This window comes from Rhodococcus sp. PvR099 (assembly GCF_017833315.1).
GTDB lineage: Bacteria > Actinomycetota > Actinomycetes > Mycobacteriales > Mycobacteriaceae > Rhodococcus_G > Rhodococcus_G oryzae.
In genome coordinates this window covers 3,175,310-3,289,268 of the sequence record NZ_JAFIBV010000001.1, presented here as the reverse complement: position 1 = coordinate 3,289,268, position 113,959 = coordinate 3,175,310, and the positions used below count along the sequence as shown (strand labels likewise).

The following is a 113,959-nucleotide window of genomic DNA, read 5'->3' as shown; positions in this document are numbered from 1 at the left end:
AGGTCGGCTGAACGGCGGCGATTCTCGCCGGTGGCGTCATTCGCGCTCGAACCGTTCCCGCACCGCCTCCATCTTCGACCGCAGCTCTTCCTGGTCGATGATGCCCAGGTCCAGCAGGGCGTGCGCGGTCACCACCGCCGAGCGTGCCCGGACCGGGAAATCGAGGTAGATGGTCTCGCCGAGCTCGTCCTCGGCCTCGCGTCGCTCCAGGTTGTCCAGTGCCCCCCGCCAGGACAGGCATTCGCAGGTGGCCTGCATGCTCGACTCCCACGGCGCCGGCTTCCCGTCCAGCTCGGGCAGGCTCGACTCGCGCCGCGATCCGGGCTCGAGCGTGTCGAACAGCACGCGGTATCCGTCGCTCATCACGCACCGACCTTCGACGGGGGCTCGGAGGCGGTCCAGTCGACCTGGGGTAGCGCGACCCCGATCATGGTGTCGCGCGTGACGATGGCGGCGAGCTGTTCCTCGGTCCACCCCTCGGTGCCCTCGGGTCGCATCGGCATCACCATGAACCGCGACTTCTGGTTCGAGTCGTGCACCCGCACCTCGACCTCGGGTGGCATGTGTAATCCGAACTCCGCGAGCACCTCTCGGGGCCAGCGGACCAGGCGCCTCCGATAGTTCGGGGTCCGGTACCAGTCCGGCGACATGCCGAGCACCGGCCGCGGGTAGCAGGAACACAGGGTGCAGACGATCACGTTGTGCACCGTCGGGGTGTTCTCCAGGACGTAGAAGTACGTGTAGTCGCTCGGGGTCCCGGACCCGGTCGGATCCCGCCAGTCGATGCCGACCTCCTTGCAGGTCTCGGTGCCGTCGGCGAGCAGACGTGCCTTGAACTCGGGGTCCGTCCAGGCCTTGGCCACCAGCCGCGATCCGCCAGCGGGACCGACGGACTCGGCCCACTCCGAGAAGCGCCGGTGGTCCTCCGCCGAGAACAGGCCCTTCTCGATCGCCAGTTCCCGGACGGCGGTCTCCAGGATCTCGAACTCGCTGATCTCTCCTGACTCCTGGATCGGTGCGTGGTGATCGTGCGTCTGGCTCACTTCGGCTCCTCCTCGGCGGGTTCCAGCCACCGCTCCGAGCACTCGGTCTCGAGGGTGTCGGCGTCAAATCCGGTGTACTTCGGCCACAGGTCGCGCTGCAGGAACCGCACGACGTAGAAGGGTTCCTTGCGGCCGTCCTCGCGTCCCCACGCCTCGTCCTCGGGGATCACCCACTCCGGGCGGTGCTCGACCACCACCCCGGTCCGGCCGCGGGTGTACGCCTGGGTTCTGGTGTGGAACATCGACGTCGCGTCCTTGACGGTGACGCGGTCTCCGATCTGGAACTTCGTCATGACGCCGCCTCGGTCCGTGCCCGCACCTCGTCCAGCTTGGCCGACAGTTCGTCTGGGGTGATCAGACCCTTGTTGATCAGGGTCTTCGCGGCGACGGTGGCCCAACGGGCGTAGTAGGGGAGTCCGAAGTAGAGCGTCGCGCCGAGGTCGTTCTCCGCCCGGCGCCGCTCCTCGGAGTTCCACACGCCGCGCCAGCCCAGGCATTCGCAGGTGACGTACGTGCTCATCTCCCAGGGCTCTTCGACCTTCTCCTCGTACTCGATCGGGAGGTCGGGTTGGCCGCCGACGTCGTGGAGGACGTGCCGCAACGCCGCGAACATCTCGTTGGAGAGCTCGTAGGGCGAGTCGAGCGGATTGCGGTAGACCGGTGCGATATCCGCGACCCGAGTCTGCAGTGCGTCGAAACTGTTCGGTGAACTCATCGAGGTCTCCGTCGTTCGTGAGCCTCTGGCCGATCGTGTTCGCTGCTTCGGCTAGTGACAGGGCAAGCCGAGCAGGTGACGGCCGTCGTGCATCAGTTCGTGCATGTACATGCCGGTGCGTGAGATCGCTCCCTGGTCGAATCCGACCAGGTAGAGGGTGAGCAGCGCGAGCAGGATCACGCCGACGACGAGGGTGATCGCGCGCAGCGACTCCGCTGTCCCGCTTGGTGAATGGACTAGGGCCATGGTTCCTCCTGGTGACGGGACGTCCCGTGATCCAGCTGAAGCTCGGCGTGTGCCCGCGGCGCGGGGGAGTGATCCCCATCACGTTCACCGCAATCTGAGGCTACACCGCGGCTCCGCGCCGATCCCGGCTTTTCCGCGGAGTCCCGAAGGGCCACGTGGGCGCGCCGATAGGGCGGCGGGCCCGGGTTTGGTGTGAACTTGGCGGGTGGCGATCACTACCTCAGGAGACCGGCCCTCGCGGGCCCCACTCGTCCTGCTCTCGCTCATCACCGTCGCCGCCGTGGCGAACCTGAACCTCGCGGTCGCGAACGTCGCGCTCCCGGACATCGGAAAGGCGTTCGACGCCAGCCAGACCCAGCTGAACCTGATCGCGGTCGGCTACTCGGTCGGTCTAGCGGCGTCGGTGCTGTACCTGGGCGCCCTCGGCGACCGGTACGGCCGCAAGACGATGCTGGTGCTGGGCATGGTGTTGTCGATACCGGCCAGCCTGGTGGCCGCCTTCGCGCCGAGCGTCGAGGTGCTGTTCCTGGCTCGGCTGTTCGGCGGAATCAGCGCGGGGCTGGCCTTCCCGACCACGCTGGCCCTGATCACGGCGCTGTGGTCCGGCCCCGCGAGGACCAAGGCGATCGCGCTGTGGTCGTCGATCGGCGGCGGCATCTCGGCGCTGGGGCCGCTCGCGTCGGGGGCGTTGCTGCAGTGGTTCGACTGGGGCTCGGTCTTCTTCATCACGCTGCCGCTGGCGTTGATCGCGCTCGTCCTGGCGATCACCTTCGTACCCAGCCACGTCAACGAGTCCACCGATCCCGTCGATCATCTCGGCGGCATGGTGTCCGTCGTCCTCGTCGCCGCGCTGGTCCTCGGCATCAACTTCGCGCCGGTCGACGGGATGGGCGCCACCGCGGTGGGGCTACTCATCATCGCGTTGGCGGCAGGCGTGGTCTTCGTGTTCCGGCAGCTGCGCGCACCCGCGCCCCTGTTCGACCTGCGGATCGCGAGCCGACGGATCTTCTGGGTGGCCGCGGTGGCGGGCATCGTGGTGTTCGGAACCCTGATGGGCACGATGTACATCGGCCAGCAGTTCATGCAGAACGTGCTGGGGTACTCCACGCTCGCCGCGGGATCGGCGGGGCTGCCCGCAGCCGCGGTGATGGTGCTGGTCGCGCCGCAGTCGGCAAAGCTGGTCGAATCCCACGGTGCCCGGTTCACCCTGCTGCTCGGGTACACGGCAATCCTGGCGGGGCTGGTGGTGGCGTTGCTGCTGTGGAAGGAGGACGCACAGTACTGGAAGATCGCGCTCGGCTACATCTTCCTCGGCATCGGGGTTGGGCTCGCGGGTACGCCTGCTTCCCGGTCGCTGACCGGCTCGGTTCCGGTGTCCAGGGCCGGGATGGCCTCAGGCACCGCGGATCTGCAGCGCGACCTCGGCGGCGCCATCGTCCAGTCCGTGCTCGGCGCGCTTCTGACAGCGGGCTACACGGCCTCGTTCACCGCGGCCCTCAACGCGACGCCAGAGGCGAGCCAGGTCAGCTCGGAGGTGGAGTCCACCCTGGAGAAGTCCTTCGCAGGCGCCGCGAACATCGCAGAGCGGTATCCGCAGTACGCCGAGCCGATCATGACCGCGGCACGGTCGGCCTTCCTCGACGGCGACACCAAGGCGTACGCGGCGGCGATCCTCATCGTGCTGGTCGGCGCCGTCCTGGTCTTCTTCGCGTTCCCGAAGCGCGAGGAGGAACGAACCCTCTTGGCGCGCTACCACGAGGTGGACACCGCCGCGGAGCAGCCGAGCGGCGTGTAGCGCCGGGATCGGGTGCCGGATTCGGGTGGTTCGGGGCGCGAACCCGGGGAACACTGGTCCTGACCGCACTCTCGCCTGACGGAAGGAACACTCATGCCGACACGCACCGCCCGCACGGCCTGGAACGGCACCCTGCAGGAAGGGTCCGGTCAGGTCGAACTCAGCAGTTCCGGTGCGGGCACCTTCGAGGTCTCGTTCCCCAAGCGTGCCGCCGACGATGCCGACGGGACCACGAGCCCGGAGGAGTTGATCGCCGCGGCGCACACGTCCTGCTACGCCATGCAGCTCTCCGCGTTGATCGCCGAGGCGGGCGGCACCCCGCAGAGCCTGGAGATCACCGCGGACGTGACGTTGGGACCCGACGACCCCGGATTCAAGCTGACCGGGATCGCGCTCACCGTCCGAGGCGAGGTCGACGGACTCGACGCCGACGGATTCGCCGCGGCGGCGCAGGCCGCCAAGCAGACCTGCCCGGTGAGCAAGGCCCTGACCGGGGTCCCCATCACCCTCGATGCGGCGCTGGTCACCTAGCGGGTAGTGGCAGGGCGCGGGTGCACGAGAGCACCACCCCTCGAGGTGCATCCGGCGCCCGCACACGGCCTCCCCCCCCCACGCGACCGATACGACCGATGCCCTTGGTCGGATGACTCACGACGCCTGACGCATGGTCAGGCCGCCGAGCGCGATGACGTACTCGCGTGCCTGCTCGTCGAAGCGGACGGAGTAGACGGTCGGGTAGTAGCCGGTGCTCTGATACGAGGCCGGCTGCTTCACGTCCTCGCGCAAGGAGGGCCGGGTCTTCAGCCATTCCAGCGTCATCATCGGTTCGATGAAGGTGAACTTCCCGTCCCAGGATCCGGTGAGGAGCACCTCGGTGAAGTCGAAGGACCCGGGGACCGCGTTGTCTGCGTCATCGGTCCAGTGCAGTCCCATGAAGGGCACCGCATTCGCCGCCGCAGGCCCCGGTGGGGGTGCATATCCCTGCGGAATGTATTTCGGATCAGGCAGATTCGCCGCCTGCCGTGCGAAATCCGGTGCAGTGGGATCGATGTCGTGCTGCACGGCCTCCGTGTAGAAATGCATGTCGAAGTGCGGTTTGCCGAAGAGTGCCGCCGGCTCGTGGCCGTGGGGGTTCCAGTCGAGCATGACGTGATCGAAACCCGTGTCGGGTGCGTCCGATGGCAACGCGAGCATCGACATCTGAGTGGTCGCATCGGGACCGTCGGGCAGCCCGTCGAGTGCGGCTTCCGAGATCCGAATGCCGACCTCAGTGGGGCGTCCGGCATCGTCACTGACGACGTAGGTCCTGGAAGTTCCGAGCCCCAGTGGGCTCTCCTCGCCCAACTGGGTGCCCGTGGCGGCACCGGCAGCGCCGGTCGACCCACCATGCGCGTGCGAATGCGACGGTGCGCTGCATCCGGCGAGCAATGCGGTCGCGCACGCCGCGACCGTCATGCGGGCAGCAGTCCGAATTGTGGTCATGGTGAAGCCTCTCGATGCGGTGGTCGGTCGTGCAGTCTCGCGGTTGCGGGTTCACGCCGGAGTGCGCACGACCTGACCGATGCGCAGGACCCCGCGCGGGTCGTGCTCGTTTGCCAGGGCGCTGAGCCAAGCAACGGTGTCCTCGTCGTAGGACCGCGCGATCCGTTCCGGGTCGGCGCTGGCCGCGAAGTTGGGCAGGGTCGCTCCGGTGGTCCACGCCGCCATCGCCTGTTCGACGACGAGAGCGTGTTCGACGACCGACTGTGCGAGTGGCGGAGTCAGCACGCCCGCACCCATCAGTGCGAACGAGGCATCTCGATGGCAGAAGGCGCTGCGGTGCCGTGGTTCGCGGGCCAACGCGCCACCGAGCAGTCGGAGCTCGATCACCGTCTGCGGCGATCCGGAACCCGGTCCTGCCACCGCGAGCAGGGCGTCGACGGCCTCGTGTGACAGCGGCCCGGTGAGGCCACTGAACTCGTGGACCGGCATCGGGTCGACAGGATCGGCGTGTATCGCGGAGAGCGCCGCATAGGGCATCACACCGATGGCATCGATCAGTGGCGTTGCCACCGCGCGCAGTCGCGCGATCAGGTCCTCGGCCTCGTGTTCTTGTGCGACACTCGCGAACCTCACGGCGAGCGTCAGCCGGCCGGCGAGGGGCGGTGGAACCTGCGGCAACGGGGGAAGTTGCAGGAACGCGATCGACGTCGAGCTGTGCTCGGGCAGGTCGCGGCACCAGTCGAGCCACGCATGGGCAACATCCACAGCATCCGAACCGTCGAAATAGAGTGCACCACCGTAGATCTGGGTGATCGGAAGCAGATCGATCTCCACCGCAGTGACAATCCCCAGAGTTGCCTTGCCGCCGCGCAGGCCCCAGAACAGTTCGGCATGCTCGTCGGGGGTGACACGCAGCTTCTCGCCGTCCCCGGTCACGACGTCGAACGCCCGCACCTGGTCGGAGGACAGTCCGTAGGTCCGTACCAGCGGCCCGATTCCGGCTCCGGTGAGAAAGCCTGCGACTCCGACGGTGGCGGAGGAACCCGTCAGCGGTGCCAGGCCGTGTGGTGCCGCCGCGTCGAGGACGTCCTGCCAGATCGTCCCGGCCCCGACTCGCGCGGTGCGGCCGAGGGGATCGACGAAGCACCCGTTCAGTTGCCCGGTGTGTACCAGGAGAACGTCATCGCGAAGTGCGACCGCGCCGTGCCCGGTGCGCTGCACGGCGACCCGGAGACCGTGCTGTGCCGCGAAGCGCATGGTCGCCGCGACATCGTCCGCGTCGGCCACCGCGACGACCGCGCGCGGTGCGACCGGGATCGCCAGGTTCCACGGCGTGGCCAACTCGTAGCCGGGTTCGCCGGGAAGGGAAACCGATCCGTTGAGATGTGCACGCAACGACGCGATGGTGGCATCGGCTGCAGAGGTCTGGAGCTCCATCGAAACTTCCTTTCGTTGTCCGCTTTCGGGACGTGAAGGAAGAATGTCCGGGCCCTCTTGGGTGGTTCTTGCGACGAGCACGACCGCGGATCCAAGATTCCACCAAGTCGGCGGCCCGAGGTCAGACGAGCAGCAACCGTGCCTGCGCCGTCAGCCCGCGCATGCCGCGGCGCTCGGATTTCTCCGCAATGGCGGACAACTCAGCGGCGCGCTCCGGCGAGTCGGGTGCGAGCTGCGCGCGGAGCAGTCTGCATCGCAGCAGCGTCGGCGCACCCGACGTCCGGCCCCCGATCTGCTCGGCCTGCTCCAACAGCGCCGATGCCTGGTCGGTCTGCCCGAGCATCGAGTGCAGACGCGCGACCGCCTCCGCAACCGTCCCGACGACCCCGACCTGCCCGACGGTCGCGATCCGATCCGTGAACGGTGCGAGGAGTCCGAGAAACAGGTCGGCATACTCGGACAGGGACAGGTCGGCGATCACGTGAGCGATCAACGTCTGGTGTCCCAGTGTGGTCCACACGTTCGGTCCCGGATCCGACGTCCAGCGCGCAATGCCGTCGGCCGCGGCCCGCCGGTCCCCCCTCGCCGCCGCGATCGCGATATCCCAGGCCCTCGGCTCGACAAAGCCCGGCGACATGTCGGCCAGCTCGCCCTGCGCCCACTTCAGGCTGTTCACGGCGAGGTCGTCGCTGCCCGCGGTGTACAACTCGGTTTGCAGGTGAATCTGCCGTGCCGTGTCGTATTGCTGCGCGGTCCGCTCGAAGTCGCCGCGCCATTCCGCGAGAGTTCCTTCCATCCACCTCAGTTGGACTCGAACCACGGGTAGGCGCAACAGGTCGCAACCGATGATTCCCTGACGCACGTGCGCGATGGCGGCCTCGGTATCAGCGAGGTTCATCTGCGTCATGCTCGCGACGGCGTGCGCGATCACATCGTCGACCCGCGACTGCTCGTGTGGCAGTTGTAAGAGTTCGGTCAACAATTCGACGGATTCTCGGCTGTGCCGCGCCACCCCCGAGAAGAGGAGTATCCGTCCCAGCAATGCGTCGGCCACCACGTCCGGATCCCCGTGGGTGCGAGCCAGCTCGAGTGCCCGGCGGCTCATCTCGTCGGGCACCTCCCCGTCCGGGTGATAGCAGCTGCCGACGGCGAGCGCCGCGAGGACCTGGGCATGTGCGGCTCGATCGGACGCGACGAACGGTTCCAGTGCTCCGAGGCGTTCGAGCAGGGGCCCCGGATCCCGGCCGTACGACACCCACGGCCACGCCCCTGCAGCACGCAGAAGGGTGGCGGCCAAACGGCCCGCACCCGAGGTGCGGCCCTCACGTACCGCATCGAGCAGACACTCCTCGACGACGTCGAGAACCGTCTGTCCACGGCCTGCGCGCGCCAGTGCCTCCACCCGGGCCACCAGTAGATCGTCACGATCGTCGGGCGAGCGCTCCGATGCCGGCAGCAGGTCGAAGGTTCGTACTGCAACCTCCCACCAGTGCGCCGCGGTCTCCGAGCTCCATCGTTCTGTGGCCTCCCGTGCCGCGACAATGCACGCGTCGAGCACTTTCCGTGGATCCACCAGTGGCAGTGCGGCGCACAGGTGTTGGGCGCGCCGACTGGATCGGTCGGCATCGGAGGATTCCGTCAGGATATCGGCGACACGCGCATGGATGCGCTGTCGACGTAACGGGGGTATGGCCTGCAGAACCTCGTGCCGCAGCAATCCGTGCGCGAAACCGTAGCCCGCGGACCCGGGCGCTGTCACGATGATTCGTTCGTCGGCGGCGTCGTCGAGATAGTCGGCCAGCGTGTCCATGTCGAGGCGGGACGCCGCGGCCAGGACGTCGACCTCGATCGCGTCACCGAGCACGGCGGCCACTCGGAGCACCTGCAACACAGCAGGTTCCACGGCCGCGAGCCGTCGACCCAGCACCGACCGAACGGCTGTCGGGATCCCGTCACCGAGTCGCTCGTCGCGCGGCAGCCGCGCGTACTCCGAGACGAACAGCGGGTTGCCTCCTGTCCGGTCGGTCAGGACGCGCACCTCGGCCGGGCTCAGCTGCTCACCGGCGACATGGCAGGCCAGCTCCTCGACCTCGCTCGGTTCCAGTGCAGGCACCTCGACGTGCCGGTTGCCTTCCCCGCGAAGGACGGCATCGAGGAGTTTGCCGACCGACCCGGCGTCGGAGTCGCGCAGCGTCAGCACGAACCACACCGCGCGGTGGCGGAGTGCCCCGACGAGATACGTCAGGCAACGCAGCGAGGTCGGATCGGCCCACTGGATGTCGTCGATGACGATGGTCAGCGCGGGCTTGCCTGCGGCCGCCGTTTCGATCGCCCCCAGCACCCGTTCGTACACGGCGAACCGCGCCTCGTCCGGATCGACGTCGGTCGGGGGGATCAACACCGAATCCGCCTCGCCGCCGAGTTCCCGCACCATTCGGCGTATCGGCCACCAGGCCGGCGCCCCGTCGTCCTCCGGGCACCGCGCCCAGACCGCCGACCCGCCCACCGCCGTTGCTCGTGCCGCGCACTCCTCGGCCACCCGAGTCTTCCCGATCCCGGCCGGGCCGGTGAGCGTCAACCACCGTGTCGATCCCCCGAGGACATCGTCGAGCATGCGCTCGATCACGTGTGTCTCGCTACCGCGCCCGACGAACACGCGTCTCGGCTCCGCTGCCGCGGCCGCGTCGCCCGATCCGGGTGCGTCATGGTGGGAGGACGGGGACACAGGCAGTGGAACCTGATCTGCCCCAGTCCATCCCGGTGTACGTGGCCACGCTGCCAGGCCCGGGTCATGACGGAGTATCGCGCCCTGGAGTGCGTGCAGTTCGGTCCCCGGCACGAGCCCCAGCTCCGTGTCGAGCCGGATGACGTGCGAGCGGAACTGCTCCAACGCCTCTGACGACCTGCCCGCCCGGTGCAGGGCGAGCATTCGGAGCCAGCACGTGCGGTCCCGGAACGGGAATTCGCTGCACAACTGGGTAGCCTCGACGAGGGCGGGTGGGACCCGCCCCAGCGCGAGCAGCGCCGTGATCCGGGTCTCCCGGCACTCGGTCCGTACCTCGTCGAAACCGGCGGCCTCCACCTGAACCCAGTGCTCGTCACTCAGATCCTCGAGCAGCTGTCCGCGGACCGAGGCGAGTGCTCGATCGGCCGTCTCGAGCGCCCCTTCCCACACCCCGTCCTCCGCGAGTCGCCGCGCGTTCTCGGCATCGTCGAGGAATGTCGCGAGGTCGATCTCGTCGGCAGAGACGTCGAGGACGTAGCCCGGTGGCTGCCGCACGATCGGCGACGTGGCCCCGGTCTCGACGCGAAGCACTCGCCGCAGGTTGGAGATGTAAGCCTGGATGCTCGCCATCGCGCTCGCAGGCGCGTCGTCACCCCAGAGGGCGTCGATCAGGCGGGCGGTGGACACCACCCGGCCGCGACTGAGCAGCAGCACCGCCAGCACCGCGCGCTGCTTGCGCGGTCCCAGGTCGAGAACTCGCCCGCCGGAGTCGGTTCGAGCCACCTCCAGCGGTCCGAGCAGCCGGTAGATCATGCCCGCACCCCCGCGACTGTCGACTCCGGACCGCTCGAGTGTAGGGACCGAGGTGCGTCGATGCGCGATAAAACGGTCATCGAAGCGCGGACACGACCTCACGCTCACCGTCGGAGTCGATACGCGCGGAACGACGCGCGGGCAACGTGACCGCGCAGACCAGCGCGCCCGCCGCCGCAATGAGCGCGGCGACGAACAGGGCCCGGTGCAGTCCCGAGACGAACTCCTCCGGCGATCCCCCGCCCAGCATCGACTGCGCGGGCAGGAACACGCCGAGGCCTGCCACACCCACCGCGATGCCGGTCTGGCGGAACGCGTCGTTGATTCCCGCGGCCAATCCCGCGTGGTCGGCCGTGCTCTCGCCGAGCACCAAACCGCTCATGACCGGATTGAACACCCCTGCGCCAACACACGCGATGACGAATCCGGGCAGGATCGCGTATTTCGAGCTGGACACGTCCACGACGGTCATCATCACCAGGCCTGCGGCCACCAACATCAGCGAGCAGGTCAATGTGATCGACACGGCGATACGTCCGTCGAGTTTCGCGGTGGCGCCCGCGACCACGAACATGGCGACCGTCGCGGGCAGGTACACCAACCCTGCCGCGACGGGCGACAGGTGCAGGATGCTCTGCAGGTAGATCGTGGTGTAGACGAACACAGCGAACAACGACGCCGAGATCGCGAAGGCGGCGATCTACGCGCCCGCAAACGCTCGGTTCGCGAGCAGGTGCGGGGGCAACATCGGCTCGGCGGCGCGCCGTTCGTATCCGGCGAATCCGACGAGCGCGGCGGCGCCGACCACCAGGGCGGTCACCGGCACCGGCTCGCTCCAACCGGCCTCGTTGCCGCGCAGTAGCCCGAGGACGACGGCCCCCAACCCGATGCAGACCAGAATCTGTCCGATGACGTCGGCGCCGCGCGGATTCGGGTCACGCGATTCCGGCACCCACCGGAGCGTGACTGCCAGGGTGAGCAGTCCGATCGGAACGTTGATCAAGAAGATGGCGCGCCAGTCCACCAACTCGGTCAGAAGCCCGCCCACCAGCGGCCCGACCGCGAACGCGCCCCCGATCGTGGCGCCGTACGCGGCCAGCGCAGTCGCGCGTGCAGGCCCCTTCTCGAACACGTCGGCGAGCAGCGCGAGCGAGCAGGCGAACAGCAGGGCGGCTCCGACCCCCTGTGCGGCGCGCGCGAGGTCGAGTACCCAGATGTTCGGCGCCAGCGCGCACAGCAGGGAGGTGAGGGTGAACAGCACGATTCCCACCAGGAACACATGGCGACGTCCGCGACGATCCGCCCAGGACCCCGCGCTGAGTACCACGGTCGCCAACGCCAGCGTGTAAGCGTCGACGACCCACTGCAGTCCGCTGACACCCGTGTCCAGGTCGGTCGCGATCGACGGCAGAGCGGTGTTGACGACCGCGATGTCGAGCATCAACATCGCCGTGGTCACACACACCACGGTCAGGGTTGCGCGCCTCGTGGCCGCGTTCTTCGGAATGGTCTCGACTGGCATGGGCTGTCCTCGGTCTGTCGTGGGAGAGGTGCGACGTGCTCGCACCGTCACCACCGTGCGCCCGCACGCTTGGCTTGCATCAGGCGAAATCCTTGGACGCGCGCCGGATGCGCCGAGCACCCAGTCGAGCCGTCTGACCGGAGGAACAGAAACGGGATGGTGGACGTTTCAACCATCTGTGAGCCTCGAAACGAACAACAAGCCCGAATCCGCCACCGAGCCCGCCGTGGTGATGGAGGTCTGGTCGGATATCGCCTGCCCGTGGTGCTACATCGGTAAGCGCCGCTTCGCGGCCGCACTGGAACAGTTCGAGCACCGTGACCGGGTGCGGGTGGTGTGGCGTTCCTACCAACTCGCCCCCGAGACGCCGGTCGGTGCCAGGGCAAGCGAGCTCGAGGCACTGGCCCGGCACAAGGGCCTGCCCGCCGATCAGATCAGGCAGATGTTCGCCCACGTCGCGTCCACCGCAGCGGCCGACGGCCTCACGATGGACTTCGACACCGTGATCGCCGCGAACACCTTCGACGCCCACCGGCTTGTCCACCTCGCGGGGGACCGGAGCGAGGACGTGATGGAGGCGCTGTTCCGCGCCCACTTCACCGACGGCCGCGTGGTGGACGACCGCGACGAACTCGTCGCGATCGCCGCCGAGATCGGGCTCGATGCGACCGCGATCCGCGCCGCGCTCGAGACCGACGCCGCGGCGGAGCAGGTGCGCGGGGACATCGAGGAGGCGCGCCTGCTCGGCGTTACCGGGGTGCCGTTCTTCGCCGCCAATCGGGCGATCGGTATCTCCGGCGCGCAGCCCGTCGAGGTGTTCGTCCAGCTGCTCGAGCAGGCCTACGCGCAGTCCGGGGCGATCGCCGTGCTCGGCGACGACGCAGGCAGCTGCGCCGACGACTCCTGCGCCGTCTAGGCACGTCTCCCAAATCCCCGTACGGCGCCCCTGGCGCCCGATCGCCGCCCAGCTGCGTTGTCGTCGTCGCCGATACAAACCCGGTATCGGCTCCTCCTCCGCCTTGCCGGACAACGATCGCTTCACCAGGTGCATCCGGAAGGATTTGAGAGACGCGCCCTAGCGCGCGAAGTACCTCCTGGCGCCCGCGCCCAGCAGCAGGCCGAGCCCGGTGACCACCGCGATCAGGTGGACGGTGCGCGCCAGACCGATGAGGGTCGACGCGACCGTGAGGTCCGCGACGTCGAATCCGTTCGCGGACAACAGCCAGGCCGCCGGCTCGATGACCAGCGACCCGATTCCCACCGTCCCGAGGCCGACGAGCAGGGTCAGCCGGGCGGGATTCGAACCGCGCCGCATCGCGACGGCGAGCGCGTACACCGCGCCGTAGATCGCCAGCCGGATCGCGCCCTGGACGGCAATCGCGGACGGACTCGCGCCGCCTTCTTCCAGCGCGCGAGCGGCCTGGAGGATCGCCTCGACGATGCCCGCGAGCAATGCGACGGAGAGCAGGGTGAAGGAGAGCTCGACCTGGTGCGGTGGGCGGGTGCGGATCTCGGTGGTGGTCATGGTTTCCGAGCGTGCCGCTCTGCAGCGGCAGCGGGCATCACCCTGTGGCATGAATCCGGGCTCACCCCACGGTATCGGTCGACCGTGTGGGACAACGGAAGAAGCGGTGGATCCCGGTGCAATCACCGGGATCCACCGCTTCGCTCGCGTGGTGACCGTCAGCGGGCGGTCAGCGCCTCCGACTGGGAGCTCGCCTTCGCTGCGCCCTCGGTGAGGAAGGCGAACCCGAGGCCGAGCGCCAGCCACAACGTGGCCTGGATCGTCAGCGAGGACACCCGGAAGTCCCACAGCAGGCTGGCGGGGAAGTCGGGGCCGACCTCGTTGATATCCGGGAGCACCAGGTAGCCGATTCCGGCCACAGCCAGGAAGGCGAGCAGCGGTGCCGCGATCCGGACGGTCAGGAACTGGTTGGCCGCCACCACCTTTGCCACGTAGGCGGCGATCGACACCGCGGCGAGGCCGAGCGCCACCGCGGCCAGCCACAGCCAGGTCCGGTTGTTGATGGTCTCCGGGTCCCCGACCGCGGGCGGGTTCGCCGGATACTTGAAGAACGGGACCGCCTCGACCGCAAGCCAGCCGAGACCGGCCAGGGTCAGCGCGAGGATCGGTCCGGACAGGCCGCTGACCCGCCGCGCGTAGTACGCGACCACAGCGAACAGGGCGCCGAGCGCGAGACCGGCGAGGCTGGTCGCGAGGAACAGGCCGAATCGCTGCCCGTCCCTGCTGACCAGCGGCTCCTCGGAATCGCCGTGCGAGTGCCCAGCGGGCTCTTCGGTCACGGCCTCGGTCGCTGCTGCGCCGTGCCCGTGCGGCTCGACGGGCGCAGCCGCGGCCTCCTCGATCGCGATGGCCGCGTCGATGTGTGGTTCGCCGATCACGAACGCGACAGCACCGGCGAGCAGTCCGGCGACGAGGCCGGCCAGCAGACCGCGGATGAGGAGGTTCTTGAAGGTTCCGGTCAGTGGCACGGCAGGCCCAGCAGGTGCCGACCGTCATGCATCAGTTCGTGCATGTACATGCCGGTGCGCGAGACCGCACCCTGGTCGAAGCCGACCAGGTAGAGGGTCAGCATCGCGAGCAGGACCACGCCCGCGATGATCATCGCGATGCCGACAGAATCGGTCGCCGTGCTGGGATTGTGTACGAGTGCCATGGTTCCTCCTGGGATTCCGCGTCCCTTAAAAAGCCCATGCGATGGCCCGGTATCTGGCTGTCGAGGGTGTGCCTCGATCACAGTGGCGCGACCGCTCCGGACTCTCACCGGATTCCCGTCAACCATCGCTATTACCAGCGCACTCTCGCATTCGCCAGCCGGTGGTGTCAATCGCACCGCGTCCGGTCGACCGGCGAGACGTTCGCGCGCACTTCATCGGGCGGTCCGCGACTGTTGGCGGGATCGCCATGCCGACAGGGATCGATGGGTCGGTGCGAATAGTGCAGCTGGCCAACTTCTACGGTCCCCGATCGGGCGGGCTGCGCACCGCGCTGCACAACTGGGGCGCCGGCTACTGCGGACGCGGGCACGAGGTGATCCTGGTGGTTCCTGGCAGGCGCGATGCCGAGGAGGTGATGCCGAGCGGGGTCCTCCGGATCACCCTTGCGGCGGTGCCGATCCCCGCCACCGGTGGTTATCGCGCCGTCAATCCGCACCGGGTGGCCGACGTGGTGCGGGGGCTGCGCCCGGCCGCCCTCGAGGTGTCGGATCGGCTGACGCTGCGCGGCTTCGGGCAGTGGGCGCGGCGGCGTGACGTGTGGAGCGTGGTGGTGTCCCACGAGCGACTCGACCGGCTGCTCGGGCAGGTGCTGCCGCCGCGCACGGCGCGGTCGTGGGCGGACGTCGCCAACGCGCGGATGGTGCGCAACTTCGATGCGGTGGTCTGCACCACCGCGTTCGCGTCCGAGGAGTTCGTCCGGATCGGCGCGGGAAACCTGTTCCGCGTTCCGCTGGGCGTCGACCTGGCGCTCTTCCATCCGGATCGGCGGGACGAGGGCGTGCGCGAGCACTACGCCCGGCCGTCGCAACGCCTGCTGCTGCACTGCGGACGGCTGTCGGTGGAGAAGCAGGTCGATCGCAGCATCGACGCGGTCCGGTCCCTGGTCGGGCAGGGACAGGACATCCGGCTGGTGATCGCCGGGGACGGGCCGAAGCGAGAAGCCTTGCGGCACAGGGCGCGGAAGCTGCCGGTGCACTTCACCGGGTTCATCGGCGACACCGGCCGGCTGGCGACGCTGTTCGCCTCCGCCGACGTCACCCTGGCGCCCGGACCGCACGAGACCTTCTGCCTGTCGGCCCTGGAGTCGCTGGCCGCGGGGACGCCGGTGGTCGCGGCGCGATCGTCCGCCCTGTCCGAGATCATCACCCCGGGGTGCGGGGCGGTTGCGCACGGGCGGGGCGTCGCGCTGGCGGACGCCGTCACCGGGGTGCTGGACATCCCGGCGGTCGCGCGCCGGGAATCCGCTCGGCTGCGGGCCGAACAGTTCAGCTGGTCGGCGTCAGTCGACGGGATGCTCTCGGTGCTCGCGGGGAACTGAGGGCGGGGTGGACAGCGCCAGCCGCAACGCGGCCGCGACCCGGCCCATCGCCTCGGGACCCGAGCGGCCGACGCCCACCATGTTCGCGAAGGAGTGGATCAGCCCGGGCTCGAGGACGTACTGCACCTCGACCCCCGCCGCACGGAGCTTCTCGGCGTAGGCCTCGCCCTCGTCGCGCAGCGGATCGAAACCGGCGGTCACGACGTAGGCGGGCGGCAGGCCGGTGAGATCGCCGTAGATCGGTGACAGCAGCGGATCGGTCCGGTCCGCGCCCGCGGGGACGTAGCTCTCGTCGGCCACGTCCATGAACCGCGTGGTCAGGAAGAATTTCGCGAAGGTCGCCCGGCTGGGCCGTTTGACGGCGAAATCCACTGCGGGATAGATCAGCAACTGGAACGCAGGCGGCACCCCGAGTTCCCCGTGCGCGGCGCGCTGGGCCAGTACGGCGGCGAGGTTTCCGCCCGCGCTGTCACCACCGACCGCGATCCGGTCCGGGTCGATGCCAAGGCCGGCCGCGTTGGCGGTCACGAACGAGTACGCCGCCTCGACGTCGTGCACCGCGGCGGGGAAGGGCGACTCGGGGGCCAGCCGATAGTCGACGGCGACGACCCGCACCCCGGCCCGCTCGGCGAGGAAACGGCACAGCGCATCGTGGCTGTCGAGGTCGCAGTAGACCCAGCCGCCACCGTGGATGAAGAACAGTGCAGGCGAGGTGGTGGTCAGGCCGCGGGGGGTGTAGATCCGCAGCCGGAGCGGGCCTGCCGGGCCGTCGATGTCGCGGTCGGTGACCGCGCCGATCGGCAGGTTGCCGCCGACGACCCTGGAACTGGACAGCAGCACGCGCCGACCTTCAGGGATCGGACGCTCCTCGAACGGCCCGCCCTCGACCTTCTGCAACGCGAGGATGAGCTGCATCTCGGGGTCGAGGACGTTGCCTTCGATCTCCACCGGCCGCCCCGCCACGCGGCGGAGGACGCCCGCGGGCATCCGCAGGAGGGTCTGCAGCGTGTGCCGCCTCGCGGCTTCGAGCGCCAGGGTCATACGTGCGAACGTACCCGCTCGACCAGGGGCGTTTGCCCGATTCGGGGCTCAGGCGTCCTTCGCCGCGGCGGCCACGTCGAGCACGACCTCGAACTCGAGCAGGGATGCACCGGTTGCCACCGGCTTGGCGCGCTCACCCGAGTGCGCGGCCCGGGCCGGGCCGTCGGACCACGCCTTGAAGGCCTCCTCGGATTCCCACTGCGTCACGACGAAGTAGCGCTCGTCGCCCTTGACGGGACGCAGCAACTGGAAGCCGAGGAAGCCGGGGGAGTTCTCGACCGCGTGCGCGCGGTTCGCGAAGCGCTTCTCCAGCTCGGGGCCTGCGCCCTCGGGAACCTCGATTGCATTGATCTTCACGACTGCCATGCGGGCGAGCGTACTCCGCTCGCGGTCAGGCGCCGGTGGTGTCGGGTTCCGCGAGATGCTCGGTCAGCACGGCCAATTGGATCTTGCCCGCGTCGGCGTGGACCGCGCGGCCGGCATCGGTGACGTCGACGAAAACCCCGCGACGATCCGATTCGCACAGCGACCGTGCGACCAGCCCCGCCTTCTCCAGCCGCGCGACGCTCCGGGAGAGGGCGCTCGGGCTCAGGTACATGTCCGCGGCGAGCTCCTGCATCCGTGGGTGCTTGCAGGTGACGCTCATCAGGCGGTCGAGGGTCTCGAAGTCGCTCATGCTCAGGCCGTGCGCGTTCTGCATCTGGCGATCGAGGTCGCACGCGATGCCGTTGTACCGGTCGAGCAGCGCTCGCCAGGTGCCGCGGAGCTCAGCTTCTGACGTCATGGCCGCATCCTAGTTCCCGTCCACCGATTGATGCAAGCGAATTAAATGTTAACGAAATTAGTGCTTGCGCATTGATTGCACATGCACATACAGTCCTCGACGTGACTACCACCGAAACCACTCCGAACCTCACCGCCTCGCCGGGTTCGACCGCTCCTGCCGCAGGGCAGGCATGGACGGCCCGCCTCTGGGGGATCCTCGCGGTGCTGTGCGTCGTGATGTTCCTCGATGGGCTCGACGTCTCGATGGTGGGCGTCGCGCTGCCCTCGATCGGCACCGAACTCGGCCTGGACACCACCTCACTGCAGTGGATCATCAACGGCTACGTGCTCGGCTTCGGCGGCCTGCTGCTGCTGGGTGGCCGCACCGCCGACCTGCTCGGCAGGCGCAACGTCTTCCTGGTGGCGTTGGCGGTCTTCGCCGTCGCCTCGCTGGTCGGCGGGCTCGTCGACAACGGCACCCTGCTCATCGTGACCCGCTTCGTGAAGGGCCTCGCCGCGGCCTTCACCGCGCCGACCGCGATGTCGATCCTGACCACCACCTTCAAGGAGGGGCCTGCCCGCAACCGGGCGCTGTCCATCTTCTCCGTGTTCGGTGCCAGCGGCTACTCGTCGGGGCTGATCCTCGGCGGACTGCTCACCAGCGCCGGCTGGCGGTGGACGTTCCTGATGCCGGTGCCGTTCGCCGTCGCAACCCTCGTCGCCGCCGTCGTCCTCATCCCGCGGGACCAGCCTGCCGACACCGGCGGGCACGATCTGGTGGGCGCGGTCACCCTGGTCGCGGGCATGATGCTCGCCGTCTACACCGTTGTCTCCGCGCCCGCACGGGGTTGGGCTGATCCGCTCACGCTCGGACTCTTCGCGCTCGCGGCGGTCCTGCTGGCCTCGTTCGTCTTGGTGGAGAGGCGAATTGCGCATCCGCTCGTCCGGCTGAGCATCCTCAGGGTGGGCGCGATCGTGCGGGCCAACCTGAGCATCATCGCGTTGTTCGGTTCCTACCTGAGCTTCCAGTTCATGGTGACGATCTTCCTGCAGTCCGGGCTCGGCTGGTCGCCGCTGAAGATGGCGATGGCGCTGCTCCCGGCCGGACTGATCGTCGCGTTCGGTTCGCCGTTCGTGGGACGTCTCGTCGACCGGTTCGGCACGCCGCGGATGATCATCGCCGCGCTCGGCTCGCTGAGCCTGGGCTACCTGTGGTTCCTGTTCGTGGGCAGCGACCAGCCGAACTACGCGGTCGCCATCCTGCCCAGCGTGATCCTGCTCGGTCTCGGATTCACGTTCGGCTTCACCTCGATCATGGCCCAGGCCACCTCGGGCGTCGACGACTCCGAGCAGGGCCTGGCCTCGGGTCTGGTCCAGACGTCGATGCAGGTCGGCGCGGCGCTGGTGCTCGCGCTGACCACCGCGCTGGTCACCGCCGGTTCGCACACCGGGGCGGGCACCGCGAGCTTCGAGCAGTTCCGCCCCGGCCTGATCCTGGTCACCGGCGTTGCGCTGCTCGGGCTGGCGATCACCGTCTGGCCGCTGATCCGCGGGCGCCGCTACTCGGCCGTGCCGGAGACGAGCCAGGCCTGACCGGGCACACCGACCGCGAGGCAGCACGGCACCGGGATAGCCTCGGTGCCGTGCTGCATGACGAGGGTGGGACCGGTCGGCCGATTCTGTTGCTCCACGGACTGATGGGCAGCGCCAGGACCTGGCGCAGGCACGTGCCGTGGCTGCGCGAGTACGGGCACGTCTACACCCTCGACGCGGCCGGGCACGGCAGGCCAGCCCCCGCCGAACTGACCACCGAGGCATTCGTCGAGGACCTCACGGACGCACTGACGCCGATCACCGAGCCGATGGTGGTGATCGGACATTCGATGGGCGGGCTGCACGCCTGGTGCTTCGCCGCCGCGCACCCCGACCGCGTCAGCGCGCTCGTCGTCGAGGACATGGCGCCCGACTTCCAGGGGCGCACCGCGCGCGACTGGGCCGAGATGATCGGGTCCTGGCCGCAGCCGTTCCGCGACCGCGAGCACATGATCGACTTCTTCGGACCCGTTGCGGCGCAGTACTTCATGGATTCCTTCGAGGAGCGGTCCGACGGTTTCCATCTGCACGGCGAGGTGCCGGTGTGGCGGGACATCTCCGAGGAGTGGGGGACCCGCGACTTCTGGGCGCAGTGGTCCGCGGTCCGGGCACCGGCCCTGCTGCTTGAGGGCGAGTTCACCATCACCCCGGCCGGGCAGATGCGCGCAATGGCCGACACGGCAAGGGAATCGGAGACGCGTTACGAATTGGTCGCGGGTGCCGGTCACCTGGTGCACGACGATCGGCCGGTCGAGTACCGCGCTGCGGTGGAGGCGTTCCTCGAGGAGTTGCCCGTTCGCGCGACCGGTCGGTGAACGAGGCCCCGGGCGTCTGTGGCCAGACGCCGCGGCGCACTGTCGCACCGCCTGGGTACGGTCTCGGCATGGCGACACCCAGTGATTTCGATGCCCTCCGCCCGGTTCTTCTCGTCTCCGGCGACAACAGTTCCAGCATCATCTACTCGCCCGGCGGCCCGGAGTATCACCAGCACCGGTCCGCGCTGGAGGCGCACGGCATCGAGGGCTCCGGGTACGAGTTCGCCGGTGCCCTTCGAGCGGTGCTCACCGACCGAGCCCCTGCCGCCCTCGGCGCGGTCGGCTTCGATCCGGAGGCAGGCATGGTGAGCGTCTACGGGAACGATCTCGATGCACTGCTCGTCGCGGCGCGGACCCTGCACACTCTGGTGCTGGACGCGGACGCCCTCGACGCCGCGCTGACCCGCGCCGTCGAACTCGGCGTCGACGACGACTAGTCCGGGCCCCGCGACTGCCGTCAGGCTTCCCCTGCGAGGGCGAACATCCCGTCCTCGGTCTGCTCGACCAGCCCGTCCACGAGAAGCGAGTCCAGCGCCCGGTCCCGCTGCGCGGGGTCCGTCAGCCACGCCTGGTCGAGCCGCGCCCGTTCGACCGGCGCATGCGTCTCCCGCAGCACGTCCAGCAAGCGGCCGCGGACCTGGCGATCGGTGCCCGCGAACTTCTGCACCTTGCGCGCGGGCCCGGTGTGGGCCGGGCGACCCGCGCCGACCCACGCGCAGTCGGTCAGCGGGCAGCGGTCGCAGTCGGCATTGCGCGCGGTGCACACGGTCGCGCCCAGCTCCATCAGCGCGGCCGAGAACACCGCGGCCCTCGCCCTGGTCCGCGGGAGTAGCGCGTCGACATCGGCGAGGTCGCGAGTGGTCGACGGATTGCCGGGCTCGGCGGCGCCGTGCACGGCCCTTGCCACCACGCGCCGGACGTTGGTGTCCACCACCGGGACCCGCTGCCCGTAGGCGAAACAAGCCACCGCGCGCGCGGTGTACGCGCCGATTCCCGGCAGGCCGAGCAGGATCTCCACGTCGTCGGGTACCTCGTCGCCGTGTTCGGCGGCCAGCACCCGTGCGCACTCGTGCAGCCGCAGGGCCCGGCGCGGGTAGCCGAGCTTGCCCCAGGCACGCAGCACCTCGCCCTGGCTCGACGCGGCCATCAACGAGGGCACCGGCCAGCGCGCCACCCACTGCTCCCAGATCGGCGCGACGCGGACCACCGGCGTCTGCTGCAACATGATCTCGCTCATCAGGATCTGCCACGCGGTGACGCCCTCGCGCCTCCACGGCAGGTCCCGGGCCTGACGCTCGTACCACGCGATCAGTGCGGAGGTGTTCACTTGAACTTCACACCTCCCATTTCACAGTTTTGCCAGGTGGCGAACGAAACGCAGAAAGTACCGGGTGCACAATGGCTGACATGCCCAACTCGAACCCCATCTCGGCCTGGAAGGCACTGAAGCAGGGTAACGACCGCTTCGTGAACGACACCTCGCTGCACCCCAGCCAGGGCATCGCCGACCGGGCGAAACTCGTCGACGGACAGCACCCAACGGCGGTGCTGTTCGGTTGCGGTGACTCGCGCGTCGCCGCGGAGATCATCTTCGACCAAGGCCTCGGCGACATGTTCGTGGTGCGCACGGCCGGCCACGTCATCGACAGCTCCGTGCTCGGTTCCATCGAGTACGCGGTCGAGATCCTCAACGTGCCGCTGATCGTGGTCCTCGGCCACGACAGCTGCGGCGCGGTCAAGGCGACCCTCGACGCGCTCGACAAGGGGGCGATCCCGAACGGCTTCATCCGCGACGTCGTCGAGCGGGTCGCGCCGTCGATCCTCATGGGCCGCAACGAGGGCCTCAAGGAGATCGACGAGCTCGAGGCCCGGCACGTCGTCGAGACCGGCAGCCTGCTCATGCAGCGATCCCGGATCATCGCGGACCGAGTGGAGCGGGGATCCTGCGCCATCGTCGGCGTCACATACAAGCTCTCCGACGGTCGCGTGAAGCTGCAGGCCTCCGTCGGCGACATCGGAGAGGTTGCCGACTGAGCGACACGCCGGGGCTGGTGGAGGTCCGCCCGGGCCCGGGGACCTAACGTGGGTTCTGTGTTGGAACCAAACGGGCCGCTGCCCCCCGAGATCTACTGGCGACGACGCGCGCTCGCAATCGGGGCGGGTGTGGTCGCGCTCATCCTCTTTGTCTGGATCGTGACGTCGCTCGGTGGCGGCGGCGACGACCCGGAGGCCGAGGCCGCCGCCGCCAGCAGCTCGCAGAGCAGTACCTCGTCCGGCCAGGCGGCGCCCAGTTCCGCGGGCGACGCGGGCGGGTCCGGTTCCGGATCCGGATCCGGTGAGGCTTCCGCGTCCGGTTCGGGATCCGGCGGTTCGGGCGGCGACACCGCGGTGTCCGGGTCCGTCTCGGGTGGGGCGGCGGCGTCCTCGTCGGCAACGGTCCCCGCGGGCCAGTGCCCCGACCAGTCGCTGGCCATCAAGGCCAGCTCGAACCAGCCGAACTATCCGGCGGGCCAGGAGCCGCAGTTCGGCATCGTGGTCACCAACATCGGCTCCGCGACCTGCGAGCGCGATCTCGGCGCGGGCATGCAGCAGGTGCTGGTCTACAGCCTGGACGGGCAGCAGCGGATCTGGTCGAACACCGACTGCTTCCCCAACACGGCGCCGGACATCCGCTCCCTCAAGCCCGGCGAGCAGGCCGCGTTCACGGTCAAGTGGTCGGGCGCCACGTCCGAACCCGGCTGCACCGCCCCGCGCAACCCGGTCGGTGCCGGCGCCTACACGGTCGTCGGCCAGCTCGGCGCGCTGCGCAGCACCCCGGAGCCGTTCAACATCAGCTGACGCCGCTCCGCGCGGTTCGCGGTCAGTCGAACGGGCCGGAGATCGAGGTCTCGGCGAGGCGGGACAGGCCCTCCCTGATGTGCCGGGCCCACAGCCCGCCGATGCCCTCCACTGACTGCAGGTCGGCCGCGGTCGCGGCGAGCAGGCCCTGCAGGGTGCCGAACGATCCGACCAGCCGGTGGATCTGGTGGAACTGCAGGCGCGGCACCCGGGTCAGCACCCGGTAGCCGCGTGGGCTCATCGGCGCCTCGAGCGCCTCGATCGTCGCCGGGTAACCGTAGGCGCGGGCCAGCGTGGTCAGGTCGAGCAGGTCCGCGTCGGTGAGCTTGTCGAGCGCCGCGAGGGTTCGCTCGACGGCCTCGGTCGGGGCCTGGCCCTGGCCTGCCAGGTAGTCGCGGGCAACCAGCTGACGGGCGATGTCGTTGTCGCCGACCAGTTCCTCCAGCTGCAGGGCGAGCTGCCTGCCGTCGGTGCCGAGCTCGAGCACGTCGCGCTCGATCTCCACCGACACGCGGCGCACCATCTCGAGCCGCTGCGCGACGGTGAGGGCGTCGCGCAGGGTCACGAAGTCCTCGATCTCCACGACGGAGAGCTGGTTGGTGACCTGGTTGAGCCTGGATTTGTACCGCTCGAGCGTCGCGACGGCCTGGTTCGCCCTCGACAGGATGGTCGGCGAGCCCTCGAGCACGTGCCGGATACCGCCGACGTACACGCTGACGATGCTCATCGACTGGCTCACCGAGACCACCGGGTAGCCGGTCTGGATCGCGGTCCGCTCCGCCGCGCGGTGCCGGGTGCCGGATTCCACGGTCGGGATCTTGTAATCGGGGACCAGCTGCACGTTGGCCCGCACGATGCGGGTGCCGTCGGTGGACAACACCACGGCCCCGTCCATCTTGGAGAGTTCCCGCAGCCGGGTCGGCGCGAATTCGACGTCCAGCTCGAAGCCGCCGTCGCAGAGTTCCTCGATCTCGGCGTCGTAGCCGAGCACGATCAGGGCGCCGGTACGGCCGCGCATGATCCGTTCCAGGCCGTCGCGGAGCTCGGTCCCCGGCGCCAGCCGAGCGATCGTCTCGCGGACGGTGGCAGACGGCGTGGCGTCGTCCATTGCCGTCCCCCCTCGCTCGCGGTGCGCGGCGCCTCATCGCCGGGCGGAGTCGGTCGATCCGCCGTCGCTTCGCGTCCAGGTTACCCAGCGGGGGAGAGGCGGCGGCCTCCCCGGGGCCGGACGCGCCGGTGCGGGACCGGCCAGGGCCGCATCGGGACCGCGATCGGCGAACCGATACTTTGTTAGCTGTGAGTAGTACCTGGACCTTGCCCGATGATCTCGTGTTGCCGATCCGCCCCGACTTCTTCCCCGCGCCGGGCGGTGCCCTCCCGCAGCACTGGTCCAAGTGCTTCGGTTGCGGCGATGACCAGCCCGCTGGGATGGCGATGACCTTCACCGCGGGCGAGGGCCTCGAGGTGTCCGGCCGGCTGACCGTGGCGAACCGATACCAGGGCGGACCAGGGGTGATCCACGGCGGCATCCTGTCCGTCGCCTTCGACGAGGTCCAGGGCATGGCCTGCATGGTGCTCGGCGGCCCCGTGGTCACCGGTCACCTGGAGATCGATTTCGCGAAGCCGATCCCGCTCGGATCGGTGCTCGAGTTCCGCGCCCGGATCGACGGCATGGTCCGGCGCAAGGTCTACACCACCGCCGAGGCCCGGATCGTCGAGGGACCGACCGCCGGTGACGACATCGTCGCCACCTCGCGCGGGCTGTTCCTGACCATCAAGCCCGAGCACTTCGCGCCGATGCAGGACTTCGTGGACGGCGACGCGACCTCGCCGTTCGGCACGTCCTCCTCGCTGTAGGCCCGCTCAGCCCCGGGGCAGCACCCGCAGGGCCTCGCCGAGATTGGTGACCTCGGTGGCCCGCATCCCCGGCGGCGGTGTCCCGGAGTCGCGGGGCACCACCGCGTGGGTGAAGCCGAGCCGCTTCGCCTCGGCGAGCCGCCGCTCGACGCCGGTGACGCGGCGCACCTCGCCCGCCAGCCCGACCTCACCGAGCACCACCACCCCCGGCGGCAGCGCCGCGTCCTTGAACGCGGACGCCACCGCGACGGCAAGGGCCAGGTCCGCGGACGGTTCGGTCAGCCGCATTCCGCCGACCGTCGCCGCGTACACCTCCTTGTCGGAGACCTTGACCCCGCAGCGCCGTTCGAGCACGGCCAGCACCATCGACACCCGCGCCGAGTCCATGCCGCTGACCGCGCGCCGGGGCGAGGGGTTGTGCGAGGTCGCGACGAGGGCCTGCACCTCGCCGAGCAGCGGGCGCTTGCCGTCCATGGTGACGGTGACGGCGGTGCCGGGGACGGTGTCGTCGCGGTGGTGCAGGAAGAGCCCGGACGGGTCGCTGACGCATTCGATGCCGTCCTCGCGCAGTTCGAAGCAGCCCACCTCGTCGGCCGCGCCGAAGCGGTTCTTGACGCCCCGCACCATGCGCAGGGTGGAGTGCTTGTCGCCCTCGAAGTGCAGCACCACGTCCACCAGGTGCTCCAGGGCGCGCGGCCCGGCCACCGCACCGTCCTTGGTGACGTGTCCGATCAGCAGTACCGGGATGCCGCTGGACTTCGCCAGCGAGGTGAGCGCGCTGGTGATGGCGCGGACCTGGGTGACGCCGCCGACCACGCCCTCGACATCGGCGGCGAGCATGGTCTGCACCGAGTCCACGATCAGGAGTGTCGGGCGGACCTGCTCGACGTGCCCGAACACGGTGGCCAGGTCCGACTCGGCGGCCAGGAACACCCGCTCGTGCACGGAGTTGGTCCGGTCGGCCCTGAGCCGGACCTGCCCGGCCGACTCCTCGCCGGTGACGTAGAGGGCGCGGTCCTGCGGGTCGCGCTGCGCCCACCGGTGCACGACCTCGAGGAGCAGGGTCGACTTGCCGACGCCGGGCTCGCCTGCGAGCAGCACCACCGAACCGGGGACCAGGCCGCCGCCGAGCACCCGATCGAGCTCGGACACACCCGTGGGTTTGGCCCTGGTGGAGGTGCCGTTGATCTGAGAGATCGGGGTCGCAGGGGAGGTCGGCACCATGGACACCCCGCGGGCGGCGGTGGCGCCCGGCCTGCTCGCGACGGCGGCGAGTACCGCCACCTCCTCGATCGAGCCCCATGACCCGCAGTCGGGGCAGCGGCCGACCCATTTGGCCATCGAGTGCTGACAGGACGAGCAGCGAAAGCTCGATTTGGGTTTGGCCACCACCGCAGCCTAGGGGTGGGGTCCGACACTCCGGCCGGAGTGTCGCGGCCGGAGTGTCGTTCGGGTCGAAATGTGCTGTGCCGCAACGACGAGAACGGCCCCGACGCTGAGCGTCGGGGCCGTTCTCGTCGAACCGTGGGGACTAGTGTCCGCCGCTGCCGAGGGGCTCGGCACCCGCGTTGCCGGACTTGTCCGACTCGTGGCGCTCGGTCCTCGGCCCCGCATCGACCGGCACCGAGACGACGATGTCGCCCGCGCGCTCGAAGCTGAAGGTGATCGGGACGGTCAGGCCGGGGTAGACGCCCTCGTTGATGTCGTTGAGCACCACCAGGACCAGCTGGGTGGGGTCCTCGGGGTTGTCGAGGATGGTCGCGGCGCGGGTGCCTGCGCCGAGGGAGGTCTGCGGCTTGATGATCCGGCCGCCGACCTCGCCCGCGATGGTGACCGAGTCGGCCGCATCGGTGGTGATCTTGGTCAGGCGGTCGGCCTTCTCCTCGTTGTTGTTCACCGCGGTGAACGCGAGAGCGGCCTTTCCGCCGGGCTCGAGGCTGTACTCCTCGCTGTCGGGGTACAGGATGTGCACGTTGCGCAGGGAGATATCACCCTGGTTGGCGTAGTTGCCGTTCACGGCCGCAACCTGGGTTGCGGTCTGGGTGATCTGGCCCGCGCTGCAGGCGGACAGCGAGATCGCCGCGGCTGCGGCCAGGGCAACGGCGGTCGCGACTCGTCGAGTCGGCGCATTCAGGGCTGTCACGGGTTGTCCTCCACGGCGTCGGGTCGTACTCCACTAGGCAGAGTAGTAGTCAGGTCTGCGGACCGGGTCCCGGGGTCGTCCTTCGGGGCTTCGCGGCGGGGTTCGCGACGCCGAAACCTGAGGCCAGATGGTCGGTTTGGGCCCCACTGGATGCACGTTCAGGTCCGGCTGTCAACCCCTCCGGTCACCCCTCTGTGCCCCTGACCAGGGCCGTTGGAAGCTGCGCCGCCAGACCCCGTGTTAAACTGTGAAGATCGAAAGGGGCACGGGACAGATGATTTTTAAGGTCGGAGACACCGTCGTATACCCCCACCACGGAGCGGCGCTGATCGAGGCAATCGAAACTCGCACCATCAAGGGTGAACAAAAGGAATATCTCGTTCTCAAGGTCGCTCAGGGCGACCTGACCGTCCGGGTCCCCGCGGACAACGCCGAGTACGTCGGTGTCCGTGATGTTGTCGGGCAGGAAGGCCTGGACAAGGTCTTCCAGGTGCTGCGCGCGCCGCACACCGAGGAGCCGACCAACTGGTCGCGCCGGTACAAGGCCAACCTCGAGAAGCTCGCCTCCGGCGATGTGAACAAGGTTGCCGAGGTCGTCCGCGACCTGTGGCGTCGTGAGCAGGACCGCGGTCTGTCCGCGGGCGAGAAGCGGATGCTCGCCAAGGCACGTCAGATCCTCGTCGGTGAGCTCGCGCTCGCCGAGGGCACCGACGACGCCAAGGCCGAGATCATCCTCGACGAGGTTCTCGCAGCAGCGTCCTGACACATGAACAACGTCACTGACCCGGCCGAAGTGCGCAGCGGAGGCCGGGTCATTGCTTTGGTGCCCGCTGCCGGGCGCGGGGAGCGCCTCGGGGAGGGCATCCCGAAGGCGTTCGTCACGGTGCGCGGTGTCTCTATGCTCCGGCTCGCCGTCGAAGGACTGATCGAGTCCGGTGTCGTCGACCGTGTCGTGGTGATCGTCCCCGCGGACCGGATCGATTCGGTGCGCGCGGAGCTGCCCGAGGGCGTCGACGTCGTCGCAGGCGGCGCCGAACGGACCGACTCGGTGCGTGCGGGGCTCGCGGCCGCCGAGGGCGCGGACCTGCTGCTCGTGCACGATGCTGCCCGGGCCCTGACCCCGCCGCCCCTGATCGCCCGCGTCGTGGCGGAGCTGCGTGCCGGCCGCGACGCGGTGGTGCCCGCGCTGCCGGTCTCCGACACCATCAAGACGGTTGACCTGCTCGGTGCGGTGACCGGCACCCCGGAACGCTCCGAGCTGCGAGCCGTGCAGACGCCGCAGGGATTCACCGCGGATCTGCTGCGGCGCGCCTACGCGGCCGCCGACTCACTTGCCACCGACGACGCGGGCCTGGTCGAACGGATCGGCGGGCGGGTCCGGACCATCGTCGGGGATCCGCTGGCTTTCAAGATCACCACCCCGCTGGACCTGGCGCTGGCCAGGGCGCTGGCGAACGACGAACCGATCGAGCAGTAGGGAGCCGGGCAACCGTGCGAGTGGGAATCGGCACCGACGTCCATCCGATCGAGGTCGGCAGGCCGTGCTGGATCGCCGGGCTGTTGTTCGTGGACGAGGACGGCTGCGCCGGGCACTCCGACGGCGACGTCGCCGCGCACGCGCTGTGCGACGCGCTGTTGTCGGCCGCGGGACTGGGCGACCTCGGCTCGGTGTTCGGCACCGGAAGGCCGGAATGGGACGGGGCCAGCGGTGCGGTGCTCCTGACCGAGGTGCGCAGGCTGATCGAGGCCGACGGCCTGCGGATCGGCAACGCCGCGGTCCAGGTGATCGGGAATCGTCCCAAGATCGGTCCGCGCCGGGTGGAGGCGCAGGACGTGCTCTCCGAGGTGCTCGGGGCTCCCGTCTCCGTCTCCGCGACGACCACCGACGGTCTCGGGCTCACCGGCCGGGGCGAGGGCATCGCGGCCGTCGCGACCGCGCTGGTACTTGACACCGGTTCGGGCCGGTAAGATCGCACGTCGTGACCCTGCGCCTATTCGACACCGAGACGCGGGCCCTGCGTGACTTCGTTCCGCTGGCCCCCGGACACGCGTCGATCTATCTCTGTGGTGCGACCGTCCAGGGCGAGCCGCACATCGGCCATGTGCGCAGCGGCGTCGCGTTCGACGTGCTCCGGCGCTGGCTGCTCGCGCACGACTACGACGTCGCGTTCATCCGGAACGTCACCGACATCGACGACAAGATCCTGAACAAGGCAGCCGATGCCGGGCGGCCGTGGTGGGAGTGGGCGGCGACCTACGAGCGCGCCTTCGACTGGGCCTACGACCGGCTCGGCGTGCTGCCGCCCTCGGCGGAGCCCCGCGCGACCGGCCACGTCACCCAGATGGTCGACATGATGCAGCGCCTGATCGACGCGGGCCACGCGTACGCCGCCGCGGGTGACGTGTACTTCGACGTGCGCAGCTACGCGCCGTACGGCGCGCTGTCCGGGCACAAGCTCGACGACGTGCACCAGGGCGAGAGCGCGGCCGCGGGCAAGCGCGACCCGCGGGACTTCACGCTGTGGAAGGCCGAGAAGCCGGGGGAGCCGTCCTGGCCGACGCCGTGGGGGCGCGGACGTCCGGGCTGGCACCTGGAGTGCTCGGCGATGGCGGAGGCCTACCTGGGTGCCGAGTTCGACATCCACTGCGGCGGCCTGGACCTGGTGTTCCCGCACCACGAGAACGAGATGGCGCAGAGCCGGGCGGCGGGCGACGGGTTCGCCCGGTACTGGCTGCACAACGGCTGGGTCACCATGGGCGGCGAGAAGATGTCGAAGTCGCTCGGCAACGTGCTGTCGGTGCCGAACGTGCTGAAGAAGGTTCGGCCGCAAGAGCTCCGGTACTACCTGGGCGGAGCGCACTACCGCTCCATGCTCGAGTACTCGGACCACGCGCTCGAGGTGGCCGCCGAGTCCTACCGCGGCCTGGAGGCCTTCATTCTCAAGACCCGCGAGCGGGCGGGTGAGATCCCGGTCGGCAAGTGGACCGAGGGGTTCGCGGCCGCGCTCGACGACGACCTTGCGGTGCCGAAGGCGCTGGCCGAGATCCACGGCAGCAAGACCGAGGGCAACAAGGCACTCGATGCCGGCGACCTGACCGCGGCGTTGGAGATCGCCGGTCAGGTGCGGGCCATGATGGGCATCCTCGGGGTGGACCCTCTCGACCCGCACTGGGCGGCCGATGCCGATGACAGCTCGGCGGCTCACGCGGCGCTCGATGTTCTGGTGCGCGCGAATCTCGATGCGCGCCAGAAGGCGAAGGCGGACAAGGACTGGGCCGCCGCCGATGAGATCCGGGACCGGCTCGCCGCGGCGGGCGTCGAGGTCACCGACACACCGAGCGGGCCCGAGTGGTCCCTCAAGACGAACCACAACGAAGCGGGACTGTAATGGCAGGCAATTCGAGCAGGCGCGGCGCGATCCGCAAGACCGGCACCAAGAAGGGCCAGGTCGCGGGCTCCGGAGGCAAGGGCAGGCGCAGCCTCGAGGGGCGCGGGGCCACCCCGCCCGCGGTCGAGCGCACCAAGCACCCCGCCGCCAAGCGGGCCAGGGCGGCGGCCCGCGCCGCCGACGCGAGTGGCCGCACCGGTGGCAGCGCGCCGCGCGGCCGCGGCGGTTCGCCGCGCAAGGGCGACGCCGGACCCGAGAACGTGTTGGGCCGCAACCCGGTCGTGGAGTGCCTGCGGGCGGGTGTGCCCGCGACCGCGCTGTACGTCGCGGTCGGCACCGAGAGTGACGAGCGGCTCACCGAGAGCGTGCAGTTGGCGGCCGAGGCGGGTATCTCGATCCTCGAGGTCCCGCGCACGGACCTGGACCGGATGAGCGCCAACGGGTTGCACCAGGGCGTCGCCCTTCAGGTGCCCCCGTACCGGTACGCGCACCCGGACGACCTCATCGCCGAGGCGCGCAAGCACCAGGAGCCCGCGCTGCTGGTGGCGCTCGACAACATCACCGACCCGCGCAACCTGGGCGCCGTGGTGCGTTCGGTGGCGGCGTTCGGCGGTCACGGCGTGGTCATCCCGCAGCGCCGCAGCGCCAGCGTCACCGCGGTCGCGTGGCGCACCAGCGCGGGCGCGGCGGCCCGGCTGCCGATCGCGCAGGCCACCAACCTGACCCGGACGCTGAAGGACTGGGCGGCCAAGGGCGTGCAGATCGTCGGCCTCGATGCCGGGGGCGACACCACCCTCGACGAGTACGACGGCACCGGGCCGGTTGTCGTGGTCGTCGGTTCTGAGGGCAAGGGCCTGTCCCGTTTGGTCCGCGAGTCCTGCGACTCCATCCTCAGCATCCCGATGGCGGGCCCGGTCGAGTCGCTCAACGCCTCGGTCGCCGCGGGCGTCGTGCTCGCCGACATCGCCCGGCAGCGGAGGCGATAGGCGGCTCCGCCACAGTGCCTGACCAGGAGGTTTCCGTGGTCGACCCGACCGTGTGGCGGGAATTCGGCACGCCCCTGTCCCCGCCGACCGGGCGGGGACCCCTGGACGGGATGACCGTCGCGGTCAAGGAACTGTTCGACGTCGCCGGGTACCCGGTCGGGGCGGGTAATGAGCAGTGGCTCGCCGAATCCCGACCGGCAACGTCGACGGCGCCCGTCGTCGCCGCCCTGCTCGAGGCGGGTGCGGCGATCGCCGGGATCGCGCGGTGCGACGAATTCGCCTACAGCCTGGCCGGTACGAACTCGCACTACGGGACTCCGCCGAATCGCCGTGCGCCGAATCGGATCCCGGGCGGCTCGAGTTCGGGGTCGGGCAGCGCCGTGGCGTCTGGCGAGGCGACGATCGGACTCGGCACCGACACCGCCGGATCGATTCGCGTTCCGGCGTCCTACCTCGGGTTGTTCGGGATCCGGAGCACCCACGGCGCGATCGCCCTCGACGGGGTGCTCCCGCTGGCACCCACATTCGATGCCGTCGGATGGATGACCCGTGACTCTGGCACGCTGCTGGCGGTGGGGGAGACGCTGCTGCCGCCCTGCCCGCCGCGACTATTCGAGCAGGTGATCGTGTCCGAGGACCTCACCGCGCTCGCCTCCCCTGCGGTGCGGGACGCGGTCGGCGCTGCGGTGGTGGGGTGGGAATCCGATCCCGGACTGCCCCGCGTCGAGCGTCTCCGCCTGGACACGGGCGGGCTCGCCGGCTGGGCCCACGCGTTCCGGACCGTGCAGGGCTTTCAGGCCTGGCGGGAGCACGGCGGGTGGATTTCACGGCACTGGGACAGCCTGGGCCCGGACGTGCGGGCACGATTCGAGGCGGCCGCGAATTACACCGAGGCCCAGTGGATTCGGGCCGCAGACGAGGTGCGGAGAATCGCGGTCGCGATCGATAGCCTCCTCGGCGATGACCTGTTGCTGGTGCCGTCCGCGTCCTCGGTGGCGCCGACCAGGACCGAGGCGTCGCTCGGCGGCACGGTCATCGAAGCGGCCCGGGCCGCGACGTTCCAGTTCACCTGTATCGCCGGGCTCACCGGGCGGTGTGCGGTGAACGTTCCGCTGCCGACCACCGACGGGATCCCGGTCGGGCTGGGCATCGTCGGGCCGCGAGGCCGCGATCTCGACCTGCTCCGGTTGGCGGACAGGGTGCGGGCCGCGGGGATCGCGGTCGGCTGGGCGAACGCAAGGTGGCCGGGCGTGGTGACCGCCCGCGACGACGTACTCGACTCTCGCCCAACGGCATCCGACCCCGGTAACATCACCGAATGCTGACAGCCGCGCTCTACGGACTGGGCACGGCCCTGCCGTTGCTCGTCGGCGCGATGGTGGGTTTGCGCTACGACCTGCCGCGCCAACTGCTCGCCGCGCTGATGGCGTTCGGCGCAGGAACGATGGTGGCGGCGGTGTCCACAGAACTGTTCCAGCCGGCGTTCGAGTCCGAGGGCGTGCTGGTCGCGGGGGTCGCGCTGATGCTCGGCGCTCTGGTCTACGTCGTCGCCGACCACCTCATCGAGAATCGGCTGGGCCCGGCGGCGCTCGGTTGGGCGTTGATGCTGGGCACCCTGCTCGACGGCGTGCCGGAGAACACGGCGCTCGGTGTCTCGCTGGGCGTCGAGAGCGGGTTCGTGCTGCTGGTCGCGATCGCGGTCGGCAACATGCCGGAGGCGGTGGCCGGGGCGGCGTCGATGCGCAAGCAGCACAACTTCGACCGCCGCCGGGCGATGCTGTTGTGGACGGTCACCGCTGTGCTGTTGGTGCTGGTCGTGATCGGCGCGTACGCCGCGTCGGACGCGATCTCCGATCGGCAGGTCGCGATCGTCCAGGCGTTCGCCGGCGGCGCCACCATCGCGGTGCTCGCCGACTCGCTGATGCCGGAGGCGTACCGGGAGGGCGGTTGGTGGGTGGGCCTGTCGACCGCGCTCGGCTTCCTCACCGCGTTCGCGCTCGGCGGCTGAGCCCCCGTCGAGAGTGCACCTGCCGGCGCGCCGGCCCGTGTTGCCGACCGGGATGTGCACACTCGACGGTCAGTGTGGTGGCGCCCCGTAGCCACCGCCGCCCGGTGTTTCGACGATCAGGGCGTCGCCCGCCTCGACGTCGACCGAGTCGCAGGCGGCCATCGCCACCACGGTGCCATCGGCGCGCTCGATCCTGTTGCTGCCCAGCGCGCCCGGTGAGCCCCCGGCCATGCCGTACGGCGGCACGCGGCGGTGGCCGGAGAGTGTGCTCACCAGCATCGGTTCCAGGAACCGGAGCCGGCGGACCGCGCCGTCGCCGCCGTGCCAGCGGCCGTCTCCACCGCTGCCGCGCCGAATCGCGAAATCCTCCAGGAGAACCGGGAGCCGCCACTCGAGTACCTCGGGGTCGGTCAGCCGGGAATTCGTCATGTGGGTCTGCACCACCGACGAACCGTCGAACCCGTCGCCCGCGCCGGACCCGGAGCCGAGGGTCTCGTAGTACTGGTGCCGGTCGTTGCCGAAGGTGATGTTGTTCATCGTCCCGGAACCCTCCGCCTGGACTCCGAGCGCGCCGTACAGTGCGCCGGTCACCGCCTGCGAGGTCTCCACGTTGCCGGCGACCACGGCGGCCGGATGGCTCGGCGCGAGCATGGACCCCTCGGGGATGATGATGTGCAGTGGCCGGAGGCAGCCGTCGTTGAGCGGGATCGCGTCGGCGACGAGCGTCCGGAACACATAGAGCACGGCGGCCGTTGCGACCGACGACGGCGCGTTGAAGTTCGACTCGAGTTGTGGCGAGCTCCCGGTGAAATCGATGGTCGCCGAGCGGCTCTGCCGATCCACGCTCACCCGCACCGCGATCACCGCGCCGGCATCCGTCTCGTACCGATAGGAGCCCTCGGCGAGGGTCTCCACGACCCGGCGCACCGCCTCCTCGGCGTTGTCCTGCACGTGGCGCATGTAGGCCTCCACCACATCGAGGCCGAAGTGGTCGATCATTCTCGCGACCTCCTCGACTCCCTTTGCATTCGCAGCGATCTGGGCGCGAAGGTCGGCGAGGTTGGTGTCGGGATTCCGAGACGGGTACCGCGCGCCGGTCAGCAGCTCCAGCGTCTCGGCTTCCCGGAGGCGGCCGTCGCGGGCGAGCAGCCAGTTGTCGAACAGCACCCCTTCCTCGTCGATCTCGCGGCTGGTGGCCGGCATCGACCCCGGGGTGATCCCGCCGATCTCGGCGTGGTGTCCGCGGGAGGCGACATAGAACAGGATCTCCGCGCCCGACTCGTCGAAAACCGGGGTGATGACGGTGATGTCGGGGAGATGGGTGCCGCCGTGGTAGGGGTCGTTGACGGCGTATACGTCGCCGCGCCGCATCCGGTCCCGGCGTCGCGCGATGACCTCCTTGACGCTGCTGCCCATCGATCCGAGGTGGACCGGGATGTGCGGGGCGTTGGCGATGAGGTTGCCGTCCGGATCGAACAGCGCGCACGAGAAGTCCAGCCGTTCCTTGATGTTCACCGACTGCGCCGTCGACTCCAGTGCGGTGCCCATCTGTTCGGCGATCGACATGAACAGATTGTTGAAGATCTCCAGCATCACCGGATCGGCCTGGGTGCCGACCTCTGCGTCGGCGGGCGCGACCACCCGATCGAGCAGCAGGTGCCCGGCCTCGGTGAGCGTGCCGCGCCAGCCGGGGTCCACCACGGTGGTCGAGTTCGTCTCGGCAATGATGGCCGGTCCCGTGACCGCGTCTCCTGGCCGCATCCGTGCCCGCTCGTACAGTGGCGCCGCGTGCCAGGATCCATCGGCGTACATGCGAACGGTGTCGGTGGCTTCGTCCGTTGCGGGTGCGGTCGCCGCCGCCACGTCGGACAGGTCCGGTTGGTCGGTCAGCCCGGTCGCCTCGACGGCCACCGCGTCGACGATGAGCGGACGGTCCATCAGGAACGAGTACGTCCGCAGGTGCACACCCTCGAACTCCGCGGTCATGGCCTCGGGCTCGGTCAGGTCGACGGGCACCGTGGTGTCCGTGCCGTCGTAACGCAGGTGGGCGCGCCGGGTCAGCCGGATCCGATCCGGGGACATCCCCTCGTCCAGGAGCTCGGTGGAGGCCACCGACTCCAGGGCCTCGGCGATGTCGAGTATCCGCGGCAGGGAGTCCGGCCCCAGCGGCGCCACCACCGACTGCTCCCGCATGACCGTGGTGTCGGCCAGGCCCATGCCGAGAGCAGAGAGCACGCCGGCCATGGGTGGGACCAACACGGTCTGGATGCCCAGCGAGTCGGCGACCGCGCACGCGTGCTGTCCGCCGGCACCGCCGAAGGTGGTCAGCGCGTACTCGGTGACGTCGTGCCCTTTCTGCACAGAGATGTGCTTGACCGCGTTGGCCATGTTCGCCACCGCGATGCGCAGGAATCCCTCGGCGACCTGTTCGGGGGTGCGGTCGTCGCCGGTCCGCGCACGGATGTCGGCGGCCAGCTCGGCGAACCGTCTGCGGACGATGTCGCCGTCCAGCGTCTGGTCGCCCCCGGGGCCGAACACCCGGGGGAAGTGGTCGGGCTGGATGCGTCCGAGCATCACGTTGGCGTCGGTGACGGTCAGCGGTCCTCCGCAGCGGTAGCAGGAGGGACCGGGGTCGGCGCCCGCCGAATCCGGACCGACGCGGTACCGGCTGCCGTCGAAGTGCAGGATCGAGCCACCGCCGGCAGCGACGGTGTGGATGTCCAGCATCGGTGCCCGCAGACGAACCCCTGCGACCTGGGTGTCGAACACGCGCTCGTACTCGCCTGCGAAATGCGACACGTCGGTCGAGGTGCCGCCCATGTCGAACCCGATCACCTTGTCGAAGCCGGCCAGCTGCGACATTCGCACCATGCCGACGATGCCGCCCGCCGGACCCGAGAGGATCGCGTCCTTGCCCCGGAAGTGGCCCGCCTCGGCGAGCCCGCCGTTGGACTGCATGAACATCAGTCGCACGCCGGGCAGTTGCCCGGTCACCAGGTCGACGTAACGGCGCAGCACCGGCGAGAGGTAGGCATCGACGACCGCGGTGTCCCCGCGCGGCACCAGCTTCATCAGAGGACTGGCCACGCTGGACAGCGAGATCTGGGCGAACCCGATCTCCGCCGCGAGCTCGCCGATCGCCGCTTCGTGCTCGGGGTACAGGTGGCTGTGCATGCACACCACCGCCACCGCGCCGATCCCGTCGTCCTGCGCTCGCCGGAGCTCGCCGGCCAGACGGTCGAGATCCGGCGAGCGCAGCACGGTTCCGTCGGCCATGACGCGTTCGTCGACCTCGATCGTGCGCTCGTACAACAGCTCCGGGAGTTCGATGTGTCGGTCGAAGATGTGCGGCCGGTTCTGGTAGCCGATGCGCAGCGCGTCTCCGAAGCCCTTCGTGATGACGAGGGCCGTGCGCTCCCCGGTGCGCTCGAGCAGCGCGTTGGTCGCCACCGTGGTGCCCATCCGGACCTGCTCCACCTGGTCCGCGGTGACGGCCTCTCCGGCGCTCGACCCGAGCAGCGCGCGGATACCGGCGACGGCGGCGTCGGAGTATCGGGTCGGGTTCTCCGACAGCAGCTTGTGCGTGACCAGGCTGCCGTCGGGACGGCGGCCGACGATGTCGGTGAACGTGCCCCCACGGTCAATCCAGAATTCCCAGCGCGAAGCAGTCATGGCTCTCCCATCGCGAACGATCGGAGGCCAATCCTATGCAGCGACCGCGATCCGCCCCGTAGCCCGGCCGCGACGCGACCCGATCGCCCGGCAGGCCAGGTAGATCACGAACGAGATGGTGGTGACGAAGCTGGACACCGGCACGCCAGGGGCCAGCGACAGCAGGATGCCGCCGACCGCGGCGATCTCGGCGAACAGGATCGAGAACAGCGTCGTCCGGAGCGGGCTCGAGGTGATCCTGGCCGCGGCGGCCGCGGGCGTGATCAGCAGCGAGAGCACCAGCAGCGCGCCGACGATCTGCACGCCGAGCGCCGCGGCGACGCCGACCAGCACCGCGAACACGATGGACAGAGCTCGGACCGGAACGCCGCGGGCCCGCGCGACGTCCGGATCGGTGCTCGCGAACAGCAGCGGCCGGTACACCACGACCAGCACCGCCAGCACCAGCACCGCGCACACCAGCAGCAGCTGCAGGCCGCTGTTGCCCACCCCGACGATCTGGCCGACCAGCAGCGAGAAACTGGTGCCGGTGCGCCCCGGGTACAGCCACATGAACAGCACGGACAGGCCGAGGCCGAACGAGAGGACCACGCCGATCACCGAGTCCCGTTCGCGCACTTTGGATCCGAGCAGTGCGAACAGCACGGCGGCGAACACCGAGCCGACGATGGCGCCGAGTCCGACGCTGATCCCGGCCAGCAGCGCGGCGGAGGCGCCGGTCAGCGACAGCTCGCTGGTTCCGTGCACCGCGAACGACATCTGCCTGCTGATGATCAGCGGACCGATCGCACCCGCGAGCAGGCCGAGGATGGCCGCGGCGAGCAGGGCCTGCTGCACGAAGTCGTACTGCAGCAGGTCGATGGTGGCCTGCCAGTCGAACATCTTCGAAAACGTGTCTGCGAGCTTCTCGTTCATTCGTGCGCCTCGTGGTGGATTCCGTCGGCGCCCGTGGAACCGAGCGCGTCGATGGCGTCGCCGGTGCCGACGACGACCAGCCGTCCGCGCACATGCAGCACCTCGACGTCCGTCTGGTACAGCTCGGAGAGCACCTCCGAGGTCATCACCTCGGCGGCCGTCCCGATCCGGAACCGCCCGTCGACCAGGTACAGCACCCGGTCGACCAGCGGCAGGATCGGGTTGATCTCGTGGGTGACGAACAGCACGGCCGTGTCGTGGCCCAGCCGGCGCTGGTTGATCAGGTCGGAGACCCGGTGCTGGTTGGCCAGGTCCAGGCTGAGCAACGGCTCGTCGCAGAGCAGCACCTTGGGATCGCCGACCAGAGCCTGGGCGACCCGCAGTCGCTGCTGCTCGCCGCCGGACAGCGAGCCGACCGGCGCATCGGCGAAGGCCCGGGCGCCCACCTGGTCGATGGCGTCGTCGACGATGGTCCGGCGGGAACGGCGGGAGCGGAACCCGGTGCCCCAGCGGTGACCGTCCACGCCGAGCCCGACCAGGTCGCGCCCGCGCAGCGGCAGGCCCTCGTCCATCGTCTTCTGCTGCGGCACGTATCCGACGTGGGAGTTCCCGGTCCGGGCAGGCGTTCCCGCGATCGTGGCGGTGCCCTCGGACAGCGGGAGCTGGCCGAGCAGGACCTTCAGGAGTGAGGTCTTGCCGGACCCGTTGGGCCCGAGGACCGCGATGAACTCGCCCTGCTCGACGCTCAGGTCCAGTCCGGACCACAGCGTGCGGTCGCCGTAGGCCAGCCGGGCGCCTCTCAGTTCGACGGCGGGTGTTCGGCTGACGCTCGGTGCGTCGGGGGCAGGGTGGGTCACGGGGCCATTCCGGGTCTGGTTGTCACGCGGCTCGTTGCCGGCACGCGTGACCGGTGGATTCTTCTTCGGCGCGCGGTTTCTCAGTGGGCGGCGTTCAAGGCCGCAGCGAGCGATTCGGCGGTGCGGGTCTGCCACTGAATGTAGTCGAACCCGTCTGGCAGGGTCTCGGTGACTTCGACGACGGGGATGCCCGCCGATTCGGCGGCCTCACGGATGTTCTGGGTCGCCTTGTCCTGCGTCTGGCTGTTGTAGACCAGGACCTTCACCTTCTTGTCGGCGAGCAGATCCCGCGTCGCGGCGACGGCCGCGGGCGGCGGGTCGTTGCCGTCCTCGATGGCCTTCGTGAAGTCCTGCGGCGTCTCGTCCCTGAGGTCGGTCGCCACCAGCAGGTAGTGCGCGATCGGCTCGGTCTGCGCGACCGGTGCCTGTGGATGCGCGGTGGCGATCGAATCCGTGATGGCCGTGACGGCGTGCAGTTGTTCGTGGAAGGTCGCCGCGTTGGTGGTGTATGCGGCGGCGTTGGTGGGGTCGATCGTGCCGAGTTCGGCGGCGATCTGCTTGGCGACAGCGTCCACGGTCGGGATGTCGTACCAGACGTGTTCGTTCACGCCGCCGTTGTCGTGGTCGTGGCCGTCGTGCGAGTCGTGCTCGGCGGCAGCGGGTTCCGCGGGGGCGGTGGTGGCGCCTGCCGGGGCGGCAGCCTCCTCGACCACGTGATCGTGGTCGCCGTGCAGGTCGGTATCGGTGCCGTACAGGGCGAACGCGTCGACGGTCCGCTTGCCCGGCGTGCCTGCGAGGACGTCGTCGATGAACTCGTCGTAGCCGCCGCCGTTGTAGACGACCAGGTCGGCATCGGTGATGGCGGCGGCGTCCCGGGGGCTGGCCTCGAACGAGTGCGGGTCGGCGAACGCGTCGTCGATGATCGAGGTGACGTCGGCCCGGTCGCCCGCGACGGCCGCGGCCACCGAGCCCCAGACGTCGGTGGAGGCGACGATGTTGGCGCGCTGCCCATCGGCGAGCGGGGTGCCCGCGCCTGCGTCCGGGTCGGACGAGCAGGCGGCGAGGGTCAGTGCCCCGACGAGCGCCAGGCCGGCAATGGCGAACGCCGAGCGGCGCCGGGTCGGGGCGGTGAGCGGCGTCAGATCTCCCTTGGGCATGGCCTAGATACTAATGGAAATCGTTTCCGTTGTACATTGGAGGGGGCGTGCTGACGGTCACTCGCGGCATTGCGTACCGTCCCGTTATGCCCAGGTCCCGTCATCCGCGCCGTCAGGCGACGCTGGCGTCCCTGGCGGCGGAGCTCAAGGTCTCCCGTACGACGGTCTCGAACGCCTACAACCGGCCCGATCAGCTTTCGACCGAACTCCGCGAACGGGTGCTCGAGGCGGCCAAGCGGCGCGGTTACCCCGGCCCGGACCCGGTCGCGCGCTCGCTGCGCACCCGCAAGGCGGGCGCGGTCGGCCTGCTGCTCACGGAGGCGCTGAGCTACTCCTTCCGGGATCCGGCCGCGATGAGTTTCCTGGCCGGTCTTGCCGAGTCCTGCGAGGCGGCGGGGGAGGGACTGTTGCTGATCCCGGCCGGGCCGCGGCGTGACGACGTCCAGTCCGCAGCCGTGGTTCAGCAGGCAGGCGTGGACGGTTTCGTCGTCTACTCCGTGGCCGACGACGACCCGTACCTGGCCGCGGTCCTCGAGCGCCGCCTGCCGATGGTGATCTGTGACCAGCCGCGCGAGATCGAGGGCGCGTCGCTGGTCGGGATCGACGATCGCGGCGCGATGCGCAAGATCGCCGACTATCTGTTGTCGTTGGGGCACAAGGACATCGGCGTGATCTGCATGCGGCTCGGCCGGGACCAGCGGGACGGTGTGGCGGGCGCCGACCGTCTCGATTCGCCGAACTTCCACGTCCAGCGCGAACGGATCGCCGGGGTGCGCGACGCCCTTGCCGCTGCCGGGCTGGACCCGCGATCGTTGACCGTCATCGAGCGCGCGGAGCACAGCTCCCGGTCCGGTCACTCGGCGGCCGAGCAGGCGCTCGCGACCGATCCACGGATCACCGCGCTGCTGTGCACCACAGATGTGTTGGCGCTCGGTGCCCTGGACTTTGCGCGGTGGCGCGGCATCGACGTACCCGGCCAGCTGTCCATCACCGGGTTCGACGGCGTCGACGAGGCGCTGCGCGAGGGCTTGACCACAGTCCGTCAGCCCGCGGAGGAAAAGGGCAGGCGGGCCGGGGCGCTGCTCCTGACGCCCTCACATTCCGGTGTGGCCACCGTCGAGATGCTCGACACCGAATTGGTGCGCGGTCACACCGCGGCGCCGCCGCCCGCCTGACCGGGCTCAGTACCTGGCGAGGTTCTGCGTGGCCCAGACCCGGCCATCCAGTGGCGCCGCAAGGGGTACCCCCCCAGAGCGGAGCTCGTGCCGGCCCCGTCCGACTACCCCCGGAACACCAGCAGCGGCACGTGGAGCTCGGCGGAGGTCAGTGATCCGTGATGACCGATGAGCATGGACTGGAGCGGCTCGGCGCCGGTTCGGATCAGCGCGCTCGATCCGCGGGCTATCGCGATCACGTCACCGATCCGTTCGGTGGCTGCGGGGGAGACGGTCGGACCGAACCAGCCGTTGTCGATCGCCTCGGCGCGGGTCAGCACCGCGAATTCGTCGCCGAGGCGGTCCCGCCAGGACGCGACGACCTGGTCGGCGGCGCCGTCGTCTGTATAGACGTGGCGGGCCCGGGGCTCGCCGCCGATCAGGTGGACGCCCTCCGTCAGTTCGGGGGACGTATCGATGTCGACGGGGGATCGCACCTCGACCATGCCGTGGTCGGCGGTGACGATCAGCGCGGCGTCGCGTGGCAGCCGCTCGGCGAGCTGGCGTGCCATCAGGTCGACCTGCGCCAATTCCAGCGCCCACGCGGCCGAGGCCGGGCCCCTGGCATGCCCGGTCAGGTCCAATTCGCCGTGATAGGCGTAGACAAGGGATCGAGAACCCAGCCGGAGCGCACTCGCCGACGCGTCGACCAGGTCGCCGAGCGAGAAGCTGGGCAGGAACTCCCCGCCGCGCAGCGCGGCCCGGGTCAGTCCGGAACCGCCCTGGTAGGGCGGGGCCACCCTGGATACGGAGATGCCCGCCGCGGCGGCGCGCTCGAAAGCGGTCGGCGTCGGCTGGAATTCCTCGGGTACCAATTCCTTGAGCAGGTCCACCCGGGGGCCCTCGCCGTGCAGGCGCCACTTCAGCGGATTCATCAAGCGGTCCTGCCCGGCCGCGGGGATGAGGTAGCCGACCACTCCGTGCTGTCCGGAGGGCAGTCCCGTGCCGAGCGAGGCGAGGCTGGTCGCCGTCGTGGTCGGGAAGCCCGCGGTCAGGATGGGGCCGAGTCTCGCGGAGAGAAAGGGTGCCGCCTCGGGGTGTGACGCCAGCAGTTCGGCGCCGAGTCCGTCGATCAACAGCACGCAGACGCGGGAGACGCCCGAGAGGTCGAGCCCGATCCGGTCGGTCTCGCCGGCCACGCCGAGGTGAGCGAGCACGGAGGGGACGAGGTCGGACAGCGTCGCCTGGCCATAACGGGGTGCGAGGAGCATGACGCCAGGCTATCCGCGCCCTCCGAATGAAGGGGCGCAAGCGAAACCAATTCCCAAGAATGGCGCTGACCAGGCGATTTGACGCTGTGTTCTTGTTCGCGTAACTTTTGTCGAGTCAGAGCGACACGGACACCGACCCGGCCGAGAGGCGCGGGACACGAGGTTGGACGTCAGGCGCCAGACCATCCCGAAGTTTAGAGCCGGTTTCGATCGGTTCTTCTTCACTGCCTTCTCAGTGTGGTGGGGCCGGTTTTGACCGGGTCTGCTCGATGAGATAGGCTGGAACAGTTGCCCCGGAGCGGCCGAGAACGAGTTTCTTGGCAGCGATGGTGTGTGCGTGTTCTTTGAGAACTCAACAGTGTGCCGATGAATGTCAGTGCCAATATTTTGGTACTCCACACTCACTCTTTCCAATTGGATTCAGTGGTGTGGGTATTTGCTGGCTCTTTTCCTTCTTCCGTCGGAGAGGGGTCAGTGTTTGAAGCTAGTTTGAGTTTTTGAATGCTAGTGATTTGACTCGATGTCTATGACTGATTAGCAGGTTCGCCTGTGAAATCTAGAGTCTTCAACGGAGAGTTTGATCCTGGCTCAGGACGAACGCTGGCGGCGTGCTTAACACATGCAAGTCGAGCGGTAAGGCCCTTCGGGGTACACGAGCGGCGAACGGGTGAGTAACACGTGGGTGATCTGCCCTGCACTTCGGGATAAGCCTGGGAAACTGGGTCTAATACCGGATATGACCAAAGGCTGCATGGCTTTTGGTGGAAAGGTTTACTGGTGCAGGATGGGCCCGCGGCCTATCAGCTTGTTGGTGGGGTAATGGCCTACCAAGGCGACGACGGGTAGCCGACCTGAGAGGGTGACCGGCCACACTGGGACTGAGACACGGCCCAGACTCCTACGGGAGGCAGCAGTGGGGAATATTGCACAATGGGCGAAAGCCTGATGCAGCGACGCCGCGTGAGGGATGAAGGCCTTCGGGTTGTAAACCTCTTTCAGCAGGGACGAAGCGAAAGTGACGGTACCTGCAGAAGAAGCACCGGCTAACTACGTGCCAGCAGCCGCGGTAATACGTAGGGTGCGAGCGTTGTCCGGAATTACTGGGCGTAAAGAGTTCGTAGGCGGTTTGTCACGTCGTCTGTGAAAACCCACCGCTCAACGGTGGGCCTGCAGGCGATACGGGCAGACTTGAGTACTGCAGGGGAGACTGGAATTCCTGGTGTAGCGGTGAAATGCGCAGATATCAGGAGGAACACCGGTGGCGAAGGCGGGTCTCTGGGCAGTAACTGACGCTGAGGAACGAAAGCGTGGGTAGCAAACAGGATTAGATACCCTGGTAGTCCACGCCGTAAACGGTGGGCGCTAGATGTGGGTCCCTTCCACGGGATCTGTGTCGTAGCTAACGCATTAAGCGCCCCGCCTGGGGAGTACGGCCGCAAGGCTAAAACTCAAAGGAATTGACGGGGGCCCGCACAAGCGGCGGAGCATGTGGATTAATTCGATGCAACGCGAAGAACCTTACCTGGGTTTGACATATACTGGAAAGCTGCAGAGATGTAGCCCCCCTTGTGGCCGGTATACAGGTGGTGCATGGCTGTCGTCAGCTCGTGTCGTGAGATGTTGGGTTAAGTCCCGCAACGAGCGCAACCCCTATCTTATGTTGCCAGCGCGTTATGGCGGGGACTCGTAAGAGACTGCCGGGGTCAACTCGGAGGAAGGTGGGGACGACGTCAAGTCATCATGCCCCTTATGTCCAGGGCTTCACACATGCTACAATGGCCAGTACAGAGGGCTGCGAGACCGTGAGGTGGAGCGAATCCCTTAAAGCTGGTCTCAGTTCGGATCGGGGTCTGCAACTCGACCCCGTGAAGTCGGAGTCGCTAGTAATCGCAGATCAGCAACGCTGCGGTGAATACGTTCCCGGGCCTTGTACACACCGCCCGTCACGTCATGAAAGTCGGTAACACCCGAAGCCGGTGGCCTAACCCTTGTGGAGGGAGCCGTCGAAGGTGGGATCGGCGATTGGGACGAAGTCGTAACAAGGTAGCCGTACCGGAAGGTGCGGCTGGATCACCTCCTTTCTAAGGAGCATTCTCCAGCAGACGTCCTCGAACAGTCGAGGTCGTGTCTGGCAGAGCCCGTTTAGTGAACACTGTTTCGCTGCGGGAGCTCATGGGTGGACGCTGACAAGCTTTTCCGCGTATCGGTTGGTCCCTTGTGGCCGGCCGGCGGTCAATATATCGGCATACTGTTGGGTCCTGAGAGAACACGCGAGTGTTTCTTTCTAGGCAAGAACTTACAAGTGGGAGACCGCAGGTCATACCGTGAGGGGTGGGAACATCCTTTGGCTGGTGTCTGCATGAGGTTTTCTGGTTGTGTGTTGTTTGAGAACTGCACAGTGGACGCGAGCATCTTTGTTGTAAGTAATTAAGAGCGTACGGTGGATGCCTTGGCACCAGGAGCCGATGAAGGACGTAGTAGGCTGCGATAAGCCTCGGGGAGCTGTCAAACGAGCTGAGATCCGAGGGTCTCCGAATGGGGAAACCCAGCCACAGTGATGTGTGGTTACCCGCGCCTGAATATATAGGGCGTGTGGAGGGAACGTGGGGAAGTGAAACATCTCAGTACCCACAGGAAGAGAAAACAATAGTGATTCCGTGAGTAGTGGCGAGCGAAAGCGGAAGAGGCTAAACCATGTACATGTGATAGCCGGCAGGCGTTGTGTGCGTGGGGTTGTGGGGCCTTTCTTCTCATCACTGCCGTGGTGGGCGAGAGTAAGAAACCGGGTTGTTAGTCGAAGTGGTCTGGAACGGCCTGTCGTAGAGGGTGAGAATCCCGTAGACGAAAACTTCCCGGCTCTCGTGAATGGTTCCCAAGTAGCAGCGGGCCCGTGAAATCTGCTGTGAATCTGTCGGGACCACCCGATAAGCCTGAATACTCCCTGGTGACCGATAGCGGACTAGTACCGTGAGGGAAAGGTGAAAAGTACCCCGGGAGGGGAGTGAAATAGTACCTGAAACCGTGCGCTTACAATCCGTCAAAGCCTTTGAGCAGCTTGCTGCTGGGGGTGATGGCGTGCCTTTTGAAGAATGAGCCTGCGAGTTAGTGGCATGTGGCGAGGTTAACCCGTGTGGGGCAGCCGTAGCGAAAGCGAGTCCGAATAGGGCGTTTCAGTCGCATGCTCTAGACCCGAAGCGGAGTGATCTACCCATGGCCAGGGTGAAGCGACGGTAAGACGTCGTGGAGGCCCGAACCCACTTAGGTTGAAAACTGAGGGGATGAGCTGTGGGTAGGGGTGAAAGGCCAATCAAACTCCGTGATAGCTGGTTCTCCCCGAAATGCATTTAGGTGCAGCGTCGCGTGTTTCTCACCGGAGGTAGAGCTACTGGATGGTCTAGGGGGCCCACAAGCTTACCGAAATCAGCCAAACTCCGAATGCCGGTGAGTGAGAGCGCGGCAGTGAGACTGCGGGCGATAAGGTTCGTAGTCGAGAGGGAAACAGCCCAGATCGCCAGCTAAGGTCCCTAAGCGTGTACTAAGTGGAAAAGGATGTGGGGTCGCGAAGACAACCAGGAGGTTGGCTTAGAAGCAGCCACCCTTGAAAGAGTGCGTAATAGCTCACTGGTCAAGTGATCCTGCGCCGACAATGTAGCGGGGCTCAAGTACACCACCGAAGCTGCGGCATTCATGCAATACACCTCGGTCATTCTAAGGAGTGGCCGGCAGTGGTATGGATGGGTAGGGGAGCGTCGTGCAGCCATGGAAGCGTCGGAGTGATCCAGGCGTGGAGGCTGCACGAGTGAGAATGCAGGCATGAGTAGCGAAAGAAGAGTGAGAAACTCTTCCGCCGAATGACCAAGGGTTCCTGGGCCAGGTTAATCCGCCCAGGGTGAGTCGGGACCTAAGGCGAGGCCGACAGGCGTAGTCGATGGACAACGGGTTGATATTCCCGTACCCGTGTAAACGCGCCCATGGTGAATCAGTGATACTAACCGCCCTGAAGCCGGCTAATGTTCCTTCGGGATCATGGTCGGGGGATGCGCGGGACCTGATCTGGTAGTAGCCAAGCGATGGGGTGACGCAGGAAGGTAGCTGAGCCAGTCAGTGGTAATACTGGTGTAAGCGTGTAGGGAGTGGCATAGGCAAATCCGTGCCACACATATCCTGAGACGTGATGCATAGCCGATTGAGGCGAATTCAGTGATCCTATGCTGCCGAGAAAAGCCTCTAGCGAGCTTTTACACGGCCCGTACCCCAAACCGACACAGGTGGTCAGGTAGAGAATACTAAGGCGATCGAGATAACTATGGTTAAGGAACTCGGCAAAATGCCCCCGTAACTTCGGGAGAAGGGGGGCCTCGTCTGGTGATCGGATTTACTCCGTGAGCTGGGTGGGGCCGCAGAGACCAGTGAGAAGCGACTGTTTACTAAAAACACAGGTCCGTGCGAAGTCGTAAGACGATGTATACGGACTGACGCCTGCCCGGTGCTGGAAGGTTAAGAGGACCGGTTAGCTTTTCGGAGCGAAGCTGAGAATTTAAGCCCCAGTAAACGGCGGTGGTAACTATAACCATCCTAAGGTAGCGAAATTCCTTGTCGGGTAAGTTCCGACCTGCACGAATGGCGTAACGACTTCTCAGCTGTCTCAACCATAGACTCGGCGAAATTGCATTACGAGTAAAGATGCTCGTTACGCGCGGCAGGACGAAAAGACCCCGGGACCTTCACTATAGCTTGGTATTGGTGTTCGGTTCGGTTTGTGTAGGATAGGTGGGAGACTGTGAAGCGGGCACGCCAGTGTTCGTGGAGTCATTGTTGAAATACCACTCTGATCGTATTGGACATCTAACCTCGGACCATGATCTGGTTCAGGGACAGTGCCTGGTGGGTAGTTTAACTGGGGCGGTTGCCTCCCAAAATGTAACGGAGGCGCCCAAAGGTTCCCTCAGCCTGGTTGGCAATCAGGTGTTGAGTGCAAGTGCACAAGGGAGCTTGACTGTGAGACTGACAGGTCGAGCAGGGACGAAAGTCGGGACTAGTGATCCGGCACCGGCAAGTGGAAGCGGTGTCGCTCAACGGATAAAAGGTACCCCGGGGATAACAGGCTGATCTTCCCCAAGAGTCCATATCGACGGGATGGTTTGGCACCTCGATGTCGGCTCGTCGCATCCTGGGGCTGGAGTAGGTCCCAAGGGTTGGGCTGTTCGCCCATTAAAGCGGCACGCGAGCTGGGTTTAGAACGTCGTGAGACAGTTCGGTCTCTATCCGCCGCGCGCGTTAGAAACTTGAGGAAGGCTGTCCCTAGTACGAGAGGACCGGGACGGACGAACCTCTGGTGTGCCAGTTGTTCCACCAGGAGCACCGCTGGTTAGCTACGTTCGGAAGGGATAACCGCTGAAAGCATCTAAGCGGGAAGCCTGTTCCAAGATGAGGTTTCTCACCCCCTTGAGGGGGTAAGGCCCCCGGCAGACCACCGGGTTGATAGGCCAGAACTGGAAGCACGGTAACGTGTGCAGGTGACTGGTACTAATAGGCCGAGGACTTACCACAAAGAAGCTACGCGTCCACTGTGCGGTATCTGAAACAACACACGTTTTGTTTCAAGAACCGGAACGAATCCACTGAGATTGATATCGATTTGGGTTTTGACTGTGTTCCGTGTGAAAATTTCACAGAGTTACGGCGGCCATAGCGGAGGGGAAACGCCCGGCCCCATTCCGAACCCGGAAGCTAAGCCCTCCAGCGCCGATGGTACTGCACTCGACAGGGTGTGGGAGAGTAGGACACCGCCGAACATAAATTGCGAATGCCTCGCATCACAGACTCGAAAGAGACTGCGATGCGAGGCATTTCGCATATCCGGGGCAGGAACACACACACACGCCCCGCCGGCCACCGCCCCCGGCCACTCGCCGAGTGTGCACCGACCGACGTCCCTTCTCGGGCGATGCCCCGACAACTGCACACTCGACACCACACCCCAGCCGGCCGAGTGTGCACCTACCGACGTCCCTTCTCGGGCGATGCCCCGTCCCCCAAGCACTTCGTGCAGGGAGGTACCCCAAACTGCACACTCGACGAGAAAGCCCGGCCGTCGAGTCGACGGCCGGGTGTCTCAGTACTGCGGTATCAGCTCAGCAGGTGCGCGCAGCGCAGCAGGCCGAGATGGCTGTACGCCTGCGGGTGATTGCCGAGCGAACGCTCGGCCACCGGGTCGTACTCCTCGGCGAGCAGTCCGGTCGGGCCCGCCGCATCGACCAGTTGCGCGAACAGGGCCTCGGCGTCCGAGCGCTCCCCGATCAGCAGGTAGGCCTCGATCAACCAGGCCGCGCACAGGTGGAATCCACCCTCGCCGCCGGGTAGGCCGTCGTCGTGGTGGTACCGGTACACGGTCGAGCCGCTGCGCAGCTCCGCCTCGGTGGCCCTGACCGTCGCGATGAACCGCGGATCGGTCGGGTCGATGAGCCCGGAGAGCCCGATGTGCAGCGTCGCCGCGTCCAGATCGGTGCCGTCGTAGGCAGCGGTGTACGAGAGCGCACGATCGCTCCAACCGCGATCCTTGACCTCGTCGGCGATCTCGGCCCGTAGCGCCGTCCATCCGGGGCCGGACTGCCGGCCGAAACGCTCGGCCAGGGTCAGGGCCCTGTCGACGGTGACCCAGCACATGACCTTCGAGTACACGTGGTGGCGCGGGTTACCGCGGATCTCCCAGATGCCGTTGTCCGGTTCGTCCCAGCGGCGCTCGACCGCGGAGACCATGGCCTGCACCAGGTTCCAATCGGCGTCGGTGAGTACCTCGGTCAGTCCTGCTTTCTCGCGAGCCTCGGCGAGGTGCGAGATCAGGTCGACGATGGGACCGAAGACGTCGAGCTGCACCTGTGAGTTCGCGGCGTTGCCGACTCGGACCGGCCGTGAGCCCGAGTAACCGGGGAGGGAGTCGAGCACCGCCTCGGGCGGCAGGTTGGCGCCGTAGATCGTGTACAGCGGATGCAGGCGCTCGGGACCGGGCAGCGTCTCGAGCACCCCGTGCACCCACTCCAGGAAGTCCTCGGCCTCGCCGAGCGAGCCGAGCGAGACGAGCGCGGACGCGGTCAGCGACGCGTCCCGGAGCCAGCAGTAGCGGTAGTCCCAGTTGCGGACGCCACCGATCTCCTCGGGCAGCGAGGTGGTGGCCGCGGCCAGGATCGAGCCCGAGTCTGCGTGCACGAGGCCCCGCAGCGTCAGGGCGGAGCGCTTCATCAGCCCGCGCTTGCGGGCGGGCAGGGTCAGGCCGTCGGCCCAGTCGCTCCAATACGACTCGGCCAGCGACCGGCGCTCCGACTCCGGCACGGAGGTCGGTCCGAGTTCCGTGGTGCCGCAGCGCAGTTCGAGGACGATCGGTCCCTGCGCGGGGTCGATGACGGCACGCGCGCTCTGCTGGACACCGTCGCTGGTGATCTCCCACTCGATGCCGGGGGAGCGCAGTACGAGCGGATCGCTGGTTCCGTACACCCGCAGGCCTTCGGCCTCCTGCTCGAGGTGCACCTGCACCTGTCCGAACTCGGGACGCGGCGCGAAGGTCACCACGGCCTTGGCCTGACCCGTGATCACGCGGGTGAGGTCGGTGCGGCCCTGCTCGACGTCGTGGGGTAGGTAGTCGGTGACCTGCAGGCTCGCCCAACGGGTCTCGACGGTCATGGTGCCGTCGACATACCGCTGGCTGAGCGGCAGCGCCTCCCGCAGGGGCCCGACCGTGAAGTGGCCGGCGCCGACGCCGCCGAGCAGGTGCGCGAACACCGCGGCGGAATCGGGCTCCGGATGGCAGAGCCAGGTCAGGGTGGCGTCGGGGGTCAGCAGCGCGACCGTCCTGGGGTTCGCCAGCATGCTGAGACGCTCGATCGGGGTGGCGCTTTCGCCGTGGAGCCAGGTGCGCCGCTCCTCGAGCAGGAACGCCAGCGCGGCGGAGACGTCCTCGGTGCTCGACACCCGGAACTCGGCGAGCGATTCGCCGGGGCCCACCTTCACGCCGAGATCCGGTCCTTGGAGCCGGCTGAACGCCTTCTCGTCGGTGATGTCGTCGCCGAAGAACACGGTGGCGGAGGCGCCCTCGCGGTGCCGCAGGATGTCGAGCGCCTCGCCCTTGTCTGTGGTGATCACCGCGAGTTCGATCACGGCCTTGCCCTCGGTGACCTGTACGCCGTTCCAGGTGGCGGCACCACCCCGGACACGCGACAACGCCGCCTCGGCGATCTCGGGGGCGGCATTGCGCACGTGCAGGGCTGTGCTGGCAGGCTTGGTCTCGACGGTGACGCCCGGGCCCGCGGCGGCGACGGCCTGTAGCTCCTCGGTGACCTCCCGAAGCAATCGCTTGGCGTCGTCGTCGATCTCGCGCACGAAGCCGACGTCGAACTCGGAGCCGTGGCTGCCGACCAACTGCACCTCGACCGGGAGTCGGGACAGCATCGCCAGGTCCCGGAGCGCACGGCCCGAGATCACCGCCGATGTGGTGGCGGGCAGGCTCGCCAACGCGCGGAGGGCCCGCACGGACTCGGCGTGCGGGAAGGCTTTCGCGGGGTCGGAGACGATGGGCGCCATCGTGCCGTCATAGTCCGACGCCACGAGGAGCCGAGGCGTTCTCGCGACTGATACGAGACGCCTGCGAAGCTCGACGGGTAGGTCTTGCGCACTCACTGCGCAAAGTCTACTTACGCGACGCCCGGATCCTTGTAACCGCCGCCGAGAAGGAGTTCGACGGTCAGCTCCAGGCGCTTGGCGACGTCCGTCGCGGAGGAGCGACGGGTGAGCCAGGCGACGAGGTTCGAGAGCCACACATCGGAGATGACGCGAGCGATCGCGAGCTGCTCCTCGCTCGGCTCGCCGTCGCTCATCGCGCGGGCGAACAGCGAGTCCATCAGCTTGCCGACCTGATCGACCTCGGCGGCCGCGGAGGCGTCGGCGAACATGAAGGCTCGGGTCATGGCCTCGGTGAGCAGCGGATCGCGCTGCATCGCCCGGGTGATCTGGCCGAGGATCAGGTGCATGCGCTCGATCGGGGTGTCGCCGGGCGGCAACTTCTTGCGGGAGTCGATCTTCTCGAACTCGCGGGCGAGCGAGGACACCAGGAGGTGGACCTTCGACGGGAAGTACCGGTACAGGGTTCCCACCGCGACATCGGCACGCTCGGCGACGGCGCGCATCTGCACGGCCTCGTAGCCGCCCTTGGACGCGAGGGCCAGGGTGGCATCGAGGATCCGCTTGCGACGCTCGCGCTGCGCGTTGGAACTGAGATCCTCGTCGGTCAGCGTCGAGACGGCCCCGTTGGTCGAGGCGGTCTTAGCCGCGGAACGGGTTCGAGATGAGGAGGTCATCCACAGATTCCTTGATATCGGCGAGTAGTTGAGTTCGTGCAGTTCGTGCCAGGTCTTGACTCTTGCCCAGCCCACATATTAGAACACGTTCTAGACAAATTTGTCAGTAATGAAAGGTTGGCCTCCCTTGTGACAATCGCCACGACAGACGAGCAGCGTGCCGTCCAGGAATCGATTCAGGCCTGGGCCCGCGCGACGAACCCGATCGAGACGCTACGGCAGGGGCCGGCCGATTCGTGGCGGTCGCACTGGTCCGCCATCTCGGACCTCGGCCTGTTCTCGGTCGCGCAGGCCGAGGAGGTCGGCGGCGCCGACGGCGAGATCGTCGACCTCGCGGTGATGCTCGAGCAGGCGGCCGCCGCGCTGGCCGCGGGTCCTGTGCTCTCGACCGCGCTCGCGGCGCTGGTCGTCGGCCGCAGCGGCGAGGCCGCGGCCAAGCAGTGGGGCCCCGAACTGGCCGAGGGCAACCTGCCGGTCGGCGTCGTGATCGACGGCGTCGTGACGGCCGAGGCCGACGGTGACGGCGGCCTGGTCCTCAGCGGTGAGGCCGGGCTCGCGCTCGGCGGCGCGCCCGGTGTCGGCGTGCTGCTCGCGGCCTCGCGTGGCGACGACACCGTGTGGTGCCTCGTCGATGCCGAGGCGGACGGACTGACCGTCGAGGCGTTGGAGAACGTCGACGTGAGCACCCCGCTGGGTCGGGTGTCCTGTGCGGGTGTCCGGGTGAGTGCGGACCGGATCGTCGTCGGGCTGCGCCCCGGACTGGTCAGGGATCTGGCCGCGACCCTGGTCGCCGCGGAGGCGGCGGGTGTGGCGGGCTGGTGCCTGCGGACCGCCGTCGAGTACGCGAAGATCCGCGAGCAGTTCGGCAAGCCGATCGGCTCGTTCCAGGCCATCAAGCACCTGTGTGCCGAGATGCTCTGCCGCGTGGAGCAGACCCGGGCCGTGGCCTGGGATGCCGCGGTCGCGGCGGAATCGGACGCCGAACTGCCCATCGCGGCCGCGGTCGCCGCGTCGGTCGCCCTCGATGCGGCCGTGGACACCGCCAAGGACTGCATCCAGGTGCTCGGCGGTATCGGCTTCACCTGGGAGCACGACGCGCACTTCTACCTGCGACGGGTCCTCTCGCTGCGGCAGCTGCTCGGCGGCGGCGCGTACTGGCGGGCTCGGGTGGCGGAGCTCACCCAGGCGGGCGAGCGCAGGCACCTGACCGTCGATCTGGGTGACCTCGAGGCCTCGCGTCCCGAGGTGCGCGCCGAGATCGGGGCGATCGTCGCGTTGCCCGAGGAGGAGCGTCGCGCCGCGTTCGCCGAGTCCGGGTACCTGGCTCCGCACTGGCCGGCGCCGTACGGAAAGTCCGCGAAGGCGGCCGAGCAGATCCTGATCGGCGAGGAGCTGGTGCGCGCCGGACTGGAGACGCCGAACCTGGTCATCGGGTGGTGGGCGGTGCCGACGATCCTCGAGCACGGCACGTCCGAGCAGATCGAGCGGTTCGCGATGCCCACGCTGCGCGGGGATCTGATCTGGTGCCAGCTGTTCTCCGAGCCGGGTGCAGGCTCCGACCTCGCGGCACTGCGCATGACCGCCGAGAAGGTCGACGGGGGCTGGGTCCTCAACGGTCAGAAGGTGTGGAATTCCCTGGCCCGCGAGGCGGATTGGGGCATCTGCCTGGCTCGCACCGACAAGGATGTGCCCAAGCACAAGGGCATCACCTACTTCCTGGTGGACATGCGCACCGCGGGGATCCGGGTCTCGCCGCTGCGCGAGATCACCGGCGACGAACTGTTCAACGAGGTGTTCTTCGAGAACGTGTTCGTGCCCGACGACGGCGTGGTCGGGCAGGTCAACGGTGGGTGGAAGCTGGCCCGCACCACGCTCGCCAACGAGCGCGTCGCGATGAGCGGCGGCTCCTCGCTGGGCAAGGCGATGGAGGAGCTGCTCGAGCTGGCCGAGCGCGGCGGCCCGAACGCCGTGACCGAGGACCGGGTCGGCTTCCTGATCGGCGAGGCCATGGTCGGCTCGCTGCTCGAGCACCGCACCACCCTGCGTCAGCTCGACGGACAGGATCCCGGTCCCGAGTCGAGCGTGCGCAAGCTGGTCGGTGTCCGGCACCGCCAGGCGGTCGCGGAGTTCGCGCTGGAGCTGTCCGGGCCGGGCGGCGCCATCGAGGGCCCGCTGTCCCGGGAGTTCCTGAACACCCGGTGCCTTTCGATCGCAGGCGGCACCGAGCAGATCCTGCTGACGGTGGCCGCGGAACGGATCCTCGGGCTGCCGCGGGACTAGCTGCGGCAGGAAGTGCCCGGCATGGGGGCGAAGCGTTGCTCCCGTGCCGGGCCCGAACCGTTGTCCCCGTGCCGGGGAGCTGATACAACTAGAACAAGTTCTAACTCGTAGGCGGGATTGTTCAGCGTGGATTTCTCTCTGGATCAGACACAAGAAACGGTGGCGGAGATCGTCGTGGGGCTGTTGGCCCGCGAGGTCTCCGATCCCGCCGATACCAGCGGCTTCAACCCAGCGTTGTGGGAGGCGATGGCGAAGGCCGACCTGCTCTCGCTCGCGGTGCCGGAGCGGCTCGGCGGCGCCGGGCTGGGCCTGCCCGAGGTGTTGCCGCTGCTCACCGAGACCGGCCGCGGTGCCGCGCCGGTGCCTGCGCTGGCCACCCTCGGCTTCGGCCTGCTCCCGGTGCTCGCGCTGGGGACGCAGGAACAGCAGGACGCGATCCTCGCCGAGGTGGCGACCGGTCGGGTGCTCACCGCGGCTCTGAACGAGCCCGGAGCGGCATTTGCGGCGTCGCCGTCGACCACCGCGGTCGCCGACGGTGACGGTGTCGTCGTCAACGGCCTGAAGGTCGCCGTTCCGTTCGCCGACCTCGCCTACCGGATCCTGGTGCCGACCGACGCGGGCGTCGTGCTCATCTCGCCCGACGCCCCCGGCGTCACGCTGGCCAAGATCTCCTCGTCCTCGGGCAGCCCGGAGTTCTCGGTGCGGCTCGACGGCGTACGGGTCCCCGCGGCGGAGGTGCTGGGAGGCGACAACGCCACCCTGTACCGGATCGCGCTCGCGAGCATCGGTGCCTACACCGACGGACTGCTCGCAGGCGCCACCACGCTGACCGCCGAGCACCTGCGCACCCGTGAGCAGTTCGGCAAGCCCCTGGCGACCTTCCAGGCCGTGGCCCAGCAGATCGCCGACGTCTACGTGACGTCGCGGACCCTGCACGTCTCGGCGCTGGCGTCGGGCTGGCGGGTGGCCGAGGGCCTCGAGGCGGATGACGACCTCGAGGTGCTGGCCTACTGGATCGCGGCAGAGGTGCCCGCCGCGATGCGCACCCTGCACCACCTGCACGGCGGGTTGGGTGTGGACGTGACCTACCCGATGCACCGCTACTTCTCCATTGCCAAAGACCTGGCCCGCCTCGTCGGCGGCGCCTCATCTCGACTCGACCTCGTGGGGGCCCGGTGTTCATCGATCTGACACCCGAACAGCGTGAGCTGCAGGCGGAACTGCGCCGTTACTTCGCAGGCCTGATCTCTCCGGAGGAGGCCGAGATCATGCTCACCGAGCGGCACGGCCCCACTTACCGTGAGGTCATTCGACGGATGGGCAAGGACGGCTGGCTCGGCGTCGGCTGGCCGGTGGAGTTCGGCGGCCGTGGCTTCGGCGAGATCGAACAGCAGATCTTCGTCAACGAGGCTGTGCGGGCGGATGTTCCGCTGCCGTCGGTCACCCTGCAGACCGTCGGCCCGACGCTGCAGACCTACGGAACCGAGGAGCAGAAGCGCAAGTTCCTGCCCTCGATCCTCGCGGGCGAGGTGCACTTCGCGATCGGCTACTCCGAGCCGGAGGCGGGCACCGACCTGGCCGCGCTGCGCACCACGGCGGTGCGCGACGGCGATGAGTACATCGTGAACGGCCAGAAGATCTTCACCACCGGTGGCCACGACGCCGACTACATCTGGCTCGCCGTGCGCACCGGCGACGCGGACTCGCGCCACCGCGGCATCTCGATCCTCATCGTGGACACCAAGGATCCCGGTTTCACGTGGACCCCGATCATCACCGCCGACGGAGCCCACCACGTCAACGCCACCTACTACTCCGACGTCCGCGTGCCCGCGAGCATGCTGGTCGGGGAGGAGAACAAGGGCTGGCGCCTGATCACCACCCAGCTGAACCACGAGCGCGTCATGCTCGGACCGGCCGGCCGTGTCGCGGGCCTGTACGAGAAGGTGCACGAGTGGGCGGCCAAGCGGGACCTGCTCTCCGAACCCGACGTGCAGCGCGGCCTCGGCGAGATCCATGCGACCTACCGGCTCAACGAGCTCCTCAACTGGCAGGTTGCTGCGGCGACCGGCGACGTGGACATCGCGGACGCGTCGGCGACGAAGGTCTTTGCGACCGAGCGCATCCAGCGTGTCGGCCGGATCGCGGACGAGATCATCGGCGCGCACGGCGACCCGGGTGACCCGGAGACCGCGAAGCTGATGCGCTGGCTCGACGTGCAGGTCAAGCGGAACGTGGTGATCACCTTCGGCGGCGGCGTCAACGAGGTCATGCGCGAGCTCATCGCGATGGCCGGCCTCGGCCTGCCGAAGGTGCCCCGATGACCGCGGCGGAGGTTTCAGTGAACGACGGGTCTATGAGCGACAAGGAAGCATCGATCCTCGCGGCGGCCGAGCGGGTGCGGGCTGGCGGCGCCAGCAAGGCCCGCGCCGGCCGCGACCCGATCAACATGCCGATGATCCGCAACTGGGTCGAGGCGATCGGTGACGAGAACCCCATCTACGTCGACGAGGACGCCGCGGTCGCGGCGGGCCACGGCGGCATCGTCGCCCCGCCCGCCATGGCGCAGGTCTGGACGATGCGCGGTCTTGGTGCCGTGCGCGAGGAGGACGATCCGCTCGGCCGGATGACGGAGATCCTCGACGAGGCCGGGTACACGTCGGTGGTCGCGACGAACTGCGACCAGACGTACCACCGCTATGTCCGCCCGGGCGAAGAGGTGACCATCGAGTCGGTCCTCGAAGACGTTGTGGGCCCGAAGAAGACGGGTCTGGGCGAGGGCTGGTTCTTCACCACCCGGAACTTCTGGAAGGTCGGCGACGAGGTCGTCGCCGAGATGCTCTTCCGGATCCTGAAGTTCGCGCCCCCGGCGAAGGAGGCGCCCGCTCCCGCGGGAGTCGCGTCGTCGAGCCTGGGCGAGTCGCTCGACGATCTCGACCCGACCCGGATGCTGCGTCCCTCGCAGTCGCGCGACACCGAGTTCTTCTGGGAGGGCGTCGCGGCGCACGAGCTGCGTCTCCAGCAGCGCCAGGACGGTTCGCTGCAGCACCCGCCGGTGCCGGCGATCTGGAAGGACAAGTCGGAGCGCACGGACTACGTCGTGGCCTCCGGGCTCGGCACCGTCTTCAGCTACGTCGTGCACCACGCGCCGAAGGTGCCGGGTCGTTCGCTGCCGTTCGTCGTCGCGCTCGTGGAACTCGCGGAGGGCGTGCGGATGCTCGGCGAGCTCCGCGGCGTCGATCCGAGCGAGGTCGCGATCGGGATGCCGGTGCAGGTGGAGTTCCTCGACCTGCCGGGCGACGACGAGACCGGACAACAGCCGTGGACGCTGTACGCGTGGCGTCCCGTGAAGGAGCAGTGATGAGCTCGACCCTGACAGCGACGGTGGGGGAGACCCTGCCCGCCCTGTCCATCCACGGCGATCCGACGTTCATCGTGTCGACGGCGTTGGCCACCAGGGACTTCCAGGATGTTCACCACGATCGGGACAAGGCGCAGCAGCGCGGATCGAAGGACATCTTCGTCAACATCCTCACCGACACCGGGCTGGTGCAGCGGTACGTCACCGACTGGGCCGGTCCGCGTGCGGTCATCAAGTCGATCAAGCTGCGTCTCGGTGTGCCCTGGTACGCCTACGACACGCTGACCCTGACCGGTGCCGTCTCCTCGGTCGAGGACGGCCTCGTCACCCTCGACATCGTCGGCAAGGACAGTCTCGGTGACCACATCAAGTCGACGGTCACCCTCGTCATGGACGGAGCGACGGCATGAGTGAGCTGTCCGGCAAGGCCGCCATCGTCGGCATCGGTGCCACCGATTTCTCCAAGGACTCGGGGCGCAGCGAGCTGCGTCTCGCCGCCGAGGCGGTCCAGGCCGCGCTCGATGACGCGGGCCTGAAGCCGTCCGACGTGGACGGCCTGACCTCGTTCACCATGGACACCAACACCGAAGTGGCCGTTGCGCGTTCGGTCGGGATCCCGAATCTGAAGTTCTTCAGCCGGATCCACTACGGCGGCGGCGCGGCTTGCGCCACCATCCAGCAGGCCGCGATGGCGGTGGCCACCGGCGTCGCGGACGTCGTCGTCGCCTACCGTGCGTTCAACGAACGCTCGGGAATGCGCTTCGGACAGGTGAATTCGGCCTTGGTGCAGCAGGTGAACTCCTCCGGCACCGACAACGCGTTCTCGTACCCGCACGGGCTGAGCACCCCGGCGTCGTTCGTCGCGATGATCGCCCAGCGCTACATGCACGTGTACGGCGCCACCAGTGCGGACTTCGGACGGGTCGCGGTCGCGGACCGCAAGCACGCGGCGACCAACCCGAACGCCTTCTTCTACGGCAAGCCGATCACGATCGAGGAGCACCAGGCCTCGCGGTGGATCGCCGAGCCGCTGCACCTGCTGGACTGCTGCCAGGAGACCGACGGCGGCATCGCCATCGTCGTGACCTCGCCGGAGCGCGCGAAGGACCTGCCGAACACGCCCGCGATCATCGCCGCCGCGGCGCAGGGCAGCGGGGCCGATCAGTACATCATGACCAGCTACTACCGGGACGGCCTGAGCGGTCTTCCGGAGATGGGGCTGGTCGGCGACCAGCTGTGGGCCCAGTCGGGGCTGCGTCCGCAGGACATGCAGACCGCGGTGCTCTACGACCACTTCACCCCGTACGTGCTGATGCAACTCGAGGAGCTCGGCTTCTGCGGCCGCGGCGAGGCCAAGGACTTCATCGCGGACGGTGCCATCGAGCTGGGCGGACGGCTGCCGCTGAACACCCACGGTGGGCAGCTGGGCGAGGGCTACATCCACGGCATGAACGGCATCGCCGAGGGTGTCCGCCAGATCCGCGGCACGTCGGTGAACCAGGTTCCGGACGTGCAGAACGTCCTCGTGACGGCAGGCACCGGTGTGCCGACCTCCGGGCTGGTCCTGACGGCGTAGGCGCCTCCGGCGCCCGTGCGCGGTTGACGAGTGCTAGGACTCGTCAACCGCGCACGGGCGCGTCAGCGCCTTTGCGATCGGCGCGGTGAGCGCGGCGATGCTCTCGGCGGTACCCGGCACGGGGCCCTCGAGTGCCCTGGCGCCGACGGTCCGGTCGAAGACCAGACCCTCCAGGAGGGCGATCAGGTCCGCGGCGTCCTGCTCCGGGTCGCCCGTGTCGAGCAGGCGGGTGAGCCCGACCGCCCGCTCCCGGGAGAACAGGCTCACGGCCAGCGCGGCCTGAATCTGCTTGTCGTGCACCATCTCCAGCGTGAGTGCGTAGCGGGCACGGATGTCGCGGGCGCGGTCGCCGAGCAACCCGTCGACGTAGACCGCGATCCCGTGGGCGATCTCGGCGATGTCCGTGTTCGGCTCCTGCGGCTCCGGCTGGGAATCGGTGAAGGCGCGTCGTGACCGCTCGGTGAGGTGTCCGACCGTCGCGACCAGCAGGTCGCGTTTGGTCCGGAAGTAGTAGGACGTAGATCCCGCGGGCAGTCCCAGGTGCCGGTCGATGCCGCGATGGGTGAGTGCGCGGATGCCGTCCGTGGCGATGATGTCGAGCGCGGCATCGGTGATGCGCGCCCGCCGGTCCGTCGTTTCCGTCATTGATGTTGCTCCGATCACGTTGACCCGTGAAACTCTACATTTGTAGAGTCACGCTATGAAATCGATCCGAGTGGATGCGTTCGACCGGGCCGCGCAGGGCGCCGGATTCGTGCTCGATCCGGCGCAGCGCGCGGCCGCCGAACGTCTCGCCGCGATGGACCTCAAGACCGGTCGTGGCATCTACCTGTGGGGCCCGGTCGGCAGGGGTAAGACCTGGCTGATGGACGTGTTCCACGACGCCATGAGCAGCGTTCCGACAGTTCGCGTGCACTTCCACGAGTTCTTCCGCCGTCTGCACGAACTCGCGCACACCGAGGGGATCGACCGCGCGTTGGACCGGCTGCTCGGGCGCAGCAAGATCCTGTTCTTCGACGAGTTCCACGTACACGACGTCGGCGATGGCGCGCTGTTGACCAGGCTGCTCGGGGCGCTGGGCAAGCGCAAGGTGACGCTGGTGGTCACCTCGAACTATCCGCCGGACGGGCTGATGCCGAACCCGCTGTTCCACGACACGTTCGTGCCGACCATCGAGGTGCTCAAGGCGCGGATGGAGGTCGTCGAGGTCGCGGGCGCCGTCGACTACCGCGGGCAGGGGGCCGGTGGGCGGCGATTCGGTGTGGGGCGGTACCTCTCCGACGCGGCCGGCCTGCAGTGGCCCGCGGCAGGCGATCGCGTCACGCTCCGCCCGACCACCCAGGCCATCACGGCGCTCTCGGCGGCAGGCGATCTCGTCTGGTTCGAGTTCGCGGACCTGTGCGAGCGGCCGACCTCGACGCTGGACTACCTGAGCCTGGCGGCGGCATACCCGCGCTGGGTGCTGAGCGGCGTGCCGCGGATGGCGGACGCGAGTCCCGATGGGGTGCAACGATTCTGCAATGTCGTCGACATCCTCCACGACCAGGACACCGAACTGACGCTGGTCGGCGCGGATTGGCGGGTGCCGGGACCCGAGCCTGTCGCGGGCGGGCTGGACCTGACACGCACCCGCAGTAGATTGGCGCTGCTGGGATGAGCTAGCCGGCGGCGGGGTCGAGGTCGCGATCGGTCGACGACCCCGCCGCCGCCGACGGCCCCTGCTCGTCCCCGCGGCCGCGGGTGATCAGCCATCCGAAGGCCGTCGCGACCGGGAACATGACCACGCCGTACACCGCGGCGGGGACCGCGATGCGGGTGCTGTCGAGCAGGCTGATCGCGATCGTGATCGCGAGCGTGCTGTTGTGGATGCCGATCTCCATCGAGCTGGCGATCGACTGCCTGCTGGCGATGCCCAGCCTCCGCGGCAGCACGTAGCCGATGCTCAGGCTCAGGATGCAGAAGATCAACGTGATCAGCCCGACGTCCGCCAGGTACCCGGTGACGTTCTCCCGCTCGGCGATCACCGTGCCGACGATGACCAGGGCCAGGACCACGGCCGAGCCGATCCGGACGGGACGATCCATCCGGTCCGCGAAGGCGGGCCACGCCTGCCGTACCCAGACGCCGACGGCCACCGGGATCAGCACGATCGCAAAGATCTGCAGCACCTTCGAGAACTGCAGGCCGAGGGAACCCGTGCCGTCCGACGGTGCGAAGTGTCCGAGCGCGAAGTTGGTGATCAGCGGCAGCGACACCACCGCGATCACCGAATTCACCGCCGTGAGTGTGACGTTCAGTGCCACATCGCCGCGGAACAGGTGGCTGAACAGGTTTGCCGTTGTCCCTCCGGGGGAGGCGGCAAGCAGCATCATCCCCACCGCCAGCAGTGGCGGCAGGTCGAACAGCAGCACCAGTCCGAACGCGATCGCGGGCAGCAGGATCAACTGGCACGCCAGCGCGATCGCGACGGCCTTGGGATGCCTGGCCACGCGGGCGAAGTCTCCGACGGTCAGGGACAGGCCGAGGCCGAACATGATGATCGCCAACGCGAGCGGCAGTGCGACAGTGGACAGCCCGGAATTCATCGCTGGTCCCCATTTCCTGGAAGTCTCGCGACGTGCACGCGTCGCCGGCAGAAGTCTCGGCGCAAAGATACGGGTGTCCGCACCGGAATTGGGCATATCGCCCAGATTGGTCGTGCCGGAGGGCGCACCGTCGTCGCCGCGTCGACGAAGCGGTCTTCCGCTGCTATGACGGGTGGCATAGCCTCGCTGGGACGGTACCCGGCGAGAGGTGGAATCGATGACGGTCGCACACGCGGTCAAGGACCAGATCCAGCAGATCGGTGGGGGATTCATGTTCTCCCGTGAGGCCAAGGAGTTCGGCCGTACCACCGGGGTGGACGGCTTCATCGGCCCGTATATGCGCGGCCGGTGCGGTGTCCTCGGCGAGGTCGACGCCGACGTCGTGACGGCCGCCGCGGGGTTCTTCCCCGCCGACAGCGTCCGGGCCGCCTGGGAGTCGGTGACGATGCCCGCCGCCGAGGCCGCCCGTGGGTACGCGCTCGCCGCGCAGCAGTTCGGTGTCCGCAAGCTCGCCGCGTTCGACGCCGCCGAGCGGCTCGCCGAACTGATGGATGCGGTCGCGGGCAATGCCGATCCCGCGGGCGTGCCGCTGTTCGCCGGCTGGCGTGCCGTGCCACTGCCCGCAGAGCCGCGGGCGCGGGTCCTCCAGCTGACCCACGTCCTGCGCGAGCTGCGCGGCGGGCTCCACCTCGTCGCAGTCAAGAGCCAGGGCGTCAGCCCACGGGACGCCGTCCTGATCGCCGGGTCGCCGCTGGCCAGCGGGCCGGACCAGGCCGCCCTCTACGGCTGGCCCGCGCCCTACACGGCGCCGGGCGAGGATGTCCGGGCCAGGTGGGCGCGCGCCGAGGAGATCACCGACGAACTCGCCTCCCAGGCATTCGACGTCCTCGACGAGTCCGAGGGCAAGGAGCTCGTCACCCTCCTCGCGGACGCCCACGCGGGAGTGTTCCCGCCTCGCTGATCGCGGATCGACCTGCGCGCATCCATCGATCCCGTGCGGGCGCCGTGCGACGATGGAGTGGTGGGCACGGCGGTCGGTCGCACTGCCACGGTTATCGCGTTGATCGTGGTGAGCGTCCTTGCGCTCCGCGGCTACCTGCCCGAGATCGAGCAGCCGACGGCGCCACCCAGGTCTGACGGAAGGGCCGCGCTGGTCGCGATGCTCGTCATCGCCGCCCTCGCGGTCCTGGTGGCCGCGGTCGCCCTCGTAGCGGTGCTGGTACTGGGCCCCTCGCGTAGGCCCGTGCGGCCGGCGCCGACGTGGATCGGCCATCGCGCGGCGCCCGGCCGGTGGTGGCAGGGGGCGGCATGGTTCGGGTTCGCGGGACTGGTGGTGGTCGCTGCGCTCGCCCTCGCACCGAACCGGGACCGGGCGGCCCCCACTGATCCGAATGGCGGTGCGACGGATCCGACTGTGTCAGCGGTCGGACAGCCACCGGCGCCGCGGGGCAGCGAGATCTGGCCGGACGTCCTGCTGGTGTTGCCGCTGTTGACCGCGCTGCTGTTGGCCGGGGCCGTTGCCCGCGCGCGGCTCCTGTTGCCTGATCGGAGCGATGCCCGCGAGGAGGACGCCGTCCCCGCGGCTAGGCGCGCGGCCGCCGAATCCTTGCGGCGCGCAGCGGAACTGGGCCTCGTCGCGGTCGCGAACACCGGGGCCGACCCCCGATCGGCCATCATCGCCTGCTACCTGGCGATGGAACGCGGTCTGGGTGCGGCCCCCGACGCCGCGCCGCTCGCGTCCGACACCCCGTCGGAGGTGCTGGCACGTGCGGTACGCCACGGCGTGCTGCACCGGGAGAGCGCCACGGCGCTGGTCGGGCTCTTCGAGGAGGCCAGGTTCAGCGGGCACGAGATGACCGAGCAGAACCGGAGTACCGCGGCGGAATTGTTGCGCGCGGTCCTGGCCGAGCTGAGGGAGACGCGATGCGTCGCGTCGCCGTGATCGGGATCCTCCTCGTCGCGGCGCTGGAGGCGATCGCGCTGCGGGCGGGGGCGCCTGCGGCCTCGCTGATCGCGGTCGGAGCGTCGGCCGCCGTCGTGATCTTCGCGATGCGCCGAACCGTCGACGCGGCACCGGCGGCGGGAGAGGTCGCCGCGCCACTGAACTCCCAGGAGGAGATGTTGCGTCGCTGGCGGCTGCGCACGGAGACGCTGGTGAGCTGGGCGGACGGTTCGTGCGCGGACTGGGACCGGCACCTGCGACCACTGCTCGCCCGCGAGTTCGTGCACGTGAGCGGACCGCGTGCACCCCGTGGTCATGCCGAGATCGAAGCGGCAGGGGCGGCGATGTTCGGCGCCGACCTGTGGCGGTGGGTGGACCCGGCCGGGGCGCGCGCGGGCGATCCGGATGGGCCCGGCCCCGGGCGCGGCGCACTCGAGCGCATCCTGACCCGACTGGAGCAGCTGTGACCGCCGCGACGCAGGCCACCACGGCCAGAGCCGGGGCGGTCCTCGCCGAGGTCGAACGGGCCGTGGTCGGCAAGCGGGAGGCGATCACGACCGTGCTGCTGGTGGTCCTCGCCGGTGGGCACGTGCTGATCGAGGACCTGCCGGGGTTGGGCAAGACGCTGATCGCGCGATCCTTCGCGGCGGCGCTGGGTCTGGAGTTCACCCGTGTCCAGTTCACGCCCGATCTGCTGCCAGCCGACCTGCTCGGCTCGACCGTCTATGACATGCAGTCGGGACGGTTCGAGTTCCGCGCCGGACCGGTGTTCACCAATGTCCTCCTCGCCGACGAGATCAACCGCACGCCGCCGAAAACACAAGCGGCACTGTTGGAATCGATGGCGGAGGGGCAGGTGAGCATCGACGGCGTCACCCGGAGGCTGCCGGATCCGTTCATCGTCCTCGCCACCGACAACCCGATCGAGTACGAGGGCACCTATCCGCTGCCCGAGGCGCAGCTCGACAGGTTCATGCTGCGGCTGCGGGTGGGATACCTCGGCGCCGCGGACGAGCAGGAGATGCTGCAGCGCCGCCTGGACCGGGGCGCCGACACCGTGACCGTCCGGGCGATCGTGACGGCCGAGGAACTGCACGCCATGCGCGGCAGCGTCGAGCAGGTCTCGGTGCATCCGGACGTGCTCCGCTACGTGGTCTCGCTGGCGGCCGCGACCCGCTCGCACCCCCAGGTGGAGGTCGGCGCGAGCCCGCGGGCCGAGCTCGATCTCGTCCAGCTCGCCCGGGCGCGGGCGCTCCTGGGCGGTCGGGACTACGTCATCCCCGAGGACGTCAAGGCGCTGGCCGCGCCCGCGATGGCGCACCGGATCTCGCTGCGACCGGAGATGTGGGTACGCCGGATCCACGCGGAGGAGGTGGTCGCCGACATCCTGCGCCGGCTGCCGGTGCCGAGGGCGAGCACGTGAGCGCGATCGAGTGGCGGGCCTCGCCCGCGGCGGCGGCGCTGGCGACGTGCGCGGCCACCGCTCTGGTCGTCGCGCTCGTCGGCGGCAGGCCGGAGCTGCTGGCCTTCGTCGCCCCCATCCTCGGCGCGCTCGCGGCTCGCGCACTGCTGCCGCGCCCCGTCGATCGCGTGACCGTGCGCGGCGAGCCCACGACGGTCCGGCTGTTCGAGGGAGAGTCGACGCGACCGCGGCGGGCGGGTTGTTGGTGGGCGTGGCGGTGGCCGAGGTGGCCACGGTCGATGTGTTCCCACTGGTGGATCCGAACCAGCCGGGGATCCCCCCGACGGACCTGCCCGATCGGTTCGGGGCGCATCCGACCGCACGGCACGGGCCAGGGGTGGAGTACGCCGACATCCGCGCCTACGTCCCCGGCGACCAACTGCGAGCGGTGAACTGGCCGGTGAGTGCGCGTCGTCGTGCCCTGCACGTCACCGAACGTAGGACGGACCGAGCGGCGGACGTCGTGGTGTTGATCGACGCACACCCGCAGGCGCCCGGGCCCGCGAGCGAGAGCCTGGATCGGTCGGTGCGCGGCGGTTGTCAGGTCGCGCAGGCGGCTCTTCGGCGTGGTGACCGCACCGCGGTCGTCGTGCTCGGAGCCCGATCGCGATGGCTCGCACCGGATCTCGGTCGTCGGCAGTTCTATCGCCTCGTCGAGGCCGTGCTCGGGGCCGGGGAGCGCACCGTGCCGCTCGAGGGCACGCTCGTGCCGAGGCCCGCCGTGCCGCCCGGCGCCGCGGTGGTCGCCTTCACCACGCTGCTGGACACGGACTTCGCCCTGGCGCTCATCGACCTCCGCAAGCGGGGCCGCACCGTGGCCGTGGTGGACGTGCTCGCGGGTCCGCCGTTCTCGGACGAGCTCGATCCGACCGTCGCGAGGATGTGGCGGCTCGAACGCCGAAACATGTATCGGGATCTCGGCGTCCTGGGGATCGATGTCGTTGGCTGGCAGGGTGATTCGTCCCTTGATCGTGTACTGGCCGGGATCGGCCGTCGGGGCAGGCGGGTGGTGGTGCCGCGATGACGGGGTTCACCGGACCGAGCGTGATGGCCCTCGGGGCCGGCTTCTCGATGAGCGCCGCCGTCGTTCCGCACGCGCAGGCGCCTGCACTGATCGCGGCCGGGCTCTCCGCCGTGGGGGTGCTCGCCGCGAGGTGGAGCCGGGTGGCCGTGGTCTGTGCAGTGCAGTGCGCGCTGCTCGCGTTGGCGCTCGGCGAGCCCACGCCGGTGCAGGCGGGCCTCGCCGGAGTCGGGGCGACGGTGTTCGTGCTGGCCGCTCATGCCGCGCACACCCCTGGGACCGCGGTTACCGAGGTGGGACTGGTGCTCGCGGTGGCGGTCGTGACCGCAGGCGCGGCGGTGTCGGTGTTCCTTTTGCCCTTCGAGATCGCCTGGCTGCCGCTGGTCGGGCCGATCGCCTGCCTGGCGGTGTATGCGTTGGTGCTCGCGCCCTATGCCTCGACGAAACGGGTTGGTAGTACCGGTGATCGGCATCTGGTGGACTGAGCGGCCGGGCCGCGCGGACCCTGCGGCGAACCAGGCGCGCGCACCCACCGGGAGGTCTGGGTCCGATCTGGTCCTACGGTTGGGCGAAGTACCCACGGCAGTGAGATCGAGTTCGACAGGGTCGTTCGTGATCGGCCACCCGGTGACAATCGGGGTGGCGCGACTGCCTCACACCCACAGCAAGGAGCATCAGTACGTGGACGGCACCACCGATTCTTCGGCGTTGGACCTGGAGGAACACCTCCCACGTCTGACGGCGCGTGGCGTGATCCTCAGCCTGCTCGTCAGCAACCATCCGGCTCGACCCACCCCGGCGCAGGTGGTTCGTGCGGCGGGAGCCTTCGGCATCAAGGAGTCCGCTGCCAGGGTCGCGCTGAGCCGGATGGTCACCGGCGGTGACCTGATCCGGACCGCCGACGGATTCCACCTGAGTTCGTCGCTGCTCGAGCGGCGTCAGCGGGTGCTCCACGAGGTGCAGCAGGACACCAGGGCCTGGGACGGGGAGTGGGAGATCGTGGTCGTGACCGGGACCGGGCGAGATCCCGGCGACCGGGTCACCCTCCGGTCCCGGCTGTCGCGACTGCGCTTGGCCGAGTTGCGCGAGGGGGTGTGGCTGCGTCCGGCGAACCTGATTCGCCCGCTGAACCTGGCGGACCAGCCGGTGCAGACGATGCGGGGTCGGCCGGACGGCGGCGCCGAGGAGTTGGCCGCCCAGCTGTGGGACCTCTCCGCCTGGGAGGCGGAGTCCGGTCGGCTGCTCGACCTGATGGATCTCGCCGTCAGCGCTGTCGACCGTTTCACGGTGGCCACCGCGATCGTGCGCCACCTGCTCACCGATCCCGTCTTGCCGCCTCAGCTTCAGCCGCGCCCGTGGAACGCGGAGCGTGTGCACGTGGCGTGGGCCGCCTATCAGGAGGAGTTTGTCGCGATCCCCGAGGTGGGAGACGGTTCGGAGAGCTGAATATTACTCATTGACATCGACTGTTTGAAAAACGTAATGTCCCTCGCATAGTCGAAGGAGGCAGCCATGCAGACGCATGAGGTTTTCAATCAGGCCAACCCGCTCGAGGGCCACAACGTGGCCGACGACCAGACGCTGATGGACGGGCTCGTCCGCGAGGGCGCCGAATGGTCCGTGGGCGAGGTGAGCGCGCTCGGTGAGCTGGCGGGCACCGCCGAGGTGCAGGACTGGGGACGGCTGGCCAACGAGAACCCGCCGATTCTGCGGCCCTACGACCGCTTCGGCCACCGGATCGACGACATCGAGTTCCACCCGGCCTGGCACAACCTCCTGTCCACCGCGGTGGCCAACGGCCTGCACGGCGCGCCGTGGTCGGACGACCGCGCAGGCAGCCATGTCGCCCGCGCCGCGAAGTTCTACGTGTGGTCGAACGTCGAGGCCGGTCACACCTGCCCGATCTCGGCGACGTACGCCGCGATCCCCGCCCTGCGGGACAACCCGGAGTTGGCGGCCACCTACGAGCCGCTGCTGTCCAACGGCTTCTACGAGTCGGGCCTGAAGGCTCCCCTCGGCAAGGCCGGCCTGCTCGCGACGATGTCCATGACCGAGAAGCAGGGCGGCTCCGACATCCGTGCGAACACCACGCGGGCGATCGCGCAGCCGGACGGCAGCTATCGGATCATCGGTCACAAGTGGTTCACCTCCGCCACCATGGCCGATCTCTATCTGGCCCTCGCGCAGACGGACGCGGGCGTCACCTGCTTCCTGGTGCCGCGCGTCCTGCCCGACGGCACCCTCAACGACGTGCGGTTGATGCGGCTCAAGGACAAGCTGGGCAACCGGTCGAACCCGTCCGGCGAGATCGAGTACCAGAACGCGGTCGGCTGGCGGATCGGCGAGGAAGGCCGGGGCGTGCCGACCATCATCAAGATGGTCAACATGACGCGACTGGACTGCCTGATCGGCGCGGCGTCGGGCATGCGCCGCGGCGTCACCCAGGCCGCGCATCACGCGACCTACCGCAAGGCATTCGGCGCCTACCTGATCGATCAGCCCCTGATGCGCAACGTGCTCTCGGATCTGACGGTCGAATCCGAGGCCGCGTCGCTGCTGATGATGCGCCTGGCCGGAGCGCACGACCGGTCCACCCGCGGTGACGAGGCGGAGTCCCGGTTCCTCCGGCTGGCGCTGGCGATCGGGAAGTACTGGGTGTGCAAGCGGTGGCCCGCGCACGCGGCGGAGTCGCTGGAGTGCTTCGGCGGCAACGGCTTCATCGAGGAGTCGCAGATGCCGCGGCTCTTCCGCGAGTCCCCGCTCAACGGCATCTGGGAAGGCAGCGGCAACGTGGCGGCACTCGACGTGCTGCGTGCCATGGCCAAGAGCCCGCAGTCCGTCGAGGCGTTCTTCGCCGAGGTCGCCCTCGCGGGCCCCGAGCCCAGCATCCAGCGCGCCGTTGCCGAGATCCAGGCCCAGCTCACCGATCTCGCGGGCGCTGAGGTCCTGGCCCGCCGGGTCATCGAACGGATGGCACTGGTTCTGCAGGCATCGCTGCTGGTCCGGTTCGGCGACCCGGCCGTCTCCGACGCGTTCATCGCGACCCGCCTCGACGGTGACCGGGGCAGCGTCTACGGCACCCTGCCCGGCGGTGTCGACTTCGCGGCGATCCTCGGCCGCATCACCCCGAAGGTCGGCTGAGCGACCACATTCCGAGCCGGACCCATACAACGCAAGGGAGTCGACAATGCAGGGAATCGGTGAGTGGGCGGTCCAGCGCGCCCAGCTGAGCGGGGGCAAGGTCGCGTTCGTCTACGGCGAGCGTTCCTGGACGTACGGCGAGTTCAACGACCGCACCGACCGACTGGCCAACCAGCTTCGTGGTCGGTTCGGGGTCCGGCGCGGGGATCGGGTCGCGGCCGTCGTCGCGTCCTCGGTGGAGTGCCTGGAGATCCTGTTCGCGAGCGCAAAGCTCGGGGCGATCTTCACGCCGATCAACGTGCGCCTGACCGCGCCGGAGATCGGGTACGTGCTGGCCGATCTCGGCGCGGAGCTCTTGTTCGCGCACGGGCAGTTCAGCCAGGTGCCGGACGCGTTGACCGAGCCGGGGGTGCGGGTGCGCGACGTCGTGACCCTGGGCGACGAGTACGACACCCTGCTGTCCGACGGGAGCTCGGTGCCGGTGCCCTCGCAGGTCGACCGGCACGACGTGGCGGTGATCATGTACACCTCGGGCACCACCGGCCGCCCCAAGGGGGCGATGCTCACGCACGAGAACCTGCGGGCGAACGCCGTCGCCGTCACCTCGGCGTTCGGGCTGCGCAAGAGCGATGTCACCATCACCGCGCTGCCGATGTTCCACATGGGCGGGCTGGGGCTGCACACGCTGCCCTTCATCTACCTGGGCGCCCGCAACGTGATCCTGCCGTCGTTCGACCCGACCGTCGTCCTGGAGCTGGTGGCCAAGGAACGGGCGACGCAGCTGCTGCTCGTGCCGACCATGTGGCAGGCGCTGACGGCGGTGCCCGATCTCGAGCGCTACGACCTGTCCTCGCTGGACTGCGCGCTCATCTCCGGGGCGCCCGCGCCGATGGCGGTGCTCGAGTTCTTCGCCGATCTCGGCATCCCGATCGAGGAGGGCTTCGGGATGACCGAGTGCGCGCCGTCGGTCGCGAAGCTCGACGCCGAGCACGTTCGCACCAAGGCCGGGTCCATCGGCCGGTCGTTGTTCGGCATCGAGACCCGGATCGTGGACGACCGGGACCAGGACCTGCCCGCCGGCACCGTTGGCGAACTCCTCGTCCGGGGCGACAACGTGTTCGTCGGGTACTGGATGCGCCCCGAGGAGTCGGCCGAAGCGTTGCGCGGCGGCTGGTTCCACTCCGGCGACCTGGGCTGGGCCGACGAGGACGGCTTCATCACCCTGGTCGACCGACGCAAGGACATGCTGATCAGCGGCGGGGAGAACGTCTACACCCGCGAGGTCGAGCTGGCGATCGCGCAGATGCCCCAGGTGCGCGACGTGGCCGTGGTCGGTGCCGCACACGCGAAGTGGGGTGAGACCCCGGTGGCGTTCGTGGTCGCCAAGGACGGCGAAACCCTCACCGAGGAGGAGGTCATCGCGTTTGCCCGCCAACGCCTGGCCGGATTCAAGACGCCGACCAGTGTGTGCTTCCTCGCTGCGCTGCCGACCACCGCGACGGGAAAGATCCAGAAGAACGCTCTGCGTGATCGGCTGTCCGCCACCATGTCCGACGGATAGCCGAACAGATCGAGTGACGACGGCCGGTCGTGGCGCTGCCACGGCCGGCCGTCGTCATGCCGTGGTGAGTTCCTCACCCCGCGAACGCGGACGCCGGTGGTGCCCGCGCGGGTTCGCGGGCACCACCGGCGTCGGTGGAACGGGGATCTCTGCGCTACGGCAGCAGCTGATCCATGAAGGAGTTGCTGTAGATCCGGTGCGGGTCGAGCGTGTTGAACGCCGCCCGCGCGCTGTCCCAGTTGTCGCTCGCGGGCACACCGTCGCGGTAGCTCTGCGGTAGGGCGCCGCTGATGATCCCGCCGTCGGTGTACGGGTCCGCGCCGAACGCCCAGCCCTTCGACCACTCGGGGCGGAAGGTGTAGTCGTTGCCCGTGTAGTGCGAGCGCATCCACTGCTCCATCTCGCGGTAGAACTCGAACATGCCGGGGGTACCCGGGACGCCGAGCACGTTCAGCCAGATGGCGGTGTCCCACTCGGGGTGGTCCGGGCGCGGACGCATCGCGGAGATGGTCGGCGCGCCTGCCGAGGGGACCTTGACGTCCGCGGCCTGGTCGAGGCCGCAGCAGCGGATCTCGACGGGACCGTTGAGCGGGTACTGACCCTTCGCCTTGTAGAACTCGATGCGCTCGTTGAACCAGTGGGTGAAGTCGTGGATGACCTGACCGATGTTGGCTCGGTTGGTGATGACCGCGCCGCCGCCCTCGGTCAGGCGGAGGGTGGTGGCCTTGATGTAGAACTGGATGTCCTTCGACCAGCCCCAGATGTCGTTGGCGCCGGTCGCGGCGAGCCCGGCGACCGTGGTCGTGTACATGATGTTGCCGAACGCAGGCGCGATGCCGGGCAGACCCGAGTTCATCTGTCCGAGAAGGTCGGTGACCGCCTCGGGCAGGTTGTCCGAGAACGGGTAGTTGTACGGGCCGGTGACCTCGCGCGCCCCGGCGGGCTTGGTGGGCGCGACCGACCAGACCTTGAGCCACGGCTTCTCGGTGAAGGGGTACCAGATGGCCTCCACGCCGCCGTTGGAGGCGACGTAGCTCTCGAAGGTGCGGCCCGAGGCGCCCTTGGCTCCGAACATCTCGGTCCACTTGATGTCGGTGTAGCTCTGGCACCGCATCCGGAAGTTCGGACCCGCCTGCAGCGTCACCGAGGTGAGGAAGGTGCGGCCGAGGTTGGTCAGCAGGGGCTTGATCTGAGGATCGTTGCGGGAGTAGGTCTTCTCCGCGTACTTGGAGCCGTCCCAGACCACCGCGGTCAGCGAGGTCACCAGGTTGCTCAGCGAGCCGTATGTGTGGCCCGGGGTGGTGGCCTGTCCGTTGGCGGGCAGGGCGGCGCCGTGCGCATCCACGGCAAGCGAGCCCGCGATCGAGAGCACGCCCGGGGCGGGCAGGTTCGCGAAGCCGAGGCCCTGTGCCTGCAGTGCGGTGGTGATCGCGTCCAGGGTGGCGCCCGGGCCCGCGGTGACGGTCGCCGGGGCGCCGCCCGCGTTGACCGAGACGCCGTTGAGGTGCTTCATCGTGTCGACCAGGATGACCTTGTCGACGGGGGCGCCGTTGACGACGGTCAGCGGGGTCCAGCCGTGCATGGCGCCGCGCGGACGGATCTTGTACCCGTTGGCGTGCGCCCAGTTCGCCAGGCGGACGACGTCGTCGGGCGACTTGGGATGACAGGTCCAGACGGAGTCCAGCATGATCTCCTTGGACCAGTTCTGGTACGCCTGCTGCGCGAGTTCGATGCCGTCCGGGAAGCTCGGCGGCGCGGGGAGTGTCGGCCCGCCGAGCGAGCCCGAGCCGCCTGCCGAGCCCGACGAGCCGAGCGGGATGGCGTAGACGGGCGTCCACGCGCCCGCCGCCGTCGCTGCCAGGGCCCCCGCCCCTGCAGCGAGGAATCCCCGCCTTGATAAGCCGAGACGCTTATCGTTCGATTCCGGCATGCGTTTACTCCAGTCGTGTGTGAGAGAGGGGGAGTTGTGTTCGTCAGTGCTGGGTAGGTCGGTCGGCCGTGCTGGGAACGGCCGACCGACCAGTCGTTCTTGCTGGATCAGGCGAGCGTGAGGACCACGTCTGCCAGGGCCGGCGAGTCGTCGCGCTCGAGAACGCTTGCCGAGATGAGCAACTGGCCGGCTTCTTTCCAGATCCGGATCTTGAGGGTCTCTCCCGGGTAGACCACCCCGGCGAAGCGGGCCTTGTAGCCCTTCACCTTCGATGTGTCAGCGTCCAACGCGGCATCGACAGCGGCCTTGCAGACCATCCCGTACGTGCACAGCCCATGCAGGATAGGCGCAGGGAAGCCGGCTGCGCTGGCGAATTGGGGATCCGAGTGCAACGGGTTCCGGTCACCGCACATCCGGTACAGCAACGCCTGCTGCGGCAGGATCGGCGCCTCGACCTCGAAGTCGGGGGACCGGTCGGGCAGTGTGACGGACTCCGAGGGGCCGCGCTCGCCGCCGAAGCCGCCCTCGCCGCGAGCGAAGATCGATGAGCGTGCGGTCCACAGCGGATTCCCGTCCAGGTCCGTGGTGGTGGACTCCTGGACGATGACCGCGGCCTTGCCCTTGTCCCACACCTCGGAGATCCGGGTGGTGGTGCGTGCATTTCCCTCGGCCGGAATCGGCTGGTGCACGGTCACTTCCTGGCTGCCGTGCACGACCTTGGCGAGGTCGATCTCCACGCCGGGGAAGGACACCTTCGGTGCCTCGGTGGCATGGAAGTTCGCCACCACGGTGGCGAAGGTCGGCAGCACCTGAGGCTTGCCGTCCTCGAGGTAACGCAGCTCCTTGGCGTCGAGCGGGCGCGCGCCCGCTCCGATGCCGAGGTGGTAGTGCTGCATGTCCGAGCTGGTCCAGGAGAACTCCTGGGTGGGCAGCTCGGCGCCGATCGCGATATTGGGGTCGATGGGCAACGTGGCTTCCTGTCAGTTCGAAGTGGCGGTGGCGGATTCGGCGCTCACGCCGGAAGCGGACTCGGTGCCCGACTTCGCCTTCTCGGCGATGTCAAGGACCGCGAGGTACGCGAAGGTCATCGCGGGACCGATGGTCGCGCCGGGACCGGCGTAGGTGTGACCCATCACGGGGGCGCTGGCGTTGCCCGCCGCGTAGAGGCCCTCGATCACGGTGCCGTCCTCGCGCAGGGCGCGACCCTCGGTGTCGGTGCAGATGCCGCCCTTGGTGCCGAGGTCGCCCGGCACCATCTTGATCGCGTAGAAGGGGGCCTTGCTGATCTCCCCGAGGCTGGGGTTCGTCAGGCGCGGGTCGCCGTAGTAGGCGTCGTACCCACTGTCACCGCGACCGAAGTCCTCGTCCTTGCCGCTGCGCGCGAACCCGTTGAAGCGCTCGACCGTCTCGGTGAGGGCGTCGACGGGCAGTCCGGTCTTCTCGGCGAGTTCGGCGATGGTGCCCGCCTTGACCACGACGCCGGCCTTGAGCCACCGGCCGGGGAAGGGGGAGCGCGGCGTGATGCCCGCGAAGGTGTAGCGGTTGCGGTAGCGCTGGTCCAGGATCATCCAGGTCGGGATGTTCTCGCCCGGGCCCTCGCCCTGGCCGTACTTGCCGCCGTACATCATGTGGGTGGCCTCGACGTACGGGGCGGCCTCGTTGCCGAAGCGCTTTCCTGCGGTGTTGACCATCATCGAGCCGGGCAGGGTCCGCTCGGACAGGGCGAACCAGGGGCCGCCGGTCAGCGGGATGGACGGACCCCACCAGGCGTCGTCCATGAAGTCCACTGCGGCACCGACGTTCTGGCCCGCCAGGATGCCGTCGCCGGTGTTCGCCTTGGCGCCGACCGTCCACTCGGTGGTGATCGGGGCGCGCTGGTACTTCTTGCGCATCTCCTCGTTGTGCTCGAACCCGCCGGAGCCAAGCACGACGCCGTGCTTGGCGCGGATGACCTGCTCCTCGCCGTCGACGAGCACCTTCACGCCGCGGACGGCGCCGTCTTCCGTGTACAGCTCGGTCAGCGGCGTGTTCAGCAGGATCGGCACGCCCGCGTCACGCAGGCCGATGCGCATGCCCGCGACCAGGGCTTGACCGCGGACCAGCAGGTCCTTGCCGGTGGCCTTGGCGGCCAGGAAGCGCATGCCGACCTTCATCGCGCGCACGGGTCCACGGCGGTTGCGCATCAACAGGTTCAGCCACTTGTAGTCGGCCTGCGTGATGACGAAGTTCTTGGGAGCCTTGACGTAATCCGGCTCGAGGTTCTTGCGGTCGTCGCCGAGCTGGTTGCCGTCGAAGGGCGACGGCTCCACGGAGCGTCCGCCGAGACGTCCGCCGGGGGCCTCGGGGTAGTAGTCCGAGTAGCCGGGCACCCACTGCAGCTTCAGTGCGCTGTTCTTCAGCACGAACGAGAGCATCTCCGGCCCACGGTCGAGGTAGGTGTCGATGCGCTCGGGCGCTACGACGTCGCCGATGATGCTGTGCAGGTACTCGCGTGCTGCCTCGCGGGTGTCGGTGACACCGTCGGCCTCGAGCACCTCGTTGTTGGGGATCCAGACGCCGCCACCGGACCTGGCGGTGGAGCCGCCGTAATGGGCGGCCTTCTCGACGATGACGACGCTCAAACCCTGGTGGGCGGCGGTCAGGGCCGCGGTCATGCCCGCCGCGCCGCTACCGACAACGACGATGTCGTATTCCTGCTTGCTCATGTAGAACACGTTATAGAATCAAGTGGGTCTCAGTCCATGCTTTCTGCCAGGAAGTATTGCCGAACTGGGTCTTGACAACCGGAACCAAACGAAAACACGTTGCAGGCGGACGGAAGGTGGTGCGCGGTGTCCTGGGACCTCTCCGCGGATGTCGTTGTAGTCGGGGTGGGCGTCGCGGGTGTCTCCGCCGCTCTCGAGGCCGTCGCGGCGGGTGCGGATGTGATCGCGCTCGACCGCTACAGCGGCGGTGGGGCCAGCACCATCTCGGGCGGCATCGTCTATGCCGGCGGCGGGACCTGGGTCCAGAAACAGGCCGGGGTCGCCGACAGCTCGGACGCGATGTTCGCCTACCTCAGCCGCGAGGTCGGGGACGCCGTCAGCGAGGAGACGCTGCGCAAGTTCTGCGACCAGAGCCCCGCGATGATCGACTGGCTGTCCGGCCACGGGGTGCCGTTCGAGGCCTCGCTGTGCCCGTACAAGACGTCGTACCCGAGCAACCGCCACTACCTGTACTACTCGGGTAGCGAGGCGGCGGGCGGCTTCCGCGACATCGCGAAGCCGGCGCCCCGCGGACACCGGGCCAAGGGCAAGGGGACCTCGGGCAAGATGCTCTACGGGCCCCTGATCGCCTCCGCGCTGACAAACGGCGTCAGGCTTGAACAGCAATCCCGTGCGACAGAGCTGATCATGGACGAGACTGGGACCGTGGTCGGGGTCCAATGCCTGAGCCTTCGCGGCGCACCCAAGCAGGTGCGCGCGCGGTATGCCGCGCTGACCTCCCTCTCCGCCAAGCCGGGCATCTACTACCCGCCGATGCGCAAGATCCTGCAGAAGCAGATCGAGAAGATGGAGGCGCGGTACGCCAAGCCGATCCGCATCCAGGCCCGTTCCGGCGTGGTGCTCAGCGCGGGCGGGTTCATCGCGAACCGTGAACTCGTCGCCGAACACGCGCCGCAGTATCGCGGCGGGCTTGCGCTCGGCACGGCGGGCGACGACGGCAGCGGAATCCAGATGGGTACCGCCGTCGGCGCCGCGACCGACAAGCTCTCCAACATCTCGGCCTGGCGTTTCATCGTTCCGCCCAGCGCCTTCCTCAGCTCGGTTCTCGTGAACGAGAAGGGCAACCGGATGGTCGACGAGTCCCGGTACGGGGCCGCGCTCGGGTACGCGATGATCGCCGAGAACTCCGGGCAGGGGTGGCTGCTGGCCGACGCCGACCTCGTGAAGGAGGCGCGCTCGCAGCTGGGCACCCAGACCATGTGGTTCCAGCGCGTCCAGGCCGAGACCCTGCTTCGCGGCGAGGGCGTCACGGGGAACACCCTCGAAGAGGTTGCGGCCAAGGTCGGGATCGACGCAGCCGGGCTGGCGGCGACGGTCGCGGCGCACAATGACGCGATCGCGGCGGGCGAGGCGGACCCGATGGGCAAGCCTGCTGACTTCGTTCGGCCGGTGCGGACGGCGCCGTTCTCACTGTTCGACGTGTCGCTGAAGAAGAGCCTGACCAACCCGCTGCCGATGCTGACCCTCGGTGGCCTTGTCGTGGACGAGTCGACCGGTGAGGTCACCTCGACTGCGGGCGAAGCCATTCCGGGGCTGTACGCGGCGGGCCGCACCGCGGTGGGGATCTGCTCGAACTCCTACGTCAGCGGGCTTTCGCTAGCAGACTGCATCTACTCCGGCCGCCGGGCCGGTGCGCATGCTGCGCAAGGTGGCTCCGCCTAGCACCAGGTACTGACGAAGGGAACCGAAGATGCTCACGACCGAGTTGCGCAGCCAGATCGCGGATCGTCTCGACGCCGCAGAGAAGGATCATCTGGCGATCGATCCGTTGTCGGAGCAATACCCGGACCTCGATGTCGTGGACGCCTACGAGATCCAGCTGATCAACATCCGCCGCCGGGTGGCGGAGGGTGCCAGGGTGGTCGGGCACAAGGTCGGCCTGACCGCGGCAGCGATGCGCGAGATGATGGGCGTCGACGAGCCCGATTACGGCCACCTGTTCGACGACCGGGAACTGCGCGAGGGTGAGCCGGTGGACACCTCGCGCTTCCTGTTGCCGCGCGTGGAGGTCGAGGTCTCCTTCATCCTGGGGGCGGATCTGCCAGGCGCGGGGTGCACCGTCGATGACGTGATCGCCGCGACGGAGTTCGTGGTGCCGTCCATCGAGCTGATCGACACCCGGATCAGGGAGTGGAAGATCGGTATCTGCGACACCATCGCGGACAACGCCTCGTACGCCGGTCACGCGATCGGCGCCCAGCGCGTCCGGCCCGGCGACATCGACCTCACCGCTATCCAGGCCACCCTCTTGCGCAACGACGAGTTGGTCGCGGAGGGATGCAGCGATGCCGTCCTCGGTAACCCGGCGGCAGGCGTGGCCTGGCTCGCCCAGGAGGTCGAGGGCTTCGGGGTGCAACTGAAGGCGGGCGACATCGTGCTCCCGGGGTCGTGCACCCGGGCCTTCGACGTCCGCCCAGGCGACAGGTTCCACGCCGAGTTCAGCGGGCTCGGTTCCGTTTCTCTACAGTTCAAGTAGGAGACAGCCATGACCAAGGCAAGTGTTGCGATCGTCGGGTCGGGCAACATCAGCACCGACCTCCTCTACAAGCTGCAGCGATCCGAGTGGCTCGAACCGCGCTGGATGATCGGCATCGATCCCGAGAGCGAGGGCCTCGCGCGGGCGCGCAAGATGGGCCTCGAGACCTCCGCGGAGGGCGTCGACTGGCTGCTGAACCAGCCCGAGAAGCCGGACCTGGTGTTCGAGGCGACCTCGGCCTACGTGCACCGCGACGCCGCGCCTCGGTACCGGGAGGCGGGGATCCGCGCGATCGACCTCACCCCCGCGGCCATCGGCCCGGCGGTCGTTCCGCCCGCCAACCTGCGCGAGCATCTCGACGCCCCGAACGTCAACATGATCACCTGTGGGGGCCAGGCGACCATCCCGATCGTGTACGCGGTCTCCCGCGTGGTCGACGTCGTGTACGCGGAGATCGTCGCGTCGGTCGCGTCACTGTCCGCGGGGCCGGGCACCCGCGCCAACATCGACGAGTTCACCAAGACCACCAGCCGTGGCATCGAGGTCATCGGCGGTGCCAGCAAGGGCAAGGCCATCATCATCCTGAACCCGGCCGATCCGCCGATGATCATGCGCGACACCATCTTCTGCGCCATCCCCGAGGAAGCGGACCATGCCGCGATCACCGACTCCATCCACCGCGTGGTGGCGGACATCCAGCAGTACGTGCCCGGATACCGTCTGCTTAACGAGCCGCAGTTCAACGAGCCGAGCGTGGTGTCTGGCGGCTATGCGACCGTGACGACCTTCGTCGAGGTCGAGGGCGCAGGCGACTTCCTGCCGCCGTACGCGGGCAACCTCGACATCATGACGGCGGCGGCAACCAAGGTGGGCGAGGAGATCGCCCAGAAGCTTCTCACCGTGAGGGCGTGAGTGACATGGCAGTGACATCGAAAGGCGTGATCGACAGCACCGTTCATTTCGACTCGGCGTGGGACGTTCGGGTCACCGACACCTCGTTGCGGGACGGCTCGCACCACAAGCGGCACCAGTTCACCGGTGACGAGGTGCGGGCGATCGTCGGCGCACTCGACGCGTCCGGCGTGCCGGTCATCGAGGTCACCCACGGCGACGGCCTCGGCGGGTCCTCGTTCAACTACGGCTTCTCCAAGACCCCCGAGCAGGAACTGATCAAGATCGCGGTGGACACCGCGAAGCGGGCCAAGATCGCCTTCCTGATGCTGCCCGGACTGGGTATCAAGGAGGACATCAGCGAGGCGCAGGGCAACGGGGCCTCGATCTGCCGCATCGCCACCCACTGCACGGAGGCGGACGTAGCGATCCAGCACTTCGGCCTGGCCCGCGAGCGCGGCCTCGAGACCGTCGGCTTCCTGATGATGGCGCACTCGAGCACCCCGGAGAATCTCGCGCAGCAGGCTCGGATCATGGCCGATGCCGGCTGCCAGTGCGTGTACGTGGTCGACTCCGCGGGCGCACTCGTGTTGGAGCAGGTGTCCGAGCGCATCGAGGCGCTGGTGTCGGAGCTCGGCAACGACGCCCAGGTCGGCTTCCACGGCCACGAGAACCTCGGCCTCGGTGTCGCGAACTCGATCGCCGCGGTGCGCGCGGGCGCCAAGCAGATCGATGGCAGCACCCGCCGCTTCGGTGCGGGCGCGGGCAACGCGCCGGTCGAGGCGTTCGTCGGTGTCTGCGACAAGATCGGCATCAAGACCGGCATCGACTTCTTCTCGATCGCCGACGCCGCGGAAGACGTCGTCCGTCCGGCGATGCCCGCCGAGTGCCTGCTCGACCGGCAGGCCCTGATGATGGGGTACGCGGGGGTCTACTCCAGCTTCCTCAAGCACGCCGAGCGTCAGGCCGAGCGGTACGGCGTCTCGCCCGCCGAGCTGCTGGTGCGTGCGGGCAAGCGCAAGCTGGTCGGCGGGCAGGAGGACCAGCTGATCGACATCGCGCTCGAGCTGCAGCGGGAAGCCGCCGCCGGCTGAGAGTCCCGGATACGGAAAAAGGGGCGCGCATCCGGATGGATGCGCGCCCCTTCATGTTCGGCGTTCGCTACGCGTCGGTGTCGCGCACCTCGAGGATGCCCTCCATGACCGCGTGTTCGATGCTGCTCAGCAGCCGCGGGCAGGTCTGCTGGGACCCGGTACGCCCACCGGACCTGGTGAACTCCGGGCACGCCTGCGCCGGATCGGCCTGCCACTGGATGCTGGTGTGCTTGAAGCTGTTCTTTCGAACGAGGACGCAGGTGCCGCAGGCGCGGCACTCCACCTCCTGCAGTCCGTCCTCGAGGTAGGTCTGCAGGTCGATGGCGGTCTGTGCGCGGACGGCCTCGACCCGGGCCGGGCTGTCGGCGAAGTCAGGGGCCTTGGCCCAGGTCGAGGTCATCTCACACTCCCGTCTTGTTGTCGGCGGCCTCCGCCGCTGCCTTCTCCTCCGCCTGGCGGGCCAGGTTCTCCTCGACCTCACGCTGCCAGGCCTCGACGGCCTTGGTGGTGTCGATCTCGAACTCGAAGCGCTGCGTCTGCTTCTCCTCGACATCGGCGACGTCGACATAGAACTGGTCGTACCAGCGGCGGAGCTGGTAAACGGGGCCGTCTTCCTCGCAGAGCAGCGGGTTGTCGATCTTGCTCTTGCTCTTCCAGATCGCGACGTCCTGCTCGAAGCCCATCGCAACACCCTCGGTGAACTTGCGCGAGATCTTCTCGGTGGTGGCGTCGTCGAGGCCCTTGGGCTTCTGCACACTCACGCCGTACATCAGCACGAACGAGTCCTGCGTGACCGGGTAGTGGCAGTTGATCAGGATGCTCTCTGCCTTGTACCCGCTGTAGTCGTTGTGCAGCCAGTTGATCATGTACGACGGGCCGAAGTACGAGGCCTCCGAGTCCAGCACGGACTCGCCGTACTGGGTGCCCATGCTCTGCACGTCCGGACGGCCGTGGTTCTGCAGGTACTGGGTGGCGACGTGGCCCTCGAAGACGTTCTTGAAGTACTTCGGGAACCCGAAGTGCACGTAGAAGAAGTGCGCCATGTCCACCACGTTGTCGACGATCTCGCGGCAGTTCGAGCCCTCGACGAGGATCCGGTTCCAGCGCCAGTCGGTCCACTCGTCGGTGAACACCTCGGGCAGGTGCGGGATCGTCACGCCCTCCGGAGGCGGGTTGCCCTCGGGGTCGTTCCAGACGAACAGCTGCTTGTTCTCCTGGAGCGTGATCCACTTGCGGGTGCGTGCCAACGGCGGGACGCGACGGGCGTAAGGGATGCCCGTGCACTTGCCGTTGCCGCCCCAGCGCCAGTCGTGGAACGGGCAGGCGACGGAGTCGCCCTTGATGCTGCCCTCGCTCAGGTCGCCGCCCATGTGCCGGCAGTACGCGTCGAGCACCTGCAGCTTGTTCTGGCTGTCGGCAAAGACGACGAGCTTGGTGCCGAACGCCTCGACCGCGTGCGGCTTGCCGTCCAGGAACTCGCTCTCCAGGCCGATGCAATGCCACCCGCGGGCGAATCGCGTCGGGTTGGCTCCCACGTCGATCTCGCGAATGCCCTTGCCGGATGCGCCGCTACTCTGCGTCATCTTTGCCCCTCACATCCCTTCGTTCTTGTACTAGAACACGTTATAGAACTTGTGCCAGTTTTGCTAGATATTGGCGCTAGTAGTCGCAGTCAGGGACTTTCGTCCCAGTGGAACCCATTCTGCTCGACACGAATGGGAACGTGTTCTAGTCTCAGGTGAAAGTGAAGCACCGAGACGCACGACACATGAGGGAGTACCAGTGGGTGAGCACGACAGCCGCGCGGTGATCGAGAAGCTGAACGAGCTTCTGCCGACCCTGCGCGAGCGCGCACAGGAGACCGAGGATCTGCGTCGCATTCCCGACGACTCGATCAAGGGGCTCCAGGAGGCCGGCTTCTTCCGACTCCTGCAGCCGGCGCAGTGGGGCGGCTTCGAGGCTGATCCCGTCACCTTCTACACCGCTGTCCGCAACATCGCGAGCGCGTGTGGGTCCACCGGCTGGGTCTCCGGCATCATCGGCGTCCACAACTGGCACCTCGCGCTGTTCGATCAGCAGGCGCAGGAGGACGTGTGGGGCCAGGACACCGACGTGCGGATCTCCTCGTCGTACGCGCCGATGGGTGCGGGCGAGGTCGTCGACGGCGGCTACAAGGTCAACGGCGCGTGGGCCTGGTCCTCGGGCTGTGACCACGCCAACTGGGTTGTCGTCGGCGGACCGGTGATCAAGGACGGCCGCCCGGTCGACTTCGGCAGCTTCCTGATCCCCCGCGAGGACTACCAGATCGACGACGTGTGGAACGTGGTCGGCCTGCGCGGCACCGGCAGCAACACGATCGTCGTCAAGGACGTGTTCGTGCCGCGGCACCGCTTCCTCAGCTTCAAGGCGATGAGCGATCTCACCGCGCCGGGCCTCGCGCAGAACACCGCGCCGGTCTACAAGATGCCGTGGGGCACCATCCACCCCACCACCATCTCGACCCCGATCGTCGGCATGGCGTACGGCGCCTACGACGCCCACGTCGAGCACCAGGGCAAGCGCGTCCGCGCGGCCTATGCAGGCGAGAAGGCCAAGGACGACCCGTTCGCCAAGGTCCGGATCGCCGAGGCCTCCAGCGACATCGATGCCGCCTGGCGCCAGCTCTCCGGCAACGTCGCCGACGAGTACGCGCTGCTGCTGGCCGGCGAGGAGGTACCGATCGAGCTGCGCCTGCGGGCCCGCCGCGACCAGGTGCGCGCCACCGGCCGCGCCATCGCCTCCATCGACCTGCTCTTCGAGAACTCCGGTGCGACCGCTCTCGCGAACGGCACTCCGATCCAGCGCTTCTGGCGCGACGCGCACGCAGGCCGCGTGCACGCCGCCAACGATGCCGAGCGCGCCTACGTCATGTTCGGTGGCGCCGAGTTCGGTCTGCCGCTCACGGACACGATGGTCTGAGGCGGGGCATCGTGACGACGACAGAACAGGCCGAGATCACCTACGAGTCGACCTCGAAGTTCGCCCAGGTCCGTCCGGACCTCAAGCTGCACTACCACGAGGCGGGCGTCGGCAACGGCCCGACGATCGTGCTGCTGCACGGAGGCGGACCCGGCGCCTCCTCCTGGTCGAACTTCTCCAAGAACATCCCCGTGCTGGCCGAGAAGTTCCACGTGCTCGCGGTGGACCAGCCCGGCTACGGGCTCTCGGACAAGCCGACCGAGCACCCGCAGTACTTCGTGCACAGCTCCTCCGCGCTCAAGGACCTGCTCGACACCCTCGAGATCACCGGGCGGGTGCACCTGCTCGGCAACTCGCTCGGTGGCGGCGCGGCCGTGCGGTTCGCGCTCGACTTCCCGGATCGTGCCGGCCGGCTGGTGCTGATGGGCCCCGGCGGGCTGAGCGTCAACCTGTTCTCGCCCGACCCGACCGAGGGCGTCAAGAACCTCGGCAAGTTCAGCTTCCAGCCGACGCGGGACAACCTCGAGGCGTTCCTGCGGATCATGGTGTTCGACCAGTCGCTCATCACCCCGGAGCTGGTCGAGGAGCGGTTCGCCGCGGCCAGCACCCCCGAGTCGTTGGCGGCCGCGAAGGCGATGGGCAAGTCCTTCGCCAGCGCCGACTTCGAGAAGGGCATGCTCTGGCGCGACGCGCACAAGCTGCGCCAGCGGGTGTTGCTGATCTGGGGCCGCGAGGACCGGGTCAACCCGCTCGACGGCGCCCTGGTGGCGACGAAGATGATCCCGCGCGCGCAGCTGCACGTGTTCGGTGGCTGCGGCCACTGGGCGCAGCTCGAGAAGTTCGACGAGTTCAACCGTCTGGCAAGCGATTTCCTTCTCGACGGAGGTAACTGATGGGTATTCGTTCGCTGGCGTACATGCGCATCGAGGCCACCGACATGGCGGCCTGGCGCGAGTACGGCCTGAAGGTCCTCGGCATGATCGAGGGCAAGGGCACCGACGCCAACTCGCTCTACCTCCGGATGGACGACTTCCCGGCCCGCCTGGTGATCGTGCCGGGTGAGCGCGACCGCCTGATGGTCTCCGGCTGGGAGACGGCCAATGCGGCCGAGCTGCAGGAGATCCGGGACAGCCTGTCCGCGGCAGGCGTGCCCTTCAAGGAGGGCACTGCCGACCAGATCGCGGACCGTCGGGTCGCCGAGCTGATCGTCTTCGAGGACACCTCGGGCAACACGCTCGAGGTGTTCCACGGCGCGGCCCTCGAGCACCGCCGGATCGTGAGCCCGTACGGACACAAGTTCGTCACCGGCGAGCAGGGTCTCGGACACGTCGTGCTCACCACGGACGACGACCAGGCGTCGTTGCGGTTCTACCGCGACGTGCTCGGGTTCAAGTTGCGCGACTCGATGCGGCTGCCTCCGCAGATGGTCGGGCGGCCCGCCGACGGCGAGCCGGCCTGGCTCCGCTTCCTCGGCTGCAACCCGCGCCATCACAGCCTGGCGTTCCTGCCGATGCCGAACCCGACCGGCATCGTGCACCTGATGGTCGAGGTGGAGAACTCCGACGACGTCGGACTCTGCCTGGATCGCGCGATGCGCAAGAAGGTCAAGATGTCGGCCAGCCTCGGCAGGCACGTCAACGACCTGATGCTCTCGTTCTACATGAAGACGCCGGGCGGCTTTGACATCGAATTCGGTTGCGAGGGGCTCGAAGTCGAGGATGAAAGCTGGATCGCTCGGGAGAGCACCGCGGTGAGCCTGTGGGGTCACGACTTCACGGTGGGAATGAAGTAGTGACGGCGCCTCAGGAGTCGGCGACTGGCGCGGAGATCGATCCGCGTCAGTTCCGTACCGTGCTCGGTCAGTTCTGCACCGGCGTCACGATCATCACGACGATCGACGACGGCGAGCCGGTCGGCTTCGCGTGCCAGTCGTTCGCGGCGCTGTCGCTGGATCCGCCGCTGGTGCTGTTCTGCCCGACCAAGGCGTCGCGGTCCTGGGCGGCGATCGAGCGCAGCGGCAAGTTCTGCGTCAATGTGCTCGCGGAGGAGCAGCAGGCGGTGTGTGCCCGGTTCGGATCTCGCGAACCGGACAAGTTCGCCGGAATCGGCTGGGAGGCCTCGCCTCTCGGATCTCCGATCATCGACAGGTCGCTCGCGCACATCGACTGCACGGTGGAGACCGTGCACGACGGCGGCGACCACTTCGTGGTGTTCGGTCGGGTGCACTCGATGAGTGAGATCAAGACCGAGCGTCCGCTGCTGTTCTACCGTGGGCAGTACACCGGCATCGAGCCGGACAAGACGGTCCCTGCGCCCTGGCGCGACGACCTCGAGGCGTTCCTCACCGCGACCACCGAGGACACCTGGCTGTAGAGCAACACCGAAGACGACTGAAGGGCACCTCTGAGGGGAGGTGCCCTTCAGTCGTTTTCGGGTTCAGGCCCCCGAGCGTCGACCGGCTCAGACCTCGAACTCGGCCGAGGTGCCGGTGAACTCGGAGATCTTGCCTTCGCGGCTCTTCTGGTCGCCGAAGTGCTGGATCCGGTAGCGACCGGCGGGCGTGCCCTCCGGCACGTCCCAGGTGATACGCGCGACCGAGGCGTTCGAACCCTCACGGCGCCAGTGGTACTTGGTGGACCAGTCGCCGTCGTCCGCGTGGCGCACCCATCGTCCGCCGTCGAGCCGCTGGACCTCGAAGAAGGTGCCGCGGCGGTGCAGGTTGTTCTTCGGGTGCCCGGTGGAGAACTCTACGGCCACTTGGGTTCCCGTCGCGGCCTTGGCGGCCGGCTGGACAAGTACGTCACCGAACTGGCGGCCCGGCATCGGCGCGTCCGCAGGGACGTCCGGCCCGAAGCTCGGCTGGAACCCGGACAGGTCGCGGGGCGCGGGTCCGCGCGGGACCTCGGCACCGTCGCGCATGGCGATCGCGAGCTGCGCGTAGCCCTGCTGGTAGGCGGGAAGTGTGTTGCGACCGAACAGTGTCGACCCGCCCTCGTACTGCTGGGAGTCGTACTCCTCCGGCGTGGTGCAGTAGCTCGAGTAGGCGTTGGCGTAGCCCTGGAAGATCACCTTCTCGAGCGGCACGCCGAGCTCCTTGGCCACGGTCCGCCGGACGCGCAGGCCTGAGACGATGGTGAACTCCGCGGGTCCACCGACCACATAGAGGTCGCCGATCCGGATGATCTGGATCTTGAGCACGTGCGGGACCCACCCGTCGGGCGGCAGCAGACCGACGGGGACGAGGACCATCTTCGGGGCCTGCGCGTCGGCCAACCACTGCGGGGTCTTGGTGTCGATTCCGCCGAGGGCGTCGATGACGGGGTTGCGGGTGCCTTCCGGGAAGATCGGGATGGCCGGGCCGTCCTCGGTGCTGCCCGCCGCCATCGCCGCTCCGACGCACGCGGGGGAGGTGCGTTGCGGCTGACCGTTGGTCGTGTAGCGACCGTCGACGAGCTGGTTTGCCATGTCGAGGTACATGATTCGGCTGTCCACGACGGTGGAGGAGATCGTTTCGGCCGACTTGAAGGCGGTGCGGGCGGCGGCCAGCTGTCGCTCACCGATCAGCCGGGTGTTCTCGAATTCGTCGTCCGTCGGACCTTTTCCGGGCTCGAGGTCGAGGTTCGGCGACATGTCGCCGGTGTTCGTCTGCGGGAACGAGGCGACAAAGCTGGGCTTGCCGTCGAGATAGCGCACCCCGGCGACGTCGTGCTCCCAGAAGTATGCGGCGGCGCCCTTGTTGTCGCCGGAGATGAGCTTGTTCTCTTCGGTCAGCGAGGCGCCGTGGGTGGGGAACCAGCCGATGGCGCCGACGTTGTCATCGCCTTGGCTGACGCGAAGCACCCGCATGTGGGTGTCGATGCCGAGGGGGTAGTAGTCCTTGTCGCTCTGTGGATTCCGGTCGAACGCGACCCGGGAGCGGTTCACGCTTGCGTCGGTGAGTTCGCTGTGACCGAACGCGACGGTGCCGGGCGCCAGGTTGTCGTGGGCGGCGCTGATCGCCTCGACGAGGCCGTCGACCTCGGCGTTGAAGACCAGCGGCTGGAAGCCGAGAGTGGCCAGGCTGTACGCGTAGTCCTGTGAGGCGCCGCCACAGGCGGCATGTGAGTGCACGGCCGTGAGCATGACGTTGCGTTCGGTGTAGAGGTTGCCGTACTTCTGGCTGAGCCGGACGAGGACGGCGTCGTGCACGGCCTGGAAGATCATGCAGGTGTCGGCGCAGACGAAGACCACCCTGGAGTCGTCCGCGCCGGCGAATACGTAGGCGCGCACGCGGGTTCGCTGGTGGAGCCCCTCCGCGCGCTGCTCGAAACTCGAGTAGCCCATCATCCCGTTCTCGGCGACGGGTCCGGTCATGTCGGACAGGCCGACGCCGACGCGGAAGCCGCCCTTGGCGGGCGCGGTTCGCGCGAGCTCGGTGGTGCGCGGCGCCGCTGCGGTGGTGCGGCCCGCGCCGAGGGCGGCCAGCGCCGGAGTGGCAGCGGCTCCCGCGAGCACGCTGCGTCGACTGATCGAGACCACTGGGATCCTTTCGGGGAATCGGGCACCGTGTTGGTCAAGTGTCCAGAAGACAGCACACACCACCGCGGCCCCGTTGGCAATACCCTTTGCCGGACTTGTCCGGGTGGGGTCAGATCGCCATGCGGTGAGGGCCGATTCGGATCACTCGATGGAGGTGTCGCCGAGCGCCTCGAGGACGCGCCGAAGTCCGTCGGCGGTCTCGTCGACGACCCCGCGATCGACGTCGGCCAACAGCCGCGCGTAGTTCGCGAAGTGGTCGACGATCACGGCGCGACCCAGCTCCTGCCCGCGCTCGGTGAGGCGGATCTTGACGGTGCGCCGGTCGTCGCCGTCGCGCACGCGCTCGACCAGCCCCTTGGCCTCCATGCGGTCGGTGCGGTTGGTGATCGCGCCGGAGGTCACCATCGACGCCTTGATGAAGGCGCCTGCCGTGAGCGCGTATGGGGGCCCCGATCGCTGCAGGGTGACGAGGACGTCGAACTCGCCTGCCTCGAGGCCGTGCTGGGCGGCGGTGACCTTGGCCGATTTGTCCACCAGGCGCGTCAGTCGCTGGGCTCGCGCGAGCAGTTGGACCGGCCAGAAGTCCTCGACCAGGTCGGGGCGCTCGGTCGCCCACTGTTCGAGGATCGCGTCCACCGCGTCGCTCATATCGCTCCCCTCAAGATTTATCTCAACATCAAGATACTTGACGTCGAGAGGGCTGTCTGTTTTTATCTCAACGTTAAGAGAATCAAGGTTGAGCGATATCGACGGTGATGTCGTCGCGACCACCCGAAAGCGCCCGCCCTCGAACCCAGGAGCCGGTCATGACACAGCTCGCCCGCGTACTGCCCACCGAGTCCCGCGCCGCTGGGCCGCAACAGATCTCAGCGCTCTGGCTTGCCCTGCTGGCGAGCCCGATCGCGGCCAGCGCCAACAGTCCGGTCCTGATCCTTCCGGCGATGGCCGATTCGTTCGGGGTCCGAACTGCGACGGTGACCTGGCTCGTCACCGTCTTCGCCTGGGCGATGGCGATCGGCACCCCGCTGATGGCGACCCTGCTGCGCCGTCGTGGAACCCGCCTGACGCTCGCGGTGGGGAGCACCCTGATCGTGGCAGGCACCCTGCTCGTCGCCGTAGCGCCCTGGCTGCCGCTGGCGATGGCCGGCCGTGCGGCCCAGGCGGTCGGTGGCGCGGGTCTGGCGACCGTCGCGATGACCCTCGCGGGCACCGCCCGTCGGATGGGGGCGATCACCGCCGGCTTCGGCATCCTCGGCGCGGTGGGGCCGCTGGTCGGCTCGTAGATCGCCGAGGCGGCATCCTGGCGCGCGGCGCTTGCGATCTCGCTCGTCGCGCTGCTGGCCGTCCCGGCGGTGATCCGGCGCAGCCCGGCCGTCGTCCCCGCCGCCACCGTGCCCTTCGATGGCCGGGGCGCTGCCCTGCTCGTGTGTACGGCGTCCGCCCTGGTCCTCGTGCCCCGCTACCCGGCACCTGCGGTCGCCGCCGCGATCGTGATGGGCGCCGTGCTCGCGGCCCATATCCGCAGTCGCCCCGACGGCTTCGTTCCCGCAGCGCTGCTGCGCAGCCCGGCGTTCGTCGCCTCGACCCTCCTCGCGTGCGCACTCGCTACGTCGTACTTCACGCTGCTGTTCACGATCCCGCAGCTGCTGCGGGAGCGGACCGAATGGTCAACGGCCGCAATCGGTGTCGGGCAGCTGGTGGCCTTGCTGATCGGCTCCGCGCTGTCTCTGGTGCTGGCCGCCGCCGCGGTGCGGATCGGCCGTTCCCGGGTTCTCGCCGTCCTGATCGCCGTCGGGGCGTTGGCCCCGCTGACCGCGGTCATGACCCCGTGGGCGCCGCTGCTGCTGGTGGCGGCCACCCTGGCGGTCTTCGCCACCACCGGCGGTCAGGCCACGCTGGCGGTCTATGCGACCGCTGCCGCGCCGGAGTCCCAGCGCCCCACCACGATCGGTCTGTTCAACCTCTGCTACCAGCTCGGCGGGGCCTTCGGCCCTGCGATCGCGGCCCTGATCGTCCTGGGCTGACCGACGTCCGGAGCGCCGGTCGGTGGGTGTTCACACCACCCGCGCGTCCCCGAAGGTCATCTTCAGATCCGGAATCGACGAGGTGAGCAGGGCACGGCGCGGTAGGCCGAGCGAGCGCAGCTCGTCGGCGATGGGATGGGTGCCCAACGTCAGGTCCGCACCACCGAGCCGGGAGCGGACGCCGGACGGGTTCATCTCCCACTGGGTGTGCCTGGTGACGCCGTCGAGGTGCGAGTAGGCCGCCACCGCGGCGCCCGCCCCAGAACCGGGCACCGTGACGCCCGGTTTGATGCGCAGTTCTGCTATGAGCTTGCCGTCCTGGCTGACCGACGCCCGCTTGGCCGGGCTCGCGTGATCGGAGTCGAAATCCGCCAGCACCTTGGGGAATCCCCAGATGCCGCGACCGGCGGCCATCGTGAACTCGCCGTCGACGGGCAGCTGATGGATCAGCGCACCCGCCCCGCCCGTCGCCAACGACCGGAGATCCGAGACGACGGAGGACTTGCCGGTGTCGCGATGGCTGCGGACCATGAAGCAGACACCGAACTCGTTGTAGGGGCCCAGGTCTCCGTCCACGTAGTCGACGAACACCAGCACGCACAGTCCGCGACCGGGGCGATACCGGAGGATCTCCAGCCCGGTGTGATCGATCAGCGCCTGCGCCGGGGCGGTCGGGACCGAGTACATGGCCATGAACGCCGTCGCCTGCCGGATCTGCACCGGCATCTCGACGCGCTTGCCGAGAACGTCGTGGGAGGTGGCGCCGTGGGAGGTCACTGCGTCACCACGCCGCGCAGGCCGTCGACGCCGTAGACCTGCTCGAGCATCGAGCTGAAATCGGGTCCGCGCCGCAGCATCTGGCCGCCGTCGACGTTGATGATCTGGCCGGTGATCCAGGTGGACTCGTCGCCGAGCAGGAACCGCGCCAGCGCCGCGATGTCCTCCGGCTCCCCGATGCGGGGCAGGGGAGTGCAGGCCTGGTAGTCCTCGAGCAGCGGCCCGCCCTCGGTGATCAGGGCGACCAGATCGGTGCGGGTGAGCCCGGGCCGGATGCAGTTGACCCGGACGTTGCTGGCACCCAGCTCATCGGCGCCGAGCTGGACGAGGTGGTCGACGCCGGACTTCGAGACGCCGTACGCGCCGAACCAGCGGTGGGTGTTGCTGCTCGCGATGGAGGAGATCGCGACGAACGATCCGCCCCCGCCGCGGACCAGCTCGCGGGCGGAGTGCTTGAGCGTGAGCATCGTGCCGGTGATGTTGAGCTCCACGGTGCGGCGCCAGGCATCGACGTCGATCTGGGTGACCGGGGCGATGGTCTCGTTGCCGCCCGCGCAGGCCACCACCCCGTCGAGGCGTCCGGTCACCGCCGCGGCGGCCGCGACCGCTTCGACCACCGCGTCCTCGTCGGTGACATCGGCGGCGTGATGGGTGATCGACCCGTCGTGCGCGGGCGTGACCGACGCGGCGGCCTTGATCAACTTCTCCTCGGTGCGTCCGCAGATGGTCACGTGGGCGCCGGAACCGGCCAGCAGGGAGGCGACGCCGAGGCCGATTCCGCTGCCGCCTCCCGTCACCAGGATCGACTTGCCCCGCACAGCTCCCGTACCGATCGCGTCCACCGCGACTCCCTCCGTTGTGCAACCTGTTCTACCACCGCCGGGGCGATTTGGATATGCAATCCCGCCAGCAGGAATAGGCTCGATTCACCCGGTGCGAGCAGGTTCGGAGAACGGCTGAGCGAGGGAGTTGACGGCATGCGACCCGACATCGATCTGGTGGATGGACGGTTCTATGCGGGTGAACGCGGCGACCCGAGGGACGCCTACACCTGGATGCGTGCACACGAGCCGGTGTTCCGGGACAGGGACGGCACGGCGGGCGCCGCGAGCTATGCCGCGGTGATCGACGCCGAGCGGGACGCAGACCTGTTCTCCAACGCCGGGGGGATCCGGCCGGAGGTGGGGCCGCTGCCGCACATGATCGACATGGACGACCCGGAGCATCTGCACCGTCGCAAGCTGGTCAACGCCGGCTTCACCCGCAGGCAGGTCGAGGCCAAGATCGGCGGCATCGGACGGATCTGCGACGAGCTGATCGACGCGGTGATCGACAGGGGCGAGTGCGACTTCGTCCGCGATCTCGCCGCGCCGCTGCCGATGGCGGTGATCGGCGACATGCTGGGTGTGCGGCCGCAGGAGCGGGAGATGTTCCTGCAGTGGAGCGACGACCTGGTCGAGGCCCAGGGCAGCAACGCCTCCGAGGAGATGCTGTCGAAGATGATGGCGGCGTACGTGTCCTTCGTCGAGTTCACCATGCGCACGATCGAACAGCGCCGCCGCGAACCGACCGAGGACCTGACCAGCGTGCTGGTGCATGCCGAGATCGACGGCCGCCGGCTCACGGAAGAGGACATCGTGGCCGAGACCCTGCTGATCCTGGTCGGCGGCGACGAGACCACGCGGCACGTGCTCAGCGGCGGCATGGAGCAGCTGATGCGCCACCCCGAGCAGCGGGACCAGCTCGTCGCCGACCGGTCCCTGATCCCGCAGGCGCTCGAGGAGATGGTGCGCTGGGTGTCACCGGTGAAGAACATGTGCCGCACCGTGACCCGCGACGTGGAGTTCCACGGCACGCGGCTGCGCGCGGGCGAGAAGATGCTGCTGCTGTTCGAGTCCGCGAATTTCGACGAGTCGGTGTTCGAGAATCCGGCACGGTTCGACGCGTCCCGGAATCCGAATCCGCACGTGGCCTTCGGTTTCGGGTCGCACTTCTGCCTGGGCAACCAGCTCGCCCGGCTCGAGGGCAGGCTGATGTTCGAGCGGCTGCTCGAGCGGATCCCGAACATGGAACTGGCGAGCGACCTGCCGCTACCGCGCCGACCGGCGAACTTCGTGACCGGCCTCGAGAAGATGCCGGTCCGCTGGTAGCCGGCGGTCGATGAGCCGGCCCAGGATCAGGAGGTCGCCGCCGGGGGAGTGGCCCACATGTGCGAGAGGAACTGGAAGCTCGGGACGTCGTCGAGGGAGATGATCGACTCGTAGATCCGCTCGTACGATGTCTCCGCGATCCGCCAGCTCCCGTCGTCGTCGCGGTGGTACCGGTCGGTGTAATAGCCGGCACCGCGGATCAGCCTGTTTGCGGCAGGCACGATCACCGTGTCCTCGAAGTTCCACGAGCCGGACGCGTCCGATCCGTCGACCGAGATCTCCGGATGGTTGGCGATGTGCACGGTCGTGATCGCCGGGCCGAGCGCGTCGCGCATGAACCCGGCGACGGCGTCGCGGCCCTGGAAGACGAGCGGTTCGGCGAGCGCATGCGTGCCGTAGTGCGCGACGATGTCCTCGGCGAGGGTGTCCGCGAACTCGTCCCACCGTTTCAGGTCCAGCGCGCGGAAGTACCGGTACTTGAGCTGCCGGAGGTCCTCGAGCGAGCTGAGGTCTTCGAGCGATCGGGGGGCCATTCGCGGAGCTTCTCACAGTCGATCGCGCGGGGTTCGGAATTCGGTCGATCTCGTCCCGACATGCAGAAGGCCGGCCCGGGGAATCCGGGCCGGCCTTCGAGCTCAGTGCAACGGGATCAGGCGGGCAGGCCCGCGGCCGACTCCAGCGACTTCAGGTACCCCCGCGGCTGGCCGAAGAGCTGGGCGCTGCCGTGTGCGCGCTTGAAGTACAGCTGGGCGTCGTGCTCCCAGGTGATCGCGATGCCGCCGTGCAGCTGGATGCTGTCCGCCGCGACCGACTGCAGGGCCTCCGAGCAGTACACCTTCGCGACCGCGGCGTCCGTCGCCGCGGTGGGCGCTCCGTCGACGAGCGAGCGGACCGCGCCGTAGGACGCCGAACGGGCCGTCTCCACCAGGAAGTACAGGTCCGCCATCCGGTGCTTGAGGGCCTGGAAGCTGCCGATCGGACGACCGAACTGCACGCGGGACTTGCTGTACTCGACGGTGAGGTCCAGCGACTGCGCGGCCGCACCGATCTGCTCCGCGGACAGTGCGACGCAGGCGATCTCGCGCACCCGCTCCAGGGCCGCCGAGCCGTCGGCGGTGAGCAGACGGGCCGAGGCGCCGTCGAACTCCACGACCGACAGGGTCCGGGTCGGGTCCATCGCGGGCAGCCTGCGGCGGCTGACCGACTCCTGCGCGGGATCGACCTCGAACAGCGCCACGGCGCCGTCGATCGCGGCGGCGACGACGAGCACGTCCGCGATCGACCCGTCCAGCACGAAGTGGCTCGCGCCGGTGAGCGAGTGCCCGTCACCGGCCGCCGTGGCCGTCACGTCGACCGACTCGGTGTCCCAGCTGCCGTCGGCGCCGGTCCAGCACAGCGCCGCGACGGCGGTGCCCTCCGCGATCCCGGGCAGCAGTCGCTCGCAGGCCTCGGTGTCGCCGCTGGCCAGGATCGCCTGCGCGCCGAGCACCACCGAACCGAGCATCGGTGTCGGGGCGAGCGTGCGGCCGAGTTCCTCGAGCACCAGGTGCGTCTCGATCGCGGATGCGCCGATGCCGCCGAACTCCTCGGGGATCGCGAGCGCGGCGACGCCGACCTGCTGGCAGAGCATCTCCCACAGCGCGGCGTCGTAGCCCTGCTCGGTCTCCGCGGCGCGGCGGACCGCACCGGGATCGGAATGCTTGGCGAGCAGCGCCCGCACGGTCTTGCGGAGCTCGAGCTGCTCCTCGTCGAATGCGCCTACCGCGGCAACCTGGCTCACAGCGACTCCATCACTCGGGCGCGGTGCACAGACGGGGTGCCCCACGCGGTCAGCAGGGCCCGGGTCTTGGTCAGCCACAGGGACAGGTCGTGTTCCTGGGTGTACCCGATGGCGCCGTGCACCTGCAGCGCGATCCGCGATGCGCGGTACGCGGCGTCGCCACACGCGACCTTGGCCGCCGAGATGTCGCGGCGGGCGTCGGCCGAGCCGTCGCGGACGGACAGCGCCGCGCCGTGCAGCAGCGGTCGCGCCATCTCGAGGCCGATGGCGACGTTCGCCAGGTGGTGCTTGATCGACTGCTGGCTGCCGATGGCCTTGCCGAACTGCTTGCGCTGCTTGGCGTATTCGGTGCTGACCTCGAGCATGGTGCGGCCGAGGCCGAGCAGCTGGGCTGCGGTGGCGAGCGCGCCCATGTCGAAGGCGCGCTCGACGTCCGCGTCGCCGAGTGTCTCGGCGGCGGTGACGGAGAACAGCTTCCTGGCCTGGTCGACGGAGCCGTGCTGGTCGCCGACTGTGGCGGTGGACACCGAGTCGCCCTGCACGAGCAGGGTCAGCTCGACGGCGTTCGCGTCGACGGCGAACGGCACCCGCGGCGGGGCCGCGACGGTGGCCAGCGCGCCCTCGGCGAGCGCGGACAGGCGGTCCGGCGCCGCGCCTGCGAGCAGCACCGGTGCGACGGCGATGGTCTCGGCGACCGGACCCGGCACGGCGTGCCTGCCCAGCTGCTCGACCGCGACGACCAGGTCGATGGCGTCGGCGCCGAGGCCGTCGTGCGCCTCGTCGATGATCAGGCCGTTGACGCCGGTCTCCGCCAGGCGCTGCCACACCTTGAGGCCGGGCGCGGTGTCACCCGCGTTCCAGGACCGGATCACGGCGGGCATGTCGGACTTGGCGAGCAGCGAGTCGATGCTGTCCGCGAAGTCGGTGTGCGAGGAGTCGAGTGCGAATCTCATCGGTCCGCCTTAGGTAGGCCGAGCAGCCGCTCGGCGATGACATTCTTCTGGATCTCGTTGGTGCCGGCGTAGATCGGACCGGAGAGGGAGAACAGGTAGCCGTCCATCCACGCGGTGTCGGCGAGCTCGGCCTCGGGGCCGAGCAGGTCGAGCGCGGTCTCGTGGGTTGCCACGTCCCACTCGGACCAGAACACCTTGTTGATGGAGGACTCGGCGCCGAGCTGGCCGCCGCCGGCCAGCCGGGTGACGGTGCCCCACGTGCTCAGCTCGTAGGCGCGCGATCCGATCCACGCGTCGACGACCCGGTCGCGCAGCTCGGTGTCGGACTGGTCGCCGTTCGTCTTCCACAGCTGCACGAGCCGGTCGGTGGCGGCGAGGAAGCGGCCGGGGGAGCGCAGCGACAGGCCGCGCTCGTTGCTCGCGGTGCTCATCGCGACCCGCCAGCCCTCGTTGACGGCGCCGATCACGCCGGACTCCGCGGGGTTCGCCGGGTCGTCGGGCACGAAGACGTCCTCGAGGAACACCTCGGCGAAGCCCGGCAGGCCGTCGAGCTGGTCGATCGGACGCACGGTGACGCCCTTCGACCGCAGGTCGAACATGTAGTACGTGATGCCCTTGTGGCGCTGGGCCTCCGGGTCGGAGCGGAACAGGCCGAATCCCCAGTCCGCGAACGCGGCGCGGGAGCTCCAGGTCTTCTGACCGTTGAGCAGCCAGCCACCGTCGACCTTGGTGGCGGTGGCGCGCAGGCTGGCCAGGTCGGAGCCGGACTCGGGCTCGGACCAGGCCTGGGCCCAGATGTCGTCGGCGCGTGCCATCCGCGGCATGATCCGTGCCAGCTGCTCGGGCTTGGCGTGCTCGAAGAGCGTGGGGGCCAGCAGGAAGATGCCGTTCTGGCTGACCCGGCCGGGTGCGCCGGAGCGGTAGTACTCCTCCTCGAAGATGACCCACTGCTCGAGGGTGGCGTCGCGGCCGCCGTACTCGGCCGGCCAGGACACCACCGACAGGCGGGCGTCGGCGAGGGTGCGCTCCCACTGCCGGTGCGCCTCGAAGCCCTCCGCCGTGTCCATGTGCGGCAGCGGCTCGGCGGGGACGTTCGCCTTGAGGAACGCGCGCACTTCGTCGCGGAATGCGACTGTGGCGTCGTCGAATTCGAGATCCACTATTCTTCTCCAGCCTTCTTCATCGCCGCGGCTGCGCCGCGCTTCATTGCTGTGGCGTCCATACCGCCCAGGGGCCCCTTGCCGATTTCGGCGTTGTGTGCGTGCGCGAAGTGGTGCAGACCGAAGACCGAGTCCATGCCGGCCCGCACACCCATCAGGTCCTCGCACTGGTTGACGGCCTTCTTGGTCAGCGCGAGTCCGAACTGCGGCATGGTCGCGATCCGGTCGGCCAGGTCCATCGCGGTGGCCTCGAGGTCCTCACGCGGAACCACCCGGCTGACCATGCCCCACTCGTAGGCGCGCTGCGCGGAGAAGCGGTCGCCGGTGAACAGGATCTCCTTGGCCCCGCGCACCCCGAGCACCCACGGGTGCGCGAAGTACTCGACGCCCGGAATGCCCATCCGGACAACAGGGTCCGCGAAGAAGGCGTCGTCGGAGGCCACGATGAGGTCGCACACCCAGGACAGCATCAGGCCACCGGCGATGCAGGCGCCGTGCACCATGGCGATGGTCGGCTTCGGCAGCTCGCGCCACCGCCGGCACATGCCGAGGTAGACCTCCATCTCGCGGGCGAACCGCTGGTCGCCGCCCTCGCGGTCGACGTGGTCCCACCACATGACGGCCTTGTTGTCGTAGGACACGTGGTGGTCGCGTCCGACGGTCCCGATGTCGTGCCCTGCGCTGAAGTGGTCGCCGTTGCCGGCCAACACGATCGCGCTCACCTCGGGGTCCTCGACGGCGCGCTGGAAGGCGGCGTCCAGCGCGTAGGTCATCACGGAGTTCTGCGCGTTGCGGAACTTCGGCCGGTTCATCGTGACGACCGCGACCTTGCCGCGGACCTCGTAGGTGACGACCTCACCCTCGTCGGGAACGCTCACGACTTGCCCTCCCGGAGATCGTTCTTGAGGACCTTGCCGGACGGGTTGCGCGGCAGCGACCCGACGACGACGACCGAGCGCGGGATCTTGAAGTTGGCCAGGTGCTCCTTGCAGTACGCGAGGACCTCCTCGGCCGTGATGGTGCGACCGGGCTTCGCGACGACATAGGCGCGGCCGACCTCGCCCATCCGCTCGTCGGACACCCCGATGACGGCCGACTCGGCGACCGCGTCGATCCGGGCGAGGGCGTTCTCGATCTCGGCGGGATAGACGTTGAAGCCGCCCGAGATGTACATGTCCTTGAGCCGGTCGGTGATGTCGATGTAGCCGCGCTCGTCCATGACGCCGACGTCGCCGGTGTGCAGCCAGCCGTCCTTGTCGATGGTCGCCGCGGTGGCCTCCGGGTCGTCGAGGTAGCCGAGCATGACGTTCTCGCCGCGGACCAGGATCTCGCCGTTGTCGCCGATCCGGACCTCCATGCCGGGGATGGCGCGCCCGGAGGTGGTCGAGACGGTGACCGGGTCGTCATCGGTGCGGCACATGGTCACCACGACGGCCTCGGTCTGCCCGTAGGCGGTGAGCACGGCGTCGAAGCCCAGTTCGGACTGCATCCGTTCGACCAGCCGCACCGGGACCGCGGCGGCACCGGTGACGGCGATCCGCAGGCTCGACAGGTCGTACTCGTCGCGGGTGGGCAGGTCGAGGATCGACTGGTGGATGGTCGGGGCGCCCGGCAGGACGCTGACCCGGGCCTCGGCGATCTTCGCGGCGACCTTGGGGACGTCGAACAGCGCCATCGGGACGATGGTGGCGCCGCGCAGGACACACACCATGATCCCGGCCTTGTAGCCGAAGGTGTGGAAGAAGGGGTTGATGAGCAACTCGGCATCGGCGCTGGTGACCTCGGCGCATGTTGCCCACGCGTCCGCGATGCCCACCGTCTGCCGGTGCGCGCTCAGCACGCCCTTGCTCTTGCCGGTGGTGCCCGAGGTGAACAGGATGTCGGCGATGTCGTCCGGATCGACGGCCCGGGCGCGGGCATCCGCCTGCTCGGCGGGCACCGACGAGGCGAGGTCGTCCAGCTGCTGCCACTCGATGACGCCCTCGGTCGGCGCCGCCTCGTCGAAGGGGATCCGGATGACGGTGTCCAGCACGTCGAGGTCGCCCGGCCCGGCTGCGCGGGACAGGTCGGCCCAGCGGTCGGTCTTGAGGAACGGGCCGACGACGAACAGGGCCCTCGCCTTCGTCCGGATCACCAGGTCCAGCGCCTCGGTGCCGGTGTAGCGGGTGTTGATCGGGACCAACACCGCGCCGGCGTAGTGCGTGGCGAGGGCGGCGATGACCCAGTGATAGGTGTTCGGGGCCCAGAGCGCGACGCGGTCGCCGGGCTCGATCCCGCGCGCGATCAGTGCCCGTGCCACCGTGCGCACGCGGTCGAGGAGGTCGGAGTAGCTGAGATGGGTCTCGCCGTCGGCGATGGCCTCGGCGTCCCCGAACTCGCGAGCCGCCCTCGCGAGGGCCGCGGGGGTGGTATTCACATCACTGGTCACTGGACTCCTCTACAAAGCAAGTGCTTGGTAGGTTATCCTACCGGGGTGGATGTAAGCCAGGGGCTGGGGACAGCCAAAGACGACGAGCAGTTCGCCGCGACCGTCCGTGAGTGGTTGGCCGACAATCTCACCGGTGAGTTCGCCGGTCTGCGTGGGCTCGGCGGACCCGGACGTGAGCACGAGGCCTTCGAGGAGCGACTCGCGTGGGACCGCCATCTGGCGGCCGCCGGGTGGACCTGCCTGGGCTGGCCGACCGAGTACGGCGGCAAGGGCGCGACGCTGAGCCAGCAGGTGATCTTCCATGAGGAGTACGCCCGCTCGGGCGCACCCGCGCGGGTGAGCCACCTCGGTGAGGAGCTGCTCGGGCCGACGCTGATCGCGTTCGGCACCGAGGAGCAGAAGCGGCGCTTCCTGCCCGGCATCAACACGGTCTCCGAACTGTGGTGCCAGGGCTACTCCGAGCCCGGCGCGGGCTCCGACCTCGCGGCGGTCTCCACCTCGGCGCGCCTCGACGGCGACCAGTGGCGGATCAACGGGCAGAAGGTGTGGACCTCGCTCGCGCACGTCGCGCAGTGGTGCTTCGTGGTCGCGCGGACCGAGCCCGGCTCGCAGCGCCACAAGGGCCTGTCCTACCTGCTGGTCCCGATGGACCAGCCGGGCATCGAGGTGCGGCCGATCCTGCAGCTCACCGGCACCTCCGAGTTCAACGAGGTGTTCTTCGACGACGCCCGCACCGACGCCGACCTGGTGGTCGGCGAGGTCGGCCAGGGCTGGTCGGTCGCGATGGGCACCCTCACCTTCGAGCGCGGCATCTCCACGCTCGGCCAGCAGGTCGGCTTCGCCAAGGAACTGTCGGAGATCGTCGAGCTGGCCGAGCGCAACGGCGCGGCCTCCGACCCCGTCATCAAGGACAAGCTCACCCGCGCCTGGATGGGCCTGCAGGTGATGCGTGCGCACGCCATGCGCACCCTGTCCGCGGTCGACGCCAGCGCCCAGGGCGGCGAGGCCTCGGTGGCCAAGCTGCTGTGGGCCAACTGGCACCGCGGTCTCGGTGAGCTCGCGATGGAGGTCGCCGGTGCGGACTCGCTTCTGGCGGGCAACGGACCGTTCGGCGCCGACGCCGACCTGAGCGACCAGCAGCGCCTGTTCCTGTTCAGCCGGGCCGACACCATCTACGGCGGCTCGAACGAAATCCAACGAAACATCATCGCCGAGCGGGTGCTCGGACTTCCCCGAGAGGCTCGACCGTGACCACTTCCCTCAAGTCCCCCCTTGCAGTCGCCCCCGCCGAGATCGAGGGCCACAACCTGCTCAAGGGCAAGAAGGTCGTCGTGACCGCGGCCGCGGGCACCGGTATCGGCTTCGCCACCGCGCGCCGGGCGCTGCTCGAGGGCGCCGACGTGCTGGTCTCGGACTTCCACGAGCGTCGCCTCGGCGAGACCGTGGAGAAGCTGTCGGCCGAGTTCGGTGGCCAGCAGGTCGAGTCGTTCGTCTGCGACGTCTCGAGCACCGAGCAGGTCGACGCGCTGATCGCCGGCTCCGCCGAGAAGCTCGGCCGCATCGACGTCCTGGTCAACAACGCGGGCCTCGGCGGCGAGACGCCGGTCGTGGACATGACCGACGAGCAGTGGGATCGCGTCCTCGACATCACGTTGACGAGCACCTTCCGCGCCACCCGCGCTGCGCTGCGCTACTTCAAGTCCGTCGATCACAACGGCGTCCTGGTCAACAACGCCTCCGTGCTCGGCTGGCGCGCGCAGCACTCGCAGGCGCACTACGCGGCGGCCAAGGCAGGCGTCATGGCGCTGACCCGCTGCAGCGCGATCGAGGCCGCCGAGTACGGCGTCCGCATCAACGCCGTCGCGCCGTCCATCGCCCGCCACGCGTTCCTGGCGAAGGTGACCAGCGAGGAACTGCTCGACAAGCTGGCCGAGGGTGAGGCCTTCGGTCGCGCCGCCGAGGTGTGGGAGATCGCCGCGACCATCGCGATGCTCGCCAGCGACTACACGACCTACCTCACCGGCGAGATCGTCTCCATCTCCAGCCAGCGCGCCTAGGCGGCTCCGCCGCCTGTGCGTGGTTGACGAGTGCTGACACTCGTCAACCACGCACAGGCGCGTAGCGCCTGTGGATAACCCGGCCCGATCTCGTCGATCCGGTCGGTACCCGACGCCAGTGTCGTCGGCATGCCCGCAACGTTCTCGCCCGCAGCGCTCCAGGCCCTCGTCGACCGCCAGTACGGATTGGTCACCGCGGCGCAATTGCACGCCCTCGGATTCCCGCCGTCGCGAACGCGACAGCGCCTCGAGACCGGGAGCTGGCAGCGGGTGCTGCACGGGGTGTACGCGATCACCTCGGGCGCGCTCACTCGCGAGGCAATTCTCGAGGCCGCCCTTCTCTACGGCGGGACCACGGCGCTGCTCAGTCACCGGACGGCCGCGGAGCTGTGGGGGATGGCCCCAGTGAGCGAGGCCGGTCCCGTCCACGTCACAGTTCCCTACGGTGTCTCCGCGATCGGTCAACCCGCGACCGCGGTCGGACACGCGGTGCACAACGATCGCGTGGTGCCCGCGCGGGGGAGCGTCCTGCATCCCGGGGTGGTGGTGCACCGGTCGCGCGCGCAACGGCACATCGGTGCCGGCGACCTCCTGCCACCGCGCACGACCCGCGCGGACACCGCGCTAGACCACGCCATCGCGCAGCCGTCGGCGCGCGAGGCATACGTCAGCCTGATCGGCACCGTCACCAACGCTCGCGTCCGGTTGGACGACGTCCGGCGCCGGATGAACGAGCGGACCCCGCGTCGCTACCGGAAAGCGCTCGAGGCGGCCGTCCGGCTGCTGGCCGAAGGCGTCCAGTCGATGCTCGAGTACCGCTTCGCGGTCGATGTCGAACAGGCCCACGGACTTCCCGTGGCACGCAGGCAGGAGCCGGTGGTGGTCGACGGCCGCACGCTCTGGGAGGACTGCGACTACAGCGAACACGGTGTCCCGCTGATCGTGCGCCTCGACGGCCGCCGGTCGCACTCCGCGCGCGAGGTCGCCTTCCGGGACCGTCGCCGCGACAACGCCGCCGAACTCGCCGATCGGCCACGGCTGGTGTTCGGCTACGAGGAGGTGGTCGTGACCCCGTGCCTGGTGGCCGGGGAGGTCGAGCAGGTCCTGCGCCGCGAGGGGTGGCATAGGCGGGACGAAAACCCGTGTCCCGCCTGTGCGCGGTTAGCGAGTCCTGACACTCGTCAACCGCGCACGGGCGGCGGAGCCGCCTAGACGGTGTAGCCGCCGTCGACGTTCAGCTTCTGGCCGGTGATGAAGCCGGCCTTGTCGCTCGCGAGGAAGCAGACGGCTTCGGCGATGTCGACCGCGGAGCCGAAGCGCTGCAGGGGGATCCGGCTCATCGCGACGGCCTGCGCGCGCTCATCGAGGTCGGCGTTGCCCATCAGGCGTTCGGCCATGCCGTCGGTGAGCATGCCGGGGCCAACGGAGTTGAAGCGGACGCCGTAGCGGCCCTCCTCGGCGGCGAACGCCCGGACCAGCGCCTCGACGGCGCCCTTGGTCCCGGACGAGAGGCCGTCGCGGACGGGAAAGCGGTCGGTGGCCGCCGTGGTCACCGCGACCACCGAGCCGCGCGCCGCGCGGAGCCCGGGCAACAGGGCGTGCACGAGCGCGAAGAACGCGGTGGCCTCGGCTCCGAGATGCTCGGAGAAGGTGTCGGGGGAGACCTTGGACAGGTGGACCATCGGGATGTGCGGGCCCGCCGCGTGCACCAGCACCGACGGATCGCCGAGCTCGGCCGTGATCTCCCGCGCCCACCGTGCGACCCGGTCCCGGTCGGTCAGGTCGACGGCATCGGCACGGGCCCGCCCGCCCGCAGCGGTGATCTCCTCGACCAGGGCGGCGGCGCGCTCGGCGCCGGAACGGTAGGTGAACGCGACAGGGAGCCCCTGGGCGGCGAGCCGCCGGGTGATCTCGATCCCGATGCCGCCCGATCCGCCGGTGATCACGGCGCAAGTGTTTTGCTGCACCCCGATACCCTAACAAGCGCTTGGTTGATACTCTGTCGAGTGTGACCCCTCCGCCGAGAGCTGCCGAAGAGTCTGCCAGCAAGTCCGGCCGCCGCGCCGAACTCCTCGCGCTGGCGGCCGCCCTGTTCGCCGAGCGCGGTCTGCGCGCCACCACGGTGCGCGACATCGCCGACTCGGCCGGGATCCTGTCCGGCAGTCTCTACCACCACTTCGACTCCAAGGAGTCCATGGTCGACGAGATCCTCAAGGGCTTCCTGGACGAGCTGTTCGGCCGCTACCGCGACATCGTCGCGGCCGGTCTCGGATCGCGCGCCACCCTCGAGGCGATGGTGATCGCGTCCTTCGAGGCGATCGACGGTTCGCACGCCGCGGTCGCGATCTATCAGGACGAGGCCAAGCACCTGGTCGGCAACGAGCGCTTCGAGTACATCACCGAGCGCAACAAGGAGTTCCGGGGCCTGTGGGTCTCGGTCCTCGAGGCGGGCATCGCCGACGGCAGCTTCCGCCCCGACATCGACGTGGAGCTGGTGTACCGCTTCATGCGCGACACCGTCTGGGTTCCGGTGCGCTGGTACCGGCCGGGAGGCCCGATGACCGCGGAAACGGTCGCCAAGCAGTATCTCGCCATTGTGCTCGACGGGCTCTCCAGCCCACAGTCACGGTCCGATTCGTAGGGAGTTTCCATGCCTGAGGCATACATTGTTGACGCCATCCGCACCGCGGTCGGCAAGAAGGGCGGTGCCCTCTCCGCGGTGCACCCCGCGGACCTCGGCGCCGGGGTGATCAAGCAGCTCCTCGAGCGCAACCAGGTCGACCCGAGCGAGATCGACGACGTCGTGTTCGGCTGTGTCGACGCGATCGGCCCGCAGGCCGGCAACATCGCGCGCACCGCCTGGCTGGCCGCCGGCTACCCCGAGGATGTCCCCGGTGTCACCGTCGACCGTCAGTGTGGATCCAGCCAGCAGGCCGTTCACTTTGCGGCGCAGGCGATCCTGAGCGGAACCGCGGACCTGATGGTGGCCGGCGGCGTGCAGAACATGAGCATGATCCCGATCGCCTCCGCGATGGTCGTCGGCGAGCAGTTCGGTTTCGAGACCCCGTTCAAGGGCTCGAAGGGCTGGGAGCACCGCTACGGCGACGAAGAGGTCTCGCAGTTCCACGGCGCCGAGCTGATCGCCGAGAAGTGGGACATCAGCCGCGAGGAGATGGAGCGCTGGGCGCTGCAGAGCCACGAGCGCGCGCGCAAGGCGATCGCCGAGGGCCGCTTCGACAAGGAGATCGTGCCGGTCGGCGAGTTCAGCATCGACGAGGGCCCGCGCGAGACCAGCCTGGAGAAGATGGCCGGGCTCAAGACCCTGACCGACGGCGGACGCCTGACCGCGGCCCTGGCGAGCCAGATCTCCGACGGCGCCAGCGCGACGCTGCTCGCCTCCGAGGCCGCGGTGAAGGCGCACGGCCTCAAGCCCCGCGCCCGGATCCACCACATCAGCGCCCGCGGCGCCTCGCCGATCTTCATGCTCAGCGCGCCGATCCCCGCGACCAAGTACGCGCTGGAGAAGGCAGGCCTGACCATCGATGACATCGACGTCATCGAGATCAACGAGGCCTTCGCCCCCGTCGTGCTGTCCTGGATCAAGGAGATCGGCGCGGACCCGGCGAAGGTCAACGCCAACGGCGGCGCGATCGCGAACGGGCACCCGCTCGGCGCGACCGGCACCAAGCTGTTCGCGACCATGCTCAACGAGCTCGAGCGCACCGGTGGGCGCTACGGCCTGCAGACCATCTGCGAGGGTGGCGGCACCGCGAACGTGACGATCATCGAGCGCCTGGGCTAAAACCTCTCCGCGCAAGCAGATTCGGCCCCGTACCCTCCTGCCGGAGGAGTACGGGGCCGAACTCGTCGGTGGACCCGGACGGACGGTGTCCGTCAGTCGATGGTGCCGATCAGCGCGAACAGTGCGTCGGCGATCCGCTCGCACCACGCGTCCGAGTCCTCGAATCCGCGCGAGACGCCGCGGAGCATGGTGGCCGACACCAGCAGGTCGAAGACGGTGTCCGCGGTGGACGCGGCGGCGGCCGGCTCCGCGTCAGGCTCGGCCAGTTGGATCCGGTCGAGCAGCGCCTTGCGGGCGGGCACCTCGGCCCGCTGGACGAGCCGCTCGTAGACGCCCTCGTTGTGATTCCAGGTGGACATCAGCCCTGGTATCGCGGAGCGGGCGGCCGGGTGCGCGGCGCGCTCGAGGAAACTGCGCGTCCAGGCCAGGAGGTCGGCGTGCAGGTCGTCGGTGCTCGGGGGGAGCGGCACGTCGCCCATGGACTCGAGGCCGAAGATCGCGTCCTCGATGATCATCTCGCGGGTGGCCCAGCGGCGGTAGATCGCGGGCGCGCTGACCTTGGCCCGTCGGGCGATGGCCTGGATGGTGGTCTTCTGGTAGCCCGACTCGACGAGCAGCGCAATGGTCGCATCGAGGACCGACCGGTCGACCTGGGGATCTCGGGGCCGGCCCGGGCCGGCTGCTTCGACTGGGTGGTCTCCGGATCCATTCACATCGCCGGACAATACCGGAGCGGGTTACCCCCGGAGCCAAAATAGTTACGGGGTGACACGGAACTCATCGCACGCGGGCGGTGGCTCGGGGTTATCGTCGGGATATGTGCCGAAACATCACCGAGCTCCGCGGCCTCGAGCCGGCCGCCACCGCGGAGGAGATCGAGGCGGCCGCCCGTCAGTACGTGCGGAAGGTGAGCGGGGTGCAGAAGCTGTCCGACGCCACCCGAGAGCCCTTCGAGCAGGCGGTCGCCGAGGTCACGGCGACCACGATGCGGCTGCTCGGGGTGCTGCCCTCCCGCAAGCAGCCACCGGCCACGGTGCCGCCGCTGCGCAGGCCCGAGGTCCGCGCCCGGATGGCCGCGGCCGCCGCAAACGACTGAAGGGCACCGCCGGCCGGATGAACCGGCCGATGGTGCCCTTCAGTGTGGGGAGTGCGCTCCCGAGCTCAGGCGCGCAGCGCGCCCAGTGCGTCGATCCGCTTCACGGCGTCCGCCATGATCCGGTCGATCAGTTCCTGACAGCTCGGCAGGTCGTCGACCATGCCGACCACCTGACCTGACGCGAGCACGCCCGCCTCGGTGTTGCCGTCGACCAGGCCGGCCTTGAGCAGCATCGGGGTGTTGGCGTACATGATGACCTGCAGCCAGGTCTTGTCCGTGGACTTCTTCATGTCGAGGCCCTCCTTGAGGAGAGTCGACCACTTCATGCCCGTCATCGCCCTGACCTTGGGAGCGTTCCTGGCCGCGGCGATGAGACCCCGTGCGTAGCTGGACTTCTCGAGGCTGTTGACCAGGTCGGTGTTGAGCACCCGGTGCGGCATGCCATCGACCTTCACGGACACGGTGGTGTCCTGCAGGCCGCGCTTGAGGTACTCCTGCTTGACCGAGTCCGGCACTGCGCTGTCGCTGGTGAGCAGGAAGCGGGTGCCCATCGCGACGCCCGCGGCGCCGTAGGACAGCGCAGCTGCCAGGCCGCGGCCGTCGAAGAAGCCGCCGGCCGCGATCACCGGGATGTCGACCGCGTCGAGCACCGACGGCAGCAGCAGCGTCGTGGCGACCGGGCCGGTGTGGCCGCCGCCCTCGCCGCCCTGCACGATCACCGCGTCGGCGCCCCAGGAGGCGACCTTGACGGCGTGCTTGGCGGCGCCGATGGACGGGACCACGACGACGCCGTTGTCCTTGAGCTTGCTGATCAGGTCCTTCTTGGGTGCCAGCGCGAACGAGGCGACCTTGACCTTCTCGCGGATCAGCAGGTCGATGCGCTGCTGAGCGTCCGTCGCGTCGGCGCGGATGTTGACGCCGAACGGCTTGTCGGTCAGCTCCTTGGTCCGCAGGACCGCTGCCTCGAGCTCGTCGTAGGTCATCGTCGCCGAGGCGAGGATGCCCAGGCCGCCCGCGTTGGACGTGCCCGCGGTCAGGCGCGGGCCGGAGACCCAGCCCATGCCGGTCTGCACGATCGGGTGCTCGATGCCGACCAGTTCGGTCAGCGCCGTGCGCAGGACGGCGGTCATGCCTGGACCTCGCGCTCACGCAGACCGCGCGGGTCGATGACCTCGCGGATCAGGCGCAGCTCCTCGGCGGTGGGCTCGCGGGTGACGCCCGCCTCGGCCAGCCCGGCGACCTCGAAGGAGGTGTTCTCGGCGACCTCGGCCGCGGTGACGCCCGGGTGCAGGCTGAGCGCGCGCAGGGTGTGGTCCGGTCCGCCGAAGTCGAAGACGCCCAGGTTGCTGACCACGCGGTGCAAGTGCAGGTACTTGAACGCCGGGTTCGAGGGATCGACCTTGTCGTAGCCGACACCCGAGACCACGTCCACCTTGTCCACGAACACCCGCGAGGAGTGCTTCGGGACGAAGTAGCTGGTGGCGTGGTTGATGGTGTTGCCGGGGGCGCCGCGGACGCCGAACATCTGGCGGGTCGGCTGCTGCAGCGGACCGAACGCGGACAGGTTCTGGTTGCCGTACCGGTCGATCTGGTTGGCGCCCATGACCACGTGGCGGCGGCCGGAGGCGACGACGTCGAACACCTTGCGGAACGGCATCCAGCCCTCGATCGGGGCCTTGGCGCCGACCGCGGGGGTGTCGGCGAAGATCAGCGCCTCACCGTCGGTGATGAGCAGGTCGGGCTCGGTGGTGAGCCGCGCCAGCCGCGCGCCGATGGTCGCCAGCGTGGACATCGGGCTGGCCATGATCTCGCCCGCGCCCGAGAAGATCTCGGCGCACGCGATCGCGCAGTACTCCGCGCGGGTGATGGTCTCGGTGGAGGTCATGCCTGCTCCTCTGCGAACTTCTTGACGGCGGCCTGGTAGTCGTCCTCGCTGCCGGACAGGTAGGTGTCAACGAAGACCTGCCACGACTCGGGGGTCTTGGCGGCCTCCGCGTAGTGACGCTGGAACTTCTCGTCGCGGCCGTAGCTCTCGCCTGCGAGGGTGAAGTGGGCGCCGTTCGGGGCCTCCACGACGCCGTCGACCATCATGCGGTTGAGGATCAGCTGCTGCAGCGGAACGGCCTTCACCAGCTCCTCGGTCTCGACGATGCGCTCGACGGAGACGTAGCGCTTCTCGGCGGCCATGCAGTACAGGTCGTCGAAGTACGGGTCGACGCCGTTGTAGGCGGCGTTGCCGTGCTTGTCGCCCAGGTTCAGGTGCACGAACGACGCGTCCAGGTTCAGCGCGGGCATCGCGATGAGCGTCTCGGCCTTGCCGGACTCGTCGGCGTACGGCGAAGTGACGGTCTTGAGCTCGTCGCCCCAGAAGTTCAGGACGTCCGAGCCGAGGCCCGCGCGGATCGGCAGGAACGGCAGGCGGGCCGCGGCGGCCTCGAGGCCACACTTGACCATGCCCTCGTCCATCTCGCGGACCTCGATGGCGCCGGTGGTGCGGGCCTTGGCGAACCAGGGGTCGTAGAACGGCGCGGAGTCCAGGGACACGAAGCCGTAGTAGGCCTTCTTGACCTTGCCCGCCGAGCACAGCAGGCCCAGGTCCGGTCCGCCGTAGGTGACGACGGTCAGGTCCTTGATGTCCGAGCGCAGAATCGCGCGCACGAACGCCATCGGCTTGCGGCGCGAGCCCCAGCCGCCGAGGCCGATCGTCATGCCACTGCGCAGTTCGCCGACGACCTCGTCGAGCGACATCCTCTTGTCACGCATTGTCTTTCAACTCCCTACTTGTTCGCGCGCGGCTTGCCGGTGGCGACGAACTCGTCGCGGTGCTCGTCGGCGACGCCGGCGAGGTTCAGCTCGAACGTGAAACCCTGCTCGATCCGGTAGCTGGTGTGCACGTCCATCACGTCGATGCGGTTGATCGCTTCCTTGGCGCGCCGGATGACCCGGGTGTCCTTGGCGGCGATCTCGCCTGCGATCTTGAGTGCACACGCGTCGAGCTCGGCGCGCGGGACGACGTCGTACACGGAGCCGAAGTGCTTGAGCGTCTGGGCGTCGACGTTCTTGGCCGTGTAGTACAGCGTGCGCATCATGTGCTGGGGGACCAGGCGGGCGAGGTGCGTGGCCGCGCCGAGTGCGCCGCGGTCGACCTCGGGCAGGCCGAAGACGGCGTCGTCGGACGCGACGATGACGTCGGCGTTGCCGACCAGGCCGACGCCGCCACCGACGCAGAAGCCGTTGACGGCGACCACGACGGGAACCTCGCAGTCGTAGACCGCGGAGAACGCCGCCGCGCAGCCGCGGTTGGCGTCGATCAGTGCGCCGTGACCCTCGGTGGCCTGCATCTCCTTGATGTCGACGCCGGCGTTGAAGCCGCGACCCTCGGCTCGCAGGATCACCACGTGGGTGCTCGGATCCTTGCCCGCCGCGAGGACGGCGTCGGCCAGTTCGAACCATCCCTTAGACGGGATGGCGTTCACCGGCGGGTAGTCGACGGTGACCGTGGTGATGCCGGCCCCATCGGATTTGGAAGTGATTCCCATCGTGATTCCTTAGGTAGGTCGCCAAACCAAGCGATTGCTTGGTAAGTTAGCACACCTGCGGGTCGGGCTGGAGTTCGCTTTTCGGCGGATGACCCCCGACCCGCAGAGAATCCCTGACAGTGGAGGTACTGGTGGATCTAGGTCTTGACGGCAGCGTGGTGCTGGTCACCGGCGGAGTGCGCGGCGTGGGCGCGGGCATCAGCCGCGCGTTTCTGCGCGCGGGCGCCACGGTGGTGACCTGCGCGCGACGGCCGGCCGACGAGCCGATCGAGGTGGATGGTCGCGGCGTGGAGTTCATCTCCTGCGACCTTCGCGACGCCGAGCAGGTGCAGTCGATGATCGACTCGATCGTCGCCACCCACGGCCGCCTCGACGCCGTCGTCAACAACGCGGGCGGGGCGCCGTACGCCCTGGCCGCGGACGCCAGCCCCCGCTTCCACTCGAAGATCGTCGAGCTCAACCTGCTCGCCCCGCTCCTGATCTCGCAGATCGCGAACGCCGTCATGCAGAAGCAGGACACCGGCGGCTCGATCGTGATGATCAGCAGCGTCAGCGGCAGCCGTCCGTCGCCGGGCACCGCCGCCTACGGCGCCGCCAAGGCCGGCATCGACAGCCTCGCGGCCAGCCTCGCGGTGGAGTGGGCGCCGAAGGTCCGGGTGAACTCGATCGTGGTCGGCCTGGTCGAGACCGAGCAGAGCCACCTGCACTACGGCGGGGCCGACGGCCTCGCCGCGGTGAGCAAGACCGTCCCGCTGGGTCGGATGGCGCGGCCCGAGGACATCGGGAACTGTGCGACCTTCCTGGCATCGCCGCTGGCGTCCTACGTCAGCGGTTCGACACTGACGGTGCACGGCGGCGGCGAGCGCCCCGCGTTCCTGGCGGCGTCGGACGCAGAGACATCCAACAAGCCAGTGATGGAGGAGCAGAAGTGAGTGGATTGGTAGAGGGTCGCGTCGTCATCGTGACGGGCGCGGGGCGCGGTATCGGACGGGCGCACGCACTGGCGTTCGCGGCCGAGGGCGCGAAGGTCGTCGTGAACGACATCGGCGTCGGCGGCGACGGCACCGCGACCGGTGAGAGCCCCGGCGAGCAGGTCGTCGCGGAGATCATCGCCGCGGGCGGACAGGCCGTGGTGAACGGCGACGACGTCGCGGACTGGGACGGCGCGCAGAACCTGATCAAGACCGCCATCGACAACTTCGGTGGCCTCGACGTGCTGGTCAACAATGCGGGCTTCCTGCGCGACCGGATGCTGGTCGGCATGAGCGAGCAGGAGTGGGACTCGGTCATCCGGGTGCACCTCAAGGGCCACTTCGCCCCGCTGCGGCACGCGGCCGCGTACTGGCGCGCCGAGTCCAAGGCCGGACGTCCGGTGGACGCGCGGATCATCAACACCAGCTCGGGTGCCGGCCTGCAGGGCAGCATCGGTCAGGGCAATTACGCGGCCGCCAAGGCGGGCATCGCGGAGATGACCATCCAGGCCGCCGCCGAGCTGAAGAACTACGGCGTCTCCGTCAACGCGATCGCGCCGGCGGCGCGCACCCGGATGACGGTGGGCGCGGGCGGCGCGATGGCCGAGGCGATGGCCGCTCCCGAGGAGGGCTTCGACGCGATGGCGCCGGAAAACATCTCCCCGCTGGTGGTCTGGCTGGGCAGCGCCGAGTCGAAGGACGTCACCGGCCGGGTGTTCGAGGTCGAGGGCGGCAAGATCACCGTCGCCGAGGGCTGGCGGCACGGCCCCGTGCAGGACAAGGGCGATCGCTGGGACCCGAAGGAGATCGGCCCCGTCGTGGCCGACCTGCTCGAGAAGGCGGAGACCCCCACCCCGGTCTACGGGGCGTAAAGCGGCTCCGCCGCCCGTGCGCGGTTGACGAGTGTGTGGACTCGTCAACCGCGCACAGGCGCGAAGCGCCTAGACGGGGGAGCGGACGATGACCGTCGTGCCGGGGAAGTAGGCGGCGAGTTCCGGCCGCGACAGCTTGATCACGGCGGTGCCGTAGCCCTGCTTGCGCGCCTCGGGCGCCACCCACACCGCGAGGTCCACCTCGCCTTCGTGTAGTTCGCCGAACACCAGCCCGACGCACTCCGGCCGGTCGCCGCTGGTGTTCTCCGCGACGAACCATGCCGCGGTCTCCTCGTCGACCCGGTTCAGGCCTGCCCGGCGCTCCTCCTCGATGCGATCCTCCTGCCACGGCGTGCCGTCGGCATCGAGCTGCTCGGCCGAGCGCCGCCGGTAGAGCTCCGCGTCCTCGTCGTTGTAGGTGAACGGGCGCAGCCGCACGTTCGTGCCGGTGCTGAAGGGGCGCTGTTCCGGCAGCCACTTCAGCGTCGCGTCCAGGTTGGTGACCTCGTCGCGGAGGTGGTCGCGCTCGAGCCGGGTCAGGCGCCCGAGCTGAAGACCCAGCACCGCATTCGCGTTGTCCTCGGTCGTCTCGAGGAGCGCGCTCACGCTGCGTACGGCGGCGGCGTGGTCGTCACTGTCGACGATGGCATCGAGGACCTCGTGCCGCATCTCGAGCGCCCGCAGGAGCGCCGAGGCGAGTTCGCGTCGGTCCAGGATCTGATCTTGGGGGCCAGCCGTCATGACGAAATCTCCCTATCCGTTGAGGTGCAACAGCGCGGAGCACGCACCTGCCGGATCGGCAATCCTGCGGGCTCCCCCCAGATTGTCTGTCAACGGGCCCGCAATTGCTACGAACAGACCACGACCGGGATCTTGCGTTCGACCCAGGACTGGTAATCGTCGAACTCGGGGTACATCGCCACGAGCTTGGGCCACAGCTCCGCGTGCTCGGCATCGTCCGCGACCTTCGCGACCAGATGGCGCACGTCGGAACGGATCTGGACCTTCACATTGGGATTGGCCTTCAGGTTCAGGTACCACAGCGGGTTCTTGGGCTGGCCGCCCTGCGAGGCGACGAGCACGACCCGGTCGCCGTCCTCGAGGAACAGCAGTGGGCTCACCCTGGGCTCGCCGCTCTTGCGGCCGGTGGTGGTGAGCAGGCAGATCGGCAGGCCGCTCTTCGCGGCGCTGCCGACCCGCCACTTACCGCCGACACGCCCACCGGTGGCCCGGTACGCGATCACGTTCGTCTTCGACATCCATTTGATGATGATTCGGGTGAACTGCGTATCGAGCATCGGTGGGCGCTTCATGGCCGGATCAGATCCGCTCGATGATGGTGCCGGTGGCGAGCGCGCCGCCGGCGCACATGGTGATCAGTGCGGTGGACTTGTCCGTCCGCTCGAGTTCGTGCAGTGCGGTGGTGATGAGGCGGGATCCGGTGCTGCCGACGGGGTGGCCGAGGGCGAGGGCGCCGCCGTTGACGTTGACCTTGTCCATGTCGGGGCCGTGCACCCGAGCCCAGGACAGCGCGACGGACGCGAAGGCCTCGTTGACCTCGAACAGGTCGAGGTCGCCGATCTTCATGCCTGCCTTCTCGAGGACCTTGGCGGTGGCCTGGACGGGGCCGTCGAGGTGGAATTCGGGCTCGGCGCCGACGAGCACCTGGGAGACGATCCGGGCGCGGGGCTTGAGGCCGAGGGCGAGGGCGCGGTCGGAGTCCATCAGCAGCACTGCGGCGGCGCCGTCGGAGATCTGCGAGGCGGTGCCCGCGGTGTGGATGCCGCCCTCGATGACCGGCTTGAGCTTGGCGAGCGACTCGAGCGTGGTGTCGCGCAGGCCCTGGTCCCGGGAAACCAGCGTGGTCTCGGCGGTCGGCAGCTTGTCCTCGCCGATGACGGGGGCGGTCACGGGCAGCACCTCGCGGTCGAAGCGTCCCTCGGCCCAGGCCTGCTTGGCCAGGGCCTGCGAGCGGACGCCGAGCGCCTCGATGTCCGCGCGGGTGATGCCGCGACGCTTGGCGATCCGCTCGGCGGCCTCGAACTGGTTGGGCATGTCGATGTCCCAGGACGCCGGCCGGCGCGGGCCTGCCTCGGTGCCGACGTTGGCGCCGAGCGGGACCTGGCTCATCTGCTCGACGCCGCAGGCGACGCCGATGTCGATGGCGCCGGTGGCGATCAGCCCGGCGATCAGGTGGTTGGCCTGCTGCGCGGAGCCGCACTGGCAGTCGATGGTGGTGGCGCCGGTCTGCCACGGCAGACCCGCGGCCAGCCAGGCGACCCGGGTGACGTTGTTGGACTGTGCACCGGCCTGGGTGACGCAGCCGCCGATGGCCTGCTCGACGAGGAGGGGGTCGATGCCCGCCCGCTCGAGCAGTCCGACCTGAACCGAGCCCAGGGTCTCCGCCGCGTGCAGGCCGGACAGCCAACCCCCTCGCTTGCCGATCGGGGTACGGACTGCCTCGACGATTACTGGTGTGCCCACGGCGGGCTCCTTTCCACGTGTCTACAAAAAGTAGAACAGGTTCTCCCCTTTGAGCAAGGAGAATGGGCCCAGTTCTTTGCCTAGTCTTTCCCTGATCGAAGCTCTATGCTTCAATCTTTGTAGAACGTGTTCCACATCACGCGCGGCGCCGATCGCGATGGCAGGAGACAACAGTGGCACAGCCCAACATTCCCGCGGGATTCGACTTTACGGACCCCGATATCTACGCGCACCGGCTGCCGGTGGAAGAACTCGCCGAGGTCCGCAAGGCCGAGCCGGTGTACTGGGTCGAGCAGCCCGACGGTGTCGGCGGATTCAACGACGGTGGCTACTGGTTGGTCACCCGTCACGAGGACATCCGCGACGTGTCGATGCGCGACGTGTTCTCCACCTGGGAGAACACCGCCATCCCGCGGTTCGCCGACGACATGAAGCGCGAGCAGATCGAACTGCAGCGCTTCGTGCTCCTGAACAAGGACGCGCCGGAGCACACCAAGCTGCGCAAGCTGGTCTCCCGCGGCTTCACCCCCCGCGCGATCAACGGGATCAAGGAAGAGCTGCGCGACCGCGCCGAGTCCATCGTCAAGGCCGCCGCTGCGGAGGGTAGCGGCGACTTCGTCACCCAGGTCGCGGCGGAGCTGCCCCTGCAGGCCATCGCCGAG

103 protein-coding genes, 3 rRNA genes, 3 pseudogenes and 1 riboswitch (2 of these 110 cut by a window edge) are annotated in these 113,959 nt (G+C 68.7%); of the genes and pseudogenes, 57 read left to right on the top strand and 52 right to left on the bottom strand.

What is annotated here, in order from left to right:
* On the top strand, window positions 1-11 hold the 3' portion of the coding sequence (locus JOE46_RS14995) for a PaaI family thioesterase (RefSeq protein WP_209927721.1). The gene continues 424 nt to the left of window position 1, outside the view; only the last 11 of its 435 coding nucleotides appear in the window; the start codon falls outside the window, past its left edge; it ends in the stop codon at window positions 9-11.
* A gap of 25 nt (window positions 12-36) precedes the next feature.
* Here JOE46_RS14995 and JOE46_RS14990 read toward each other — a convergent pair whose 3' ends face one another.
* The 5 genes from JOE46_RS14990 to JOE46_RS14970 are packed head-to-tail and all read right to left on the bottom strand — an operon-like array spanning window position 37 to window position 2,004.
* Window positions 37-366, bottom strand: a complete 330-nt coding sequence (locus JOE46_RS14990) for a ScnB (RefSeq protein WP_097212930.1) — start codon at window positions 364-366, stop codon at window positions 37-39.
* Window positions 363-1,043, bottom strand: a complete 681-nt coding sequence (gene scnC, locus JOE46_RS14985) for a thiocyanate hydrolase subunit gamma (RefSeq protein WP_077042974.1) — start codon at window positions 1,041-1,043, stop codon at window positions 363-365. Before scnC ends, JOE46_RS14990 begins: the two co-directional genes overlap by 4 nt.
* Window positions 1,040-1,336, bottom strand: a complete 297-nt coding sequence (locus JOE46_RS27130; protein WP_332112614.1) for an SH3-like domain-containing protein — start codon at window positions 1,334-1,336, stop codon at window positions 1,040-1,042. The genes scnC and JOE46_RS27130 overlap by 4 nt, the downstream gene beginning before the upstream one ends.
* Window positions 1,333-1,758 carry an SH3-like domain-containing protein gene (locus JOE46_RS27125; protein WP_097212932.1) on the bottom strand — a complete coding sequence of 142 codons (426 nt, stop codon included), beginning with the start codon at window positions 1,756-1,758 and terminating at the stop codon, window positions 1,333-1,335. Before JOE46_RS27125 ends, JOE46_RS27130 begins: the two co-directional genes overlap by 4 nt.
* A gap of 51 nt (window positions 1,759-1,809) precedes the next feature.
* Window positions 1,810-2,004 carry a CbtB-domain containing protein gene (locus tag JOE46_RS14970; protein WP_097212933.1) on the bottom strand — a complete coding sequence of 65 codons (195 nt, stop codon included), beginning with the start codon at window positions 2,002-2,004 and terminating at the stop codon, window positions 1,810-1,812.
* A gap of 205 nt (window positions 2,005-2,209) precedes the next feature.
* On the opposite strand from JOE46_RS14970, the gene JOE46_RS14965 reads away from it, so the two are divergent.
* Both JOE46_RS14965 and JOE46_RS14960 read left to right on the top strand, forming a co-directional pair.
* Complete coding sequence (locus JOE46_RS14965) at window positions 2,210-3,799, top strand: MFS transporter (RefSeq protein ID WP_097212934.1); 1,590 nt, start codon at window positions 2,210-2,212, stop codon at window positions 3,797-3,799.
* 93 nt (window positions 3,800-3,892) lie between these two features.
* Window positions 3,893-4,330, top strand: a complete 438-nt coding sequence (locus JOE46_RS14960; protein WP_097212935.1) for an OsmC family peroxiredoxin — start codon at window positions 3,893-3,895, stop codon at window positions 4,328-4,330.
* 117 nt (window positions 4,331-4,447) lie between these two features.
* On the opposite strand, the gene JOE46_RS14955 is transcribed toward JOE46_RS14960, so the two are convergent.
* The 4 genes and pseudogenes from JOE46_RS14955 to JOE46_RS27120 form a co-directional block, all read right to left on the bottom strand.
* The gene (locus tag JOE46_RS14955; RefSeq protein ID WP_097212936.1) at window positions 4,448-5,281 is read right to left on the bottom strand and encodes a DUF5602 domain-containing protein; all 834 of its coding nucleotides are present in this window, start codon (window positions 5,279-5,281) and stop codon (window positions 4,448-4,450) included.
* A 51-nt stretch (window positions 5,282-5,332) separates the two neighbouring features.
* On the bottom strand, window positions 5,333-6,718 hold the full coding sequence (locus JOE46_RS14950) for an FAD-binding oxidoreductase (RefSeq protein ID WP_097212937.1): 1,386 nt from the start codon (window positions 6,716-6,718) through the stop codon (window positions 5,333-5,335).
* A gap of 121 nt (window positions 6,719-6,839) precedes the next feature.
* Window positions 6,840-10,256 (bottom strand): BTAD domain-containing putative transcriptional regulator, encoded by a 3,417-nt coding sequence (locus JOE46_RS14945; RefSeq protein ID WP_209927717.1) that lies wholly within the window; start codon window positions 10,254-10,256, stop codon window positions 6,840-6,842.
* A 76-nt stretch (window positions 10,257-10,332) separates the two neighbouring features.
* Window positions 10,333-11,778: pseudogene (locus JOE46_RS27120) on the bottom strand (MFS transporter).
* A gap of 232 nt (window positions 11,779-12,010) precedes the next feature.
* On the opposite strand from JOE46_RS27120, the gene JOE46_RS14935 reads away from it, so the two are divergent.
* Window positions 12,011-12,694 (top strand): DsbA family protein, encoded by a 684-nt coding sequence (locus JOE46_RS14935; protein ID WP_209929118.1) that lies wholly within the window; start codon window positions 12,011-12,013, stop codon window positions 12,692-12,694.
* 159 nt (window positions 12,695-12,853) lie between these two features.
* Here the strand turns inward: JOE46_RS14935 and JOE46_RS14930 are convergent, their stop codons facing one another.
* The 3 genes from JOE46_RS14930 to JOE46_RS14920 form a co-directional block, all read right to left on the bottom strand.
* Window positions 12,854-13,303: a hypothetical protein gene (locus JOE46_RS14930; RefSeq protein WP_097212940.1), complete on the bottom strand. Its 450-nt coding sequence runs from the start codon at window positions 13,301-13,303 to the stop codon at window positions 12,854-12,856.
* 158 nt (window positions 13,304-13,461) lie between these two features.
* The gene (locus JOE46_RS14925) at window positions 13,462-14,271 is read right to left on the bottom strand and encodes a CbtA family protein (RefSeq protein ID WP_209927715.1); all 810 of its coding nucleotides are present in this window, start codon (window positions 14,269-14,271) and stop codon (window positions 13,462-13,464) included.
* Complete coding sequence (locus tag JOE46_RS14920) at window positions 14,262-14,456, bottom strand: CbtB domain-containing protein (protein ID WP_027500515.1); 195 nt, start codon at window positions 14,454-14,456, stop codon at window positions 14,262-14,264. The genes JOE46_RS14925 and JOE46_RS14920 overlap by 10 nt, the downstream gene beginning before the upstream one ends.
* Before the next feature lie 25 nt (window positions 14,457-14,481).
* Window positions 14,482-14,610, bottom strand: a riboswitch (cobalamin riboswitch).
* Window positions 14,611-14,728: 118 nt separating this feature from the next.
* Between JOE46_RS14920 and JOE46_RS14915 the strand changes: the two genes are divergently transcribed.
* A complete protein-coding gene (locus tag JOE46_RS14915; RefSeq protein ID WP_209927713.1) occupies window positions 14,729-15,835 on the top strand; it encodes a glycosyltransferase in 1,107 nt (368 codons plus the stop codon).
* Here JOE46_RS14915 and JOE46_RS14910 read toward each other — a convergent pair.
* The 3 genes from JOE46_RS14910 to JOE46_RS14900 are packed head-to-tail and all read right to left on the bottom strand — an operon-like array spanning window position 15,797 to window position 17,660.
* Complete coding sequence (locus tag JOE46_RS14910; RefSeq protein ID WP_097212942.1) at window positions 15,797-16,876, bottom strand: alpha/beta hydrolase; 1,080 nt, start codon at window positions 16,874-16,876, stop codon at window positions 15,797-15,799. The genes JOE46_RS14915 and JOE46_RS14910 overlap by 39 nt on opposite strands.
* A gap of 48 nt (window positions 16,877-16,924) precedes the next feature.
* Window positions 16,925-17,242 (bottom strand): mycobilin-forming heme oxygenase MhuD, encoded by a 318-nt coding sequence (gene mhuD, locus JOE46_RS14905; RefSeq protein WP_027500517.1) that lies wholly within the window; start codon window positions 17,240-17,242, stop codon window positions 16,925-16,927.
* 25 nt (window positions 17,243-17,267) lie between these two features.
* The gene (locus JOE46_RS14900; protein ID WP_077042964.1) at window positions 17,268-17,660 is read right to left on the bottom strand and encodes a MarR family winged helix-turn-helix transcriptional regulator; all 393 of its coding nucleotides are present in this window, start codon (window positions 17,658-17,660) and stop codon (window positions 17,268-17,270) included.
* Between the two features lie 218 nt (window positions 17,661-17,878).
* Between JOE46_RS14900 and JOE46_RS14895 the strand changes: the two genes are divergently transcribed.
* The 3 genes from JOE46_RS14895 (at window position 17,879) to JOE46_RS14885 (ending at window position 20,486) form a co-directional block, all read left to right on the top strand.
* Window positions 17,879-19,234, top strand: a complete 1,356-nt coding sequence (locus JOE46_RS14895) for an MFS transporter (RefSeq protein ID WP_245221802.1) — start codon at window positions 17,879-17,881, stop codon at window positions 19,232-19,234.
* Between the two features lie 50 nt (window positions 19,235-19,284).
* Window positions 19,285-20,049: an alpha/beta fold hydrolase gene (locus tag JOE46_RS14890; RefSeq protein WP_209927707.1), complete on the top strand. Its 765-nt coding sequence runs from the start codon at window positions 19,285-19,287 to the stop codon at window positions 20,047-20,049.
* A 68-nt stretch (window positions 20,050-20,117) separates the two neighbouring features.
* The gene (locus JOE46_RS14885) at window positions 20,118-20,486 is read left to right on the top strand and encodes an Imm51 family immunity protein (protein WP_097212945.1); all 369 of its coding nucleotides are present in this window, start codon (window positions 20,118-20,120) and stop codon (window positions 20,484-20,486) included.
* Window positions 20,487-20,506: 20 nt separating this feature from the next.
* Here the strand turns inward: JOE46_RS14885 and JOE46_RS14880 are convergent, their stop codons facing one another.
* A complete protein-coding gene (locus JOE46_RS14880) occupies window positions 20,507-21,376 on the bottom strand; it encodes an A/G-specific adenine glycosylase (protein ID WP_097212946.1) in 870 nt (289 codons plus the stop codon).
* 80 nt (window positions 21,377-21,456) lie between these two features.
* Here JOE46_RS14880 and JOE46_RS14875 point away from each other — a divergent pair, with 80 nt between their 5' ends.
* Both JOE46_RS14875 and JOE46_RS14870 read left to right on the top strand, forming a co-directional pair.
* On the top strand, window positions 21,457-22,083 hold the full coding sequence (locus JOE46_RS14875; protein WP_209927704.1) for a carbonic anhydrase: 627 nt from the start codon (window positions 21,457-21,459) through the stop codon (window positions 22,081-22,083).
* Window positions 22,084-22,140: 57 nt separating this feature from the next.
* Window positions 22,141-22,887 (top strand): hypothetical protein, encoded by a 747-nt coding sequence (locus JOE46_RS14870; protein WP_097212948.1) that lies wholly within the window; start codon window positions 22,141-22,143, stop codon window positions 22,885-22,887.
* Between the two features lie 22 nt (window positions 22,888-22,909).
* Here the strand turns inward: JOE46_RS14870 and disA are convergent, their stop codons facing one another.
* A complete protein-coding gene (gene disA / locus JOE46_RS14865) occupies window positions 22,910-23,995 on the bottom strand; it encodes a DNA integrity scanning diadenylate cyclase DisA (protein ID WP_097212949.1) in 1,086 nt (361 codons plus the stop codon).
* Between the two features lie 188 nt (window positions 23,996-24,183).
* Here disA and JOE46_RS14860 point away from each other — a divergent pair, with 188 nt between their 5' ends.
* Window positions 24,184-24,744 carry a PaaI family thioesterase gene (locus JOE46_RS14860; protein ID WP_077042956.1) on the top strand — a complete coding sequence of 187 codons (561 nt, stop codon included), beginning with the start codon at window positions 24,184-24,186 and terminating at the stop codon, window positions 24,742-24,744.
* Between the two features lie 6 nt (window positions 24,745-24,750).
* Here JOE46_RS14860 and radA read toward each other — a convergent pair whose 3' ends face one another.
* Both radA and JOE46_RS14850 read right to left on the bottom strand, forming a co-directional pair.
* A complete protein-coding gene (gene radA, locus JOE46_RS14855; RefSeq protein ID WP_209927702.1) occupies window positions 24,751-26,133 on the bottom strand; it encodes a DNA repair protein RadA in 1,383 nt (460 codons plus the stop codon).
* Between the two features lie 142 nt (window positions 26,134-26,275).
* The gene (locus JOE46_RS14850; RefSeq protein ID WP_097212951.1) at window positions 26,276-26,887 is read right to left on the bottom strand and encodes a hypothetical protein; all 612 of its coding nucleotides are present in this window, start codon (window positions 26,885-26,887) and stop codon (window positions 26,276-26,278) included.
* A gap of 274 nt (window positions 26,888-27,161) precedes the next feature.
* Between JOE46_RS14850 and carD the strand changes: the two genes are divergently transcribed.
* From carD to JOE46_RS14815, 7 genes are read left to right on the top strand one after another with little or no spacing between them, the layout of a single operon-like run.
* On the top strand, window positions 27,162-27,650 hold the full coding sequence (gene carD / locus JOE46_RS14845; RefSeq protein WP_007528440.1) for an RNA polymerase-binding transcription factor CarD: 489 nt from the start codon (window positions 27,162-27,164) through the stop codon (window positions 27,648-27,650).
* Between the two features lie 3 nt (window positions 27,651-27,653).
* The gene (ispD, locus tag JOE46_RS14840; RefSeq protein WP_209927700.1) at window positions 27,654-28,364 is read left to right on the top strand and encodes a 2-C-methyl-D-erythritol 4-phosphate cytidylyltransferase; all 711 of its coding nucleotides are present in this window, start codon (window positions 27,654-27,656) and stop codon (window positions 28,362-28,364) included.
* 14 nt (window positions 28,365-28,378) lie between these two features.
* Window positions 28,379-28,855: a 2-C-methyl-D-erythritol 2,4-cyclodiphosphate synthase gene (gene ispF, locus JOE46_RS14835; protein ID WP_097212953.1), complete on the top strand. Its 477-nt coding sequence runs from the start codon at window positions 28,379-28,381 to the stop codon at window positions 28,853-28,855.
* 11 nt (window positions 28,856-28,866) lie between these two features.
* Window positions 28,867-30,276 carry a cysteine--tRNA ligase gene (gene cysS / locus JOE46_RS14830; RefSeq protein ID WP_209927698.1) on the top strand — a complete coding sequence of 470 codons (1,410 nt, stop codon included), beginning with the start codon at window positions 28,867-28,869 and terminating at the stop codon, window positions 30,274-30,276.
* Window positions 30,276-31,262 (top strand): 23S rRNA (guanosine(2251)-2'-O)-methyltransferase RlmB, encoded by a 987-nt coding sequence (rlmB, locus tag JOE46_RS14825; RefSeq protein WP_097212955.1) that lies wholly within the window; start codon window positions 30,276-30,278, stop codon window positions 31,260-31,262. Before cysS ends, rlmB begins: the two co-directional genes overlap by 1 nt.
* Window positions 31,263-31,297: 35 nt before the next feature.
* Window positions 31,298-32,587 (top strand): amidase, encoded by a 1,290-nt coding sequence (locus JOE46_RS14820; protein WP_307861290.1) that lies wholly within the window; start codon window positions 31,298-31,300, stop codon window positions 32,585-32,587.
* Entirely contained in the window at window positions 32,581-33,270 is a 690-nt protein-coding gene (locus JOE46_RS14815; RefSeq protein ID WP_209927696.1) for a ZIP family metal transporter, read from the top strand. Before JOE46_RS14820 ends, JOE46_RS14815 begins: the two co-directional genes overlap by 7 nt.
* A 69-nt stretch (window positions 33,271-33,339) precedes the next feature.
* On the opposite strand, the gene JOE46_RS14810 is transcribed toward JOE46_RS14815, so the two are convergent.
* The 4 genes from JOE46_RS14810 to JOE46_RS14795 all read right to left on the bottom strand — a co-directional run bounded on the left by JOE46_RS14810 (window position 33,340) and on the right by JOE46_RS14795 (window position 39,871).
* Window positions 33,340-36,942 carry a hydantoinase B/oxoprolinase family protein gene (locus JOE46_RS14810; RefSeq protein WP_209927694.1) on the bottom strand — a complete coding sequence of 1,201 codons (3,603 nt, stop codon included), beginning with the start codon at window positions 36,940-36,942 and terminating at the stop codon, window positions 33,340-33,342.
* 33 nt (window positions 36,943-36,975) lie between these two features.
* Entirely contained in the window at window positions 36,976-37,857 is an 882-nt protein-coding gene (locus JOE46_RS14805) for a metal ABC transporter permease (protein ID WP_209927693.1), read from the bottom strand.
* Window positions 37,854-38,714 (bottom strand): metal ABC transporter ATP-binding protein, encoded by an 861-nt coding sequence (locus tag JOE46_RS14800; RefSeq protein ID WP_209927692.1) that lies wholly within the window; start codon window positions 38,712-38,714, stop codon window positions 37,854-37,856. The genes JOE46_RS14805 and JOE46_RS14800 overlap by 4 nt, the downstream gene beginning before the upstream one ends.
* Window positions 38,715-38,794: 80 nt before the next feature.
* Window positions 38,795-39,871 carry a metal ABC transporter solute-binding protein, Zn/Mn family gene (locus JOE46_RS14795; RefSeq protein ID WP_209927691.1) on the bottom strand — a complete coding sequence of 359 codons (1,077 nt, stop codon included), beginning with the start codon at window positions 39,869-39,871 and terminating at the stop codon, window positions 38,795-38,797.
* 86 nt (window positions 39,872-39,957) lie between these two features.
* Between JOE46_RS14795 and JOE46_RS14790 the strand changes: the two genes are divergently transcribed.
* Window positions 39,958-41,046 carry a LacI family DNA-binding transcriptional regulator gene (locus tag JOE46_RS14790; RefSeq protein ID WP_097212964.1) on the top strand — a complete coding sequence of 363 codons (1,089 nt, stop codon included), beginning with the start codon at window positions 39,958-39,960 and terminating at the stop codon, window positions 41,044-41,046.
* Window positions 41,047-41,150: 104 nt separating this feature from the next.
* Here the strand turns inward: JOE46_RS14790 and JOE46_RS14785 are convergent, their stop codons facing one another.
* A complete protein-coding gene (locus JOE46_RS14785; protein WP_209927690.1) occupies window positions 41,151-42,296 on the bottom strand; it encodes an alkaline phosphatase family protein in 1,146 nt (381 codons plus the stop codon).
* 565 nt (window positions 42,297-42,861) lie between these two features.
* Here JOE46_RS14785 and JOE46_RS14780 point away from each other — a divergent pair.
* The 3 genes from JOE46_RS14780 (at window position 42,862) to rrf (ending at window position 48,091) form a co-directional block, all read left to right on the top strand.
* Window positions 42,862-44,377 (top strand): 16S ribosomal RNA (locus tag JOE46_RS14780).
* 336 nt (window positions 44,378-44,713) lie between these two features.
* Window positions 44,714-47,846: ribosomal RNA gene (locus JOE46_RS14775) — 23S ribosomal RNA — on the top strand.
* Between the two features lie 128 nt (window positions 47,847-47,974).
* Window positions 47,975-48,091: ribosomal RNA gene (rrf, locus tag JOE46_RS14770) — 5S ribosomal RNA — on the top strand.
* Together the 16S, 23S and 5S rRNA genes form the textbook arrangement of a ribosomal RNA operon.
* Before the next feature lie 334 nt (window positions 48,092-48,425).
* On the opposite strand, the gene otsB is transcribed toward rrf, so the two are convergent.
* Both otsB and kstR read right to left on the bottom strand, forming a co-directional pair.
* Window positions 48,426-50,966: a trehalose-phosphatase gene (gene otsB, locus JOE46_RS14765; RefSeq protein ID WP_097214259.1), complete on the bottom strand. Its 2,541-nt coding sequence runs from the start codon at window positions 50,964-50,966 to the stop codon at window positions 48,426-48,428.
* 14 nt (window positions 50,967-50,980) lie between these two features.
* Window positions 50,981-51,643 (bottom strand): cholesterol catabolism transcriptional regulator KstR, encoded by a 663-nt coding sequence (kstR, locus tag JOE46_RS14760; RefSeq protein WP_136910817.1) that lies wholly within the window; start codon window positions 51,641-51,643, stop codon window positions 50,981-50,983.
* A 129-nt stretch (window positions 51,644-51,772) separates the two neighbouring features.
* On the opposite strand from kstR, the gene JOE46_RS14755 reads away from it, so the two are divergent.
* The 6 genes from JOE46_RS14755 (at window position 51,773) to JOE46_RS14730 (ending at window position 58,860) form a co-directional block, all read left to right on the top strand.
* Window positions 51,773-53,923 carry an acyl-CoA dehydrogenase gene (locus JOE46_RS14755; RefSeq protein ID WP_209927688.1) on the top strand — a complete coding sequence of 717 codons (2,151 nt, stop codon included), beginning with the start codon at window positions 51,773-51,775 and terminating at the stop codon, window positions 53,921-53,923.
* Window positions 53,924-54,049: 126 nt separating this feature from the next.
* Window positions 54,050-55,114, top strand: coding sequence for an acyl-CoA dehydrogenase family protein (locus tag JOE46_RS14750; RefSeq protein ID WP_097214308.1), 1,065 nt, complete (start codon window positions 54,050-54,052; stop codon window positions 55,112-55,114).
* Window positions 55,099-56,247, top strand: a complete 1,149-nt coding sequence (locus JOE46_RS14745; RefSeq protein WP_077042938.1) for an acyl-CoA dehydrogenase family protein — start codon at window positions 55,099-55,101, stop codon at window positions 56,245-56,247. The genes JOE46_RS14750 and JOE46_RS14745 overlap by 16 nt, the downstream gene beginning before the upstream one ends.
* A 32-nt stretch (window positions 56,248-56,279) precedes the next feature.
* A complete protein-coding gene (locus JOE46_RS14740; RefSeq protein ID WP_097214262.1) occupies window positions 56,280-57,284 on the top strand; it encodes a bifunctional MaoC family dehydratase N-terminal/OB-fold nucleic acid binding domain-containing protein in 1,005 nt (334 codons plus the stop codon).
* Window positions 57,284-57,694, top strand: coding sequence for a MaoC family dehydratase (locus tag JOE46_RS14735; RefSeq protein WP_077042936.1), 411 nt, complete (start codon window positions 57,284-57,286; stop codon window positions 57,692-57,694). The genes JOE46_RS14740 and JOE46_RS14735 overlap by 1 nt, the downstream gene beginning before the upstream one ends.
* Window positions 57,691-58,860: a lipid-transfer protein gene (locus tag JOE46_RS14730; RefSeq protein WP_077042935.1), complete on the top strand. Its 1,170-nt coding sequence runs from the start codon at window positions 57,691-57,693 to the stop codon at window positions 58,858-58,860. The genes JOE46_RS14735 and JOE46_RS14730 overlap by 4 nt, the downstream gene beginning before the upstream one ends.
* A gap of 33 nt (window positions 58,861-58,893) precedes the next feature.
* Here JOE46_RS14730 and JOE46_RS14725 read toward each other — a convergent pair whose 3' ends face one another.
* Entirely contained in the window at window positions 58,894-59,505 is a 612-nt protein-coding gene (locus tag JOE46_RS14725; RefSeq protein WP_209927685.1) for a TetR/AcrR family transcriptional regulator, read from the bottom strand.
* Between the two features lie 55 nt (window positions 59,506-59,560).
* Between JOE46_RS14725 and zapE the strand changes: the two genes are divergently transcribed.
* Entirely contained in the window at window positions 59,561-60,517 is a 957-nt protein-coding gene (gene zapE / locus JOE46_RS14720) for a cell division protein ZapE (RefSeq protein WP_209927683.1), read from the top strand.
* Between the two features lies 1 nt (window position 60,518).
* On the opposite strand, the gene JOE46_RS14715 is transcribed toward zapE, so the two are convergent.
* On the bottom strand, window positions 60,519-61,445 hold the full coding sequence (locus JOE46_RS14715; protein ID WP_209927681.1) for a bile acid:sodium symporter family protein: 927 nt from the start codon (window positions 61,443-61,445) through the stop codon (window positions 60,519-60,521).
* A 217-nt stretch (window positions 61,446-61,662) separates the two neighbouring features.
* On the opposite strand from JOE46_RS14715, the gene JOE46_RS14710 reads away from it, so the two are divergent.
* The 9 genes and pseudogenes from JOE46_RS14710 to JOE46_RS14670 all read left to right on the top strand — a co-directional run bounded on the left by JOE46_RS14710 (window position 61,663) and on the right by JOE46_RS14670 (window position 70,572).
* Entirely contained in the window at window positions 61,663-62,406 is a 744-nt protein-coding gene (locus JOE46_RS14710) for a hypothetical protein (protein ID WP_209927679.1), read from the top strand.
* 60 nt (window positions 62,407-62,466) lie between these two features.
* A complete protein-coding gene (locus JOE46_RS26985; RefSeq protein ID WP_146179120.1) occupies window positions 62,467-63,387 on the top strand; it encodes a DUF4129 domain-containing protein in 921 nt (306 codons plus the stop codon).
* Window positions 63,369-63,854 (top strand): hypothetical protein, encoded by a 486-nt coding sequence (locus tag JOE46_RS14700; protein ID WP_097214268.1) that lies wholly within the window; start codon window positions 63,369-63,371, stop codon window positions 63,852-63,854. The genes JOE46_RS26985 and JOE46_RS14700 overlap by 19 nt, the downstream gene beginning before the upstream one ends.
* Window positions 63,851-64,810, top strand: a complete 960-nt coding sequence (locus JOE46_RS14695; protein WP_097214269.1) for a MoxR family ATPase — start codon at window positions 63,851-63,853, stop codon at window positions 64,808-64,810. Before JOE46_RS14700 ends, JOE46_RS14695 begins: the two co-directional genes overlap by 4 nt.
* Window positions 64,807-65,873: pseudogene (locus JOE46_RS14690) on the top strand (DUF58 domain-containing protein). Before JOE46_RS14695 ends, JOE46_RS14690 begins: the two are co-directional and overlap by 4 nt.
* Window positions 65,870-66,355, top strand: a complete 486-nt coding sequence (locus JOE46_RS14685; protein WP_209927677.1) for a hypothetical protein — start codon at window positions 65,870-65,872, stop codon at window positions 66,353-66,355. Before JOE46_RS14690 ends, JOE46_RS14685 begins: the two are co-directional and overlap by 4 nt.
* Window positions 66,356-66,551: 196 nt before the next feature.
* Window positions 66,552-67,316, top strand: coding sequence for a PaaX domain-containing protein, C- domain protein (locus tag JOE46_RS14680; protein WP_209927675.1), 765 nt, complete (start codon window positions 66,552-66,554; stop codon window positions 67,314-67,316).
* Window positions 67,317-67,382: 66 nt separating this feature from the next.
* The gene (locus JOE46_RS14675) at window positions 67,383-69,011 is read left to right on the top strand and encodes an acyl-CoA dehydrogenase family protein (protein ID WP_097214272.1); all 1,629 of its coding nucleotides are present in this window, start codon (window positions 67,383-67,385) and stop codon (window positions 69,009-69,011) included.
* Window positions 69,012-69,057: 46 nt separating this feature from the next.
* A complete protein-coding gene (locus JOE46_RS14670) occupies window positions 69,058-70,572 on the top strand; it encodes a long-chain fatty acid--CoA ligase (protein WP_209927673.1) in 1,515 nt (504 codons plus the stop codon).
* A 154-nt stretch (window positions 70,573-70,726) separates the two neighbouring features.
* Here the strand turns inward: JOE46_RS14670 and JOE46_RS14665 are convergent, their stop codons facing one another.
* From JOE46_RS14665 to kstD, 3 genes are all read right to left on the bottom strand, one after another.
* Window positions 70,727-72,502 (bottom strand): cholesterol oxidase substrate-binding domain-containing protein, encoded by a 1,776-nt coding sequence (locus JOE46_RS14665; RefSeq protein ID WP_097214274.1) that lies wholly within the window; start codon window positions 72,500-72,502, stop codon window positions 70,727-70,729.
* A 107-nt stretch (window positions 72,503-72,609) separates the two neighbouring features.
* Window positions 72,610-73,470, bottom strand: a complete 861-nt coding sequence (locus JOE46_RS14660; RefSeq protein WP_209927671.1) for a MaoC/PaaZ C-terminal domain-containing protein — start codon at window positions 73,468-73,470, stop codon at window positions 72,610-72,612.
* A gap of 12 nt (window positions 73,471-73,482) precedes the next feature.
* Window positions 73,483-75,207: a 3-oxosteroid 1-dehydrogenase gene (gene kstD, locus JOE46_RS14655; RefSeq protein ID WP_179800719.1), complete on the bottom strand. Its 1,725-nt coding sequence runs from the start codon at window positions 75,205-75,207 to the stop codon at window positions 73,483-73,485.
* Between the two features lie 126 nt (window positions 75,208-75,333).
* On the opposite strand from kstD, the gene JOE46_RS14650 reads away from it, so the two are divergent.
* From JOE46_RS14650 to dmpG, 4 genes are read left to right on the top strand one after another with little or no spacing between them, the layout of a single operon-like run.
* Entirely contained in the window at window positions 75,334-76,929 is a 1,596-nt protein-coding gene (locus JOE46_RS14650) for an FAD-binding protein (RefSeq protein ID WP_209927669.1), read from the top strand.
* 28 nt (window positions 76,930-76,957) lie between these two features.
* Window positions 76,958-77,743: a 2-keto-4-pentenoate hydratase gene (locus tag JOE46_RS14645; protein WP_097214278.1), complete on the top strand. Its 786-nt coding sequence runs from the start codon at window positions 76,958-76,960 to the stop codon at window positions 77,741-77,743.
* 9 nt (window positions 77,744-77,752) lie between these two features.
* Window positions 77,753-78,655: an acetaldehyde dehydrogenase (acetylating) gene (locus tag JOE46_RS14640; protein ID WP_209927667.1), complete on the top strand. Its 903-nt coding sequence runs from the start codon at window positions 77,753-77,755 to the stop codon at window positions 78,653-78,655.
* A 5-nt stretch (window positions 78,656-78,660) separates the two neighbouring features.
* Window positions 78,661-79,728 (top strand): 4-hydroxy-2-oxovalerate aldolase, encoded by a 1,068-nt coding sequence (dmpG, locus tag JOE46_RS14635; protein WP_209929116.1) that lies wholly within the window; start codon window positions 78,661-78,663, stop codon window positions 79,726-79,728.
* 67 nt (window positions 79,729-79,795) lie between these two features.
* On the opposite strand, the gene JOE46_RS14630 is transcribed toward dmpG, so the two are convergent.
* On the bottom strand, window positions 79,796-80,128 hold the full coding sequence (locus JOE46_RS14630; protein WP_097214281.1) for a hypothetical protein: 333 nt from the start codon (window positions 80,126-80,128) through the stop codon (window positions 79,796-79,798).
* 1 nt (window position 80,129) lies between these two features.
* A complete protein-coding gene (locus JOE46_RS14625; protein ID WP_077042923.1) occupies window positions 80,130-81,311 on the bottom strand; it encodes a Rieske 2Fe-2S domain-containing protein in 1,182 nt (393 codons plus the stop codon).
* A 199-nt stretch (window positions 81,312-81,510) separates the two neighbouring features.
* Here JOE46_RS14625 and hsaA point away from each other — a divergent pair, with 199 nt between their 5' ends.
* Genes hsaA through hsaB form a run of 4 tightly spaced genes read left to right on the top strand, consistent with a single transcriptional unit; the run spans window position 81,511 to window position 85,059 of the window.
* Window positions 81,511-82,686, top strand: a complete 1,176-nt coding sequence (gene hsaA / locus JOE46_RS14620; RefSeq protein ID WP_209927665.1) for a 3-hydroxy-9,10-secoandrosta-1,3,5(10)-triene-9,17-dione monooxygenase oxygenase subunit — start codon at window positions 81,511-81,513, stop codon at window positions 82,684-82,686.
* A gap of 11 nt (window positions 82,687-82,697) precedes the next feature.
* On the top strand, window positions 82,698-83,579 hold the full coding sequence (hsaD, locus tag JOE46_RS14615) for a 4,5:9,10-diseco-3-hydroxy-5,9,17-trioxoandrosta-1(10),2-diene-4-oate hydrolase (RefSeq protein ID WP_077042922.1): 882 nt from the start codon (window positions 82,698-82,700) through the stop codon (window positions 83,577-83,579).
* Window positions 83,579-84,478 carry an iron-dependent extradiol dioxygenase HsaC gene (hsaC, locus tag JOE46_RS14610; protein WP_077042921.1) on the top strand — a complete coding sequence of 300 codons (900 nt, stop codon included), beginning with the start codon at window positions 83,579-83,581 and terminating at the stop codon, window positions 84,476-84,478. The genes hsaD and hsaC overlap by 1 nt, the downstream gene beginning before the upstream one ends.
* Window positions 84,478-85,059 (top strand): 3-hydroxy-9,10-secoandrosta-1,3,5(10)-triene-9,17-dione monooxygenase reductase subunit, encoded by a 582-nt coding sequence (gene hsaB / locus JOE46_RS14605; protein ID WP_097214283.1) that lies wholly within the window; start codon window positions 84,478-84,480, stop codon window positions 85,057-85,059. Before hsaC ends, hsaB begins: the two co-directional genes overlap by 1 nt.
* Before the next feature lie 87 nt (window positions 85,060-85,146).
* Here the strand turns inward: hsaB and JOE46_RS14600 are convergent, their stop codons facing one another.
* Both JOE46_RS14600 and JOE46_RS14595 read right to left on the bottom strand, forming a co-directional pair.
* The gene (locus tag JOE46_RS14600; RefSeq protein ID WP_209927663.1) at window positions 85,147-87,204 is read right to left on the bottom strand and encodes a neutral/alkaline ceramidase; all 2,058 of its coding nucleotides are present in this window, start codon (window positions 87,202-87,204) and stop codon (window positions 85,147-85,149) included.
* 141 nt (window positions 87,205-87,345) lie between these two features.
* Complete coding sequence (locus JOE46_RS14595; protein ID WP_097214285.1) at window positions 87,346-87,852, bottom strand: MarR family winged helix-turn-helix transcriptional regulator; 507 nt, start codon at window positions 87,850-87,852, stop codon at window positions 87,346-87,348.
* A gap of 107 nt (window positions 87,853-87,959) precedes the next feature.
* On the opposite strand from JOE46_RS14595, the pseudogene JOE46_RS27115 reads away from it, so the two are divergent.
* Window positions 87,960-89,228 (top strand): annotated as a pseudogene (locus JOE46_RS27115) (MFS transporter).
* A gap of 30 nt (window positions 89,229-89,258) precedes the next feature.
* Here the strand turns inward: JOE46_RS27115 and JOE46_RS14580 are convergent.
* Both JOE46_RS14580 and JOE46_RS14575 read right to left on the bottom strand, forming a co-directional pair.
* Window positions 89,259-89,954, bottom strand: a complete 696-nt coding sequence (locus tag JOE46_RS14580; RefSeq protein WP_209929114.1) for an acetoacetate decarboxylase family protein — start codon at window positions 89,952-89,954, stop codon at window positions 89,259-89,261.
* Between the two features lie 47 nt (window positions 89,955-90,001).
* Window positions 90,002-90,847, bottom strand: coding sequence for an SDR family oxidoreductase (locus JOE46_RS14575; protein ID WP_373560302.1), 846 nt, complete (start codon window positions 90,845-90,847; stop codon window positions 90,002-90,004).
* Window positions 90,848-90,982: 135 nt separating this feature from the next.
* Here JOE46_RS14575 and JOE46_RS14570 point away from each other — a divergent pair, with 135 nt between their 5' ends.
* Window positions 90,983-92,155 carry a cytochrome P450 gene (locus JOE46_RS14570; RefSeq protein ID WP_097214287.1) on the top strand — a complete coding sequence of 391 codons (1,173 nt, stop codon included), beginning with the start codon at window positions 90,983-90,985 and terminating at the stop codon, window positions 92,153-92,155.
* Window positions 92,156-92,181: 26 nt separating this feature from the next.
* Here JOE46_RS14570 and JOE46_RS14565 read toward each other — a convergent pair whose 3' ends face one another.
* From JOE46_RS14565 to JOE46_RS14540, 6 genes are all read right to left on the bottom strand, one after another.
* Window positions 92,182-92,688 carry a nuclear transport factor 2 family protein gene (locus tag JOE46_RS14565; RefSeq protein ID WP_097214288.1) on the bottom strand — a complete coding sequence of 169 codons (507 nt, stop codon included), beginning with the start codon at window positions 92,686-92,688 and terminating at the stop codon, window positions 92,182-92,184.
* A 116-nt stretch (window positions 92,689-92,804) separates the two neighbouring features.
* A complete protein-coding gene (locus JOE46_RS14560; RefSeq protein ID WP_209927658.1) occupies window positions 92,805-93,935 on the bottom strand; it encodes an acyl-CoA dehydrogenase family protein in 1,131 nt (376 codons plus the stop codon).
* Entirely contained in the window at window positions 93,932-94,888 is a 957-nt protein-coding gene (locus JOE46_RS14555) for an acyl-CoA dehydrogenase family protein (protein WP_097214290.1), read from the bottom strand. The genes JOE46_RS14560 and JOE46_RS14555 overlap by 4 nt, the downstream gene beginning before the upstream one ends.
* Complete coding sequence (locus JOE46_RS14550; protein WP_209927656.1) at window positions 94,885-96,048, bottom strand: acyl-CoA dehydrogenase family protein; 1,164 nt, start codon at window positions 96,046-96,048, stop codon at window positions 94,885-94,887. Before JOE46_RS14550 ends, JOE46_RS14555 begins: the two co-directional genes overlap by 4 nt.
* A complete protein-coding gene (locus JOE46_RS14545) occupies window positions 96,048-96,926 on the bottom strand; it encodes an enoyl-CoA hydratase (protein ID WP_097214292.1) in 879 nt (292 codons plus the stop codon). The genes JOE46_RS14550 and JOE46_RS14545 overlap by 1 nt, the downstream gene beginning before the upstream one ends.
* Window positions 96,923-98,476, bottom strand: coding sequence for a FadD3 family acyl-CoA ligase (locus tag JOE46_RS14540; protein WP_209927655.1), 1,554 nt, complete (start codon window positions 98,474-98,476; stop codon window positions 96,923-96,925). Before JOE46_RS14540 ends, JOE46_RS14545 begins: the two co-directional genes overlap by 4 nt.
* A gap of 45 nt (window positions 98,477-98,521) precedes the next feature.
* On the opposite strand from JOE46_RS14540, the gene JOE46_RS14535 reads away from it, so the two are divergent.
* The 3 genes from JOE46_RS14535 to JOE46_RS14525 all read left to right on the top strand — a co-directional run bounded on the left by JOE46_RS14535 (window position 98,522) and on the right by JOE46_RS14525 (window position 101,745).
* Window positions 98,522-99,727, top strand: coding sequence for an acyl-CoA dehydrogenase family protein (locus JOE46_RS14535; RefSeq protein ID WP_097214294.1), 1,206 nt, complete (start codon window positions 98,522-98,524; stop codon window positions 99,725-99,727).
* The gene (locus JOE46_RS14530; protein ID WP_136910783.1) at window positions 99,724-100,533 is read left to right on the top strand and encodes an SDR family oxidoreductase; all 810 of its coding nucleotides are present in this window, start codon (window positions 99,724-99,726) and stop codon (window positions 100,531-100,533) included. The genes JOE46_RS14535 and JOE46_RS14530 overlap by 4 nt, the downstream gene beginning before the upstream one ends.
* Window positions 100,534-100,662: 129 nt before the next feature.
* Window positions 100,663-101,745, top strand: a complete 1,083-nt coding sequence (locus JOE46_RS14525; RefSeq protein WP_209927654.1) for a type IV toxin-antitoxin system AbiEi family antitoxin domain-containing protein — start codon at window positions 100,663-100,665, stop codon at window positions 101,743-101,745.
* Here the strand turns inward: JOE46_RS14525 and JOE46_RS14520 are convergent.
* Complete coding sequence (locus JOE46_RS14520) at window positions 101,742-102,500, bottom strand: SDR family NAD(P)-dependent oxidoreductase (protein WP_257017846.1); 759 nt, start codon at window positions 102,498-102,500, stop codon at window positions 101,742-101,744. The genes JOE46_RS14525 and JOE46_RS14520 overlap by 4 nt on opposite strands.
* 41 nt (window positions 102,501-102,541) lie before the next feature.
* Between JOE46_RS14520 and JOE46_RS14515 the strand changes: the two genes are divergently transcribed.
* Window positions 102,542-103,174 carry a TetR/AcrR family transcriptional regulator gene (locus JOE46_RS14515; RefSeq protein WP_077042913.1) on the top strand — a complete coding sequence of 211 codons (633 nt, stop codon included), beginning with the start codon at window positions 102,542-102,544 and terminating at the stop codon, window positions 103,172-103,174.
* Window positions 103,175-103,183: 9 nt separating this feature from the next.
* Window positions 103,184-104,335, top strand: coding sequence for an acetyl-CoA C-acetyltransferase (locus JOE46_RS14510; protein WP_097214298.1), 1,152 nt, complete (start codon window positions 103,184-103,186; stop codon window positions 104,333-104,335).
* 92 nt (window positions 104,336-104,427) lie between these two features.
* On the opposite strand, the gene JOE46_RS14505 is transcribed toward JOE46_RS14510, so the two are convergent.
* Entirely contained in the window at window positions 104,428-105,048 is a 621-nt protein-coding gene (locus JOE46_RS14505) for a TetR/AcrR family transcriptional regulator (protein WP_179800720.1), read from the bottom strand.
* Window positions 105,049-105,152: 104 nt separating this feature from the next.
* On the opposite strand from JOE46_RS14505, the gene JOE46_RS14500 reads away from it, so the two are divergent.
* Complete coding sequence (locus JOE46_RS14500) at window positions 105,153-105,431, top strand: DUF2277 domain-containing protein (RefSeq protein WP_097214300.1); 279 nt, start codon at window positions 105,153-105,155, stop codon at window positions 105,429-105,431.
* A gap of 65 nt (window positions 105,432-105,496) precedes the next feature.
* On the opposite strand, the gene JOE46_RS14495 is transcribed toward JOE46_RS14500, so the two are convergent.
* The 4 genes from JOE46_RS14495 to echA20 are packed head-to-tail and all read right to left on the bottom strand — an operon-like array spanning window position 105,497 to window position 108,970.
* On the bottom strand, window positions 105,497-106,561 hold the full coding sequence (locus tag JOE46_RS14495; RefSeq protein WP_097214301.1) for a nitronate monooxygenase family protein: 1,065 nt from the start codon (window positions 106,559-106,561) through the stop codon (window positions 105,497-105,499).
* Window positions 106,558-107,316: a cholesterol ring-cleaving hydrolase subunit IpdB gene (gene ipdB / locus JOE46_RS14490; RefSeq protein ID WP_097214302.1), complete on the bottom strand. Its 759-nt coding sequence runs from the start codon at window positions 107,314-107,316 to the stop codon at window positions 106,558-106,560. The genes JOE46_RS14495 and ipdB overlap by 4 nt, the downstream gene beginning before the upstream one ends.
* Window positions 107,313-108,194, bottom strand: coding sequence for a cholesterol ring-cleaving hydrolase subunit IpdA (ipdA, locus tag JOE46_RS14485; RefSeq protein WP_097214303.1), 882 nt, complete (start codon window positions 108,192-108,194; stop codon window positions 107,313-107,315). Before ipdA ends, ipdB begins: the two co-directional genes overlap by 4 nt.
* 14 nt (window positions 108,195-108,208) lie before the next feature.
* Window positions 108,209-108,970 carry a (7aS)-7a-methyl-1,5-dioxo-2,3,5,6,7,7a-hexahydro-1H-indene-carboxyl-CoA hydrolase gene (gene echA20 / locus JOE46_RS14480; RefSeq protein ID WP_097214304.1) on the bottom strand — a complete coding sequence of 254 codons (762 nt, stop codon included), beginning with the start codon at window positions 108,968-108,970 and terminating at the stop codon, window positions 108,209-108,211.
* A gap of 131 nt (window positions 108,971-109,101) precedes the next feature.
* Here echA20 and JOE46_RS14475 point away from each other — a divergent pair, with 131 nt between their 5' ends.
* Window positions 109,102-109,902 (top strand): SDR family oxidoreductase, encoded by an 801-nt coding sequence (locus JOE46_RS14475; protein ID WP_097214312.1) that lies wholly within the window; start codon window positions 109,102-109,104, stop codon window positions 109,900-109,902.
* Window positions 109,899-110,813: an SDR family oxidoreductase gene (locus JOE46_RS14470; protein ID WP_097214305.1), complete on the top strand. Its 915-nt coding sequence runs from the start codon at window positions 109,899-109,901 to the stop codon at window positions 110,811-110,813. Before JOE46_RS14475 ends, JOE46_RS14470 begins: the two co-directional genes overlap by 4 nt.
* A gap of 69 nt (window positions 110,814-110,882) precedes the next feature.
* Here the strand turns inward: JOE46_RS14470 and JOE46_RS14465 are convergent, their stop codons facing one another.
* The 3 genes from JOE46_RS14465 to JOE46_RS14455 all read right to left on the bottom strand — a co-directional run bounded on the left by JOE46_RS14465 (window position 110,883) and on the right by JOE46_RS14455 (window position 113,297).
* Window positions 110,883-111,554 carry a GNAT family N-acetyltransferase gene (locus JOE46_RS14465; RefSeq protein WP_097214306.1) on the bottom strand — a complete coding sequence of 224 codons (672 nt, stop codon included), beginning with the start codon at window positions 111,552-111,554 and terminating at the stop codon, window positions 110,883-110,885.
* 107 nt (window positions 111,555-111,661) lie between these two features.
* Window positions 111,662-112,126, bottom strand: a complete 465-nt coding sequence (locus JOE46_RS14460) for a nitroreductase family deazaflavin-dependent oxidoreductase (protein ID WP_245221052.1) — start codon at window positions 112,124-112,126, stop codon at window positions 111,662-111,664.
* Between the two features lie 7 nt (window positions 112,127-112,133).
* On the bottom strand, window positions 112,134-113,297 hold the full coding sequence (locus JOE46_RS14455) for a steroid 3-ketoacyl-CoA thiolase (RefSeq protein ID WP_209927653.1): 1,164 nt from the start codon (window positions 113,295-113,297) through the stop codon (window positions 112,134-112,136).
* 173 nt (window positions 113,298-113,470) lie between these two features.
* Between JOE46_RS14455 and JOE46_RS14450 the strand changes: the two genes are divergently transcribed.
* Window positions 113,471-113,959, top strand: partial view of a cytochrome P450 gene (locus tag JOE46_RS14450; RefSeq protein WP_077042902.1) — the start only. It continues 762 nt past the right edge of the window; only the first 489 of its 1,251 coding nucleotides appear in the window; the start codon lies at window positions 113,471-113,473; its stop codon lies off the right edge, out of view.

Coding starts and splice junctions, on each gene's coding strand:
- JOE46_RS27130 (WP_332112614.1), bottom strand. CDS start 1,336: ATGACGAAGTTCCAGATCGGAGACCGCGTCACCGTCAAGGACGCGACG.
- JOE46_RS27125 (WP_097212932.1), bottom strand. CDS start 1,758: ATGAGTTCACCGAACAGTTTCGACGCACTGCAGACTCGGGTCGCGGAT.
- JOE46_RS14970 (WP_097212933.1), bottom strand. CDS start 2,004: ATGGCCCTAGTCCATTCACCAAGCGGGACAGCGGAGTCGCTGCGCGCG.
- JOE46_RS14960 (WP_097212935.1), top strand. CDS start 3,893: ATGCCGACACGCACCGCCCGCACGGCCTGGAACGGCACCCTGCAGGAA.
- JOE46_RS14955 (WP_097212936.1), bottom strand. CDS start 5,281: ATGACCACAATTCGGACTGCTGCCCGCATGACGGTCGCGGCGTGCGCG.
- JOE46_RS14950 (WP_097212937.1), bottom strand. CDS start 6,718: ATGGAGCTCCAGACCTCTGCAGCCGATGCCACCATCGCGTCGTTGCGT.
- JOE46_RS14945 (WP_209927717.1), bottom strand. CDS start 10,256: ATGATCTACCGGCTGCTCGGACCGCTGGAGGTGGCTCGAACCGACTCC.
- JOE46_RS14935 (WP_209929118.1), top strand. CDS start 12,011: ATGGAGGTCTGGTCGGATATCGCCTGCCCGTGGTGCTACATCGGTAAG.
- JOE46_RS14930 (WP_097212940.1), bottom strand. CDS start 13,303: ATGACCACCACCGAGATCCGCACCCGCCCACCGCACCAGGTCGAGCTC.
- JOE46_RS14920 (WP_027500515.1), bottom strand. CDS start 14,456: ATGGCACTCGTACACAATCCCAGCACGGCGACCGATTCTGTCGGCATC.
- JOE46_RS14910 (WP_097212942.1), bottom strand. CDS start 16,876: ATGACCCTGGCGCTCGAAGCCGCGAGGCGGCACACGCTGCAGACCCTC.
- mhuD (WP_027500517.1), bottom strand. CDS start 17,242: ATGGCAGTCGTGAAGATCAATGCAATCGAGGTTCCCGAGGGCGCAGGC.
- JOE46_RS14900 (WP_077042964.1), bottom strand. CDS start 17,660: ATGACGTCAGAAGCTGAGCTCCGCGGCACCTGGCGAGCGCTGCTCGAC.
- JOE46_RS14895 (WP_245221802.1), top strand. CDS start 17,879: ATGTTCCTCGATGGGCTCGACGTCTCGATGGTGGGCGTCGCGCTGCCC.
- JOE46_RS14885 (WP_097212945.1), top strand. CDS start 20,118: ATGGCGACACCCAGTGATTTCGATGCCCTCCGCCCGGTTCTTCTCGTC.
- JOE46_RS14875 (WP_209927704.1), top strand. CDS start 21,457: ATGCCCAACTCGAACCCCATCTCGGCCTGGAAGGCACTGAAGCAGGGT.
- disA (WP_097212949.1), bottom strand. CDS start 23,995: ATGGACGACGCCACGCCGTCTGCCACCGTCCGCGAGACGATCGCTCGG.
- carD (WP_007528440.1), top strand. CDS start 27,162: ATGATTTTTAAGGTCGGAGACACCGTCGTATACCCCCACCACGGAGCG.
- ispD (WP_209927700.1), top strand. CDS start 27,654: ATGAACAACGTCACTGACCCGGCCGAAGTGCGCAGCGGAGGCCGGGTC.
- rlmB (WP_097212955.1), top strand. CDS start 30,276: ATGGCAGGCAATTCGAGCAGGCGCGGCGCGATCCGCAAGACCGGCACC.
- JOE46_RS14815 (WP_209927696.1), top strand. CDS start 32,581: ATGCTGACAGCCGCGCTCTACGGACTGGGCACGGCCCTGCCGTTGCTC.
- JOE46_RS14810 (WP_209927694.1), bottom strand. CDS start 36,942: ATGACTGCTTCGCGCTGGGAATTCTGGATTGACCGTGGGGGCACGTTC.
- JOE46_RS14805 (WP_209927693.1), bottom strand. CDS start 37,857: ATGAACGAGAAGCTCGCAGACACGTTTTCGAAGATGTTCGACTGGCAG.
- JOE46_RS14795 (WP_209927691.1), bottom strand. CDS start 39,871: ATGCCCAAGGGAGATCTGACGCCGCTCACCGCCCCGACCCGGCGCCGC.
- JOE46_RS14790 (WP_097212964.1), top strand. CDS start 39,958: ATGCCCAGGTCCCGTCATCCGCGCCGTCAGGCGACGCTGGCGTCCCTG.
- JOE46_RS14785 (WP_209927690.1), bottom strand. CDS start 42,296: ATGCTCCTCGCACCCCGTTATGGCCAGGCGACGCTGTCCGACCTCGTC.
- kstR (WP_136910817.1), bottom strand. CDS start 51,643: ATGACCTCCTCATCTCGAACCCGTTCCGCGGCTAAGACCGCCTCGACC.
- JOE46_RS14740 (WP_097214262.1), top strand. CDS start 56,280: ATGAGCGACAAGGAAGCATCGATCCTCGCGGCGGCCGAGCGGGTGCGG.
- JOE46_RS14735 (WP_077042936.1), top strand. CDS start 57,284: ATGAGCTCGACCCTGACAGCGACGGTGGGGGAGACCCTGCCCGCCCTG.
- JOE46_RS14730 (WP_077042935.1), top strand. CDS start 57,691: ATGAGTGAGCTGTCCGGCAAGGCCGCCATCGTCGGCATCGGTGCCACC.
- JOE46_RS14725 (WP_209927685.1), bottom strand. CDS start 59,505: ATGACGGAAACGACGGACCGGCGGGCGCGCATCACCGATGCCGCGCTC.
- zapE (WP_209927683.1), top strand. CDS start 59,561: ATGAAATCGATCCGAGTGGATGCGTTCGACCGGGCCGCGCAGGGCGCC.
- JOE46_RS14715 (WP_209927681.1), bottom strand. CDS start 61,445: ATGAATTCCGGGCTGTCCACTGTCGCACTGCCGCTCGCGTTGGCGATC.
- JOE46_RS14710 (WP_209927679.1), top strand. CDS start 61,663: ATGACGGTCGCACACGCGGTCAAGGACCAGATCCAGCAGATCGGTGGG.
- JOE46_RS14700 (WP_097214268.1), top strand. CDS start 63,369: ATGCGTCGCGTCGCCGTGATCGGGATCCTCCTCGTCGCGGCGCTGGAG.
- JOE46_RS14685 (WP_209927677.1), top strand. CDS start 65,870: ATGACGGGGTTCACCGGACCGAGCGTGATGGCCCTCGGGGCCGGCTTC.
- JOE46_RS14675 (WP_097214272.1), top strand. CDS start 67,383: ATGCAGACGCATGAGGTTTTCAATCAGGCCAACCCGCTCGAGGGCCAC.
- JOE46_RS14670 (WP_209927673.1), top strand. CDS start 69,058: ATGCAGGGAATCGGTGAGTGGGCGGTCCAGCGCGCCCAGCTGAGCGGG.
- JOE46_RS14665 (WP_097214274.1), bottom strand. CDS start 72,502: ATGCCGGAATCGAACGATAAGCGTCTCGGCTTATCAAGGCGGGGATTC.
- kstD (WP_179800719.1), bottom strand. CDS start 75,207: ATGAGCAAGCAGGAATACGACATCGTCGTTGTCGGTAGCGGCGCGGCG.
- JOE46_RS14645 (WP_097214278.1), top strand. CDS start 76,958: ATGCTCACGACCGAGTTGCGCAGCCAGATCGCGGATCGTCTCGACGCC.
- JOE46_RS14640 (WP_209927667.1), top strand. CDS start 77,753: ATGACCAAGGCAAGTGTTGCGATCGTCGGGTCGGGCAACATCAGCACC.
- dmpG (WP_209929116.1), top strand. CDS start 78,661: ATGGCAGTGACATCGAAAGGCGTGATCGACAGCACCGTTCATTTCGAC.
- JOE46_RS14630 (WP_097214281.1), bottom strand. CDS start 80,128: ATGACCTCGACCTGGGCCAAGGCCCCTGACTTCGCCGACAGCCCGGCC.
- JOE46_RS14625 (WP_077042923.1), bottom strand. CDS start 81,311: ATGACGCAGAGTAGCGGCGCATCCGGCAAGGGCATTCGCGAGATCGAC.
- hsaC (WP_077042921.1), top strand. CDS start 83,579: ATGGGTATTCGTTCGCTGGCGTACATGCGCATCGAGGCCACCGACATG.
- JOE46_RS14595 (WP_097214285.1), bottom strand. CDS start 87,852: ATGAGCGACGCGGTGGACGCGATCCTCGAACAGTGGGCGACCGAGCGC.
- JOE46_RS14580 (WP_209929114.1), bottom strand. CDS start 89,954: ATGCCGGTGCAGATCCGGCAGGCGACGGCGTTCATGGCCATGTACTCG.
- JOE46_RS14570 (WP_097214287.1), top strand. CDS start 90,983: ATGCGACCCGACATCGATCTGGTGGATGGACGGTTCTATGCGGGTGAA.
- JOE46_RS14565 (WP_097214288.1), bottom strand. CDS start 92,688: ATGGCCCCCCGATCGCTCGAAGACCTCAGCTCGCTCGAGGACCTCCGG.
- JOE46_RS14555 (WP_097214290.1), bottom strand. CDS start 94,888: ATGAGATTCGCACTCGACTCCTCGCACACCGACTTCGCGGACAGCATC.
- JOE46_RS14525 (WP_209927654.1), top strand. CDS start 100,663: ATGCCCGCAACGTTCTCGCCCGCAGCGCTCCAGGCCCTCGTCGACCGC.
- JOE46_RS14510 (WP_097214298.1), top strand. CDS start 103,184: ATGCCTGAGGCATACATTGTTGACGCCATCCGCACCGCGGTCGGCAAG.
- JOE46_RS14500 (WP_097214300.1), top strand. CDS start 105,153: ATGTGCCGAAACATCACCGAGCTCCGCGGCCTCGAGCCGGCCGCCACC.
- JOE46_RS14495 (WP_097214301.1), bottom strand. CDS start 106,561: ATGACCGCCGTCCTGCGCACGGCGCTGACCGAACTGGTCGGCATCGAG.
- ipdB (WP_097214302.1), bottom strand. CDS start 107,316: ATGACCTCCACCGAGACCATCACCCGCGCGGAGTACTGCGCGATCGCG.
- ipdA (WP_097214303.1), bottom strand. CDS start 108,194: ATGCGTGACAAGAGGATGTCGCTCGACGAGGTCGTCGGCGAACTGCGC.
- echA20 (WP_097214304.1), bottom strand. CDS start 108,970: ATGGGAATCACTTCCAAATCCGATGGGGCCGGCATCACCACGGTCACC.
- JOE46_RS14465 (WP_097214306.1), bottom strand. CDS start 111,554: ATGACGGCTGGCCCCCAAGATCAGATCCTGGACCGACGCGAACTCGCC.
- JOE46_RS14460 (WP_245221052.1), bottom strand. CDS start 112,126: ATGAAGCGCCCACCGATGCTCGATACGCAGTTCACCCGAATCATCATC.